This window comes from Pseudoalteromonas sp. T1lg10 (assembly GCF_002964545.1).
Taxonomy (GTDB): domain Bacteria; phylum Pseudomonadota; class Gammaproteobacteria; order Enterobacterales; family Alteromonadaceae; genus Pseudoalteromonas.
The window spans coordinates 57,144-157,175 of sequence record NZ_PQBV01000049.1; the positions used below are offsets into that span (position 1 = coordinate 57,144).

Consider the following 100,032-nt stretch of genomic DNA (forward strand, 5'->3'; position numbering starts at 1 on the left):
GCTGCCAATATAAGTCTTCCAATTCGTTATTCAGGACAACGAAGTCGGTGCGGATCCAACGATCAAACGCGACTGAGTGACCAATCATAATGTGCTCATAAATTAGTCAATTATTACTACTAATTTAGCATAACTTTAAAAGTGAAATGACTTAACTTTTGCGACTCATGCCGCAGCATTGATAAATAAACACCCAAAAACAACGTGGCTCATGAGCGACTCCAGCCAAATAATTAAAATCGCCTCATGGCCTGCTGCACTTAGGGCCCGCACTTAGGGCTGGCGATTAGGGCCCGCGATTAGGGCTAGGCGTAAAATCACCGCTTTGTTATGCTGCCCGTTATAAATTATCTAGAGATCAAAGCGATGCGTTTACTGTTATGTTTCCTGCTCGGCCTAACCAGTTCTTTTAGCTGGGCACAGACCTGCCTTAGCCATATAGATGATATCGACTACATAATGGCGGCCAAAAAGAATGGCAGCCATCGCTTTGCCAAAGATGCCTCTGTGCAAGCACTCGACCTCGACTCTCTACCGCCATTTAGCGCCTATCTGGCCTCGGCCCGAGACTGGATTGACGCACGTAACCCTAGGGCCAGCCTGCCTTGCCCAGTACACACAGAAACCGTTAAGTTACTGCAAGCTCAAGGCGCTCTGGAGGCCGACTTGACCGTGAGCGATCTGCTGAGCCCTTTTGAGCTGCGCCATCCAGGCAGCAATAAGGCCGTACTTTTATTGCATGGCCTGACCGACTCCCCCTTTAGTTATCATTCCCTGGCGGCATTTTTCCATCGCCAGGGCTTTAATGTTCGCACCGTATTACTGCCCGGTCATGGCAGCGCCGCCAGCGATCTCCAGGAGGTGAGTTTTAAACAGTGGCAAGCCCTGACCCGCTATGCCATTGAGCGCACCAGCAAGGACTTCGAACAGGTTATTATCGGCGGCTACTCCACCGGTGCCGCCCTCGCCCTGGCTAACTTGATTGAACGCCCGGTGCCACAGCAGGTGCAGGCGCTGATGCTCTGGTCACCGGCAACCGAGCCCCATAACAAGCAGGGCTGGCTGGCAAAATGGATAGACCGCATTCCCTTTGTAAACTGGATAGATAAGGACGCGGATATCGACTTTGCCAAATACGAGTCCTTTCCTTTTGCTGCCGCCAGCCTAGGCCATGAGGCTATGCGCCGCATCGATGCTAAGCACCTAGCCAAGGCAAAACTGCCCGACTTGCCGCTTTTTGTCGTCCAAAGTGAGGGGGATACCACCATAGATTCCCAGGCCACTCTGGCCCTGGTGAAGGCCTGGCATAATCCTCAGATGCGCCCAAACAGCACCAAGGACATGCTGATTTATTACGGTAACCCGCAAACTGCCAAACGCTATTTGGGGAAGGACTTCCCGCTGCGTAGCTACGCCTGCCAGGCCAATCAGCCTCCCTGTAATAAGATCATCGACTTATCGCATATCAGCGTGGTTAATGCGCCAAATCACCCCTATTACGGCGTTCAGGGGCAGTACCGCAATTGCGGTTCCTACCTGGAAGATGATAAGGCTTATCGCCGCTGTAAAACTCAAGCTCAGGTGCTGATCGGCGAGCGCAGCGAGGCAAATCTGGCCAAGGGACCACTTAAGCGTCTGACCTATAATCCTTTTTATGCCGAGCTGGAGCAGGATATGCGCACCTTCCTCGGGCATTTACATGAGTAACTTCAGCGTTTGCTTTTTTTCCAGCGCCCAGGCCTTGGGTAAATCGGCCTGGCAGGCGTTTTTTGATGCGGCCGAAGATCCCTTTACCAGCTATGAGTTTATTAATGCCCTAGAACAAACGGGCTGCACCAGCGCTCGCACTGGCTGGCAACCTCACCACTTGGCGCTTTACCACAAGCAAGAGCTGGCTGGCCTCGCCATAGGCTATATAAAAAGCCATTCCTACGGTGAGTATGTATTCGACTGGGCCATCGCCGAAGCCTATGAGGCACATGGCTTTAACTATTACCCCAAGTGGCTGTGCGCCGTGCCCTTTACGCCAGTGACAGGCACGCGCCTGGCCCTAAGCGATTCGGTAAATAAAACACAGGCGTTAGCGGCCATTCGCACCGCTTTGGATGAGCAGGCGCTGCAACTGGGCTGGTCCGGCTGGCATATCAATTTTTGCTCGCAGGCCCAGGCCGAGCAATTGCAGGAGCAAGGCCTGGCAAGACGCACCACGGTGCAGTTTCAGTGGCACAACCCAGGCTACCAAGACTTCGATGAATTTTGTCGGCAATTAAAGGCCCGCAAACGTAAAAATATAATCAAGGAGCGAGCTGCGGTCGCCAAGGCGGGGCTTAGAATAGAGGTTGCCAGTGGTGATGAAATTACGTCGGTGCATATACAGGCACTCAGTGCGTTTTATCAGCGCACTTACCTCAAACGCTCGGGTCATCTGGGCTATTTGAATGCCGACTTTTTTACCCGACTAAAACAGAGCATGAGTGAGCATCTGGTGGTGATAAGCGCCTATGACGGCGAGCAAATGGTCGCCGCCAGCCTGTTTCTGCGTGGCCAAAACACGCTTTACGGGCGTTACTGGGGCTGCCTTGAGCACTATGACCGCCTGCACTTCGAGCTTTGTTATTATCAAGGCATAGAATATTGCATAAATCAGGGGTTGGCGTACTTTAACGGCGGCGCCCAAGGGGAGCACAAACTTGCGCGAGGCTTTACCCCGCAGCTGACCCATTCCTGCCACCGCTTTATCAACAGCCCCTTTGCTGCCGCAATTGATGACTTTATCGTCCGCGAAACGCGACAACACAGCCTATATTTGCAGCAATGTACCGGGTTATCTCCGTATAAAGTGCAATAAGCGATTGTTGGCGGGCATGGCGATATCGGTAGCCAATTCCAGCCCGGCGGCTGCGGCCAAACTCACCACCCATTGCTGGTCACGCAAACCGCTTAAGGGGTCGCGCTCACGCAGACTGGCATCGAAGCGGGCATTGCTGTCGCTGGTGTAGGCGCCGTTGTAATTAAAGGGGCCATAAATGCACAAGTTACCGCCTTGGCTAAGGTGCTGCTTAACGCCATGGAAAAATGCTCGCACCAACTCCTCGCTAACAATATGCAGGGTATTGGCGGTGAAAATGCCATCAACTTGCGCTAACGGCCAGCTTTGTCCGAGATCCAGCGCCAGCGGTGGCAAAATATTGCCGCTCTCGGCAGTGCCGATAACCTGCTTGATCAGCTCATGGTTATAGGCTAAATCGCTTGTTTGCCAAAGTAAGTGCGGCAAATGCGCGGCAAAATGCAGCGCATGCTGGCCGGTGCCAGAGCCAATTTCCAATACCCTTTGGGTCTGAGCAAAGATCTGCGTCAACTCGGCGAGAATCGGCCCCTTATTGTTCTCACATGCCTGGGATAAGCCGCTAATTTTCATAATCTAAGGTCGTTAAGAAGAAATTAAATTCCAGTGCCTTTTCCGCCAGGCTTTTAAAGCGTCCGGAAGCACCTCCATGACCACTCTCTAAGTCGGTTTTAAACAGCAGAAGATGGTCATCGGTTTTGTATTCACGCAGCTTGGCCACCCACTTCATCGGCTCCCAATACTGCACCTGGGAATCGTGCAGGCCTGTAGTTACCAGAATATGGGGATAGGCCTGGGCACGAATATTATCATAGGGTGAATAGGCGGCTATGGTGCGGTAGTCCTGCTCGTAATTTGGGTTGCCCCACTCGTCATACTCATTGGTGGTCAGCGGAATGCTGGTATCAAGCATGGTGGTCAGCACGTCCAAAAACGGCACATGACAGCCGATAGCGCGGTATAAATGCGGTGCCTGATTGACTACGGCGCCCATCAAGAGGCCACCGGCGCTGCCGCCACTGGCAAAGATCTTATCGGCGGCACCATAGCCCTGCGCCACCAGCGCTTCAGTGACATCGATAAAGTCGTTAAAGGTGTTTTGCTTATGCGCCAGCTTACCGGCTTCATACCAGGCGCGACCCAACATTTCGCTGCCACGAATATGGGCGATGGCATAGACAAAACCACGATCCAGCAGGCTTAAAATGCTGCTCGAGAAACTGGGGTCTATGGTGATACCGTAGGCACCATAGCCATATTGCAACAAGGGGTTAGTGCCGTCTTGGGTGAAGGTATCGCGGCGATAAACCAGGGATACGGGCACCTGCACGCCATCCCGCGCGGTGATCATCAGTCGCTCGCTTTGGTAATCCTCAGCGTTAAATTCGCCCAGCACCTCTTGCTGCTTCAACAGCTTGCGCTCCTGGGTATTAAGGTCAAATTCGTACAAACTGCCCGGAGTGGTCAGGCTGCTGTAGTAAATGCGCACGCTGCCTACATCCGGCTCTGGGTTCATCCCCATACCGGCGTAATAACAGGGATCGCTAAAGCTTAGGGTGTGCCCTTCGCCCTGCATTTTGCCCTGCTGATGTTGATACACCACAAAGCGGATCTGACCCAGCTCCCGCTCGGTCACCAGCCAGTAACCCTTAAAGAGATCGACGCCCTCAAGTAGAACATTATCGCGGTGGGCAATAAGCTCCAGCCAAGTATCTGGGTCGGCTATGGTGCTGGCATCTGCCTGCATCAGGCGGAAGTTTTTCGCGCTTCGGTTAGAAACTATATAAAAATGCTCACCTAGCTTATCCACTTCGTACAGATGGCCCATTTCGCGGGGCATTAGAGGCTTAGGTTGTGCTTTGGGATCATTTGCATCAAGCACATAAGTGTGACTGGTTTCGGTGGCTTCCAGGTCGATAAAAATCAGGCTTTCATCGCGACTTTTTCCCAGGCCCATATAAAAGCTGCGGTCCAGCTCTTCATACACCAGTTCATCGTCACCTTGGGCGCTACCCAGGTGATGGCGAAAAACCTGAAAGCCCAGGAGGGTTTGCGGGTCTTTCTTAATGTAATAAAGGGTGCGATTGTCGTTAGCCCAGACCACTTGTCCCTCGCACTCAAGCAGCACATCATCGAGCAACTCACCACTTTGCAGGTCTTTTATGCGCACCTGGTAAATACGACGGCCACTGGTGTCTTCACAATAGGCAAGAAGTTGTTCGTTTGGGCTCACCGCCATATCGGCTAAGTCATAAAATTCATGACCTGCGGCGAGGGTGTTCACATCGAGAAGCAAGGTTTTATTGTCGCCGCTATAGCTGCTGGCGCGATAATGCTTGGCGTATTCGTCATCTCCGGACACTTCGCTGTGATACCAGTAATGGCCATCGCGCACCGGCACAGTGTTATCGTCTTTTTTGATGCGCGCCTTCAGCTCGGCGAAAATCTGTTCCTGTCGGGCTGCACTTGCAGCTAACTGAGCATCGCAATAGGCGTTTTCTTCACGTAAATGTGCGAGAACTTCCGGTTTTTGGCGCTGATCGTCGCGCATCCAATAGTAATCGTCTTGTCGTTGTTGGCCATGCTGAGTAAGCAAATGGGGGATTTTTTTGGCGATGGGGGCTTGCACGCGCAACCTCAATACACTGATACTGGACGCTCAGTGTATCATACCCATTCTCTTAAACAGCTAATCATTCTAGCGGGCTAAATATCATGCTAACGGCGTTGGTATCACTTGTGCTTTCGCACTATGACTCTATTTCTTGCCAGGCAGTGTGCCAATTCAGGCCTAAGCCGGGTTCATATTGCTCGTGATTATTTCCGCCTAAGCGGCACAGTTCGGTGTAGGGCCAAGGTTTACAGCGATAAACCTTGCCGGTGGCCAGATGCAGAACACGATCGCCGGCGCAATAGAGTTCATGGTCGACGGGAAAGATATGATCATAACCCTGGTTATTATGCTGACCCCTGTGCTGCTGTTTCGCCGCACACTTGTAGTTGATAACCACCTCACAGATACCACTATTTGAACAGGCAAAAATTTCATTGCCTCGATAAGCGGTGATGAGCCCATGTTCGGTGAATTTACCCGCTTGCATCAGGGGTATATGGGTATTGATATAGTGGGCAAGGTCGCGAGTCCAGTTTTGCGGCTCGCCATGCAGATCGGACTTAATATGCAGCTTAAAACTCAGTCCTTGAACCAAACCTTGATGATCGTACACCTCAACTTCGACAGTATCGCCGCAAAATAGCTGTGTATAACTGCTTAGCGTACCCACACTGAGCCAACTGGCTGCAGGAAGAACTCCGCCCATGTTCGAGTATATGTCTGTATGTTCGGCTAATTGCAATTTGTTACCCCTTGCTTAGTCAGCGACCAAAGCACACTTCAGAACCAGGATGCGTTAAACTTTTAAGCTCACTTTGGGCTTGTTGGCCTTAGCTCTTATCGTTAAAGAACCTTCTGACCATACAAATTTACTCCCAAGACTATCAAAAGATAGAAGCGCGAATCTTAACGCACCCTGAAAGCGGGTAACTTTCTCTATTTAACCTGAGGTTTGGATAAGGGATGAGCTAACTTATTGTTTTTAAATTTCACTATAAATTACACCCTTGTCTAGCCAGAAAGTTTTAGGGATAACCAGGCGAATTTACGCACCAATAGCTAGCTCTTGGAAGTGAATTCAACGCAGTTAGCGCCAAAACTGGCTGCTAGAAAGGCATTAACTATCCGAAGCTCAGGTTATTTATTACGCTTTACTCACCTTGGCTTTATGCTGCCTCGGTACCTTGCCTCTGATACGCTGCCACACCCAGCGGAACGCGGCCCGTATATCACCGAGGATCACGTATAAACAGGGCACCAGAATAAGCGTAAGCAAGGTGGCGTACAGCACAGCGAAGCCCAGCGCCACCGCCATGGGGATCACAAACTTGGCCTGCAAGCTGGTTTCAAACATGATCGGCAGAACCCCGGCAAAGGTGGTTATTGAGGTCAGGGTAATGGCGCGAAAACGCGCGCAACCACCTTCGACCACGGCTTGTTTTACCGTATAACCCTCGCGGCGCGCCTGGTTCACATAATCTGTCATGACCAAGGAGTCGTTGATCACCACCCCGGCGGCGGCGATTAAGCCAAAAAATGACATGGTGCTCAGATCGAGACCAAACCAGAAGTGACCCCAGAGAGCTCCGGTTAAGCTGAAGGGGATCACCGACATCACGATCAGTGGCTGGCTATAACTCTTAAGCGGTACCGCCAAGAGGATGTAAACAATGATCATCCCGGCAATAAAGAAGAGAATTTGTTCATTAGCCTGAGCCTGTTGCTCTTCGATGGAACCGCCCAGTTCGGTTTTCACCGATGGGAACTGTTCTTTAAGTTGCGGCAACAAATCTTCTTTAATGCGTTTGACCACCTCGGTGGGCTCGACCCTTTCCTCGTCTATGCTGCCATAGATATAAACGGTGCGATAACCCCCTTCACGGCGAATGTAACTGATCCCCGGACGTTCCTCTAGCTCCACCACGTCACCAAGCAGTACTTCCTGGCCCGCCGGAGTCATCACCACCGCATGCTTAAGGGAAGCAAAAGCTTCACGGGTCAGTTTGGGGTAACGCACCATGACCCGCACTTCTTCACCGTCGCGGATCACTCGCTGGGCCTCGCCACCGTAGAAACTGGCGCCGACCTGACTGGCAATATTCTGCAGATCCAAGCCGAGATCATAGGCCACCGGCTTAAGGCTCATCTGCACTTCTTTGCTGGCCGGATCTATGGTGGAACTGATGTCAAACAAGCCCTGTTGTTGCTGCAACATGGTTATAAACTGACGACCAGCGGCATTGAGGGTGTCTATATCCGAACCAAATAGCAGATAACCGAATTCGCCATCACCACCTGGGTTACCATTCACGTCATCATAAATGGTCAGCGACTTCACCCCGGCAATTTCCGGCATGGCTTCGCGCCAGCGCCGCGATAACTCAAAGGCATCAAATGGGCGCAGGTCTTCATCCACCAAAGGCGCTAATACCTGAGCCTCGGTACGGCCCTGGTTGAATACCAAGAGGCTGCGTACCATTTTTTGGCCAAATTCCTGTTCGATTTGTGTGTCCACATCGAGCACCATGCGCTCGATTTTCTGAATCGCGTTAATGGTCTGAATATCCGAGGCATTGTCGTTCATTTCCACCCTGATTTGCGGGAAATCATGAGGCACCTTAGGCGTTGGCACCACACGAATATGGTTGCTGCCAATCAGCGTAAAGCTCAGGATCAACATGCCTAAAAACGCGATAAAGACCACGTAGCGCCACTCTATGCTCTTCTCCACGCAGCGACGATAAGTGCCATTCACAAAGCCAAAAAACTTATCATTAAAGCGGGCGCGAAAACCACTTGAGCTGAGAGGGCCAAAGCGGGTATGGGCTATATGCGCCGGCAAAATCAGCTTTGACTCGATCAGACTAAAGGCCAAACACGCCATCACCACCACCGCGATGCCGAAGAAAAACGCCCGTCCGGGCCGCTCGATAAGGTAAAGGGTGCAAACACCGCCATGGTGGTCAACACCCCGAAGGTCGCCGGGGTGGCCACGCGCTGGGCACCACGTACCACATTGTCGACGCCACCACCTTTTTTCTCGATCTCAGAATAGGCGCTCTCGCCTATGACTATGGCGTCATCAACCACTATCCCCAATACCATAATAAAGGCGAACAGGGAGACAATATTAATACTGATGCCAAAGATGGGCATGGTCATCAGCGCTCCTAAGAAGCACACCGGCAGACCTATCATCACCCACAATGCCAGTTTAAAGCGCAAAAACAGGGTCAGCATCAAGGCCACCAGGATGGCCCCTTGAAGCAGGTTTTTCAGCATCATATCCAGGCGCGCATTGAGGTAATAGGTCATATCCATCAGCGGCTCTATGGTCACCCCGGCAGGCAGGGTTTTATTCTTTTGGTCGATATAGGCCTTAACCGACTCCGCTACGGGGATCATGTTTTGCTCTTTAGTCGCCTTAACACTCAGGTAGATGGCATTTTTGCCGTTGAACTTGAAGTAACGCTCGCCTTCAACAAACCCATCCTTGATTTGCGCCACATCCTGCAGCAGCACCTTGGCACCATTGGCCCCTACCTTTACCGGAATATTGCGAAACTCCTCGCCGGAGTAGGACTGAGCCTCGACCCGTACGGAAATAATGCCTGCATCGGTACGCAGCTGGCCGGCGGAAAAATTGGCCGAGTAACGGCGCACCGCATTGGCTACATCACTCAAGGTGAGGTTATAGCGGCGCAGGGTATCGGGTTTGATTTCGATGGCAATTTCGTCCAGCGGCACATCGTTTTGCACCAGAGACACATTGCCTAGTTGCAGCAGTTCATCTTCAATTTCATTGGCAATGGGCTTCAGCTCGGTCAGCGGCAGGTCGGCCACCAAAGACATACCTATCACATCCTGGCGAAATTCCACCTGACTTATGGTGACCGGCTCCATCCCCGCCGGGAAGGTGGCGATGCCATCGACGCGTAACTTCACCTTGTCGAGTACATCGCTGAGCTCGGCATCCGGGTCTATCTCTAACGAGGCACGTCCGGAGTTACGGAAGGCGCGATAAACACCCTTGTCTATCTCGGTCACATCCTTGAGCGACTCTTCGATTTTGATCAGTATGCTTTCTTCGATTTCCTGCGGCGAGGCGCCTGGATAATTGGCGGTCACATTGATGTAGTTAATTTCAATATTAGGGAACATCTGCCGCTGAATAGTGAAATAACTGACGATCCCCATAATGATGATAAACACCATCATCAGGTTAGCAGCCACGGAATTGTTAGCGAAGTAGGCGATAATGCCGGTTTGCTTTGGCGTTTGCATGGGCCTCTCCTACAGCTGGTCGTTGCTTGGGCTGGTACTCACCTGCCCGGCGATACGTACTTCCATGCCCTGCTGCGGATATTCCGGCAAGGTCAGCACGATGCGATCGCTGCTTTGCAGGCCTTCGCTGATTAAGAAAAACTCATCTTCTTCGCGCACCACGGTAACCTGACGCGGCTGCAGCAGGTTGTCCTTGTTCACCACCCACACGGTTTTATTGTTAACCAGCTCCTGCGGTAAGCGGAAAATCTCACGCAGGGTTTGCCCCGGGAATTGTACCTGTACATAGCTGCCAAATTTGACCTTGGGTTGCTGCGTGTGAATGGCATAGGGGTCATCCACACGCACCACCAAGTTGCTCATACGCGTGGCGCTATCTACTATCCCCAAATCACGGTCAATCACCGCACTGCGGCTATAACCACCGAGTCCTTCCTGGGTAATGGTGGCCTCAATGCCAGCAACACGCGGTGGTAAAAAGGCGCTATCGAAGCCAGCGATGGGCAGAATGATCTCCGCCGTCTCGATATTATTAAGCTCTGCCACCTTGCTGCCCGGGCTGACAAACTGGCCCTGGCCAATGTCGCGGGAGATCACCAGGGCATCATAAGGAGCACGCACTTCGCAGTTAGCAAGATCACGCAGCGCCCGCTTGAGCGCCGCTTCCGCCGACTTAACAGCAGCCTGAGCACTCAATACCTGAGGTTCGCGCAAGAATAGGGCCGAGCGCTTCACGCCTGGGGTGCGGGCGGCTTCGTCTTTGGCCACCTGTTGCTGCGCCTGCTCTTCAATCAAGGCCGCCTGTGCTCGCGCTACCTCGGCCTCGGCCTGCAACACAGCCGCTTCATAGTTGTCTTTTTCTATGGTGAACAGCAGATCGCCACGGGCAACTATGCCGCCGGCAACAAAACCCTTGTTCCAGCTCACCACCTCGCCACTGACCTGAGCGGCAAGTAAAGTGTGTTCAAGCGGTCTAACCTCGCCATAGCTGGTCAGCAGCACTTGGTGATCGCTGGCGGCCAGAGATTTCACCTCGACTATAGGCCGGGTATCGACCTGCTTGGTTTCATCCGGCTTTTTCGCCGTTGCCATGATACCGCTAGCGGCGGCCCCAGTGACCACAACAACTGCGAGTGCGACTAAGGATTTTTTTAATGCCTGATGCATGGCCGATCACCTTGATAAAATTATATTCAGCATATATTAACAACTTGGTTCTTTTTAGTAACTGCTCATTTGTAAGCAAGTATTAATTTTAGCAACATCAAATATCGACCGCTTTGTAATTGATTAACAAGGGCTTTCTACTTCGTGAACGGCGCATTTATCGCCCACTTATATGTCTTTGACAGCACCCCCACTAAGCAGCACCGAGCACCAATAATGCGATAAAACGCTCTTAGCCATACTTTGTTACAAAGTAAAAGTGCATATTTATCAAATGATTACTTGCAATATATCGGCTTTATACCGGCTTCTGTCTCATTCCCGGTTTTTTCGCCAGCCAGTTTCAGTACACTGCTTTGCTAACAACAAGCAAGATCAGGGACCCAAATGAAACTCTCTACCCTTACACTGGCCCTTAGCCTGGCGCTAGGCAGCCAGGCCACCTTGGCCAAAGATAAAGAAGAAGAAAAAACTAAAACACTGGCGCAAACCACCGCCGACCATATCCTTTACGATGGCGTATTCGATTTTTATCAAGACCCGAAAAGCGGCGACAACCTAATGGTGATCACCGAGGCGCAGCTTAACAAGCCTTATGTTTATTTCGCCCATACCGTAGACGGTGTTACCGATGCCGGCCACTTCCGTGGCGCCTACCGTGAAACCAAGCTGATCGAATTTCGTCGCTACTTTGACCGCGTCGACATTGTTAGCAAGACCCCGCGTTACCAGTTCAACGACGACAGCGCAATTGCCCGCGCTGCTGAAGCCAATATCAGCGAAGCCGTACTCGCCAGTCTGCCGATTGAAGTGGAAGAAGCAGGTAAAATCGCTTTTAAAGTAGACAAATTATTCCTCAGCGAAGCGCTGCATAAGGTGTCGCCTTGGAGCAACCCGGACGACAAAGACGCCAAGAAGCGCTTTAAACTGGGCAAGCTGGACGACAAAAAATCACGCATTATTAAGCATCGCCCGTACCCAAATAATATAGATATAGTTGTCGATTATGTATTTAACAATGACAACCCCAGCGTCCGAGGCTCAGCCGCCATCAGCGATCCACGCGCAGTTTCAATCAAGGTTCAGCACTCCTTTGTGGCATTACCACAAAACGATTACCAGCCACGCTACGACGATGCCCGCATCGGCTACTTTAGCAACCAGTTTGACGATATGACCTCGGCGGATTGGGCTCCTTATAAAGACGTGATCAAACGCTGGAACCTGGTGAAAAAAGACCCTCATGCCGAGCTATCCGAGCCGGTTGAGCCGATCGTCTGGTGGATTGAAAACACCACGCCGGTAGAATGGCGAGACACCATAAAGGAAGGCGTACTAGGCTGGAACAGCTCGTTTGAAAAGGCCGGTTTTAAAAATGCCCTAGTCGTGAAGGTGCAACCAGACGATGCCGATTGGGATGCCGGTGATATCAACTACAACGTGTTACGCTGGACCTCATCACCTCGCCCGCCATTCGGCGGTTATGGCCCGGCGCTGGCAAGCCCGCTCACAGGTCAAATCCTGGGCTCGGACATCATGCTTGAATACGTGTTTATGAAAAACCGTTGGATCTACGACACCCTGTATTCCCAGGGTGCGGCCAGCCTAGCTCAAAGCCCAGTCCGCGGCGAAGCCCAGGGCGAAGAGCTAAACTGCTCGCTGGGCCATGAATTACAACAAAACATGATTTTGGCCAGCACCCTGGCCAGCGGCGCCGACATTAGCGACAAAGAAATTCTGCGCCAGGGCCTAACGCAATTGGTGCTGCACGAAGTAGGTCATACCCTGGGTCTGAACCACAATATGAAGTCATCCATCCTGTGGGATGAAAAGCAGGTGCATGATAAGAGCCTGACTCAAGGCATAGTGACCGGCTCTGTGATGGACTACGCTCCTGCCAACATAGCACCAAAAGGCGTTGAGCAAGGCGACTTTTTCCAAACCAAACCAGGTCCTTATGACGATTGGGCGATTGAATTCGGCTACAGCCAAGCGCTCACTGAAGCTGAGGCCGAGCAAGCTCGCCTAGAGAAAATCCTGTCGCGCTCCGCTGAGCACAAGCTGGCCTTTGGTAACGATGCCGATGATATGCGTGCCCCGGGCCGTCATATCGACCCACGCGTGATGATTGGCGACCTTTCCTCAAACCCGGTAGCCTATGGCGCCGAGCGCATGGCACTCGTAGAAAGCCTGCTGGCCGAACTTAAAGCCAAAGCCCTAGTTGAGGGCGAAAGCCACCAGCAACTAGTGGTCTCGGCCAATATTCTCGCCGGCCAGTATAAGCAGCAGGCGGAAGTGATTTCTCGCCAGATCGGCGGTATTTATGTCGAGCGTAACTTGGTTGGCAGCGATGGCGGCAAGGCACCATTTACTCCGGTACCACTGGAGCGTCAAAAAGCGGCCATGCAGGTGTTAGCCGACAAGGTCTTCGCACCTAATGTTCTTAAAGACATGCAGCCGCTGTACAGCTACTTGCAGCAACAGCGTCGTGGCTTCAACCACTATGGTAAGAATGAAGATCCAAAAGCGCACGCCATGATACTGACAATGCAGCAAGGGGTGCTTAACCAGTTACTGCATAAGAATGTATTGCAGCGTATTTCTGACTCCAGCCTATACGGCAACGAGTATGATTTAAGCACCATGATGCAGGATCTTACTGCGGCTATTTTTGTTGATGCCAAGGAAGCCAGCAGCCTAAGCCATAACCTGCAGGTGGAATACGTGAATCGCCTAATCGCCATTGCCGGCGTGAAGAAGCCTAGCGGCTACGACAACCTGGCCAAGGCGGCAGCATTATCGCAACTGCAGCATATCCGCGACGAGAATGTCGCCTGGGGAGCCAGTGCGGCAGCCAAGGCCAATAAGCAGTATATTAACCTGCTGATCGACAAGGCATTAACCGTTTAAGCTTGCCAGCTAAGAGACAAAAAAGGCCACATTATGTGGCCTTTTTTATGGTCAATTCTGTACTAGGCCATGGCCGGGCGTTGGCGATAATATTGAATACAGGCCAACTGTGCCGCATTGGTTAAGAGGATCATCACAAAATTAAGCACATGAGCCACACTCGGCGTGCTCATGGCCAGCTCCGCCGCCAGACCAAGTACACCGGCAATAAACTGCAAAATAAAATACCGGGCACTCAGGTTAGAAACATCGCCACTGCGGATGGTTTTATAGGTTTGCGGCATCGCGCGGATTGAGCTCATCAGTAACGCCACAAAGGTTAAGACATGGAGTAGTTCACCGGTATCAATCTGAGCGCTAAGCAGCAAGGTAAAGGGCAATAAAGTAGCCACTAGCAAGAGCAATAGTCGTTTACGCTGGCTATCGCTGGCGTTATAGCGGATAAAGTAATAAAGGATCAGCGCACTGAGCATGCCGGTTACCACGAATGGCAACACCATGGCGTAGCGCTCAAAAAACAGGTTAAAGGCGATAAAGTAAAGGCTTTGCGCCACTCCAAAGCTCATCATCAGCAAAGATACCCCGGAAACACTGCGATTCCTACGAATTTTATTTAGCATGGGTAAAAAGCTAAAAGCCAGAATCAAGGACGCAAACAGGGCTAGATACTGAGTCAAGGCAACCTCTTTTAGTAATTAAAAAGTTAACCATTAAAAATCATAGTTAATACTAAGTTTAAATTTGTAAACTCATGATTTTTAACGATTTTAAAGAAGGCGCGCATTGTATATTTGCGTGATTTGTTGGCAAGTTTGGAGGGGCAGACGGTCAAGGAACCGCTGTAAATATTTTCGTACAAGGAAAATACAAAGCCCTAGGCAAAAACCTTAGGCAAACACCCTTGGCAAAGCAGTGGGCTCAGCCAGTAGAGGATGGCCAAACCCAGGCAGGATAATGTCGAGCTTACCCCCAGCGAATAATAGTGCCCAGAGTATGGCTTTCGCCGGGAGCCAACTCCACCTTGTCATCCAGCACATTGGCCGCTTCCAGGCACAGCATGCGATGGTATTCATCATCGGCAAAGTTAGAAAGGCGCTTGGATTTGTCCTCCCAAGGGTTCCACAGTACACAAGAACGGGAGTTCTCACGCTCTACTTCTATGGTGCCATCGGGAGTACGAATGCGCTGCAGCGCGCCAGCGCCGCTGTATACCATATCGGTTTCGCGACCAAAGCGTACCACCTCTTGCTGCTCGAAGGGGCCTTCACCAAACTCAATATAGTGCGCGCCTTGCAGGCCATCAACCTCGGTTTGAGTGATATCCGGGGTCGGGAAATAAGTGTGCAGAGCCTGAGTTAGCTGGATCACATGATCATCCAGATTGGTATTAGTTAAACGCACCTCAAGCTGTTTAGCACTGAGCACGTACTCAACCTTCAACTGGGTTTTATGGGGCCAGTATTCTGGGTCGACCTGGGTCATGGGCAAGGACAAGCTGATGCGAATTTCATCCTGAGTTTCCTGTACCTCTTCGGCGCGCCATAGCAAGACGCGGGCAACGCCATGTATCGGCCAATCCGGGTGTTGATGCACACCAAACCAGGGCCAACAAACAGGAATACCGCCGCGCATGCTCTTACCACTTTGAAAGTCTTCTTCTTCGGATACCCAGATGAGGGCTTTGCCGCATGCAGGAGTGTACTGGGTAAGCTGTGCGCCCTGGAGGAAGATACGCGCCTGACATAAGGGCGAGTCCACCTCTAAGTACTCCAGGCCGGAATCACAATGGGTAATAGAAACACTCGATGAAAGCTGCATTATTCAATCCTTAACGATAAAGCGGTGCTGAGTCACCTTACCCAAAGTCCCGCACTAAATAAACATATTGGCAAAATAATTCATCACCTTGTCATCCCCCAGCGAATTCAAACCATAAGCCGCTCATTCACCAGTTTGTGCACAGAGGGTGGCCGAGGCGCTTTTTACGGGTATAATGGCGGGGTTACAGGTTGGAGATTGGAAATGCAAAAGTATGATGAGTTGTTAATTGCCCTACGCAAGGTTATTCGCGCTATCGATCTGCATTCCAAACAACTCAATAAAACCTCGGGGTTAACCGGGCCTCAGTTGCTGATCATGAATGAAGTGGCACAAACCGACGGCATTACCGCCAGCCGCATCGCGCAAAATGTAAATCTAAGCCCGGCTACGGTCACCAATATTCTCGACCGCTTAGAGAGCCGCGAACTGGTAAGCCGAGTACGCAGCCAACTCGATAAGCGCCGTGTCAGCCTCTATCTAACCGAGCAAGGAACGGCCCTGTTGAACAAGGCGCCGCAGCCACTGCAAGAGCACTTTATCGACAAGTTCACTAACCTGGCCGAATGGGAGCAAACCCTGCTGCTCTCGTCCATGCAGCGCATAGCCGCGATGATGGATGCCGATAAGATCGATGCCTCACCTCTGCTCGAAGTGGGCGCCATCACCAAGCCCCCAGAGAGCAACAAGGGCGAATAATACCCCATTAACCTAAGCTTTTGCTTTTGCTACACTAATTAATCATCTTTGGGCTCGATAAGAGGCCTAGTCACGGCTACCGCTTGTTCTCGGTTGAGAAACTCGTTGAAAAACTCGATTGAGATACTCTGTTGAGGCACGTGGTTCCAAACGACCAGTCGCCCCGGAACCGGGCCTACCTTCGTAAAAACCCGAAACTTAGTCTAGGCTAGGGGAACGGGCCACAACAAAAGGTTATTATGATTAATTTCAACAGCACAGCATTGGCAGTAAGCTTAGCCCTGACATCTGGCTCGGCACTGGCCAACCCTGAATTGGAGGCAATGAAAAAGCAACTTGAGCAAATGCAGCAGCAAATGCAACAGTTGCAGCAAAAGCTCGAAGCGGCAGAACGCAAATCCAAACAGCAAGAACAAGAGCAACAGCAAATCACTCGGCGCATTGCTAAACAAGAAGAGCAACTGGAACAGAGCGTAGCGCAACAAAGCGAAGAAAAAGAAGATGGTATTCGCATTGGCGGTGCCGTACGTACCAACTACAGCCACACTTCCTACGACGACGACAATAAAAACCGCGGCGGCGACTTCGATTTCGATATATTCCGCGTTAACTTCGCCGGTGATATTGGCGATGTGGAACTCAATGCCGAGATCCGCTTCTTCGACTATATGACGGCGGTAAAATATGCCTATGTGGGTTATGATTTTGCCGACGACTGGCAGGTGCAGGCGGGTATTACCAAGGTACCTTTCGGCAACTGGCCTTATAACTCGCACAACTATTTCTTCGGCACCACCTATTATGTGGGTCTGGAGGATGATCACGATCTTGGCCTGCTGTTTAAACGCAAAATTGCCGACAACTGGCAGCTCGACCTCGGCTTTTTCAAAAACGATGAACTCGGTGGCGTCGACGGCTATGTCGATAACCGCAGCGATCGCTATTCCTACGATGTAGTTGGTTTTCGCAGCGCCGATGAGGGCATTTATGCCGAACCCACCAATGCCATTGGCGAATACAACACCTTCTCCGGCCGCTACGGCTACCACCTTGAACATGAAGGTGGCAAAACCGAGCTAGGGGTGTCTGGTTTGCGCGGCGATCTGCATGACGGCGACGACCGTGTGGGTGATTACTATGCCTGGGCGGTTCACCTCAACAGCACCCTGGGACGCTGGAATTTACAGTTACAGCATGGTGAATATAACTATGATATCGACAATGTCGATCGCATGGCGGTAGGCGCTTACTCCTTTTACGACAGCATCGCCGCCGAGGCAACCATGACCAATGCCAATATCGCCTATAGCCTGCCGGTAAAATGGGGCGCGGTAACCGGACTGCAGTTTTATAACGACTACGGCATCATCTACGACAAATCCGATAACAGCGCCGATACCTGGATGAATGTCACCGGCTTCTCGGTGGCCGCCGGTGGCTTATTCACCTATTTCGATCTGGTGCATGCGAAGAACCAGCCGTTTGTTGGCGGTTCCATCGCCGGCGACAGTGACGAAACCGAGCGTCGCTTTAATATCAACATCGGATATTACTTCTAAAAAAAGGGCCGCGAGGCCCTTTTTGCTGTGCAAGCCACCGCCATCCAGCCAGGCAAAAAGCCATAGCGGCCTCAACCCAGCTTTAGTACACTGCCCTTAACAGGGGTTGCGGAATCGAATGGTGAGCCTGATAACTGTCCTTAGTCGGCATCTAAAACGCTACAAGAACCTTGCCTTACAAGCGCTAGGCCTAGGCTTTGTCGGCCTGGGCATAGTAGGAATTGCCCTGCCGGTGATGCCCACCACCATCTTTTTTATCGCCGCCCTGGCCTGCTTTACTCACTCTTCCCCGCGCCTCGAGGCCTGGCTGCTTGAGCACCCCAGGTTCGGGCCTATTCTATCGGCCTGGCGCCAACACAAGGTGGTGCCAACCAAGGCCAAATGGCTGGCGGCCTTAGGCATGAGCATCGGCCTGTATATGATGATGTTTTCGACCGCGCCAAGCTATGCCGTGGTGCTGGTGGCCGCTATCGAGGCCTGCGTACTGGTTTATTTAATTCGGCGCCCCGGGAAAGTCCAGCTGCCACCAAGCTCTTTTACCTTGGCTATGACCCTAAGCGCGCTGTTTTTTACCCATCACCTACTCGTCCTTTATTGGCTGCAGAGCTGAGCTAAGCACGACACTAGTTCGCCAGCTTACATCTGTGCTTGGCGTCATTAATGGCCTGCGCATGAGCTGGCGACAAGGGCAAGGGCTTAAACGGGCTTACATTAGCGCCTCCTGTGTTGCCCGTTGGCAATAAACCGATGGCGGTTTTGCTCAGGGCGCCAACAATACGTAAAACCTGCCCCGCCACCTCGGGATACACTTTGTGTTGCCAGCCCCAAACCAGCATCAGCAAATGGGTGTAGGTGTGCCAGTAGGTGGACTCCTGCCCTAACACATGGGCATTCTCCAAATGGGTAAACTCTTGTGTTTTCTGTGTCGATAATCTGGCTCTGCGCGCCATAACCAACTCACGCAGGACGGCATAACGGATCGCTTGGGTAAAGTTCATGCTGTGCTCCCATCACTCAATTTTTCAACAGCATAAACCTTAGTGTTAACTCCAAGGCAAGATTTTTTATGAAGTAATATTTTTCAACGACCTTTCGAGGCGGCCGGCATTTACGTCAAGGAAAGGGAAACGAGGCAAGTAAGGCAGCAAGGGCTTGCCGCCTTGGTCATTCTTGAATTAGCAGCTTAGTGCGCTGTGCAGGGTGTCGAGGTGATTAACCAAATCCAGGCCCAGGTCGGTCAGGTAGCCGCCGTCCGGGCTATCGGTAATGCCCTTTTCAAACAGGCGTCGAGCCGCTTCGCGCATGGCTTCATCGGCATCGCTATGCACCTTAATGCCCTGCATATGACTGGCCCGAGGAAATTTAGCCAGTAACTCCATCTCGTCAACCATGGCTTGATTTATACGCATATTATTTTCCTTTGTTGCTTTTATTATCACGCTTGTATTAATGCTAGACGATGAAAAAAAATTTGCCCTGCGCCATATCATATTTTCGCACTTTCATCTTAGAAACCGCTCTGCTTATACTTTTCCATTACGCACTCATCCGCCAGCAAGCACGTTTTGTCGCATTCAACTGTTGGCAGCCGGTCGCCACTGTTAGGCTCAAGAAAACTGAGGAGATGACCATGACTAAACTTTTCCCGGCACTGTGTGCCTCCTTGCTGGTAAGCGCCTGCAGCAATACTCCCGCACCCATGCAGGCCGACGTGCTCATTTCGCAAGTGGATGTTATCGATGTGCGCAGCGGCGATATTAACGCCGATCAACAGGTGGCCATCCGCGGCGATAAAATTATCTGGGTAGGCAAAAATGCCGACCACATTAACGCCAGTACCAGAATAGATGGCACAGACCAGTATATTATGCCCGGCCTGTGGGATATGCATGTGCACTTTGGTGGCGGCGAAAAACTGATTGCAGAAAACCAAAATTTATTGCCTCTGTACCTGGCTTATGGCGTGACCGCGGTGCGTGATGCCGCCGCCGATATCAGCGATTCAGTGCTCACCTGGCGGGCGGCGATAAATAACAATGAACTACTTGGGCCAACCCTGTTTACCTCGGGCCCCAAGCTAGAAGGGAAGAACTCAATCTGGGCCGGCGACCTGGAGGTAGAAACCGAGGCAGAAATGAATGCGGCGCTGGATCAGCTCGAGGCCATGGACGTCGACTTTATTAAGATCACCGACAGCGCCCTGACCCCCGAGCTCTACCTGAAGGCGGTGCAGGAAGTAAAAAAACGCGGCCTGCCAATCAGCGGTCATATTCCTTTTGCGCTCTCGGTCACCCATGTGTCTAAGGCCGGCCTTGATGGCATTGAACACATGCCTTACCTGCTTAAGGCCGGCGCCCGTAATGAAGCGGAAATCTCCGCTAAGGTGCGCAGCGGCGAACTAAGTTACTGGAGTGCCCTGCCCATTATTCGCGCCAATTTTGATGAGCAAACTGCGCTAAGCAAATACCGTGTCCTGGCCGAAAACGACACCGCGGTGGTGCCTACCCTGATAGGCAGCCAGATTATCGCCTTTATCGACGAAGACGATCACCTGAATGACCCGGAGCTCGATTTACTCGGCCCAGGCATTAAAGCCACCTACAGTTGGCGAGTGGAGCGTGCCGCACAAAAGGCCGCCGCCGATGCCAATGAGATCACCGAGCGCAAAGCCCGCTTTCGCGCCACTCGGGACCTTCTTCCCCTGCTAGACCAGGCCGGAGTGACCATTATGGCCGGTACGGACACGGGTTATCTCAATTCTTATATTTATCCGGGTAAGGCATTGCATGACGAGCTCGCCATTTATGTCGACGGCGGTCTCAGCCCACTGCGCGCCTTGCAAAGCGCGATACTTACGGGACCAAAATGGCTGGGTAAAGAAGCTGAATATGGTGCCGTGGAAGCGGGCAAAAAAGCCGATCTACTGCTGCTTGGCAGCAACCCGCTTGAAGATATTAGTCACACCCGTGATATCCGCACCCTGATCAGCCGTGGCCAGGTCTATAACAGCGCCGCACTGCAAGCCATGCTCGATGCGGCGAAGGCAAAGGTTGCTACAGCACAAGCTCAATAAGGGCTGCGGCGTTTAAACAACAAGCAATAAAAAAAGCCATCAGCTCTAACAGCTGATGGCTTTAACCAATGCCCAAAACATTGTTTGAGCCCAATGACCGCCTGCTAAGCAGGCAGTCATTATCCTTGGCATCTGTTTGCCTTAGTTGTTTTCCACTATGTCCACATCAGCCAGGCTACCTTTAACCGCACGTACTTGCTGTACGGTCACCATGGTCTTACCTACAAGAGCTTTTGCCGCAGAATCAGCGGAGGCTGTATCACCGTCAACTTCCACTGCCGCCGAGGCGCTAGTTGAAAACTTCGCTCTGATTTCATAGATGCCTGCATCCATATTAGGCAAAATGAAGTTAAAGTGGTGAGAAGCTAGGGTGTCTTGCATTAAACCAATTTGTTCGTCAGTTGTTGTACACTCAGTAGCCACATCGATTGTGCCATCAGGTAAACCGTCATCACCAGGAAGGTCGGTGCAGGTCTCAAGCACGCCACCCAAGGTGGCACTCAGCTCCTGCACACGCTTAGACAGCATCACAGGACCAGGGGCTGCAGTGATCTCAGTGCCTGCTTTAACTGCAACAAGTTCCACCTCAACGCTGGCACCCGCTACGGCTTTTGCCGCTGCGCCATCTTTACCTTTTACAGTGGTATCCGTGACTAGGCCGATTTCCGCAGACACACCGACCAATAACTCTTTGTCTTGAGGCACCTTGATGGTGGTCAGCAGATACCCATGTCTTTCGTGAGGAGGCAGCTCCTCACCATCCGCTGGCGGAGTGGTACTGGCAATAGACTCTAATTTTATAGGTTCGTCATTCCAAGCGGCCGCAAACTTAGCCGAGGCATTATTGGCATAAGCGGAAAAAGCAGAACTTGCGAGGGTTACAGATACGGCGAGTAGTAGAGTGTTTAATTTCATGTGAACTCCCTGGTTTTTAAACCATAGTTTTTGATTAATAACTGTGAGCCATAAAACTACTATGGGATCTTCAATACCTTGCTACTGCGGTACTCCACATAACCGTTCTGGTTAAAAATGTGGTCTAAACATTTTAGTCAATTTAAAGGGATTGCAAGTAAAAATTCATTCTTAAGGGTGAGAAAAACAAGGAATATAAAAAAATTTTTTGATTTATCGGAAGTTACTTACTATCTTTTCAGATCTTTTTGAGTTCAGAAGCCCCTAATGAGCTTTCAAGCGCCCTCGACCTAAAAAATTAACGCATTGTTATTTATCCGTTTTATTTTTTCCTTTTCAAGGTCACTTATTCAGTTTGTTCAGGCAGCAGAAAAGGAAAAATAAATTTATCGCTCTGCGTAATTTAATTTTAAAACACCACCAATTTTATTAGGTTTACCGATAAATTTACTGCTATTTCATTAGGTCGCGGATTAGCATCATACATCTGGCGTGCGTGGCCGTAAGCTGTATACAAGCCAGCACGCGCAGATTTCAACTCACCAGTATTACCAAGACTTCTCCCTCTAAATCGCACATAAAAAAGGCGCATAAAGCGCCATTTTATTTTTGGGGAGTTATTTTTTCACACGGATATAAAATGCCTATAATCTAAAGGCATATACCAGCTACCAAAACACAGTATCAAAGACCAAGACCCCAGCTATAAAGAGCAGCCTGATTATTATTTTTTTACTTATTTGGCACCAGTCCTAGACCGGCTTGTCAGCATAAAGGGAATAGCCGCGGCGATAAATCCGCTGCCCATGGCTACCAGCCAGTCGTCCAGGTGCAGGGGTGACAGGTGTAGCAAGTCGGCCAAAGCCGGGACCTGAATCAGCAAAACACTGACAAGCATGGTGAAGACCACCAAAACCCGGGACGCCAGGGTGCGCAGCCTGCTCAGGGCAATAGTAATACCGGCACTGACGCTGGTCAGTGCAACCAGGGCCATGGCTCTGGCATGCTCCACATCTTGTATCGTCCCCAGGCTGCGGATATAGGCAAAGGTGATCAGCAAGGTAAAAACAATCCCGCTGAAAACGATGACACCCCAGTGTCGCCGTGAGAAAAACCGGGCCGGCCCATTGGTTTGAGCGGGGGCAAGGTGCGAGGTGTCGGCACTGTTTTGAAACACCAGCAACGCCGTGGGATGAATGATCATCTCCAGCCAAACGATATGTATCGGCAGATAAAGAACGGGATATCCGAGAAAAGGGATGACCGCGGCGGTTAAAACCAAGGGAATGTGGACCAGCAGCAGGTATTCAAAACTCAGGCGTAGATTATTAAAGAGCTGGCGCCCCTCGGCGATCGCCTGCACTATGCTGCGAAAGTTATCGTCGAGCAAAATAATCGCCGCGGCCTCATGGGCACCGCGGGTACCGCGCTCGCCCATGGCAATGCCGATATCCGCCGACTGAATGGCCGGCACGTCGTTTACCCCATCTCCCGTAACCGCCACTATATCGCCACCTTGCTTAAGCGCCTGCACCAGCGCTAGCTTTTGCGCGGGCACGGCGCGCGCGATAACATCCACCTCTGCTAACACCCGGCTCTCGCGGTTTGTTAGACTGCTTGCCAAGGCTTCTCCTTCTATCACCCTGGGCTTCCCCTGGTGCAGGCCTATTTCGCTGGCAATGGCCGTCGCCGTAGCAGGATGATCCCCCGTCACCATAATGACCCGAATTCCAGCTTGCTGGCAGAGCTCCACGGCTTCTTTTACACCGTCGCGCAGTGGGTCTTCAAACGCCAGCAGCCCGGCCAACGTAAAACCCTGCTCAGGCTCCTGATCGCAGCGGGCCTGGTCATCCAACTCTTGCCAGGCGCAGGCGATCACCTTGTGCCCTGTTCCCGCCAGCTTTTCGACCTGATGTTGCCACCGCTCTATATCAGTCTCACCAAGATCGCACAGGGCCATTATGGTTTCCGGTGCGCCTTTGACCGCGATGAGTTTCGTTGTTTCTTCCCTAATCACCGCCGTCTCGCGCTTGCGATCTTCGGTAAAGGGAAAAGTACGTAATACTGTATGCTCCAGTGGAGCACTTGATGCGAGGATAGCCTGATCCATAGGGTCACCGCTGTCCGCTCGGGATGCATAGGCAGCAATCTGCAGCAGCCGTGTATCGTCGATGTCGCCGACCGCGTAGTGATGCGCGAGTTGCAGGCGCCCCTCGGTTAAGGTGCCCGTTTTATCCGTACAGATACAAGAAACCCGGCCTATGTTCTCTACCACCACGGCACGCCTCACCAAGGCCTGACGACGCGCCAGCCGATAGACTCCCACCCCGAGAAAGAAGGTGAGCACCACGGGAAACTCTTCCGGCAGCGCCGCTACGGCCAGGGTCAGCCCGCTCAGCAGCGCATCGATGAGGCCATGCCCCTGGTAAAGGCGGGTTCCGGCCAAGAGCACACAAATGACACTGGCAATAATGAGCAGCACCTTAACCAGCTCGGCCACGGCCAGTTGCAAGGGTGTGCGCTGATGACCGCCGTGGAGCACCGACTGAATAATTTCACCGTACAAGGTGCCTTTCCCGGTATGGGTTACCAGCATACGGCCCGAGCCGGTCAGTACACGGGTACCGGCATATCCCCAATGCGTCGCCGCAACCCGCTCGGTCGCCTTTAGCTTATCCGGCTCTTGCAGTGCCAGCTTGTGTACCGGAAAGGCTTCCCCGGTCAAGGTTGACTCATCGACCTGAAGCTGCTGCACGCCAACGAATACTCCGTCCGCCGGCAGCGAGTCGCCAGGGTCTAAAAGCACCAGGTCACCGGGCACCAGTTCCACGGACGCAATGGTGAGCTCTTTAGCGTGACGCACAACCCGCGCCTGGGAAGCCAGACGACGCCCCAGGCTTTGGGTTGAGGCTTGAGTGCGCCGATGAAGGTAAGCATCCATGCCAAGAAAGGGTATCAGGGCCAGCAACAAAATGCCGGCTTCGGTCAATTCGCCGGTGACAGCAAACAGTCCGCTGGTGATCAGTAAAAACCACAGCATAGGATCTTTGATGGTGTCGATAATCAAAGCCCAAAGGCCGCCGCTGACCTGCTCGGCAATACGGTTATCGCCATAGCGTATGCGCCGTTGCGTTATTTCCGCATCATCGAGCCCAGAGTCGGCTTTTTTCAAGTCATCCAGTCTCTCGGGAGGAATTGTGCGTTGCATAGCGGCGCTCTTGGCTCAGGTTCATAACCCACTAAATATAGGCCGCTTTATAAGGGGGCGATAGGACAACATAAGCCCGGTTGGATAATGAGCTATTGCGAAGGGATTGCGTAGGAGCATGATTTGAAAGCAAATTTACGTAGGAAAAGTGCCAACCGTATTCAGGATGAGTCAATTGCATTAAAAAAGGCGCTTCCGCGCCTTTTTTATTTCCTCTCAACCTATGATTACTCTACGGTAACCGACTTGGCTAGGTTACGAGGCTGGTCGACGTCCGTGCCCTTGATTACGGCGACGTAGTAAGACAGCAGCTGTAATGGGATGGTGTAGACCACAGGAGCAATCACATTTTCAACATGATTGACGTTGATCACACGCATGGTGTCGTCAGACTCGAAGTGTGAATCCTTATCCGCGAACACATAGATGATGCCGCCACGGGCGCGCACTTCTTCCACGTTTGATTTCAGCTTCTCCAACAACTCGTTGTTTGGCGCCACAACGATGATCGGCATATCCGCATCGATTAACGCCAATGGACCGTGCTTCAACTCACCCGCCGCATAGGCTTCGGCGTGAATGTAAGAGATCTCTTTGAGTTTCAGCGCCCCTTCCATGGCGATGGGGTACTGAGAGCCACGACCAAGGAACAACGAGTGATGCTTGTCGGCGAATTCTTCCGCCAGGGCTTCGATGTCGTCGGCAAGCAAGAGTGCTTCTTCCAACTTGTTTGGCAGAGTCTTAATGGCGTTAACGATTTCCGCCTGGTTTAGGCCTTTTTCCTGGGCAATCGACGCGGTTAGCATCAATAAGCCAACAAGTTGTGTGGTGAAGGCCTTGGTTGAAGCCACGCCGATCTCGGCGCCGGCCTTGGTCATAAAGGCCAAGTCAGATTCACGCACCAATGACGAGCCAGGCACGTTACAGATAGTCATAGAGCCCATATAGCCCTGCTCTTTGGCCAGGCGCAAGGCGGCCAGGGTATCGGCAGTTTCACCGGATTGAGAAATGGTTACCAGCAGGCTGTTCGGGTGCACAAACGACTCACGATAACGGAACTCGGAAGCAATCTCGACATTACAGCTGACGCCGGCAAACTGCTCCAGCCAGTAACGGGCCACCATGCCCGAGTGGTAAGAGGTACCACAGGCAATGATCTGTACGTGCTGCACGTCTTTAAAGATCTGCGTGGCGCTGTCGCCAAAGGCATCCACGGCTACGCGGTCATCTTGTAAACGGCCTTCCAGGGTGTTGCGCACCGCCATCGGCTGCTCGTAAATTTCTTTAAGCATATAGTGGCGATATTCGCCCTTGCCCGAGGCGTCCTGAGTGATGTTTGATTCCACCACCTCACGCTCCACCGGCTCGCCGTTCAGGTCGAAAATCTCGACGCTGTCACGGGTAATACGCGCCACATCACCTTCTTCCAGGAAGATAAAGCTACGAGTTACAGGTAATAGTGCCAGCTGATCGGAGGCGATAAAGTTCTCGCCCAGACCCAGACCAATTACCAGCGGGCTGCCTGAGCGGGCAACGATGATTTCATTGTCGTTGGCCTTGTCGAATACTACGGTACCGTAGGCGCCTTCAAGCTGCTTAACCGCGGCCTGTACCGCGCTTAACAGGGTGTCGTGTTGCTGGCGTAACTGGTGGATCAGGTGCACCATGACCTCGGTATCGGTTTCCGATAGGAAAGTATAACCATCTCCCTTCAACGCTTCGCGCAGGCTAGAGTGGTTTTCAATGATGCCGTTGTGTACCAAAGCCAGTTCATTGTTCGACAAATGCGGGTGCGCATTGGCTTCGGTTACACCACCGTGGGTGGCCCAACGGGTATGAGCGATACCGGTAGTGCCGGATACACCGGCATCGTTTAAGGCGCTCTCAAGCATGGCAACCTTGCCCACGGCTTTAACGCTGTTTAGAGTATTGCCCTGTAGCAAGGCCACACCGGCCGAGTCATAGCCACGGTATTCAAGGCGCTTTAGGCCTTCAACTAAAATCTTGTTTACTGGGCGCTCTGCAACGGCACCAACTATTCCACACATAAATTCTCCATTTGCACGTATGTGTTGTCTTTTTGCCCTATGTTGTCGGTCGGGCTTATTCGTTTACCTCGGCACAGATCAGCTGCACGCCATGGGCGCTTATTTCCCGGCGCAACTCGGGCGCCAGGTTGCTGTCGGTGATAAGCGTGCTGACCTGTTGCCAAGGCAGTTCTAAATTCGGGATACGGCGACCGATTTTTTCCGACTCCACCAGCACCACCACGTCGCGAGCGGCCTCAGCCATCACCTGGCTTAAACCGATAAGCTCGTTAAAGGTGGTGGTTCCACGGGAAACATCGATACCATCGGCGCCTATAAACAGGGTATCGAAATCGTAAGAGCGCAGTACCTGCTCGGCAACCTGGCCCTGGAAGGACTCGGAATGCGGGTCCCAGGTGCCACCCGTCATCAGCAGGGTGGGCTCATTCTCCAACGCCAGTAGCCGGCTGGCCACATTGATGGCATTGGTCATCACCACCAGGCCGCGTTTAGAAGCCAGCTCGGGGATCATCGCCGCCGTGGTGCGGCCGCTGTCGATAATGATGCGGTGGTGATCTTTAATCAGCTGCGCCGCCGCCTTAGCAATGGCGCGCTTGCGCGCCGAGTCTTGCGACTCGCTGCCGGCGACTATCTCTTTCGGCAGCGCAATGGCGCCACCATAACGGCGCAATAGCAGACCGCTTTGCTCTAACGAGGCCAAGTCCTTTCGAATCGTAACTTCTGAGGTATGTAACTGCTCCGCCAAGGCTTCAACCGACACTTCACCCAGCTCATTAACCTGGTTAAGTATGGTGTGGCGGCGCTGTTGAGTGTTACGTTTGGTCATTTAGCAATAAATAAGTTTCGATTCGAAAGATGCGCATTATAGTCGAAACTTTAAGCAAAGCTCAACCTGTTATTCCCAGCACATCACTAAGGATTGATTTTACATAGATGTAACATTTCTGTATTCTCAAAGCTGCTTTTTATAGCGCACAAGGACGAAAAGCTATGCGTACACTAATTTATATCACTCTGATTTTATGTAACTTCCCTTCACTAGCGGCTATTTCTAAATGGACCAGTTTTAGCCAAAGTAATGGCCATATCACCATTCCTGTTACCGTTGAAGGCATTGAAACTCACGCCATACTCGACACCGGCGCACAAATACATGCCATCAATAGCTCATTTATCTTAAAAAATAAGCTCGATTTAACCGCCGCGGGCAGGATCAGGGTCAAAGGTGTTTACGGCACTGAAGACAAAAAAACATATAACCAAGTCGAATTAAGCCTGTTCGGGTTCGATACCCAAATAGACGGCTTAGTTGCAGCTCAATTGGGTTTTCACACAAATGGCATTCTGCTCGGTGCTGGCTTCTTCGATAAATTCATAGTGCAAATAGACTACCCGAACAGTCGTATGCGTTTAATAACGCGAGACAGCCTAGATCTAGGTGATCTGGAAAACATCGAAATGCGCGCGCAGCGTGGCACTGGAAGACCCATAGTGAAGGTCGCTTTGGGCGAAGAGCGCAGCGCTTGGTTGTTACTCGATACCGGCAGTAATGGCGGCTTAACCATCAAACGCTCTGTAGCCGATAGTCTCGGCTGGTTAGACAATAAAGAGCTCAGCACCGGGATTAGCATGGGGGTCAATACCTTGGCCACCACCAACTCTTTGCGTATCGACGAATTTAAATTTGGCCCCTATACGCTGGAAAATGTACTTGTAAGCGTACCGGGTGAAGGACAAAGTGCAAACCTGGAGGAGCAATTCTCAACGACTGGTACCCGCATTAAATCCGCGAAGGTCGAAGGGATCCTCGGTTACGATATTCTCAAACACTTTGTCGTCACCATAGATTACAAGTTTGGCCACGCCCATATAGGCCTGCCCGAGGAGCAATAAGCACCTCAGCTCAAACTTCGTAACTCCATATCACAGGTGTGATCATCCAGGTCATCTTGCGGCCCCAGCTCTTCATAAGCTGACTGCATTTTTAACAACGCCTGGGTGGCACCGAGCGCCGATAACGCCCGCTCTGCTTCACGCAGCGAATTAAAAGACTTGGTAACCTCATGATGATCAGCCAAAATATGATAGTTACCCAAGGTATCTATCACCCCTGCCAGATAGTGATTGGCGTCAGCATAACTGAGGATAATAGCGCGATAGTGACTATCCGCGATGGCCGCTTTTAGTAGATTGGCTTGCATGGTGTGGCTCCTAAAATGTGCTCACCTACTTTAAAGGTAGCAGAGGAATAAAAGGAGTTAAAAGCATCTGTTTTTATGCCTGCTCGCTTATAATCAAAAAAGCACCTCTGAGGCTTATAGCGCGGCCTTTTGGCGATATCTGTCGGGGTGCTTACTGGGTGCTCAGAGACGCAGTAAATGTGCGCTCTCAACCCGCCTTTGTGCTATGTTCAAGTACAGAGGGAACCACCTGGAAAATAGGTGGTCTATTTTGAGGGTCTGCTGACTCACAGAACAAAAATAATATTTAGGTGTGGCTCAGTCACTTAAGCCAGCGCTCAGTTTTAGCTCACTTTGTGTTCAGGTTAACAGATTAAGCTCACACCCTTTCGCTCTTACTACCCAAGTAGCGCACATATAACTTTTTATCTTAATAACACTGAATTTTTATGTATCGAATTTTACTTATTTCTTTTTTTCTGGTGTTGGCTGGCTGTCAAACCACGCCGTCAAACGATAACCAGACGCAGCAGGATGTGACTGCTGCGGATAACCAGAACAGTGCCGGCACAAGCACAACCGATAATGCTAGCGCCAAGCAGAGCGAGCAGCAAACCAAAACAGCAAGCACACTGACACCACAGCAGGTTGAGGATGTGTGGCAACGTATTCGCATGCAACTGAGCTTTGCCGACTCAAAGCATCCCGCGGTGCAGCAACGCATCGACTGGTATTTATCGCACCCTAACTATATGGAAGAGATCAGCCGCCGCGCCGAGCCCTATCTGTACCACATAGTTACCGAGGTGGAAAAACGCGAACTGCCCATTGAGCTGGCACTGATGCCGCTGATCGAAAGCGACTTTGATGCCAGTGCTTATTCTCATAAGCATGCCTCGGGTCTGTGGCAGCTCACCCCATCTTTGGCCAAATATTTTGGCGTGAAAATCAGTCCTTGGTATGACGGTCGTCAGGATGTGATCGACAGTACTCAGGCGGCATTGGACTTTATCGAGTATCTGCATAAGCGCTTTGACGGCGACTGGTATCACACCATAGCCGCCTATAACGTCGGCGAAGGCCGTGTGTTAAAGGCCATTGAAAACAATAAAAAAGCCGGTAAAAGCACCGACTTTTTCGCCCTGAAATTGCCCAAGCAAACTCGCCACTATGTGCCTAAATTGCTGGCGGCGGTGCAACTGCTTAAGCATCAGAAAATGGAGTTTCCGCTGATAGCCAACCAGCCAAGCATTACCACCTTGCCACTGTCAGGTGCCGTGGTGCTGGCCGATAAAACGAAATGGGGCAATCTGGAACAACTTAACCATGGCGTGATCCGCTTTCCGGCCATCATAGACGCCCCACACATAGTTGTGCCGGTAGAGGACAAGCAGCAATGGCAGACGCTGATCGCCGACCAGCAAAACGGCGATTACAGCCAGTGGCAAAATTACACCATAGCAAAAGGCGATAGCCTGAGCGTTATCGCCAAACGTTATTCGCTCACGGTGCAGCAATTAAAAACCTTTAATAATCTGAAGTCGGATCGCATCCGTATAGGTGACAAGCTGATTTTGCCGGTACTGGCGGATGAGCAAATTGAATACAAGGTGGCCTCCGGCGATAGCCTGTGGAAAATAGCCCGTCGTTATCAGGTGAGCGTGGCCAAGCTCAAGCAGTGGAATAATCTCTCTAAAGACACCCTGCGTATTGGCGAAACCCTAACGCTGTTTTTATCACGCAGCTAATCCCCATATAAATAAGGCCGCTAAAAAGCGGCCTTATTATTTTCTAAACTACATAATGGTCACGACATCACGCTAATCTTCATTATTGCCATACCAGTTAAACTTGCGGGTCAGCATCATGATCAAACTAAGCACCGCAAATACCAGGGTCGCCCCCATCAACAAGGCATAATCCTCCGCCGCCAGCAGGCTAAACAAAACCCCATACAGCAGCGCAATAGCGCCGAAGAATACCGCTCCCTGGCGCGAACTGTGCAGCATACCCGCCACATAAATGCTTAACAGCAAACTCGAGGCCAAGGCCGATACCAGGTAAGCCAGATTAAAGCCAAAGTGTTCGCTGAGCGATACCAGCAGCAAATAGAACACGGCTATGGCCAGGCCGACAAAACCATATTGCACCGGATGAATCGCATCTTTGCGCAGGATCTCCAGTAAAAAGAAACTTGAAAACACCAGCACCAAAACCAAGAGTGCATAGTTAGTGGCGCGATGACTTTTCAGGTAATGATCGACCCCATCCACCAGGTTTACGCCCAGGCTGCGCTCCCTTAAGTTACTGCAATCGCCCTTGCTGCGCACGCAGTTGCCAAACAGCTCCTGCATATTGGTAGCGAAGAAGTTGGTCTGCCATTTTGCGGTAAATTGTTCACTATCTATGCTGGAAGAGGTTGGTAAGTAGTCACCAACAAAGCTCGGGTGAGGCCAGTCCGCTGTCATGGTGACATGAGTTTCTTCACCCACGGGGGCAATAGCAAAACGCTTCATGCCTTGCAGGTTAAGATTGATCTGCACCGCCACCTTGTCCCGTGCCAGCAGAGTCTGTAAATCCACAGCCGCATGCACGCCATCGGCCAGTTGTTTAATCTGACTGCCGGGCTGAAACACCAGTGACTCACCGGCCATTTGCACAGCGCTGCCAACGCCAATGCCGCGAATATCCTGCACCACCATCACCAGATTCAGCTTGGTAATATTCTTGTCGGCATAGTCCTTGAGTTTGCGCGTGTTAAAGGTGGCGGAAATATCGTTTTGCGAGCGATAAAGGTTGGCTTTATAGATGCCGCGAAACTTCTCATAGGTGCTTAGCTGCGCCTGCCATTTTAACTCGCTCGGCAAGAATACCTGCTTGTGTAGCACGGAATAGCTTTGCCCCTGCTCGTTATGCTTGGTTTCCATATATTCTAAATACAGAAACGGTCCTATTATGCCTTGCTCGCCACTGCTGCTACGGGCGATTTCCTGCTGCACTTCCTGATGGCGCTCGGAGCGCTCCATTATCAGCCCCTTGATCATCATAATTGGCACCAAGATAAGCAGTACAAGGCCGGCGATAATGAGTAATTTGTTACCTAATTTTTGTCTCATTTATTAAACTCCATGTGATGAATAAACCTAGCTTATTCAACAAGGTTGGAGTTTAGGTGCGGCTAATGTGGAGATTTTATGGAGTTGTAAAGATCAAGGTCACGCGCACCCCGTCGGACTCATTGGTAATAAGTAACTTACCTTGGTGCAATTGCATTATCTGCTCAACAAAGGTCAGGCCCAGGCCAGAACTCTTGTGGCCATTATCGCGCGGCAACGAATAAAAGCGCTCACACACCTTGCTAAGAGCATAATCGGGGATAGCCGGGCCCTGATTAAAAACCTGTATCAGGGTGCGATCTGGCTCCGTCTGCACAGACACACTCACCTCACCGCCAACAACAACAAAATCGAGGGCATTTTCCAGTAAATTGTAGAGCGCCTGTTGCACCAAGAAGGCATCACCAAGCAGACTTTGCCCAGGGTCACAATTAACCTGCATCTGCACCCGTTTCTGGGTGATGGTGGCCAGCATGGATTCACATACTCGGTTAATTAAAGGCGCCAATTCAATCGCCCTCTTGCTCTGTAATTGCGGCTGCTTTTCAAGCCGGGCCAGAGCCAGGAGGTTGTCGATCAGCTGCTGCATGCGCTCACTTTCTTTCTCAATATTACTAGCAAAGAGTCGCTGCTTTTGCTCCGTCAGCGGCGTTTGTAACAGCTCGCTGGCTCCTTTTATGGCACTCAGTGGGCTTTTCAGCTCATGTGTCAGGGTTTGCACATATTGTTCCACATAGTTTTTACCATCCAGTTTGGCACGCATGGCCGCCAGCGCCTCACTCAGCTGCCCGTATTCATAGAAGATGCGAAATACCGGTTGCCTGGCCTTTTCGCCACGACCCAGTTTGGCCGCATAGTTTGCCAGCTTATCCAGCGCCGTATTGATACGCCAGGCGATCAAGGCACCGAGCAACAAGGCCACCACACTCATCACCACCAGCCAGGTCAGCACCCGATATTTAGCTTTATCGATAAAGGGTTGCACCGAGCGATTGGCCTTGGCCACGGTGACACTGCCAATGATCTCACCATCCCCGCGAATGGGCGCCGCCACATGCATGACGGTAGAGGTCGGATCCTCGCCCTCTTGTATGCTTGAGCGCGCCCCATACTCGCCACGCAGCGTCAGGTAAACATCGTTCCATCGGGAAAAGTCAGCGCCAACATCCCGCTGCCAGGAATCAACCAGGACGATACCGTTAGCATCGGTTATATAAATTCTGTGGTTAATACTGCTTTTATCCACGCCCCAGATCGCCGCGTTCGGGTCACGTTGACCAAAATGGCTCAGAAGCTCGGCAAATTCACTGTTCGATAAGGTGCCCTGCTGCAGGTGGGGAGCCGCCAAGGTTGCCAGCAGGTTGGCCATATCCACCAGGGTTTCTTCACTCACCTGGCGCACCGTGGGTTTAATCTCCCGCATCACGGTCGAGCTGACCACATAGGTAGTCAAGGCCACCACTACAACATACAAGAGAAAAAGCCGCAGACCGAGAGGAATGCGCGGCCATTGAAACAATTTATCGACCCAGGAGCGGTCGTTACTTTGGCTCATAAAAGTACCCGAAACCGCGCTTGGTGTGGATCACCTCAGCCAGGTCATGGCTCTTCAACTTGTGTCGAATGGCCTTGATATGGGAGTCGATATTGCGGGCATAATGAGATGCGTTGGCCATATCCGCGGCACACATAAGTTGCTCACGGCTAAATACCTGTCGCGGATGACTATGGAGTTTGTGTAGCAGTTTATACTCCAGCGCTGTTAATTGCAGCGCCTGTGCGCCGACATAAAAGTCATACTGGCGGGCATGCAGATCTGTACTTACCTGCGCCGCTGCGGGTTCTGGAGTGTCGCTCCTGACCATACGTAACTTAATGCGGGCCAGCACCTCGCGGGGACTAAAGGGCTTGGTAACATAGTCATCGGCGCCGATTTCCAGACCCACCACCCTGTCGATTTCATCACTGCGGGCGGTTAAAAAGATAATGGGCACAGTAGAGAAGCTGCGTATCTGTTTACACAGTTCAAAGCCATTACCATCGGGCAGACCCACATCGAGCAACACCAAAGCCACCTGCTCATCTTGTATAACGGCCAGCCCCTGCGCGGCGGTAGCACACCAGCTGACGCTCAACCCCGCTTGTTCTATTACATGCACCAGGGTATCGGCTATGGCCGGCTCATCTTCAATCACCACTATCTGTTGGTTCGTCATGCAGGTGTCCATTGGGTCTATTTTTTATTTTCCCCACATATAGTTACAGGACGTTCACCGTTAATCAAGAAAGCAGCGGTGGTAATAAGTGAAAAGATAAACAGGCCTAAAACACTATTCGCACACAGGCTCCATTTAATACTCTACTTTGCTCCAATTGCAGATCGGCGTCGTGCCACAGGCACAACTTGCTAACGATAGATAAGCCCAGACCCACGCCGGTTTGCTCGCGCTGGGCAACCTGATGGTTTTTAACAAATGCCTGCAACAGCCTGCCACTGAGTTGCTCATTAAAGCCTGGGCCATCATCGGCCACGCTCAACTCAATACCATGCGGGTGAGCACGCAAACTGATATGAATTTGGGTGTGGGCAAAACGTACGGCGTTGCTCATTAAATTGGTGAGAATACGCAGGAAACTGCGCCTATCCACCTCAATCACATCACAGTGACAATCTATATGTATGTTCAAATCGCTATAGATACGAAATTTATCACAGCCCTGCTCCAACAGCTCCCTGGCATCATGGACGACCGGACGGATCACTGGCTTGCATTGATTCAGTTCGGCATAGGTGAGGAACTCCTCCACCAGCATTTCCAGCTCGGTGATATCTTGCAACACGCTATTGCAGTCAACTGCACCACTGGGCTGGTGGGCGGCCATTTCCAGGGCAAATTTAGCGCGACTAATGGGCGTGAAGAAATCATGAGATACCGCATTGATCAGCTGACGCTGGTAGTCGCTTTGGTTTTGTAACTCTTCGGCCATTTCATCAAAGGCATCGCCGATGCGTTTAATCGCACTTAAACGCCCAAGCCTGGCCTGAGCGGCAAAATTACCGACGGAAATCTTATTGCTGGCCTGACGCAGCCGGGTGAGATCGCGAAACAAGGGCCAACACACCAGCAGCACAGCCACCGCGACACTGGTATAAAACAGCAGGCTGATCAGCGCTTGTTGCTGTTCCCTCTGCGCCCGCGGCAAGGGGCCAAGCACTAAGATGCGCTGCCGGCTGCCGTCCAGGTAATAAAATAGCAACTGATTGTCTTGATCCAGCATAGGCACCACGGCACCGCTGCGCAGTTGCTCGTCTATATGGGGATCAAAGTGAATATCGGTGAGGGTGATTGCGCTGATAAGGTGACTGGCCTGTGGGTTAGGCGCTTGCAGCATGCCCCGAGCCAGGGCAAGCTCGGCGTCACTGGCAATGGCGGTGTCGCCGAGATGGCTGTTAATCAGCCAGGCGCTTATGCCTAAGCACAGCACCAGGGTTGAAAAAAGGTAGCCATAAACCTTGAGCACTTAACTCACTTCCACGCATCCGGAGAAAGAATATAACCCTTACCCCATACCGTGATAATACGACTGGGGTGCTCATCGGCATCCCCTAATTTTTTACGTAATCGGCTCACACGTCCATCTATGGTGCGATTCTGACCATCGTATTGGCGGCCAATGGCGGCCTCGAATAAATGCTCCCGACTCACCACCTGACCGACATTAAAGGCCAACTTCTCCAATAAATCGAATTCGCCGGTGGTGAGCTCGAGGCGGTCTCCATTTAAACTCGCCTGACGCTGATAACGATTGATCACCAGATTACCTATGGTCAGTGTCTGCGACTGGGCGGCATTCTTAGCACAGTATTTCAGTTCATTGCGACGCAGGCAGTGGTTAATACGCGCCAGTAAAATAGAAGGTGAAATAGGCTTAGTCAGGTAGTCCTCGGCACCCAGTTCCAGGGCATGAATATGATCCACATGACTTTGCCGTGCGGTGAGAAAAATAACCGGCACCGAATACTGGCGCTGCAGCTCTTCAAAAACCTTGAAGCCGTCGCTTTCTGGTAAGCCGATATCGAGTAATACCAGATCATAGCGCCGCTTCACCATTTCAAATGCCGCTATATGCGGTGAGCTAATATGGGTCACAGAAAAGCCATGAGATATTAGGAAGGTAGAGATAAGCTCGGCCAATTTCAGGTCGTCTTCGACATAAAGAATAGATTTTTGTTGTTCACTCATTAAAAAATACTCCAAGCTACCTTGCGACGCTTTTGATTTAGAAAGTGACGTTGCACGTCGATCATCACCTGTGCAACTCGCTGCTTATCTTGCTTACGCACTAGGTAAATCATCACATCGGACGCTGCTTCCAATGACAATTTATAGTGCTGAGCACGATTGGGGACGTCGCAAATTAGTTTTGGCTCACCGGCTTCCACCTGCAAGCAATAGGTCGTGGTAGGCTCTCCTTGCCAACTTAATAATAGGTTTATCTGGCAACTGGTTTGAGTGGTCACGCAGGTTCCCGGCTTCGCCTTGATATAGTGCTTTTCAAGCGCGCTGGCGTTGCCGCTGTGCATAAGCAAGGTGACCAGGGTTATGAAAAGCTGCATCGCCACACGTTGACTCATCAGAAACTCCAAGCCACCCCGGCGTAGTAAGAAAGCAAATGTTGCTTCGATACTAGCGGACTGTCGGCAATTTCACTGTCTAGCACCTGCCATTTAAGATCGGAAATAAATCGCCAATCTTCGTTAATTTGATATTGGTAGGTTAGCTGCAGGCCTTTATTGAACGCATGCTGTGGCTGATACAACGAAAAACCAGCGGCAATTTCCTGGCGGTGACTGCCATAATAGTATTTGGTTATTTCATTACTCTGGTATTGAAGCTCAGCCGCGGCAACGAGTAAATGCTTATGCCACCGCTGATAACGAGAAAGCACCAGCGCGCCTTCTTGACCATGGTGATAATTGGTCACTTCAGTAAAATAGCTCGCACTAAGACGCCATTGCTGCCAATCAAAGAGGTACTGGGCGCCAGCCAAAAAGGATAACTCCCGATCGGGTATTTTGGTGATATCCCCCACTCTTTTCGATACTTTGGGTTGTTGTGGCTCTTGCTGGGTGCTGGGCGGGCGCGGCGCCCCTGGCCTCACGGTGGACGTCAAAGAAGCAACAACCGAGCTCGCTGCCAGGCTATCAATAAAATACAAACCATCACGATTCATTTTACTGATGAAGGACAGCTGGTGGTTGTCGTTACTCAGGGGTGTCCAAGATAGTTCAAAATTGCTAAAGGCAAAGTCGCCATAAAACACTTCGACTTTAGGGATCACATACAAGGGAATATCATCGGCATCATGAATCGGGTTCTCGATCTCACCATAACCGGCGCTAAGACCAAACTGCCATCCTGATTGAGCGGTGTAGATAGTTTCTTCACTCGCACTCACAGCGCCACTCAATAGCGCAATTATCAGAAATAGCCCCGCCTTATTCACCTTGCTACCGACTCTCATTAATGAAAAACACCGCTTTAATTGAGGTAGCAGCATCGCCCGAGGGGGGGTGCCAGTCAACGCAATTAATGTACACTTTTGTAACAATTTAGAAACTCTATTAATAAGAAAAAAATGTGCTGGTGGGTAAGAAAAAAAGCCAATTGTTTCCAATTGGCTTTTACTTACTAGGGTCTATGAAAGTTAACCGTTACGAGCTCTGCGAAGCAGTGCTAACGGCATGAATAGCAATAACATCCAGGCCATAGAACCACCTGATGATTTTGCTTTCACTGGCTCTTCAGGCGTTACTTGTACTGGATATGTACAGCTACCATCATCAGTGTCAGCCGATGCATCGTAGTTAGTTGCGGCTGGGTCAGTACAACCTAACACTTCAACTGGCTCTGGATATGTACAGCTACCGTCATCAGTATTGGCTAACACATCAAAGTTAGTTGCTGTAGGGTCGGTACAACCTAGCTCTTCGCCATCGGAAACCACCATTAGCATAAAGGTTTGCGAGGCCATATCGGTGCCGTTAACACTGTCTTTAACCGTCACGGTAATTTCGGTTTCACCGTGGAAGTTAGCAGTCGGTGTTAAGGTCACGGCTGAACCAGAGTCATGGCCACTCACTTGCGCGGCTACGTTGTCACCGGTTACCAGGATTTCATTACTCACCCCGTTTTTATCTGCGTAGATAACATCGAAGCTGACAGACTCGTTCTCAGCAACAGAAAGGTCTTTTAAGTCTACCAAGGTGATGTTACCCATTACCTCTAGATCTACGCTCAAGCGCTCGGTGTCTGAACCTTCAAGGCCATTGTTCACGTACAATGTATGTACCTGATTAGCTGCTTTTTCAGAAACATAGGCATCAAAGCTCACACTGAACTTAGAGATTTCTGGACCTGTGTAGTCCATACAAACTACTAAGCCGTCATGTACAAGGTCGTTGATGTTGTCATAAGCGAAACCATCACCAATATTTACATCCATTGGGATGTCACCATTGACTAAGATGCGACCATCGGCAGCTTTAAAGCCGATAGAGCCCTGATTATCAACCAGATTAACGTTGTCGTAAGCAAACATCAGCTCGTACTCACCCGGCTCATAGTTGATGCCCATACGCATAAACATTTCAAAGTCGACACTTTGACCGTCGGTGTAAGTACGCTCAACGTTATCCCACTCCAGTACTAACCACTCACGTGAGTAAGTAAAGGTTGGCGTGATACCCGCATTAGGATCGCCTTCAACACGAGAGCTTGCGTCAATGCGCTCAGGAATAGTGTTATCACCTACCCAGAAAGGCGCGATGATGTAAGGTGGCGGAGGCGGCATGCTCGCTGCACGTGGGAATTCAACGTGGAACGGCGTTGTACGGCCCGTATCACCAAAGGTTACCAGACCTGCTGGGTTTAGCTTGATTGAGTCGAAGTGATACTTGTTAAAGAATGGGAACTTCACATCCATATCGGTTTGCATCAATTCTTTAAATGAGTACTTATATTCGTTTCTGTAATTACCTTCTACACCTTCAAGCGTGCGCCAACCTAGGTCACGCAAGTTCAGATAATCCGGGTACGGTGAGTTACCCGCTAACAGTGAACAGCTCTGATCCGTGATATTAGTTGTAATGATGTAGTTACGGACAACGTCTTTAGTTGTGTCCTGTACACCAACCAATGACAACATGTTATCTGTTACTTCAGGTGTCACAGGTGTAGAAGCCGTAGAAACAATACTGTCGGCAATGATCTGAATGCCTTCAGGGAATTCAGTGGTCAACGCAAAGTTGCGCGCCTGCGTTTCATTGTTAGCAATCACATCAACGGTGAAGTTAACAACATCGCCTGGGCTCGCCTTGTGCTTGTCTGCAGTGAAGGTAACGTCATCATCAATTTGCGTGACAAGTACAGGTACATAACCTAGGTTACCTGCATCTTCAGGGTTTGAACCAAGGTCGAAACCACCAAAGTAGATATCACCGATTTCCATTTCTGGTAGGTTGTACGCAAGATTGACATTGTATTGTTCGTAGCCAGAAATTTGCTGCTCGGCACTAACAACCAAGCCACCCATATCCTGACCTACAACACCGGTTGCTATGGTCACATCACGGCCTTCATCTACTTCACCGTAAGGAACATAGGCTGTGCTCATAAACACAGTGAAATAATCACCCGCATTCGGCTCAACGATGTTACAGAAGTTGTTGATGTTGTAGTTGGTAGACATACAAAGCACTTCGTCCATGCTGGCCATACCATCACCATTGGCGTCCTGACCTGTAAAGAGGATCATACGCTCAGTGATACCAGCGCCAACCACGCTCGCGCTGTACATCTTGCTGCCTTCAGGCACTTGTGTCCACTCGACGTGGTTAATGTTAACCATTTCACCTTCTTCTTCATGAAGATCAAATGGGTCTCCAGCGGTTGGATCTGAGAAGAATTTAAGGGTCTTCGCATCACCTTTAACCATGCCGTAGCTACGTGCTGTGAAGTCTGTTACTTCTGCGGTATTGAATGGACCTACTTCGATAGCAGCAGAAGTACGGTGTGCCTCAACTTTAACGTAGTCAGGAAGACCGCGGTCACCAGTGAAAGTCCATACTGGCAATTCAAGTACAGGTGAAGCACTGTTGTTGGAAACCAGCGTCACTTGGCCTTGGTTACCACTTAGATCTATGTAGCTAGCTGCACTTGAGTGCGGCTTACTGGTGGCGGTAATAACGATTTGCTGCGTTTCACCGGCTTTAATATCAAATTGTGCCGGCTCAGCAGTTAATTCGAAGGCACCAATCCACTCTTCAGTGTGTACCGTCCAACTTGCGTCTTCTGTCGCAGTGAACTCACGCACGAATGTACAGCTTGTTGGACATGTATTATCCACAACATAGGCTGTGTTCAGGTCTTCTGCGTGACCACCCGTTGACGGGTTGGCATCGGCCATATCGGCGATATCTTGATGCAGGGTTAGGCCTGCTTTGTCGGCCAACTCAACACGCATGCGGCCCGCACCCATGTCTTGTAAGCTCGACTTGATACCATCATCTTTATAGTTGCTTAGGAAACGAGCATTGGTTAGATCGTTACCAGCAGTTAACATCAATGCCGATTGCACCTGAGATACAGACCACTCCGGGTGAGATTGTTGTAGCAAGGCAGCGGCACCGGCAACGTCGGACTCGCCATTGAGGTACCCGACATGGTTTGCCAATCAGCGGTGCGTGGGTTGTTGGTGAATGGCTGATCATCCGAGCTCGGCGCATAGATATCTACACCCGGTGCTGCGATATCCACCAGCATGGTATCGATACCAAAATAAGATGGGCCACGGCCTGAGAAGTAGGCTACGCGCTCTTTGTCTACCGGCACAATCTCACTCTGGGCACCGGTGACTGTACCCATATGACCTGAGCCTGAGTCCAGCCAATTGAGAAGCTCAGTACTATCGGCATTGGTAATATGAATTGCCGGTAATGGGTGCGGAAGCACTGGAATAGATGCGCTATCCTGGAAGCTAAAGCGGTTGTAAATGATGACACCTTCAGCACCACCCGCTGCAACGTTATTTGCTTTTTCGTACAGCGGACGCGAGCTACGACGACAGGTAACAATCACGTCTTGTGTGCTTTCATCGATATCTACCGTGGCCGGGTCATCCGCTAAATCAAATGTACCAGCAGGGAATGGGATATCACAATCCGCGATGTTGAATGAGTTTGTACCCGGGTTCTCAAAGTTTTCCGCCTTAACAATAAGGCCTGTCACTTCTTCAAATGTTGAAGAGTAACCCTTGATAGCGGCCGGCGCAGCAGTGTCACCGCCGGACATGTTTGCCAACGACTTTGCACCGAAGTCAACAATTGAAGACGGTGAATGAGCAGCAACCGTAGTTACCCAAGGTGATGAGTGGTCGGCTGTGCTTAATTCAGGGCCTGAGTTACCCGCAGCTACGGCAACGAATACACCGGCATTGGCAGCATTGAAGAATGCTTGTTCAATTGGGTCTAGCCAAGGATCTTCTTCAAGACCACCCAGTGACGCATTCAGTACATCAACATTGTCGATGATCGATTGCTCAATAGCCGCCAGAATAGTGGTTGTTGGACAGCCCGCATAGGGGTCGCCCGAACCGCCTGGCCAACATACCTGGTAAGAGATGATATTAGCGTGTGGTGCCATACCAGATACTTCTTCAAAGACCAGATCCGTTGCCACACCCGTTGATTGCGCCGCAGCGTCCGCTAGCTTGAATGGTACATCATAAAGAATGTTACCCGCTGCAGTACCCGCTACGTGTGAACCGTGGCTGTTATAGTCTTCACCATAGGCCGGGCGCGACTCTGCAAACACAGGATCACTGTAGGTATTGGTGATTTCAGGGTAAGAGTAAATACCAATTAGCTTGTTATTACACTTGTCTGAGAATGCAGCGCTCGCACAGTCACCCAAGAATGTTTCACCTAGTGGATTTTCGTGAACATAGCCATCACCACCCACTTCAGCAAAAGATGGGTGGTCTGAATTGATACCAGTATCAATTACACCCACAACCATGCCTTCACCTTTATTAGAGCCGCCACCAAAAGCATTAGCCCATAGTTGCTTCGCACCTGTTTGTTCAATGGTGTTAAAGGTTGAAAGTTCATACACTTTTGAGCGGGTAATGCGTTTTACACCCGGTACTTTAGCCAAACGCATCGCTTCGTCTTGCGTCATGCTGGTGGTGAAGGCATTAATTGCCACCGAGTAGGAGCGCTCAACATTCACGCTTAAGCCTTGCAAAGCGCTGGCTTGGGTAATGAAGTTTTGACGCTGAGAGCTCAGGTATTTGTTATAACTAGAAAGTTCCTGTGTATTTAGGTTCAGGGGCTGGCCTTGTTGAGTGCGAGCACTGGTTACGACTGATTTTGTTTCAGCCAGACCTTTAATTTGACCATCGTACGCCGACAGTGGCGCATCCTCTAGCTCGACAATATATGTATGCTCACCATGCACACCCTCTTCCGCGCGGAAGATCTTTCCCTGTTTTTTTACAGTTTGAGCAACGTCGCCCGACCAATGCATTTCTTCAATCATAGGTTTTGGCGCGTAGTCTGATGATGGTGCAACCCATTGCTCGGCAGAAGCATTCACGGCACTGGCCGCTGAACTGCCGATATACAAGGCTGAAGCCACCATAAAGGAGACTTTTTTCAAGTTAAACATACTTAACCTTCGGTGTTGTTTATTTTTTGTAATGAAGTTGTAATAACTTCCCCACGCCGATGGTTATGTTTTATTCATATACCTGCAATTTACTGGTAATAAAAAAGACACTTTGATGCACTTTGTGACATTTGTTGCTGGGTGAGATAAAAAAAAGCCGCTAACAAAAGCGGCTCTTTTTTATATGATGGAAGGGCTTTTAGCTCTTCTTAACCGGGCGTTGCCAGCCATCCAGGTTGCGCTGTTTTGCGCGAGCTACGGCCAACTGGTTATCACCCACCTTAGCGGTTACTACCGAGCCAGCACCCACGGTGGCGGTGTTGCCGATCTCAACCGGGGCCACCAGCGATGAGTTAGAACCGATAAAGGCGTTGTCGCCGATAATGGTTTGCGACTTGTTCACGCCATCATAGTTACAGGTAATGGTACCGGCGCCGATATTTACCTTCTCGCCGATTTGCGCATCGCCAAGGTAGGTCAAATGGTTTGCCTTTGAACCCTTGCCAAGTCGTGATTTCTTCATCTCCACAAAGTTACCTATGTGCGAGTCTTCCTCCATCACCGCACCCGGGCGCAGGCGTGCAAATGGGCCCAGGGTACATTTGGCGGCCACTGTGGCATCTTCAATCAGGGTATTGGCCTTGATCACCACACCATCACCAATTTTACAGTTTTTCAGCACACAGTTAGGGCCAATGATCACATCGTCGCCCAGCTCTACGTTGCCTTCGAAAATAACGTTTACGTCAATTTGTACGTCCTGGCCCGTGGTGACCGTGCCGCGCACATCGATACGGGCAGGATCGGCCAGGCTGGCGCCGTTAATCATCAGCTCTTCGGCTTGCCATGCTTGATACGCACGCTCTAACTGAGCGAGCTGTACGCGGTTATTAGCACCTTCCACTTCCATGGGGTGCTCCGGCTGGCTTGAACTGATCTCTACGCCCTCAGCGTGCGCCATGGCGACGATATCCGTAAGATAGTACTCGCCTTGGGCATTGTTATTGGAAAGATTGCCTAACCACTTTTTCAACAGACCGCCGTTACAGGCCATGATACCGGTATTGATTTCTGTGATGGCCAGTTGCTCAGGGGTCGCGTCTTTTTGCTCAACGATACCAACCAGTTTGCCATTTTCACGCAGCATACGACCATAGCCGGTCGGGTTTTCAAGATCTACGGTTAATACGGCCAAACCACGTTCAGGTGTTGCTGCCAAGAGTTTTTCCAAGGTCGATTTCTTCGTAAGCGGCACATCACCATAAAGAATAAGCACGGTATCATTGTCCGCAATGTGCTCTTTGGCCACCGCGACTGCGTGGCCTGTACCAAGCTGCTCGGCCTGAAGAACCCAGTTCAACTCATTACCGGTCAATTGCTGTTGCAGCATCTCGCCGCCATGGCCATAAACCAGATTCGTGGCTTTAGCGCCAAGGGCTTTGGCATTATCGATAACGTGCTGCACCATAGGCTTACCGGCGATTGGGTGCAATACCTTGGGAAGCTTCGAGCGCATGCGAGTTCCCTTACCCGCGGCCAAAATAACTGTGGTCAAATTCATTCTAATATCCTTTTTTCGCATCCACTGTCACATGATTCAGTGTGGCGCTTTAAATCAGCACGTCCTGTGTCTGGATAGAGCAAAGCTCATACAAGCCTTCACCAACGCCAAAACTGTACCATTGTGTACAAATTGGCAATATTGTAACTGCTTCACTATGAACATTGAACGAACAGGCATAAAAAAACCCACGCTGTTAGCGTGGGTTTTTGCAAACCTTTTCGGTCGATAGCATTAGCTATTGCGCAATTGGCGGATAACACGAAGTTGCGCAAGCGCTTCTTCTAGTTGCACTGCCGCTTTTTGGTAATCCAATTCGCCGCTTTGTGCTTTATCCATTTGCTCTTGCGCTTCGCGTTGAGCTTGCTCTGCTGCTTGCTCGTCCAGCTCTTCAGCTCGAACGGCAATATCAGCCAGCACGGTTACGCTATGAGGTTGAACCTCAAGTGTACCGCCAGCAACATAGATGATTTCTTCACCACCTAGTTGCTTAACCAAACGCACCATACCAGGTTTCAGGGCAGTTAGTAGCGGCGCGTGACCTGGGTAAATACCCAATTCACCTTCACTACCTGTCACTTGAAGTGTCTCTACACGACCGGAAAACAAGTTTCCTTCTGCGCTAACTACATCAAGATGTACGGTCATAGCTGCCATACTCCCCTCCTAATTACATGCTTTTCGCTTTTTCTTGCGCTTCTTCGATTGAGCCAACCATGTAGAACGCTTGCTCTGGCATGTCGTCGAACTCACCGTTTAGAATGCCTTTAAAGCCAGCAATGGTGTCTTTTAGTGAAACGTATTTACCAGGTGAACCTGTGAATACCTCAGCAACGAAGAACGGCTGAGATAGGAAACGCTGGATTTTACGAGCACGTGATACCACTTGCTTATCTTCATCAGACAGCTCGTCCATACCTAGGATGGCGATGATGTCTTTCAGCTCTTTATAACGCTGTAGTACGGTTTGAACGCCACGAGCTGTATCGTAGTGCTCTTGACCGATTACTAGCGGATCAAGCTGACGTGAAGTTGAATCAAGTGGGTCAACAGCAGGGTAGATACCTAGTGCTGCGATATCACGAGAAAGTACAACTGTCGCATCTAAGTGGGCGAAAGTAGTCGCCGGAGATGGGTCAGTCAAGTCATCCGCAGGTACGTATACCGCTTGGATTGAAGTGATTGAACCAGTCTTAGTAGACGCGATACGCTCCTGTAGTACACCCATCTCTTCTGCAAGAGTTGGCTGGTAACCTACCGCTGAAGGCATACGACCTAATAGTGCTGATACCTCAGTACCGGCAAGCGTGTAACGGTAGATGTTATCTACGAAGAAAAGAACGTCACGACCTTCGTCACGGAACTTCTCTGCCATAGTTAGACCAGTCAAAGCAACACGTAGACGGTTACCCGGTGGCTCGTTCATCTGACCGTATACAAGCGATACTTTATCAAGTACGTTTGAATCGTTCATTTCGTGATAGAAGTCGTTACCCTCACGAGTACGCTCACCAACACCGGCGAATACAGAGTAACCGCTGTGCTCGATCGCGATGTTACGGATAAGTTCCATCATGTTTACGGTTTTACCTACACCAGCACCACCGAATAGACCTACTTTACCACCCTTAGCGAATGGACATACTAGGTCGATTACTTTGATACCAGTCTCAAGTAGTTCTACCGAGCTTGATTGATCTTCGTACGAAGGTGCTTCGCGGTGAATTGACATACGCTCTTCTTCGCCGATTGGGCCAGCTTCGTCAATTGCTTCACCTAGTACGTTCATGATGCGGCCAAGAGTAGCTTTACCTACTGGAACCTTGATCGCTTCACCTGTGTTTTCTACTGCTGTACCACGACGTAGACCGTCAGTAGTACCAAGTGCGATACCACGTACCACACCGCCACCTAGCTGCTGCTGAACTTCTAGTGTCAGACCTGCTAGGTCGCCGTCTGTAACTTTTAGTGCGTCATATACGGCAGGCACGCTGTCTTGTGGGAACTCGATGTCCACAACGGCGCCGATAATTTGGACGACCTTACCTAAACTCATGTCTATTCCTCTCGTTAATCTTTGCCCGAAGCATTAAACTGCTGCTGATCCGCCAACAATCTCACTGATTTCTTGTGTGATTGCGGCCTGACGAGCCTTGTTATAAACAAGCTGTAACTCATCCATCAGGTCGCCTGCGTTATCTGTTGCGGCTTTCATCGCAACCATACGGGCGGCCTGCTCAGAGGCAGCATTTTCAACCACACCTTGATATACCTGAGATTCTACAAAGCGAACCATTAGTGTTTCCAAAAGTGCTTTTGGATCTGGCTCGTAGATGTAGTCCCAGCGGTGTGCTAGTTCTTCGCTTTCTGTTTTCGGCAAAGGCAACAATTGATCGATTGTTGGTTCTTGCTTCATGGTGTTTACAAACTTGTTGTAAACAACAAACAAGCGGTCTAATTTGCCTTCGTTGTATGCATCAAGCATAACCTTTACAGGACCAATTACGTCCTGCACTGAAGGCGCATCGCCTAGACCTGATTTTTTGGCGAGCAATGAGCCACCAAAACGCTGGAAGAAACCGGCAGCCTTGCTACCTAGTACGGCGAAATCCGCAGATACGCCCTTTTCTTTCCACGCTTTGACTTCTAAAGCTACTTTCTTGAACTCGTTAGAGTTCAAGCCACCACATAAACCACGGTCGGTAGAGATGACGATATAACCAACGCGCTTGACCTCACGCTCTTCCAAATAGGCATGGCGATATTCGAGGCTAGCATTAGCAACATGACCGATCACTTTGCGTAAGTTTTCAGCGTATGGACGGCTTGAAGCCACACGGTCTTGCGCCTTCTTCATTTTAGAAGCGGCAACCATTTCCATAGCGCTAGTGATCTTCTGAGTATTCTTGATACTCCCGATCTTGCTTTTTATCTCTTTTCCGCTGGCCATGACTCTTTCTCCGAATCTGGGTGAGTTTTAAAATTAAAACTCACCGTTCATAACTAATTACCAAGTTTGCGTAGACTTGAACTTCTCTAGAAGTTCTTTCAGCTGCGCTTCGATCTCGGCGTTGTAGTTACCAGTTTCATTGATTTCAGCCATTAGCTCTGCGTATGTGCTGTTTGCATATGAGATAAGAGCCGCTTCGAAATCCATGATTTTCGCGATTTCGATGTCTTTCAGATAGCCCTTTTCAGCAGCAAATAGCGACAGAGACATTTCCGCAACAGACATAGGTGCGTACTGTTTCTGCTTCATTAGCTCTGTTACGCGCTCACCGTGCTCAAGCTGGGCACGAGTTGCATCGTCAAGGTCAGAAGCGAACTGAGAGAACGCCGCTAGTTCACGGTACTGAGCTAGCGCTAGACGGATACCACCACCTAGTTTCTTAACGATTTTAGTTTGCGCTGCACCACCTACACGAGATACCGAGATACCAGCGTTAACGGCCGGACGGATACCTGCGTTGAACAAGTCAGTTTCTAGGAAGATCTGACCGTCGGTGATTGAGATAACGTTTGTAGGTACGAACGCAGAAACGTCACCACCTTGAGTTTCAATGATAGGCAGAGCCGTCAGTGAACCTGTTTTACCTTTCACTTCACCATTGGTGAACTTCTCAACGTAATCAGCGTTTACACGTGATGCACGCTCTAGAAGACGTGAGTGAAGATAGAATACGTCACCTGGGTAAGCTTCACGGCCTGGTGGACGCTTAAGTAGTAGTGAGATCTGACGGTAAGCAACAGCTTGCTTAGAAAGATCATCATATACGATTAGTGCGTCTTCACCGCGGTCGCGGAAGTATTCACCCATAGTACAACCAGCGAATGGCGCTAGGAATTGTAGCGCTGCTGATTCAGAAGCAGATGCAACAACAACAATAGTGTTCTCAAGTGCACCGTGCTCTTCAAGTTTACGTACTACGTTAGCGATAGTAGATGCTTTTTGACCAACCGCTACGTACACACACTTAACGCCTGTGCCTTTTTGGTTGATGATAGCATCGATAGCTAGTGCAGTTTTACCAGTCTGACGGTCGCCGATTACAAGCTCACGCTGACCACGACCAACTGGAATCATCGCATCGATAGACTTATAACCAGTTTGTACTGGCTCATCTACTGATTGACGCTCGATTACGCCTGGTGCGATTTTTTCAACTGGTTCGAAACCGTCGTTATCTAGAGCACCTTTACCATCGATAGGAGCACCTAGTGTGTTAACAACACGACCAAGTAGACCACGACCAACAGGTACTTCAAGGATACGACCAGTAGATTGTACTTTTACGCCTTCTTTAAGGTCTGCGTATGGACCCATTACTACTGCACCTACTGAGTCGCGCTCAAGGTTTAGTGCGATAGCATAACGGTTGCCAGGAAGCTCAATCATCTCACCTTGCATACAGTCAGCTAGACCGTGGATGCGGATGATACCGTCAGTAACAGATACGATAGTACCTTCGTTACGAGCTTCACTTACAACTTCGAACTGCTCAATACGTTTTTTGATCAGATCAGAAATTTCAGTGGAATTAAGTTGCATGCTCTTCTTCCCAATTACGATTGTAGTGTAGTGGCCAAACGGCTAAGTTTGCCGCTGATACTGCCATCGATTACGGTGTCGCCGGCTCTAATTACCAGACCACCAACAACCGAGTTATCAACACTACAATTCAGCTTAACTTTGCGTGCGAAACGTTTTTCAAGTGCCGCGACTAGTTTCTCTTGCTGCGCTGCAGCAAGGTCGGTTGCAGAAACGACGTCAACGTCGATTTCTTTGTCATAATCCGCTTTAAATTCAGCGAATAATTGTGCAACCGCCGGTAGGGCGACTAAACGTCCATTTTCGGCCATTACCTTTACCAGGTTCTGGCCATATTCGTTGAGTTGCTCTGCACAAATCTGAATGATAGTTTCAGCTTGTTTATCAGCAGAGGCGCTGCTCGACAGGAAACGAGCTACTTGTTCATTCTTGGCTACTTCACCAACGAAAAACAACATCTCGTTCCAGGCATCAACCGCGCCTTTATCAACGGCAAATTCAAAAGCCGCTTTAGCGTATGGGCGAGCGATAGTAGTCAGTTCAGACATGCTCATACCCTCCTATTAAAGCTCGGCAACAAGTTTTTCAACTATGTCGCTATGTGCGGCTTCATTGATTTCGCGCTCTAAGATCTTCTCGGCACCGATAACCGCTAGAGAAGCAACCTGCTTACGCAGTTCTTCTTTGGCACGGTTACGCTCGGCTTCGATTTCTGAATGACCTTGAGCAATGATTTTTTCACGCTCTTCGTGACCACGAGTTGTCTCTTCGTCAACGATTTGCGTCGCACGCTTTTTAGCTTGCTCGATGATATCAGCGGCTTCTGCTTTAGCTTCTTTAAGTTGCTCGGTTGCTTTTTTACGAGCAAGCTCAAGATCTTTTTCAGCTTTGTCAGAGGCAGCTAAACCATCTTCGATTTTCTTTTGGCGAGCCTCGATTGCACCGTTTAGTGGTGGCCACACGAACTTCATGCAGAACCATACAAAAACGATGAAAGCGATTAATTCACCAATTAGAGTGGCGTTTAAACTCACGTCCGCTCCTCCTTACAAGTCAATTTATGTTCGCGTTAAATGTCTTATCTAATATTAAGCAGCGAACAATAGGTATAGACCGATACCTACACCGATCATAGCGATCGCATCGATAAGACCAGCTACGATGAACATTTTAACTTGTAGTTGAGGTGCAAGCTCAGGCTGGCGAGCAGCTGATTCTAGGAATTTACCACCTAGGTTACCGAAACCGATAGCAGTACCAAGGGCACCAAAACCGATAAGTAGGGCAACAGCGATATATTTAAGGCCTAGTACGATTTCCATTATTGTCTCCAATATTTTTGTAAATGATTAAAGTTAAAGTTAAAAAAATCTTTTTTGAGCCGGTTCTTAATGGTTGTCTTCAGACGCCATGCTCAGGTAAACAATTGTCAGCATCATGAAGATGAATGCTTGCAATACGATAACCAGGATGTGGAATACCGCCCATACAAAGTGCAGTGGTAATTGGAACAAGCCAATTGCTGCAATCAGGATGAAGATAAGTTCACCAGCATAAAGGTTACCGAATAGACGTAAGCCCAATGAAACCGGCTTAGCAATCAGAGTTACGAACTCTAGAATGAAGTTAACCGGAATAAATAGAGCTTGAACAACCATGTTTTTAGAACTGAATGGGTGAAGCGTTAGCTCCTTGATAAAGCCCATTAAGCCCTTAACACGAATCGAGTAGAAGATGATAAGTGCGAACACACCGATACCCAGCGCTAGCGTCAGGTTAAGGTCGGTTGTTGGTACCACCTTCATGTAAACATCGTGAGAACTCTCTACAGCACCTGACAATACGCCGATTTGACCCGCAAGTGCAGGAAGGAAATCAACTGGGATCAAGTCCATTAAGTTCATTAGGAATACCCAGACGAAAATCGTCAGAGCAAGAGGAGCGATTAGTCGACTTCTACCGTGAAAGGTGTCTCTCACGTTTTGATCAACGAATTCAACGACCATCTCGATAAAGCACTGAAATTTCCCAGGAACACCAAGCGATGCTTTGTTCGCAGCGCGCTTAAAGATCCATAAGAAAATCAGTCCAAGACCGATAGACCATGCGAGGGTATCTACATTCAGCTTCCAAAACCAACCATCGCCAATACTGACTTGACCGTTAGTTAAATGGTGCTGGATGTAACCCGTTAAGGTAAGTTCTTCACCTGCAGCCATGTTTTATCCCAAAAGTTAATGATTAAAAAAAATCGGCGCTAACCACTGTGCAAACGTCACTAATATAAAACCGAAGAAAAATGGCAACGCCACTACCGGATAAAGCTTAAATATTAGTGCGAACAAGAAAATCGTTAGCAAAAATTTTAATCCGTTGCCCCTTTTAAATGAGGCATACACTTGTTTTGCCTTGCTCGCGCCCACATAACGAAACGCATAGATGGCAAATAAAAAGTTAGGAAGTACCGCCACCAGTCCACCAGCCAATGCTGAAACCGCGGCATCTACTTCCCAACCTACTAAAACTATTACTGCAGCTATGATTGCTACGACACCCTGAAGAAGAACGCCTTTTAATGCGGCTCGGCGATATGGGCCAGATAACCTTTGCGTCACTTTCCATTAACCTTAATTACGTTAAGTTTCATTAGGGTGCTAAAACTGGCGAAATTATACTGATTTCTGGCCAATTTGCAACTTGAGCAAGATGAAATTGTGTCAATTTCACCCCCGTGATCACGGGGGCGAGAAGGGGATTATTAAACCTGATTTCGCTGCGGGTCGATACGCTCTAAAATGCCTTCAAGCTCGTCTAAATTAGTGTAAGAAATCACCAACTTACCCTTACCTTTCTGGTTGTAGTTAATTTCAACCTTGGCACCGAGATTATCTTGGAGTTTTTGCTCTAACTGTTTGACGTCTGGGTCTTTTTCTTTTTTAACAGGCTTTTCTGTGGGTTCCAGCAGAGAACGCACCAGTTTTTCCGTTTCGCGCACGGTTAAAGCCTTGGCTACGGCGCTGCGGGCGGCCTCAGATTGCGCTTCACCACTGAGCGCCAACAGGCAACGGGCATGACCCATTTCGATATCGCCATGCTCTAACATGATTTTTACATCATCGTTGAGGTTGTTCAGACGCAGCAGGTTAGTCACCGTGGTACGGGATTTACCCACCGCATCAGCAACCTGTTGATGCGTCAGTGAAAACTCTTCAATTAAACGCTCCAAAGCAATGGCTTCTTCCATGGCATTGAGGTCTTCACGTTGAATGTTTTCAATCAGGGCAATGGCTACAGCGGCTTCGTCGGCAACATCCTTGATTAAACAAGGCACCATATCCAGCTTAGCCAGTTGTGCTGCACGCCAGCGACGCTCACCGGCAATGATTTCGTACTGCTGTTCGCCTAGTTGGCGCACCACGATTGGTTGAATAATACCTTGGGCACGAATCGAGCTGGCCAGCTCTTCAAGAGCGTCTTCGGCCATATCCTTGCGCGGCTGATACTTGCCGGGACGTAAAAACTCGATCGCCAGCTTTTGCAATTCGCCTTTAACGGCTTGCTCGCTCGGCCCCTCGTTGGCGCTTTGCTCTGAGCCAGGTGCAACGGGTTTTGACGACGTGAGCAGGGCGTCCAGGCCCCTTCCTAATCCACGTTTTTTAGCAGACATTGATTCGCTTACCTCTAGATTTAGGCGACTGCAGATGTTTGTTTTTCTTTGCGGCGCAGCATTTCACCGGCTAAGGCAAGATACGCCTTGGCTCCCGCAGAAGCTCTGTCGTAATACATGGCCGGGGCACCAAAGCTGGGCGCTTCGGCAAGGCGAACATTGCGCGGAACAACGGTCCGATAAACCTTATCGCCAAAATGCTGTTTCAGCTGTTCGGAAACATCGTTGGCAAGGCGGTTGCGCGGATCGTACATGGTTCGCAAAATGCCTTCAATCTGTAATTTGGGGTTAACCAGTTGCGCTAACTGCTCTATGGTGCCCATCAAGGCGGTGATCCCTTCCAAGGCATAATATTCACACTGCATGGGCACCAGCACAGAATCGGCGGCGGCCATGGCGTTGACGGTCAACATGTTCAGCGACGGCGGACAGTCGATAAAAATATACTCGTAGTCGGCCAGGATCTTTTCCAGGGCATTGCGCAAGCGCACTTCGCGGGCGAACAATTCCATCAGTTTGACTTCCGCCGCGGTCACATCGCCGTTAGCGGCGATCAGATGATACTCGCCTGAAGTTTTCGTGATCACCACCTCTTCGAAGGGTTTGTCTTCGATCAGCAGATCATAGACGGTAGCAACGTCATCGTATTTATCAACGCCGCTGCCCATGGTGGCATTGCCCTGAGGATCGAGATCGATCAGCAACACCTTGCGTTTGGTCGCAGCCATTGAGGCCGCCAAATTTACGGCCGTGGTGGTTTTACCCACACCACCTTTTTGGTTTGCAATAGCAATGACTTTAGCCACGTTGATCCTCGCCAATTAATCTTTTTTTAGAATTATAAGATGGCGCTCGCCCTCTAATTCAGGAACCCTAAGCTCAATGTTTTGTTCAAAAGAGAAGCCGTCGGGAAGGTGTGCCAATTCCTGCTCAGGGTACTGACCTTTAAGCGCGATAAAGCGTCCGTCCTGATCTATTAAATGCGCGCACCAATGCAGCATATCATCAATAGAGGCAAAGGCGCGAGATAGCACCCCATCTAATTTAACACTTGGCTGATATTCTTCAACTCGACTCTGCACCGGGGTAACATTTTTTAGCCCAAGTTCATGTTTTACCTGCTTTAAGAAGGTAACGCGCTTACCAAGACTGTCAAGTAAGACGAACTCAGTATCGGGCAGGGCGATGGCCAATACCATGCCGGGCAGACCTGGGCCGGTGCCCACATCGATGTAGTGTTGACCTTTCAGATGCTCGGCCACAACCAGGCTATCCATGATGTGCTTGATCAGCATGTCTTTAGGATCGCGAATCGAGGTGAGGTTGTAGGCTTTGTTCCACTTGTCCAGCAAAGCAACATAGGCAAGTAATTGCTGGATTTGTTGCTCACTAAGAGAAATGCTGGCCTTAGCCAGCAATTGTTTAAATTTGTTTTCTAACACGCTTGCCCTTGGTTACGCCGATTTGCGTAACATTCCTTGCTTCTTGAGATAGACCAATAATAACGAAATCGCCGCTGGAGTAATACCAGAAATACGCGATGCCTGGCCGATAGTGTCTGGGCGAGCGTCGGTCAGTTTGGCGACTACTTCGTTCGACAGGCCGGAAACCTGGCTGTAATCGAAGTCTTTTGGCAACAAGGTTTGCTCATGGCGCAGCTGCTTGGCTATCTCATCCTGCTGACGGGCGATATAACCGGCGTACTTGGTTTGAATCGCCACCTGCTCAAGAGCAGCTTCGTTGCTTGACGGTGACTCAAGACCGGTAATAGCATAAAGCGCCTTGTGATCAATTTCAGGGCGACGGATCAGCTCTTCCAAACTCGCTTCACGGGTTAAAGGCGCTTTCAGCAGGGCATTAACAGAATCCAACGCCGGGTGATCTTTGTGGATCCAGGTTGAACGAATACGCTGAGTTTCCTGCTCCATCACTTCCAGCTTGTCATTAAACGCCGCCCAGCGCTCATCGCAGATCAGGCCAAGTTCACGGCCCTTGGCGGTAAGACGCAAATCGGCATTGTCTTCACGCAGCAACAAGCGGTATTCGGCACGCGAGGTAAACATGCGATACGGTTCTTTGGTACCTAAGGTCGCAAGATCGTCGATCAACACGCCTGTGTAAGCCTCGTCACGACGCGGTGTCCAGGCATCTTTGCCTTGCACTTGCAATGCTGCATTCATACCGGCGATCAAACCTTGGGCACCGGCTTCTTCATAACCCGTAGTACCGTTGATCTGACCAGCAAAGAACAAGCCATTGATAAACTTGGTCTCCAGTGATGGTTTTAGATCACGTGGGTCGAAGAAATCATACTCGATGGCATAGCCAGGACGACAAATATGGGCATTTTCAAAACCGGTAATGCTGCGCACTATGTCCATTTGCACATCGAACGGCAGGCTGGTTGAAATACCGTTAGGGTAGAGCTCATAAGAGGTTAGGCCCTCAGGCTCAACGAAGATCTGGTGTTTGTCTTTATCGGCAAAACGGACGATCTTATCTTCAATCGAAGGACAATAACGTGGACCTATGCCCTCGATCACCCCGGAATACATGGGCGAACGGTGCAGGTTGTTATTAATGATCTCGTGCGTTTTCTCATTGGTATAGGTGATATAACAAGGGATCTGTTGCGGGTGATCACTGGCCTTGCCCATAAATGAGAAAACCGGAGTTGGGGTATCACCAGGCTGAGTTTGCATCTTGCTGAAATCAACCGTACGCGCATCAATACGCGGTGGTGTGCCTGTTTTCAGGCGATCAACGCGAAACGGTAATTCACGTAATCGACGAGCTAAGGCGATCGACGGTGGATCACCAGCGCGGCCACCTTGGAAATTCTCTAAACCGATATGGATCTGCCCACCGAGGAAGGTACCTACAGTCAATACCACACTTTGGGCGCTGAATTTCAGACCCATCTGGGTCACAACACCAGTTACCTTATCGCCTTCAACGATAAGATCATCACAGGACTGTTGGAAGATCTTGAGGTTTTCCTGACCCTGTAAAATGGCTTGGATTTCGGCTTTGTAAAGAGCGCGATCCGCTTGTGCTCGGGTTGCACGTACCGCTGGGCCTTTCGATGAATTCAGGGTTCTGAATTGGATCCCGCCCTTATCTATGGCTTTCGCCATGGCGCCGCCTAGGGCATCGATCTCTTTAACTAAATGACCCTTACCTATGCCACCGATCGCAGGGTTACAAGACATTTGGCCAAGGGTGTCCATGTTATGTGTCAACAGCAGGGTATTCATACCCATACGTGCCGCAGCTAACGCTGCTTCGGTGCCAGCATGACCGCCGCCTACAACAATGACATCAAAGTGTTCATGGAAAATCATTTAACGTTTCCTACAACCGGAGAAAGAGAAAAGGGTGCGTATTCTACCTAGAAAATGGGGGAAGGGAAATGGTTAAATAGTGTTCAAGATCTCAAAGTGGATCATATATAAAATAAAGGATCTTTAAAGAGATCTTTTATTGATCTTACTATTAGTAACGTCAAGATCTGTTGATAACCATAAAAAACTATATCAATTCAACTGATTAAGCGATCCAAGTAGTTGTAGATATGATCGGATCTAAGGGTAAATAAGCTCTGATCAAACAGCTGTTTTATACACAGGGCAATTCGCGATAGATCTTATCAAGTGCATAATCACCCCTTGGATCTCATGATACTAAGCCTTTATCCACATTCGGATCTAACTTTTCGATATTTTGTGAATAAGTCTTGGGTAAGATCCTTATACACTTTTCCATGCCTGCAGCAAATTGGGTAGCCATTGCTCGGCAGTATCTTCTGGTAGATCCTCACCCAACACATCTATCTCTAATTGCGGCAATAACAAGGTCGCGCCCTTAGTTTGTAATAAGGAAATGATATTTTTAGCGGCAAAATTAAAGGTGTCATAGCTGGAATCGCCGACGCCGATCACCGCAAAATGAACCTGTGTCAGCTGTTCATTTGCGTCTAACTGTTCGATAAATGCCAGTAAATTATCGGGATAGTCGCCTGCGCCATGAGTTGAGGTGCAGATCAGCCAGGGTTTATCCCTATCTATATGTTGTAGATCCGGTTGCTCGTGCAACTGACTTTCTATGCCTTGATCCGCCAAGAGTTGGCTTAGGTGTTCGGCCACATATTCGGTGCCGCCCATTTGGCTGCCTATGATAATTTCCAGCTGTTTCATGTCGTCAAACTAGTCGTTTAAGTGGCTCGTATGATACCTGATCTCCAACGCCACTCAATGGATCTATTTAGCAGTGCATAAATAATAATATTAAATAATGTGGAACATGTTTTTATCATTATGAAAAATATAGTTTTTTCATAAATCTAAGCTGTTGATAAAAAGTCGATAAGCTTAGGTTAAATAGCTGTTCCCGGTCATCAAAAAGGGATTAAATGGGGCTATTGGCTTATTTCTTAGGGGTGTGAATTATTTGCTTGTGGATAATGATCGTTTTGTGCAAATAGATACTTTATTTTAGATCTATATATTTATTTTTTAGATCTAAAACTTCTATAGGCCACCCCGATCTTTGCGTTTTTGGTGGTTTAAATGAGCAGTTTGACGATCCGATCCCGCCATCAACGAGCATTATTTTATTCTGGACATAAAAAAAGCCTAAATGATGAACGCTTGTGATAAGAAATACGTGCCTTGAATCGGTATAAATAGTCTTACTTTTGCTCTGTGATCAATTATTATTAGTTTGCTAATAACCTGAAACTGATGTGTAAATATTCAAAGGGAGTAGAAATGTTGTTGTCTGGACGTATAAGGTTTATGTGTCTGTTTGTTTTATTTTTATTGTTCGGTTGCCACAAGCACAATAGAGATGAACGAATAGTTGATATTGAAGCGCTTTCTACCCCGGTTGTTATGACTGCATCCAAAGGATCTCAGGATGGGGTTCATTTAACCTGGCCACCGCTGCCCGGTGCCGGCAGTTATACACTTCATCGCTGTGAAGTGCCCGAAGGCATCACCGATGATCTGGTCGAGTCTACACCAACAGATTGTGGTGTGCCGATTATTATCACCTCTGAACTTGGCTATATTGATGTGCCGCCGCAAACCGCTCCTCAAGCCTATGTTTACCGCCTTCGGGCTTGCTCTGCGAGTGATGCGAATATATGCGGAACGACTATAGCCTCAGTGGTCGCGGCGCAGGCGAGTGCGCCGGAAGTCCCTCAACTGACAACTAATATTGGTGATCATGGACGCCAGGTTATCTCCGGTTTGACCACAAGATTACATGCTTTTGCCTATAATGCTTCGGGTAACGTGACTTGGAATTGGAAACAAGAGGGCGGTCCAAAGGTCACCCTGGCAGGTGCCGACACTTCTGAGCTGAGTTTCACTGCCCCCGATGTTATGACCAATACCCTGTTGTCATTTGAGTTGAGGGCATCGGATGACAATGGTAATGGTCGTCCGTCAAAAGTAGCTATCACCGTTGTTCCCGCCAATAACGTGAGTGTAAAAACGGGCTCATCATCGCGATTAACCCAGTCTGGCCATAAGGTAACTTTGCATGCGCGAGGCAGTGATTCGGGTTTAGACTACCAATGGCGCCAGATCGCACCGGATTCACCTATTGTCACCCTCAATGGGGCTGATACGGCAAATCCAGACTTTATCGCGCCTTCCATGCCTCAAGGTGGAATTTTACATTTTGAGGTGAAAGTTACAGATCCCGTTACCGGCAGAAATGCTAGTGCCAGAACCGCGGTTGAAGTGCAATATGCCGTTCCTACAGTAACTCCGATCCTTGAACCATCGCAGACACCGGTTCTGGTACCAACCCCTGTGCCAATGGCTGCTCCTTTACTGAAACCTTTATTAATCGCACAACCATTGCAAGTGCCGCATCCACGTCAGGTAGAGCCTGTGCCTAGCCCCATTTTGGTACCACCCAAAGTGCCGCCACAAGCGTTAATTTTACTTGCATCTCCTGCCGTCGCAGCGACAGCAGGAACTCGCGTTGAACTGAGTATGACAGCCAATGGCGGTCGCCCTCCTTACCAATGGCAATGGTCGCAAATCAGCGGCCCAACAGCAGACTTGGAGGCCAGTACACAAGAAGTATTAACAGTGCAATTGCCTGTTGTAGACAAGGCTCAGGTACTTACTTTTGAAGCTAAAGTTACCGATGCAGAGGGAATTGAACGGACCGCCGAAGCGGTCGTGCACGCAATGTTAACACCTGAGGTTGCAACTGGAGTGACGCCCACTCCGATCACGTCTCTTGAACCCCGCCTTGTGGTGGTGGGTGAGTCTGCACCTGTATTGAATTCGCTATTGAGTGATTTGACCGTGGAGCAAATAGCGGGTCCAAAATTGCAAATAGCTCAGCAGCCAGACAGCAGTGGTACGGGAACCCAGATCCTGGTAACCGCGCCTTTAGTTAAACAACATTCGGCACACGCTATGTTATCGGTAACTGGCAAAGATCTGCAGGGTGCAGTCGTGCGTTATATCCTGCCGGTACTCATCATTCGTCCGCAGGCAATTGATCCTCCTGTTGAGAGCCCGCCTCAGGTTCTGCCACCACAAGAGGCCCCAAAACAAGATGATCCCCTTGTTATCATTGCCGGAACTGCCGGGGTTATTTTGCAAGAAGGGTCTTTAAAAGCATTAGGGGTTGTTGCCCTAGGCGGTAAGGGTCGCGAAAATTATCGCTACCTGTGGTCTTATCTTAAAGAAGAGAATGGCCCCGATGTGAGCTTTAGCGGAGCCGATACGGCGAGAATAGTGGTGACAGCTCCCGCGGTACAACAAACAACGCTGTTGCGCTTCAATGTGCAAGTAAGTGATGGCGTTCAGACCACAGACAGAGACGTACTGGTACAGGTAAATGATGTTGCTGCTACTTTGGTTATTGGTGACTTAGCGCCGCTAACAGTGGATAGCGGCCAGGAAGTGAGTTTAAGCTCACCCACGCCTACCGGAGGCGTACAGTTTCCAACCCATGAGCATTATCGTTATACCATTACTCAAATAGGCGGTTCACAATCGGTGACTTTAACGCCAATCGGTGACCAAGAGGCTGACCGAATTAGTAATTGGCGCTTTGTAGCCCCCACTTTATTTCCGGGTGATGCCGATCTGGTACTGTTATTTGAGCTGGCCAGCTATGATAGGGTCGGTAATGTTGTGAAGACCACACAGCAGGTAAGGGTGAGCGCGCCACCACCGCCAGAACCTTTGGTTGCCACCATGTCCTCACCGGTAAATATCGCCTTGGGTACATCGCTTACCTTGCAAGCTGATGTGACGGGAGGGGCTGCACCATACAGCTTTGCCTGGCAAATACAGCCACACGTCCAGGCGATACCGGGTAAGCCTGCATTTAATTTGCGGGCCTCAAACGCGACCGGAAAAAACCCCACAGTATCAATAGATAACCTCGGCCTTCGTCGTGATGAAGCAGCAAGTTATCAGTTAGAAGTGTCATTAACCGTGACCGATGCCAATCTTCAAGTGAGTGAAGCCACCAGCGTTACAAGGGTTGTTTTATCTGATGCCTTGAGGTCTGCAACAGAGGCCTTGGTATGTGGTCATCTTGATAATAAGGAACCTTGTACCGATCTCGACTTAGTGCTTGGGATGACGACTAAATGTCCAGTCCATCAGCCATATGCGTTGAATTTAATAAAGCAACAAGATGATTTGGTAGAGGAGTACCGCTGGTGTGCCGATGCCCGCACTGTGTTCAATCTGTCCATTGCCAGTGGCAATATAGATAACCCCTTGTGTCGCAATTTTAATCCAGGTGCCTCCAGAGATTTAACCTGTTATTTAGCGTGTTATGGCGATGGTTGTAATATAGATACAATTCCACCCGATGGTACATTGCTAGGGACGTTAGGCAGTGATGGCTATTTGAAAGTGGGTATGCCGCCATTAAATAATTAACGGAATATGGGCCTAACAGTTAGGCCCATTTTTTTACTTACCGATACAGAATGAGCTGAAGATCTTGCCGAGCAGATCATCTGAGGTGAATTCACCGGTGATCTCATTAAGATACTGCTGCGCTAAGCGCAGTTCTTCGGCAAGAATTTCGCCGGCTATATGGGCTTCAAGCTGCTCCTGGCCAGTTTGCAGATGACTTAAAGCACGTTCTAAGGCATCTAAATGGCGACGGCGGGCCATAAAGCTGCCTTCTTGCGTGCCTTCAAAGCCGACACAGGCTTTTAGGTGCTCGCGTACTAGGTCAATCCCCAGGCCTTCTTTGGCGCTGATCCTCAATACCGGATGGCTATGGCTGTCGTCAAATCCCAGCTCCTCACCGCTTAAATCAACCTTATTACGGATCACGGTAATGCCCATATTTTCCGGAAGCTTGGCAACAAACTCTGGCCAGATTTGCTCTGGCGTATTGGCTTGGGTGTCCTGGGCGTCAACCATAAAGAGTACGCGATCGGCCTGGTTTATTTCTTCCCAGGCGCGCTCTATTCCGATCTGTTCCACTTTATCAGGGCTTTCCCTCAGTCCGGCGGTATCGATTATATGCAGGGGCATACCATCGATATGAATGTGTTCTTTAAGCACGTCTCGGGTGGTACCGGCGATATCGGTAACTATGGCGGCTTCACGGCCGGCCAGGGCGTTGAGCAGGCTGGATTTACCGGCGTTAGGACGGCCGGCAATGACTACCCGCATACCATCGCGGATAATGCTGCCTTGTTTGGCCTGGGCCCGCACCTGCTCGACCTGATCCAGTATTTGCTGCAGATCGCCGGCAACCTTGCCGTCGCTGAGGAAATCAATTTCTTCATCGGGAAAGTCTATGGCCGCTTCAACATACATGCGCAGGTGAATAACCTGTTCCACCAGCTGAGTGATGTGATTGGAGAATTCACCTTGTAGCGAGTGCAGGGCGCTTTTTGCCGCTTGCTCCGAGGTAGCATTGATTAAATCGGCAATGGCTTCTGCCTGGGTTAAATCAAGCTTATCGTTTAAAAATGCACGCTCGGAGAATTCCCCCGGTTTGGCCAGACGCACACCGTCGATGTCGGCGATTTCGCGCAGCAGCATATCGAGAATAATAGGGCCGCCATGGCCTTGTAGCTCAAGTACATCTTCGCCGGTAAAGGAATTAGGGCCTTGAAAGAATAGGGCGATACCCTGATCCAGCTGTTGCTTATTCAGGTCGTGAAAGGGTACATATTCGGCGTAACGGGTCTTGGGGCAGTGGCCGATGATCTGCTTGGCAACGTCCTTTGCTAGGGCACCTGAGATGCGAATAATACCCACGCCACCGCGTCCGGGGGCCGTGGCTTGGGCAACGATAGTGTCTTGAGAATACATAGAATAACTCGATAAAGCGGCAATGTGTGTATTGTAACCTAATGTGGCAGTAAACAAGAAGAAGCTGAGATTCAGGCAATAAAAAAGCGGCCATAAGCCGCTTTTCTAATCTTGGTTAAGGCTTAATCTAGCCTCGCACCTTCAAGCCCTTTTTCTCCATACCGCGGTAGATGATCAGCATCTGGGCGATAGAGATAAGGTTTGAAACCAACCAGTAAAGTACCAGACCCGATGGGAACCAAAGGAAGAATACCGAGAAGAATACCGGCATCCAGGTCATCATCTTCTGCTGCATAGGATCTGTAACCGTCATCGGCTGTAGCTTTTGCATCAGGAACATACTGGCACCGAATAGTACCGGTAGTACGTAGAAGGGGTCTTTCGACGATAAGTCTGTTAACCACAGGCCAAATTCAGCATGACGTAGCTCAGGTGATTCCAGGAATACGTAGAATAGGGCCAGGAAGATAGGCATTTGTAGCAACAGCGGGAAACAGCCACCCATAGGGTTTACTTTTTCCTTGCGGTACATTTCCATCATGGCCTGACCGAATTTCTGACGGTCATCACCATAGCGCTCTTTTAGTGCCTGCATCTTAGGTTGCAGGGCACGCATCTTCGCCATAGAAGTATATTGTGCTTTAGTTAGCGGATACAGTGCGGTTTTCATCAGCACTGTGATAGCAATAATAGCCAGACCCCAGTTGCCTAGGAAGCTGTATAAAAACTTCAGCAGTGATAACAGTGGTTGTGAGATAAACCATAACCAACCATAGTCCACGGCCAAATCCAGGTTCGAGTGCAGTGCTTCCAAAGCATCCGTATCTTTCGGGCCCATATAATAGGTAGATGCGAAAGTAGCAGAGCTGGCCGGAGCAATATTCACTGGCTCAGATTTAATACCAATTTGCGCTACCTTGGCAGTCGGCAGGCGCATATATACTGTGTTCGTTTGATCTTGAGCTGGTACCCAGGCACTTACGAAATAGTGCTGTAGGAAGGCCACGTAACCACCCTGAGTCGACTCTTTCAATTCTTTGTCTTGAATATCGTCGAACGAGTACTTTTCGTAGTTAACTTCGTCGGTACCGTAAGCACCACCTAGGTAGCTTTGATCAATCAAGCTGCCCTTGTCCTGGACGGTACGCTTAACCTGAGTGTAAAGCTGTACCTGAACCGCGTTCGCCGTGTTGTTTTGGATGTCATAATCCAAGGTTACGTCGTAACGGTTTTTATGGAAGGTGTAGGTCTTGGTGTAGCTTACGCCTTGGGCATCAACAAAGGTAAGGGGTACCGCTAGGGTATCGCCTTCAAGGGTATAGCTTTGTTGTGCGCTTTGATAAACCGGGCGACCTTCTTTGCGAGCGTCGGGACCATTTAAGCCAATTAAACCGCTTTGGGCGAAATATTCATTGCCTTCAAACTGGCCTAACAACAGGTAAGGTTCGTCGCTGCCATGAGTTTCCGCATGCTGAAGCAGTTTGGCTTCGATGATGTCGCCGCCAAGGGTGTCAATTTTCACCGCAAACACATCTGTGGTTACGGTAATAACTTGTTGGCTTGCCGATGTTGAGACTAGCGGCTCGGCAATATCCGAGTTGGGAACGTCACTTTGCCCGGCGTTGGTTTGGGCATTGCTTTGGGTTTGAGCACTTGGATTGTTGGCCGGTTGGTTATAATCACTATTCCATTCTTGGAATAATAAAAATGACACCAACAACAGGCCGATAAATAAAAACGTGCGTTGCGATTCCATAACAGCTCTTATTTCTCGTTGTTAAGATTAATGGTGGTTACGTTTGCCAGGAACGGGATCATCCCCTCCGGCGTGTAAAGGATGGCATTTTACTATTCGTTTTACTGCCAACCAACTGCCTTTTATCGCCCCATGCAGTTTTATTGCCTGCAAGGCGTATGAAGAACAGCTGGGATTAAAGCGACAGTTCGGCCCAAGCATTGGGCTGATCCACTTTTGATAGACCTTAATTACAGTAATGAGGGTATTTTTAGGTATTGCTAATATAAAAGCTAACATAAAGGCCCGCAGCACTGAGTAAGGTAAAGCGAATACTCAGTTAGTCGATTAAAAGGTGAGCTAAAGATACCTGAAAAAGTCGGTAAATTCTATGATTGGCCGCGCTTTTGCTTGGTATTGTGATGCTTTTTATGAGGTCTGCGTGGTGGTGGCTTGTATCCGGGCTTGCAGCGTTCATTGATTTTGCGCCAGAGTTTATCGAGATCTTTGCGTATTTCTTCGTTTGATAGCTCATCAATGCCACGCTTAACCATAAGCACGATATCAATGTTATCCAACTTATGCTGATGCAAACGAAAACTTTCGCGAGCGATACGCTTGATTCGGTTACGCTGATTGGCTTGTTTTACATTTTTTTTAGCTACGGTTAATCCTAGACGTGCATGGTCCAAAGAGTTTGGTTTAGCTAATAAGGTAAAGAGAGAAGTAGCAGCCCGAGCAGGCTCATTAAAAATGCGGGAGTAATGCGAGGGAGTTAACAGACGTAACTCCCTGCCAAAGCGAAAGTCTTCCACTAAATATTAAGCAGAAAGAACTTTACGGCCTTTAGCACGACGACGTGCTAGTACTTTACGGCCGTTAGCAGTAGCCATACGAGCACGGAAACCGTGAGTACGCTTACGCTTTAATACGCTAGGTTGAAAAGTTCTTTTCATAACAATTCCATCCGATCGGTTAAGGTTTAAATTCTCTGTGTGGGTCGCGATCCTCACTCAGACGCTAACACAACTTCGATGCCAAGTTTTTCTCATTCGGTGATGTTTACCGACTGTTTCCAACGGACATTCCGTGGTGCCTTAGCGAGCGCGAGATTTTATAGAGGCTTGATGCTAAAGTCAACGATAATCGTACAACGAAGAGCCTATATATAAGCAGTTATAGCTGGGGATCGTACAAGCGATCCGTATAGGATCATTAAAAAATGAAAGTTTTCCACAGGCTCTGTTTAAAAAGTGCATAAATCCCCTGAATAACCCTGTTTGATCATCCCAGTTGATCAAGATCAAAGTTTTGTAAAGCGTTAAATTAAATTCTTTTTTTAAAATAAATATCCATTAAAAACATAGTGTTGCACTATGTTTTTTGCTGAAGCACATTTTCAGTAAAAATCAATATTGAAGTTGTGGATAAATAGGCGTCATAATGTGCGACCCGGGCACAAAAAAGTCGTGATTCAGGGAAGAATAATAAGCGCTAAACTCGTGATGAACGAGTATCGAAACCTCTATTCTATTTCGGGAGTGAACTGTGTATCTGTCTGTTTGGCAAAGTTGTTTATATGTGTTGCAAGATGAATTGCCATCACAGCAATTTAGTATGTGGGTAAGACCGCTGCAGGCAGAAAGTACAGATGATACTCTGACTATTTATGCGCCAAATCGCTTTGTGCTTGATTGGGTAAGAGAAAAATACCTAAATCGCATAAATGAGCTGTTAGTTGAAATTTGTGGCGATGAAGCGCCAGAATTACGTTTTGACGTGGGCAGCAAGCCCATGCTTAATACCGCTGTAAATACCACGGCACAAACACCTAATCAGGGTGTTAATGGCAACAGTGACAGTGCCAAGGTAAATAAGGCCAGACAGCCTAGCCAACCAGCGGCTGTTGAGCCAGCGCCTAAGTCTCAGTACAAATCGAATATTAAAGAAAACTATACCTTTGATAACTTTGTTGAAGGTAAGTCAAACCAGTTGGCTAAGGCTGCGGCAACGCAAGTGGCCGATAATCCTGGCTCAGCATTTAACCCTGTATTTATATACGGTGGCACCGGTTTAGGTAAAACGCACCTGTTACATGCGGTGGGCAATGGCATTTTAGCGAAAAAAGAGAATGCCAAAATTGTTTATATGCATTCCGAACGCTTTGTTCAAGATATGGTAAAAGCCTTACAAAACAATGCGATAGAAGATTTTAAACGCTATTATCGCAGTGTCGATGCCTTGTTGATCGATGATATTCAATTCTTTGCCAATAAAGAGCGCTCTCAAGAAGAGTTCTTCCATACCTTTAATGCGCTGCTTGAGGGCAACCAACAGATTATTTTAACCTCAGACCGTTACCCCAAAGAAATAGAAGGGGTAGAGGACAGGCTTAAGTCGCGCTTCGGTTGGGGCTTAACTATTGCCATCGAGCCACCGGAGCTTGAAACCCGAGTAGCCATTTTGATGAAAAAGGCGCAGCAGAGTAAGATTAACTTACCTCACGAAGTGGCTTTCTTTATTGCCAAGAAATTGCGCTCCAATGTGCGTGAACTTGAAGGGGCATTAAACCGAGTGATCGCCAATGCTAACTTTACCGGTCGACCTATTTCCATCGACTTTGTAAAAGAAGCGCTGCGCGATTTATTGGCACTGCAAGATAAGCTGGTGACCATAGATAATATTCAACGCACAGTGGCTGAGTATTACCGCATTCGCGTTTCTGATTTATTGTCCAAGCGCCGTAGTCGCTCGGTTGCGCGTCCACGCCAGGTGGCCATGGCGCTATCAAAAGAATTAACAAACCATAGCTTGCCGGAAATCGGCGATGCTTTTGGCGGTCGTGACCATACCACGGTATTGCACGCCTGCCGTAAGGTAAAAGCGCTTCGTGACGAAAGCCATGAAGTGAAAGAAGACTATCAAAATCTAATAAGAACTTTGTCATCTTAAGGTTACCCTTATGCAAATTACTATCGCTAGAGATCAGTTTTTAAAGCCTTTAATGCAGGTATCAGGTGCCATCGAGCGTAAGCACACCTTGCCCGTACTCTCCAATGTATTACTTGAGGTGCGCGATGGTCAGCTGTCTATGACGGGAACCGATCTGGAAATAGAGCTCGTCGCCTCGGTAGCCTTAGAGCAACCTTGTGCCGATACCAAGATCACCTTGCCGGCGAAAAAGCTTTTAGATATTTGTAAGAGCCTGCCCGATGGCAGCGATATCACCTTGACCTCTCAGGAGCATCAGGTGGTACTGACATCCGGACAAAGCCGCTTCTCCTTGTTGTCTTTAGCAGCAGAAGACTTTCCGAATCTGGAGCAATGGGATGGCGAAGTTGAATTTCAATTAAGTCGACTAGAACTGCGTAAGTTATTGGAAAGCACGCATTTTTCAATGGCTAATCAGGACGTGCGTTATTACCTTAACGGCATGTCGTTTGAAGTTGAAAATGACGAAATTAAAACCGTGGCTACAGATGGTCACCGTTTGGCCATAGCGCAAAAGAAATTACCTCAGTCATTAAACAGCCAGCGCCAGTTAATTGTGCCACGCAAAGGGGTGCAGGAAATTATGCGCCTGATGCCGGCGGACGACCAGCCTGTTACCATTCAGTTTGGTGCCAACCATATCCGCATTACTGACGCAGAATTTACCTTTACCAGTAAATTGGTTGATGGCCGTTTCCCTGACTATCGCCGTGTTTTGCCTCGTGGTGGTGATAAAATTATTATCGCTAACCGCGAATGGCTGCGTAATGCTTTGCATCGCGTATCTATTTTATCGAATGAGAAGTTCCGCGGTGTGCGCCTTAATTTAAGCTCGGGCATGCTCAAAGTCAGCGCCAATAACCCAGAGCAAGAACAGGCGGAAGAGGTGATTGAAGTTATGTATCAAGGGGAGGATTTAGAGATTGGCTTTAACGTTTCTTACCTTCTTGATGTGCTTAACACCATCAAAACCGAAGACGTTTCTATCACCCTTGCCGATTCAAACAGCAGTGCCCTGATGGAAGCGGCGGGAGATAGCGAAGCTCTGTATGTCGTTATGCCGATGCGCTTGTAACGGCCATGAGCCTGACCTCTATTAGCCTCAATAATTTCCGTAATATTGAGGCTGCTACCCTAGCTCCTGAAGCTATCAATATCATCTATGGTGAAAATGGCAGCGGCAAGACCAGCTTTTTAGAAGCCATTTATTTTCTTTCTCACGGACGTTCTTTCCGTACCACTAAGCACCGCACCCTGATTCGTGATGGCCAATCGCGTTTTACCTTGCACGCCAAAAAGCGGAGCAATAATCTGACCATTCCTCTTGGCATACAAAAAGATGTTCAGGGGGAAACCCAGATAAAAATTCAAGGGAAGGCGAGTCGTCGAATTTCTGATCTTGCGCAGGTTTTGCCGGTTCAGGTTATTACCCCAGAAAGCTACTCCTTCTTTTTTGGCGGCCCCAAAGAGCGACGTGCCTTTATCGATTTAGGTGTGTTCCACGTGGAACAAGAGTTTTTTGTCTACTGGCAAAACTTCAATAAGGTACTGAAACAACGTAATGCCCTGTTAAAAAACAAGCCCCCCGAACTACGCACCATGCTGCCCGTTTGGGACAAGGAATTCGTGCGCTTAGCCGAGAAAATTACTCAGTTAAGAGAGATGTATATAGAGAGGTTTAAGGCGCTTTTTTTTGATAGACTGTGTACAGAATTAGAATTGCTAAACCACCTTGAAATTGACTTCAATTGGGGTTGGAAACGCACTGAGTCCCTTGCCGATGTATTGGCGCAGAATAGGGATGGTGACCTGATGCGTGGCTATACCAGCAAAGGGCCACATAAGGCCGATCTAACGATAAAAACATCGCTCGGCCCGGTAGAAACAGCCTTCTCGCGAGGGCAGTTAAAATTGCTTTTATATGCGCTCAAAGTAGCGCAAAATAGCTTAATAGAAAAAGAGACCGGAAAACAATCGATTCTGCTTATTGACGATTTACCCTCGGAATTAAGCGAAGATACCAAGATGAAGGTAGGGCAACTGCTTTCACGCTGTGATGCACAGATATTTATAACAACGATTGAATCCCAAAGTGTCTCCGCCGTGTTAGAGGCGTTAGCAAGGCCACAAGCTTTGTTCCACGTGAAACATGGCGAACTAATAACAAGATAAATGGAAACACCATGTCTGAAAATTACGATTCATCAAGTATTAAAGTACTTAAAGGACTAGACGCCGTACGGAAACGACCAGGAATGTACATTGGTGATACCGATGATGGCACCGGTTTACACCATATGGTATTCGAGGTAGTCGACAACTCGATCGATGAGGCGTTGGCGGGATATTGTGACGATATTTACGTAACAATTCACACCGATGGTTCCGTGTCGGTACGCGATAACGGCCGTGGTATTCCAACCGAGCTGCACCCGGAAGAAGGGGTGTCGGCCGCAGAAGTTATTATGACCGTGCTTCACGCCGGTGGTAAGTTCGACGACAACTCATATAAAGTATCCGGTGGTCTGCACGGTGTAGGTGTTTCGGTTGTAAACGCACTATCTGAAAAGCTGGCACTGGAAATTCGTCGTGATGGCAAATTGCATAAACAGACTTACTCTATGGGCGAGCCGGATGCACCGTTAGGTGTTATTGGTGAGTCGGACTCAACGGGTACGGAAATTCGTTTCTGGCCGAGTGCGCAAACCTTTAGTGATACCAACTTCCACTATGACATCCTGGCCAAGCGTTTACGCGAGCTGTCTTTCCTGAACTCGGGCGTGTCGATTATTTTGTGCGATGAGCGTGAAGAAGATAAACGCGACCACTTTAAATATGAAGGTGGTATCGAGGCCTTTGTTGCTTACCTAAACCGTAAGAAAACACCTGTACATCAAAACGTATTCCACTTCACCCATGAGCGTGAAGACGGTATCAGCGTTGAAGTTTCTATGCAGTGGAACGATGGCTTCCAGGAAAATATTTTCTGTTTTACCAATAATATTCCACAGCGTGACGGTGGTACTCACTTAGCAGGTTTCCGTGCTGCACTGACGCGTACACTTAACACCTATATGGAAAAAGAAGGCTTTAATAAGAAAGCCAAAACCACCAGTAATGCGACTGGTGATGATGCCCGTGAAGGTTTGACCGCGGTTGTTAGCGTTAAGGTTCCTGATCCTAAGTTCTCATCGCAAACTAAAGACAAGCTGGTATCGAGTGAAGTAAAAGCCGCCGTTGAACAAGCCATGGGTGAAAAGCTCAGTGAATTCTTACTAGAGAATCCTGTTGATGCTAAAACAGTTGTTGGCAAGATTATCGATGCTGCCCGTGCCCGTGAAGCTGCGCGTAAAGCTCGTGAAATGACCCGTCGTAAAGGCGCCATGGACCTGGCTGGCTTACCTGGTAAGCTGGCAGACTGTCAGGAAAAAGACCCGGCAGAATCTGAACTATATATAGTGGAGGGTGACTCTGCGGGTGGTTCTGCCAAACAGGGCCGTAACCGTAAGAATCAGGCCATCCTGCCGCTTAAAGGTAAAATTCTTAACGTAGAAAAAGCGCGTTTCGATAAGATGTTATCCTCGCAAGAAGTAGCGACCCTGATCACCGCTCTGGGCTGTGGTATCGGTCGTGACGAGTATGACCCTGAGAAGCTTCGTTATCATCGCATCATTATCATGACCGATGCCGACGTCGATGGCTCGCATATTCGTACCTTGCTATTGACCTTCTTCTATCGTCAAATGCCGGAAATCATCGAGCGTGGCTATGTTTATATCGCTCAGCCGCCGCTGTACAAGATCAAGAAAGGCAAGCAAGAGCGTTATATCAAAGACGATAATGCTTTAGTTGAATACCTAACCTCGCTGGCGCTAAATGGCTCTGCCTTATACAGCAGCGAAGGTGCGTCGGTTATCGAAGGTAATGCACTGGAAAATCTGGTGCGTGATTACCAAGCGACGGAAAAGGTAATTGAGCGTTTAGCCCGTAAATACCCATCAGCCATGATGCATAGCCTTATCTATCGCGACTGTATCGGCGAAGATGACTTAGGCGAAGAAGCCAAGGTGCAGCAGTGGACTGAGGCATTAGTTGAAGACTTGATCGTCCGTGACGAAGACGCGGCTATCTACAGTGCTCATACTCATTTCGATGAGGAGCGTAAGCTGCATTACCCTATGGTGAATATTCGTCAGCACGGTGTTGATAAGCAGTATGTGCTTAATCATGATTTCCTGACTTCAAAAGACTATCAGCGTATCTGTGTAACTGGCGAGAAGGTGGGTAACCTTATAGGTGCCGGTGCTTACGTACAACGTGGTGAGAAAACTCAGCCGGTCGACAGTTTTGTTGAGGCACTAGAATGGCTGATCAGCGACTCTAAGAAGGGCTTGTATACACAGCGTTATAAAGGATTGGGTGAGATGAACCCGGACCAGCTGTGGGAAACTACCATGGACCCTGCAGCACGTCGTATGCTACGCGTTACCATTGAAGATGCTATCGCAGCCGACCAACTATTTGCCACCCTTATGGGTGATCAGGTTGAGCCGCGTCGTGAGTTTATCGAGCAAAATGCACTACGTGTAGTTAACCTGGACGTGTAGTCCAGGTTGATATAAATCACCAAGCATAAAAAAGCCCTCGCATTAGCGGGGGCTTTTTACTTAGTTCACAATAGGTTTAAAGATGCAGGATAGAATCCGCATTGCCGTCAGGGTCGTTGATGGCCTGGCCATCTGTACCCGGGTTACCATTGCGCATCATGATCACAGCACAGGCAGCAGGAGATGCCATAGAGGTACCTGACATGGTTGTTGTACCACCACCAGAACGAGTAGATAGAATGCTTACGCCAGGCGCTGCATAGTCTACCGGTGGGTTACCATAGTTGCTGAAGCTGGCGAAGTTATCGTTGCTGTCTGTTGCAGAGATAGTGAACACGCGAGGGTGTGAGGCACTGGCAGGAGACACGTTACCTGCATGTTGACTTTCGTTACCCGCGGCAACCACGAAGAATGCACCCGATTGCTGGGCTGCATTCTCAACGGCATCGTTCAGGTCAGGGTTAAAGCCACCGCCCAAACTCATATTCGCACAGTCACCGGCAGACGCATTCGCTGCTACGTGATCTACACCGGCCAATACGCCAGACCAGCTACCAGAGCCGCGAGAGTCCAATACTTTTACCGGAATCACGGTTGCACCGGCTGCAACGCCAACAACATCCTGTTGGTTATTTAGGGCTGCGATAGTACCGGCAACATGGGTACCATGGCCATTGCCATCATCCATACCGGCATTACGGCCGCTGGTGAAGGCGCTAAAACCGCGGCTAGCATCAACGTTTAAGTCGCCGTGGTCTAGATCGATACCAGTATCAATAACCCAAGCCGTATAGCCCGAGCCGTCTACCGGACCACCTACACGGGTGACACTCCAAGGTGTTTGTTGACCTTGGCTGCCGCCGCCGCCACCAGGCTTGCCTTGATCAATAGATGGAGAAGCATGGGCGATACCGTCAGGAGTAAAGCGCATGATGTCGGCTTCGTCTGCAAACACGCTTTTCGCTTTATCACAGCTCATGTTTATAGCCATACCTTTAATGGCATTGCTATAAATGTGCTTAGCTTGAGACTGAGATTTCATTAACATGCCGCGGGCTTTACCTTCGACATCGAATTTAGAAACGCTGTCGTTGAAGCGAACAATACAGGTATTTGCAATTTCAAGTTCGGCAGCCATACCTGCGTGATCGGGAGCCGGCTGGGCATAGGCGAAGCCTGTTGATGCAGCTAATACAGCTGTTGCGATGAGAGTTTTGTTCATTAGTTTAACCTTTATAATCGTTATTATTGAGATAGTGTTAATTAACACTGGGTTTACAATCTAGGCCAAATTGCAAAAAAATCAACTGTTTCAAATAGAAATACGAAAAGAGTCGTAGATAATGAATAGAAAATGCGTGAATCTGGAATACTAAAAAAAGTAAATTCAGGGAGTTGATCGTTATCGTGCACAGGGCAAAAAGCAGAAACTGCTTAAAACAAGGCGGTGCAAGGGGTATACTGTGAGCAATAAAACCGCACTCTAAGCAGCAGAATTTAACGTCATTATGCAAAAATACGACTTACAAACTTTTCAGGGCCTGATCCTAGCGCTTCAGGATTATTGGGCACAGCAAGGCTGTGTTATTGCTCAGCCTCTTGATCTTGAAGTGGGCGCGGGCACCTTTCACCCGCTTACGTTTTTAAAAGCCGTTGGCCCAGAGCCGATGTCGAGTGCTTACGTACAGCCATGTCGTCGTCCTACCGATGGCCGTTACGGTGAAAACCCCAACCGTTTGCAGCACTACTATCAATTCCAGGTGGTGTTAAAGCCTTCTCCCGATAATATTCAGGAGCTTTACCTTGGCTCGCTTGCGGCCATGGGCATAGATACATTGAAACACGAAGTTCGCTTTGTGGAAGACAACTGGGAATCACCGACTCTGGGTGCCTGGGGTCTTGGTTGGGAAGTGTGGCTAAATGGCATGGAAGTGACCCAGTTCACTTACTTCCAGCAGGTGGGCGGCCTTGAGTGTGCGCCGGTTACCGGTGAGATCACTTATGGTCTTGAGCGTTTGGCCATGTATATCCAAGGCGTGGACAGCATCTATGACCTGGTTTGGACAGATGGCCCTATGGGTAAGGTTACTTACGGCGACGTATTCCACCAAAACGAAGTTGAGCAATCAAAATACAACTTTGAGTACGCCGACGTTGATGCTTTGTTTAAGCAATTCGATCAGTGTGAAAAAGAAAGCCAAAAGCTGATTGAAGCGAATTTACCGCTACCGGCCTACGAGCAAGTAATGAAGGCGTCGCATGCCTTTAACCTGCTTGATGCTCGCCACGTATTTCTGTAACAGAGCGTCAGCGTTACATCCTGCGTGTGCGCGCCCTGTCTAAAGCCTGTGCTGAAAGTTACTACGCGGCGCGTGAAGCGCTTGGTTTCCCGCTGTGTAAGGATTAAGAATTACCATGTTAAAGCAAAATTTATTAGTAGAAATCGGTACAGAAGAATTGCCACCGAAATCATTGCGTACCCTTGCTGAGGCGTTCGCCGATGGCCTAAAAGCGCAATTAGAAGAACTTGCTCTGGCACATGAAGGGGTGCAATGGTACGCCTCTCCACGTCGCTTAGGTCTGATGGTGCTGCAACTTGATGGCAAGCAGGCTGATAAGGTAGTAGAAAAGCGTGGTCCTGCAATTCAGGCGGCATTTGATGCCGATGGTAACCCAACCAAAGCGGCAATGGGCTGGGCCCGAGGCTGTGGTATCGAGGTAAGTGAAGCTGGTCGCCATGTTACCGATAAAGGCGAGTGGTTACTGCATAAGGCCGAAGTTGCCGGTCAGCCGGTGCAAGAGTTGATCGTCGATGCGGTAAATGCGGCACTGGCGAAACTGCCTATCCCTAAGCCGATGCGCTGGGGTGCCAACAAGACCCAGTTTATCCGTCCTGTGCACACAGCCACGGTATTTTACGGTGACAGCCTGATTGCCGGTGAGATCCTTGGTAAGCAGGTTGCTAACCAGCTTCAGGGACATCGTTTCCATCACCCGGAAAAGGTTACCATCAATAATGCCAATGAAGCCCTTGAGCAGCTGAAGAAAGCCTATGTTATTGCCGATTACGAAACCCGTAAGGCAATGATCCGCAACCAAATCGAAGCGGCAGCGACACAACTTGGTGCGGTAGTGGCCATGGATGAAGACCTGCTTGAAGAAGTAACCTCTTTGGTTGAGTGGCCGGTAACGCTTACCGCTTCATTTGAAGAAAGCTTCCTGGCGGTACCGGACGAAGCCCTGATCTACACCATGAAGGACGACCAGAAATACTTCCCGCTGCTAGATCAAGACGGCAATCTGATTAACAAGTTTTTGTTTGTTTCGAACATTGAAAGTAAAGATCCAAGCGTGGTTATCGCCGGTAACGAGAAGGTGGTACGCCCACGTCTTGCCGATGCGCAGTTCTTCTTTGAAACGGATAAAAAGAAAACTCTGGAAAGCCGTTTGGAGTCACTCGGTACCGTATTGTTCCAAAAGCAATTGGGTACGCTTAAAGATAAGTCCGAGCGTATTAGCGCGCTTTCTGGTTATATCGCCGAGCAACTGGGTGCCGATAAGGCCCTGGCCGAGCGCGCAGGTCTATTGAGTAAAACCGATCTGATGACCGAAATGGTGATGGAATTCACCGATGTTCAGGGCGTGATGGGTATGCACTATGCACGCTTTGATGGTGAAAACGAAGCCGTAGCCCTGGCCATGAACGAACAGTATATGCCGCGCTTTGCCGGTGATGCCTTGCCACACAGTGATATCAGCTGTGCTGTGGCTTTGGCGGATAAGTTCGATACTCTGGTTGGTATTTTCGGCATTGGTCAGGCGCCTAAGGGCGACAAAGACCCGTTTGCACTGCGTCGCGCCGCTATCGGTGCCTTGCGCATCATGGTTGAAAAGCAACTTTCTCTGGATGTGCTTGATATCGTTGCGAAAGCGCAAACCCTGTTCGGCGATAAGCTAAGCAATAATCAGGTTGCCGAAGATGTGTTTGAGTTCCTACTGGGTCGCTTCCGCGCCTGGTATCAGGAGCAAGGCATTGAGGTTGATGTGATCCAGGCTGTATTGGCGCGTCGTCCTTCCAAGCCATTGGACTTTGATCTACGCGTTAAGGCGGTAAGCCATTTCCGTACTCTTGAGCCGGCAGAAGCCTTGGCTGCGGCCAACAAGCGTGTTGGTAACATCCTGAGCAAAAATGATGTTCAAGAAAGCGGTGCCATTGAGCCAAGCTTATTGCAAGAAGCACCTGAGCAGGCGTTGGCACAAGAAGTGGCAGCCTATCAGGCCAAACTTGCGCCTTTATATGAGCAGGGCGAATACCAGCAGGCACTAAGTGAACTGGCCAATATTCGCCAAAGTGTTGATGCTTTCTTCGATAACGTCATGGTTATGGCGGACGACGAAGCAATTAAGCGTAACCGTCTGGCACTATTGTCTCAGTTGCAGGACCTGTTTTTACAGGTTGCCGATATCTCGGTACTGCAAAAATAGTGAATATTTCTTACATTCATGACGAAAGCCAGCTTTGTGCTGGCTTTTTTATTGAAGCCAGTGCACGAATTTCTTAGACTGATGAAAAGTGCGTCAAATTTGGAAAATAACAATGAAGACAAAACTCTCCCTCGTTTTAGCCACATTATTTTTAGGTGCGTGCTCAAGCACAGTTACCCTGGACGATATAGTGCCGGTTGAAGAAGTACAAAAGCCTTTGTATCTGCGTGGCGACTTCTCATTATGGGATGCGCAGCCAGAGTATCAAATGGTCAAGGTGGCGCCGGCCATTTATGAAACCAAGATCAAGCTATCGACCCCGGGCAAGGCCTATGAATTTAAAATTGCCGATGCCGATTGGAGTGAAAACTATAACTGTGGTTATTTAGACGAAGGTCTGGATAAGCAGCTGGAGATTGGTTTGCCGGTACAGGCGGACTGTAACAGCGTGTATAACTACTTTAGCTTTACTCCGGCGGAAGAGGGTTGGTACAAGGTATCTATTAACTTCTCGCGCTTTAGCAAGCCCTTGGTAACCATTAATCAGGTGTTTGAATAATAAAAAGGGCTGTTAAAGCCCTTTTTTGATTAAGTACTGATAAGGTAACTGCTCCGTTTGCTGGGCCACCAGAGTGTGGTCCATAAAACGGCAAAAGCTGGGTATGTCGCGGGTGGTTGAAGGGTCGTCCGCGGTGATCAGCAAGGTTTCGCCGTTATTCATTTTGCGCACCGTACCGCGCACCATCATAACGGGTTCTGGGCAGCGTAAGCCTAAGGCATCAAGAACGTGATCGGCGGTATCGAAGGTCATAAATGAGTGCTCGCGTAGAAAACGCCCATTTTACCCAAAGTCGCGGCAAGAAAAAAGGCGGGAGCACTAAGCTGAACCCGCCTTTTTGTCACCAAGATTTAAGTAACCTGGACTTGTGATAACAACTTGCTTTCTAGCTGCTGTTTTTTCTTACTACCGCGTTAAATTTGTTTGCAATAGAGCTTCTATTGCCGCACAAATTTGCCTTGTATTAATCAAAACATCTAGCTAGAAAAATTTGACCTCAAGTTAGCTATTTTTAAAGCATATTAGCGAACTTCTTAACCCAAGTTCAGGTTATTTACGGACGTTCAAAGACAGTCGCAATACCCTGACCAAGACCGATACACATGGTCGCTAAACCATATTTAGCATCCTTGTCTTCCATGATATTGATTAGCGTGGTGCTGATACGCGAGCCAGAGCAACCCAAGGGGTGACCCAGGGCAATAGCACCGCCGTTGAGGTTAACTTTTTCGTCTACCTTATCCAGCAAGCCAAGATCTTTTAGTACAGGTAAAGACTGAGCGGCAAAGGCTTCGTTCAGCTCGGCCACATCGATATCATCGATAGTCAAACCGGCCATTTGCAACGCTTTCTTACTGGCTGGTACAGGACCATAGCCCATGATAGACGGATCACAGCCCGCCACCGCCATAGACTTCACATAGGCGCGGATCGGCAGGCCTAGCTCTTTGGCCTTGTCTTCACTCATGACCAACATGGCTGAAGCACCGTCAGACAGGGCCGAAGAGGTCCCTGCGGTCACGCTACCTGATGCCGGGTTAAATACAGGGCGAAGTTGAGATAGGCCTTCAACCGTGGTTTCCGGACGAATAACCTCATCGTCTTCAACCAAGGTTAGGGCGCCATCTTCGTCATGACCTTCCATGGGCAGGATTTCTTTTTTGAAGCGACCTTCAACCGTTGCCGCATGGGCGCGTTGATGCGAGCGAGCACCGAATTCGTCCTGCTGCTGACGGTTAATGCCATGCAAGGTGGCCAGATATTCGGCGGTTAGGCCCATGACACCGGCTGCTTGTGCAACGGATGTTGCCAGCCCTGGGTGGAAGTCGTTGCCGTGCGTCATAGGCACGTGACCCATGTGCTCCACACCGCCGATAAGGTAGGTGTCACCGGCGCCGGTCATAATGGCGCGAGCGGCATCATGCAGCGCCTGCATGGAAGAACCACACAAGCGGTTTACTGTCACGGCAGGTACGGTATGAGGAATACCGGCAAGCAGGGCGGCGTTACGGCCCACGTTAAAGCCTTGCTCTAGCGTTTGCTGCACACAGCCCCAGTAAATATCGTCAATCGATGCCGGGTCTACCGCTGGGTTACGTTCCAACAAGCCCTTCATCAAGTGTGCACTCAGGTCTTCGGCACGTTTATGACGGAATACACCGTTTTTAGAACGGCCCATAGGCGTACGAATACAATCTACAATAACAACCTTATTCATGATTATTGTCCCTCCACTTGATAAAACACACGGCCTTGTTCAGCCCATTGACGGGTTTCGTCTGATACCTGGTAAATAGCACCCAGGTGCGCGTACTTGTCGGCAGCCGCCACAAAGTTGGCCAGGCCAATTTGGTCTAGATAGCGGAATGCGCCGCCTCTAAACGGAGGGAAACCTATGCCGTACACCAGCGCCATATCGGCTTCTTGTGGTGAAGCTACTATGTTTTCCTGTAGACAAAGCAGTACTTCGTTGATCATAGGGATCATACAGCGGTCGATGATCTCTTGTTTATCCAGCTCTTGCTCGCCATCGAATAGTGGCGCAATTAGTTCAAGGGCTTGGGCATCCGAGCTCTTCTTCAAGCGACCACGGCGGTCCGGGGCGTAGCTGTAGAAACCCTTACCATTTTTCTGACCAAAGCGCTCTGCGTTAGCCATAATGGTGACCGGATCTTTTTCCTGACGCGCCATGCGCTCGGGGAAGCCATCGGCCATTACACCTGTACAGTGGAAGGCGGTATCGATACCAACAACATCAAGCAGGTAAGCTGGGCCCATCGGCCAGCCGAATACGTTTTCCATCACCTTGTCTATTTTAGCGAAGCTGACGCCTTCGCTAACCATCTTGCTGAAACCGGCAAAGTAGGGGAATAGCACGCGGTTTACAAAGAAGCCCGGGCAGTCATTAACAACAATAGGCGACTTGCCCAGCTTAAGAGCGTAATCAACCACAGCATTGACGGTTTCTTGTGAGGTTTTCTCACCACGGATGATCTCAACCAGCGGCATACGGGGTACCGGGTTGAAGAAATGCATACCACAGAATTTTTCTGGTTTTTCCAGGGCCGTGGCCAGCTCATCGATGCGAATGGTTGAGGTGTTTGAGGTGAGTACCGTGCCTTCAGGCATGGATTTCTCTAAGTCGCTTAATACCGCTTTTTTCACATTAGGGTTTTCAACAACCGCTTCAACGACTATATCGGCGGCCTGCACATCGGCATCATTCAAGGTCGGTTTTATTTTACCTAGCACGCCAACCATCTTGTCCATGCTCATATGGCCGCGTTGTACTTTCTTTCCAAGTAGCTTAGCGGCTTCACCCATACCAAGATCTAAAGCGCCTTGGTTGATGTCTTTCATGATAATGGGGGTGCCTTTATAGGCCGATTGATAAGCGATACCGCCACCCATAATGCCAGCACCTAGTACCGCGGCTTGATTGATTTGAGTGTCGCTGCCCTTGGCCAGTTTCTTGGCCTTGCCTTTAATATATTGGTCGGCCAGGAAGATACCGGTTAGCGCCGCCGCTTCCTTGGTCTTGGCTAATTTTGCGAAGTTGGCGTTTTCCAATGCCATGGCTTCATCGCGGCTCATATTAGCAGCGGCCTTGATGGTTTTAACCGCCATCACAGGAGCAGGGTAATGACCCTTGGTTTTGCCCATCACCAGGCCTTCGGCCATAGCAAAGCTCATGCCTTGCTCTACCTTGTTCATTTTCAATGGTGCTTGTTTTTGCGCTCGGCGTTGCTGCCAATCCAGTTTGCCGGCAATGGCTTGCTCTAGCATGCTGATACTGGCACCCAGTAATTTGTCAGCGGCCACTACGGCATCGACGGCACCCACTTTTAGGGCGTCATTAGCACGGTTTTCCTGCCCCGTGGTGATCCAGGTCATGGCGTTATCAGCGCCGATTAAGCGAGGTAAGCGTACAGTACCACCAAAGCCCGGCATGATACCCAGCTTGGTTTCTGGTAAACCAATTTTGGCTGTTTCACTGGCAACGCGGAAATCGGTAGCTAAAACCCACTCGCAACCGCCGCCTAAGGCCATACCGTTAATGGCGCTTAACGTTGGGAAAGGTAAATCTTCCAGGGCGTCGAATACGTCGGTGGCGGTTTTAATCCAGCCAACCAGTTCTTCTTCTGGACGTTGGAAAGTGGGTAGGAATTCGAAAATGTCGGCACCAACGATAAAGTGATCTTTGTCACTGGTGAACACCATACCTTTGATGTCGTCACGTTGGGCTAATTCTTTAATTGCCTGATGGCAATCGCTCAGGGTTTGCTGCGAAAGCTTGTTTACTGAGCCGGGCACAGTGAACTTAAACTCGGCAATTTGGTCCTTTATAAAAGAAACTACAAAGGAATCGCTCTGAAATATCATGGGTATCTCCCTTTGTTTCACATGAAACTGGTACGATGAGTTAAATTTAAATCAGTGTCTCGCCTTTAATCGCAAAATGCAATGAAAATTTAAGGTTAAAATTTACATACAGTTAAAGTTAGCTCAAAAAAGAGATGCGACCAAAACACGCCAGAATGCGGTTGGCATAGGTAAAAAGTCTGGCATTTATGTAGTACAGTTATTGAGAGTCTTTGACTCTATGAGGGCAGCGCGCTTTTTTGCCTAATGTTGGCTTCTTCGCTGCTTTTGTTTCACGAAATACAGTTAGGATTATCATGAAACGACTTCTTCACACCCTGCTGGCCGCCTCCTTGCTGCAAGTTTGCAGTGCTTCATTTGCCGGCGAGCACGATGATTTCCTCAAAGCGGAAAAAATTGCCAGGGGCGGCAATTACACAGAATTTAAGAAGGCCAATGAGCGCCTTAAACATCCGCTTAAGCCCTATGTGGAAATGGCTTTCTATAAGCACCATCCACATATTAAATATCAAACCGAAATAGAGCATTTCTTGCAGGTGTACCAGCATACGCCGTTGGAGTGGCCGGTGCGCAGTGCCTGGTTGAACTATTTGGCCAAGCATGGCCATAAGGCCAAGTTTGTAGAGAATTACAGCGTTACCAAGGATGTCGAGCTTACCTGCCAGTACCTTGAGTTTCAGTGGCAACTTGGAGCGCCAAAAGATGCCCTGTTGGAGCAGATAGAAAAACTGTGGTTGGTAGGTAAATCACAACCCAAGGAATGCGATAGGGTGTTTTCTTATTGGCGCAAGGCTGGCGGGCAAACGTCGGAAGCAGTATGGCAACGTTTGGGCTTAGCCGCCGAGGCGGGGCAGCATAAGTTGGTTAGCTATTTAAAAACACAACTGCCGGCCAAGGAGCGTTATCTGGCGGATTTATATTCCCAGGTTAAAAAAGATCCCAGTGCCGCAGCCGGTTTATATCGCTATAAAAACAAATCTCCCAAAGAAGCGGACATTGCCGTTTACGGGGTTAAACGCCTGGTTTGGCAAGACCCTGATCTGGCCGTTCGCGCCTGGCAAAAATTATCTGGCATGTTTACCTTTAGCGACGAGCAACAAGATAAGATCCATTATGCCTTGGCCTATGCGCTGGCGGTTAAGCAGCATGATGATGCTAAGTTTTGGCTGAACAAGGTGCCCGATGCCCAGCAGGATAGCAAACTGGTGCAGTGGCATTTGGCGAATATGCTTAGGGAGCAGGACTGGCCGGCCATTATCGCCTTTTTTACGCCGAAAAAAGCGCTTAACGCCGGACATAAATACTGGCTGGCTTACAGTTATTCACGCCAGGGTAAAAACGAGCAAGCCAAGGAGCTGTGGCAGCAATTGGCAAATGAGCGCGACTATTACGGCTTTTTAGCTGCGGCGCGATTAGACCTCCCAGTTAACCTTAATAACCAGCAATTGACGCTGGCGCCGGGTTTAAAGGCCAAGGTAGAGCAGGCGCCAGGGTTTAAACGGGCACAGATTTTATATGAGCTGGAAAGAGTCACCAGTGCCAGAAGGGAGTGGAATTATCTGCTCGACACCTCCAGTAATGCCGAGAAACTGGCCGCTGCGGTATTGGCGTCGGAGCAGGGCTGGCATGACAGGGCCATAGTTACCCTAGCTCGACTAAAGGCTTGGGATTATGTCGATTTACGCTTTCCCGATGCTTACACGGATCTCTTTAAGCGTTACAGTCACCGCCATAAGGTGGACCTGGATTGGAGTATCGCTATTGCCCGCAGGGAAAGCTCCTTTGCCGCCGATGCCCGCTCGCGCGCCGATGCTCGGGGTCTGATGCAGCTATTGCCCAGCACCGCCAAATACATTAATCGCAGTTCTGTTTCGAGCAAGCGTTTGTATGAACCCAGCACAAATATTAATTTAGGCACCAAGTACTTAAAGTATTTGGAAGGGAAGACCCGCGGCAATCAAATTTTAGCCACGGCCTCGTATAACGCCGGTTACCATCGCGTCAATAAGTGGATCCCCGATGAAGCCATGCCGGCAGAGTTATGGATTGAACTGATCCCCTATCGTGAAACCCGGGATTACGTCAAAAACGTGTTTGCCTATCGCCAGGTTTATCTGGCCAAGCAAGGCAAGGATGAAAATGTCCTGGCGACAATTTTAGATATGAATATAGGCGGTTAGCCGCAACAGCGGCGGCTATGATAGACTGGCATAAACATAATTAGCAAAGTGGGTGATACATGAATACATTGGCGGTGTTATACGCTGAACATATTGCAACCCTGCAAAGACGCACGCGCGAAATTGTTGAGCGTGAAAACCTAGATGGTGTGGTAATTCATTCTGGCCAGGCAAAGCGCCAATTTTTGGATGATATGTATTATCCGTTTAAGGTGAACCCACAATTTAAAGCCTGGTTGCCGGTGATCGACAACCCGCATTGCTGGCTGGTAGTGAACGGCAGCGATAAGCCTAAACTTATCTTTTATCGCCCCGTTGATTTTTGGCATAAAGTACCGGACGAACCGAGCGAGTATTGGGCCGATTATTTCGATATAGAGCTACTGGTTAAGCCTGAGCAGGTAGAAAAGCTATTACCCCATGATAAGACGCGCTATGCCTATATAGGTGAGTGTGCAGAAGTAGCACAAGCCCTTGGTTTTGAGTTGATGAACCCAGAGCCGGTGATGAATTATCTGCATTACCACCGTGCTTATAAAACTCAGTATGAGCAAGCCTGTTTGCGTGAAGCGAACAAACTAGCCGTAGCTGGTCATCAGGCGGCGCGCGATGCCTTCTATCAGGGTAAATCGGAGTTTGAGATCCAACATGCTTACCTGTTGGCGACCAAGCACAGCGAGAACGATACGCCTTATGGCAATATCGTTGCCCTAAATGAAAACTGTGCCATTTTGCACTACACCCATTTTGAACGAAATACACCTGCGCAACACCGTTCGTTTTTGATCGATGCCGGTGCCAATTTCAATGGTTATGCCGCTGATATTACCCGTACTTACGATTTTGCGCGTCAGGGTCAGTTTGCCGAGTTGTTGGCTGTGATGAATCAACATCAGATAGAGCTTTGTAACTCGTTATCCCCTGGCAAGCTCTACGGTGAGCTGCACCTTGATTGCCATCAGCGTGTAGCCCAGGTGCTAAGCGATTTTAATATCGTTAACCTACCGGCACAGCAGATTGTCGAGAAGGGCATTAGTTCAACCTTCTTCCCTCATGGTCTGGGCCATCATATTGGCTTACAGGTACATGATGTAGGCGGTTTTATGGCCGATGAAACCGGTACTCATCAGGCACCACCTGAGGGGCATCCTTTCCTGCGTTGTACTCGTATGATTGAAGCGAACCAGGTGTTCACCATTGAGCCTGGCCTGTACTTTATTGATTCCCTGCTTGAGGATTTAGCGGCAACGGACAATCGACAGTACGTAAACTGGGACAAGGTCGCCGAGTTTAAACCCTTTGGCGGTATTCGTATCGAGGACAATATCATTGTCCATGAGCAGGGTCTGGAAAATATGACCCGCGAGCTCAACCTCGACTAACCATCCCCCTGTGAAAGCGATGGAGACAATTCCATCGCCTTAGGCAGCTAATTTTCTATGTCAGAATATGCTTATCCAGCACAATCGCTGAGTTACGAAGAAGAAATCAAAAAAAGCACCTTTATCGTTCACCTTGCCCATACTCCGGATGTGGCCAGCGCCAAGGCCTTTATTGCTTTGATCAATGAGCAGTATCCGGATGCCCGCCATAACTGCTGGGCCTATGTAGCGGGAGCGCCTGGTGGCAGTCATGTCTATGGTTTTAGTGATGATGGTGAACCCAATGGCACCGCCGGCAAGCCCATGTTGAATGTGCTTCAGGGCAGTGGCTTGGGCGAGATATGCGCCGTAACCACCCGTTATTTTGGTGGTATAAAGTTGGGCACGGGGGGGTTAGTACGCGCCTATGGCGGTACCCTGAATAATGCTTTGGCGCAACTACAGACACAGATAAAGGTGCCCAGTGTGGTGTTAACCGGCGACAGTGACTATGCTCTACAAGGGCAGATAGAACAATGCCTTAACTCACAATACCAGGTATTGGCGATGGACAAGGAGTATGGCGGCCATATCTCCTGGCAGATCCGTATCGATGCGCGCCAGGCTGAGGATGCCATAAAAGATATTTTTGATTTAAGCCATGGTACTGTTGAGTTAAAAATAAAACAGTAAGACAATAACATGCAAAGAAAAGTCACGGCGACGCGCTAAATGCAATACCGCACGATAATAAAAATACTCGGCCAGCTAGTAGCCTTGTTTAGTATCACCATGGTTCCCCCCGCGCTGGTATCACTTATCTATAAAGATGGTGGTGGTCTGCCGTTTATTCTTGCGTTTATTTTTAGCGTTATTGCCGGCTTGTTCGCCTATTATCCTAACCGCCATGAACATGGCGACCTCAAAGCCCGTGAAGGCTTTTTGATCGTGGTATTGTTTTGGCTGGTACTGGGGTCGTTCGCATCCTTACCCCTGATCTTTCTTGATGCACCAAAACTCTCGCTGGCCGATGCGGTGTTTGAGGCCTTCTCCGGGCTCACCACCACGGGGGCCACCGTATTGACCGGCATTGAATATCTGCCCAAGTCTGTGCTCTTCTATCGCCAGCAACTGCAATGGCTCGGTGGTATGGGGATAATCGTACTCGCGGTGGCCGTGCTGCCCATGCTTGGCGTTGGTGGCATGCAGCTGTATCGCGCCGAAACGCCGGGGCCGGTGAAAGACTCGAAAATGACACCGCGTATTGCCGATACCGCCAAGCACCTTTGGTATATCTATGTATCCCTGACCCTGGCCTGTACCTTGGCCTATTGGGTCGCAGGGATGGGCTGGTTCGATGCCATCTGTCATGCCTTCTCGACCATAGCCATAGGTGGCTTCTCTACCTATGATGCGTCCATGGGCTACTTTGACAGCCCGGTGATCAACCTTATCTGCGTGGTGTTCTTATTAATCGCGGCGGTGAACTTTTCCCTGCATTACGCTGTGGTGGCCAATCGCAGTGCCAAGGTGTATTTGCGCGACCCGGAATTAAAGGTGTTTTTCTTAATTCAGGTGGCGCTGATCATCATCTGCTTTGCCGTATTGTCGTCGAATAATATCTATGCCAATGGTGATGAAACCTTAGATCAGGCTATGTTCCACGCGGTTTCTATCGGTACCACGGCAGGTTTTGCCACCGACAACTTCTCCGCCTGGCCACTGTTTCTGCCCATCTTGCTTATATTCTCCAGCTTTATTGGTGGTTGCGCCGGCTCTACCGGAGGCGGTATGAAGGTGGTGCGGGTGTTCTTGTTGTACTTGCAGGGCATTCGTGAACTTAACCGCTTGGTCCACCCAAGGGCAATCTATTCCATTAAGCTTGGCCGTAAGGCGCTTCCCGATAAGGTGGTTGAGGCGGTATGGGGATTCTTCTCCGCTTATGCCCTGGTTTTTGTGATCATCATGATCAGCCTTATGGGCACGGGCTTAGACAATATCACCGCTTTCTCGGCGACCGCAGCCTGCTTAAATAACCTGGGTCCGGGCCTGGGTGAGGTGGCGGCTCATTACGGTGATATCAGCGATAATGCCAAGTGGATTCTAACCCTGGCCATGGTCTTTGGTCGTCTAGAGATCTTCACCTTGCTAGTACTATTCACCCCCACATTCTGGCGTGGGTGAGGCGCGGTCGCTACTGCGACCGAGAGTGACTTAACGTCACTCTTGGAGTGCCGAACGCGAGGGCGTGGATGCCCGAGCCGGGACCAAGCTTCAGGAAGAATTGTTATCACCATCACCAATTGAAAGCGCCACAAAGGTCACTCTTGTAAATTCGAACGCGAGACACGGATGTCGAGCCGGACCGCAGCGTCAGGACGACTTACTTACACAAAACTTACCTTTGACGTATTTCAGTCACTCTTATTAATTCACCCGCCTCAACCTGAACAAAGCCCTGTGTGTTGCTAAAAGGCAACAATTTATCTATGGCTGTGTTCTGGCTATGAAATTAATTTTCAAAAAGCGCAAATAAAAAATTAACCTTTTGATTTTTAACTATTAAATTAATTTTTCACTCATGTCCAAATCTGCCTCTTGGCTCCTCTATTCAGATAAAAATCAGAAAAGCGTGTCTACCATTTGTGTGGTTTCTGAATGAAATCTCCATCAAAAATTACTAACTAACTGAAAAATATATATTTTATTTTTAAAGCTTTGATCTTGTCGCGAAATGGCAACAGAAAAAACGGGGGAATTCCTGATTTCTTCGCAATCAATGTTTCAACATATTGAATTATATGTGTTTTTTAAAACTGGCATCGGACTTGTATTAGTCCTAGCGAGTCGAAAATGTGATGGCGAATATTAGGTTCGTTAGGTTCACACCAAAACAAGTAGGAAGGACAGTAATATGAAAACAATGACAGCAACTATCGCTCTTATCACTTTAGCCGCATCAAGCGCAGCATTTGCTGCCGATTTCTCAACTCTTGATGTTGATGGCAACGGTGCTATCTCTGTGCAAGAAGCTGCCGCTGATGCTGCGCTAGCCGAGCAATTTGAACAGCTAGATAGCGACGGTAACGGTGAGCTTTCGCAAGCCGAGTTTGACAAAGCAGAGTAATTTTCAGCAGTTATTACAGTGATCAGTAGGAGATAATGATGAAAAAATCAAAGCACATTTTAGCCTTATGCGCCCTTGTCGGTTCTTCTGCGGCCTTTGCCTTAGCAGCTGACTTTGCCACGGTAGACAGTGACGGCAATGGCGCCATTAGCATGGAAGAAGCATCAAAGCACCCAGAGCTAATCAGCCAGTTCAAAGACTTAGACACAAACGTAGATGGCGAGCTGTCTCAAGAAGAGTTCGCTAAAGCGAAATAACACAGGGAGTTAACAATGAATAAGACCTCTAAAGCAATCGCCTTAATCGGCTTAGTCAGTGCATCGTCTGCATTCGCGATGGACTTGGAATTTAACACTGTGGACGTAGATAGCGATGGCGCTATCAGCATGGAAGAAGCGGCTCAATATCCTGAACTAATGCAAGAGTTTAAGGACTTGGACAGCAACAAAGACGGCCAGCTGAGCGAGCAAGAATTCGCAACAGCTCAGTAAGTTTACTTTTTGAATATTTGGAGCAAGTTATGAAAACGACCAATACACTACTAGCAATGGCTATTTTGGCATCTTCTTCGACTGCATTTGCAGGTTCGGGCGCGACGTTTGAATCTCTTGATGTGGACGGTAACGGCAGCATCAGTAAGGAAGAAGCGAGTGCCGATGCCGAAGTAATGGCTAAGTTCGATGAGCTTGATATTGATGGTAACGGCGAGCTATCGCCAGAAGAGTTTGCCAATATTGAGTAAACACCTAAATCCATTAGAGAAGCAAAAAGCAGCATTTAGTTTCCAACTAAAGCTGCTTTTTTTTGCTTATAAGAACATGGCGCTGACCTGGAAGAGCTTCTCGACTACATGAATATGCTTTTTGTCGATCAAGAACATGATCACATGGTCGCCGCTTTGAATCACGGTATCGTCATGGGCGATAAGTACATCATCATTACGCACTATGGCGCCAATGGTAGTGCCCGAAGGGAGTTTGATTTCACTAATGGCACGACCCACCACCTTTGAGGTGTTCTCATCGCCATGGGCCACAGCCTCAATGGCTTCAGCAGCGCCCTTGCGCAGTGAGTAAACGTTCACTATATCACCGCGGCGAACATGGGTTAATAGAGCTGAAATGGTCGCCTGTTGCGGCGAAATGGCAATATCGATTTCACCACCTTGAACCAGATCCACATAGGCACCGCGCTGAATTAGCACCATGGTTTTTTGCGCACCCATGCGCTTGGCCAGCATGGCCGACATGATATTCGCTTCATCATCGTTGGTCACGGCGATAAAGACATCTACCTGCTCGATATGCTCTTCTGACAACAGCTCCTGATCCGAAGCGTCACCACAGAAGACCACAGTATCATCAAGCATTTCCGAAAGCTGCTCGGCCCGCATAGGGTTGCGCTCCAGCAGCTTGACGCTGTGGTTTTTCTCCAGTGAGCGAGCCAGGCCTGCGCCTATATTACCGCCGCCGGCAATCATGATCTTTTTATATGAGCGTTCCAGCTTTTGCAGCTCGCTCATTACCGCGCGAATATGCTTGGTTGCGGCGATAAAGAAGACTTCATCATCGGCTTCGATAACCGTAGTTCCCAGCGGCTTGATGGCCTTACCCTGACGGTAAATGGCGGCAACCCGGGTTTCCACGTTGGGAATATGTTCCTTTAACGCTGAGAGCGCATAACCAACCAGCATACCGCCGTAGTAGGCCTTAACCGCCACCAAGGACAGTTTACCGTCGGCAAACTGCAACACCTGCAGGGCGCCAGGGTAGTCGATTAAGCGGCGAATATACTTGGTGACCAGAGCCTCGGGAGCTATGTAGTGATCAACGGGCAGGTCATCATTGTGGAATAACTGCTGGCGATAACGTAAGTATTGCTCCGAGCGGATCCGCGCAATTTTAGTCGGGGTGTTAAAGATACTGTAGGCAACCTGACAGGCCACCATGTTCACTTCGTCGGAGCTAGTCACGGCGATGATCATATCCGCATCTTCGGCGCCGGCCTTGCGCAGCACATCGGGGTGAGCGCTGTGGCCATTTACGCCTTGCAAGTCATATTTGTCTTGCAGCTCTCGCAAGCGGTCACCGTCGATATCGACCACGGTGATCTCGTTTTGCTCACCCACTAAGTTTTCCGCCAATGTGCCGCCAACCTGGCCTGCACCTAAGATGATAATTTTCATGACTATGTCACTGCTTTATTATTTTTGCGTAGTAAAAACCATCGGTTTCACCCGGCAACAACTGCCAACCCGGCTGCTGCTCGGTATCCTTATCATGCAACGCTATATGCCTGGCGTCACTATGTTTGGCCAAAAATGCCCGTATTTGCGATTGGTTTTCCTCGCTTAATACCGAACAGGTGGCATAAACCAGAGTACCGCCGGATTTCAAAAGCGGCCAGATGGCTTCAAGTATGCTTGCTTGCAGTTGTGCCAATTCATCGATATCGCTGCCGCGACGCAGCCACTTGATATCCGGATGACGGCGGATCACCCCGGTGGCCGAACAGGGCACATCGAGGAGAATACGGTCGAACTGCTCGCCCTGATACCATTGCTCGGTTTGCTCCGCCTGAGCGCAGATCAATTCGGCGTTTAACCCGATTCGCTCCAGGTTTTCATTAACGCGTTCAAGACGCTGGGCATCGGCATCAAGAGCGACGACACGGGCATCGGCAAGCTCGAGAATATGACAGGTTTTGCCACCGGGCGCCGCACAGGCATCGAGAATAAGTTCACCGTCCTGTGGGTCCAGAAGCCTTGCTGCCTGCTGGGCTGCTGCATCCTGTACCGAACAGGCGCCGCGCTCGAACTCGGGCAGGGCAAATACATCCATGGCCTTATCGAGGCGGATAGCATCCTGGAAGGTTTCATCTATGCTAAAGCCTATGCTTTTATCAAACAGCTTGTCGGCATAGGCGTCGCGGTTATTCAGGCGATTATTCGCTCTTAGCCACATGGGCGCCTGTTGCTGATTTTCTTCGATAATATCTTGCCATTGCTCTGGGTAATCACGCTGTAGCTTTTTAATCAACCAGCCCGGGTGATTGTATTTGCAGGCATCTATTTGTTCTGCTTGCTCTTCCAGGCCTTGTTGTTGGCGTTGAAAGGTGCGTAGCACGGCGTTAACCAGGCCTTTGAGGCCCACCGCACGCATGGACTTTAGGGCATTGACCGTTTCGGCCACGGCGGCATGCTCGGGCACGCGCATATATTGCAATTGATATAAGCCAACGTAGAGCAAAAATTGATAAACCCGGCTTTTGCCTTTCAATGGCTTTTCAAGCAATTGCTGACAATAAAACTCCAGGCTTGGCAAATAACGTAAAACGCCGAAGCACATTTGTTGCATCAGCGCCTTGTCTTGCGGGCTTAGGTCGCGGCTGTATCTGGGCAGGGCCACAGACAGGGAAATACCTTTATCGACCACCTGGTAAAGGGTGTGCGCCGCCTGGGCGCGAACATTACTCACCTTGATTATCCGCAGTGGCTAATGAACTGCCAACTGTGACCCAATCGGCACGGCCGTTAAGGAAATCCTGGCTCGACATAGGTTTCTTTCCTTGGGGCTGTAGCTGAGTTATTTTTAGAGCGTCGGTCGCACAGGCGATCACTATGCCACTTTTATCGGCGCGTAAAATGGTGCCTGGCGTGCCTTGTTCGGCAACCACCTCGGCTTGCCATACCTTCACCGTATTACCGGCCATTTCCGTATAACTGACCGGCCAGGGGTTAAAGGCACGAATATTGCGCTCTAACTGCACCGCTTCCAGTTGCCAATCCAGCAGGGCTTCTTGTTTGGAGAGCTTGTGCGCATAGTTGGCGCGTTGCTCATCTTGCTGCAGCGGAGTGATGCTTTCTATGTTGGCCAATGTTTCTATCAGTGCCGAGGGGCCAAGCTCCGCCAATTTAGCGTAGAGTGAGGCCGAGGTTTCCTTGGCATCTATGGCACAGCGGCTAATGCTGAGCATGTCACCGGTATCCAGGCCTTCGTCCATCTGCATTATGGTTACACCGGTTTCTGCGTCGCCGGCCCAAATCGCTCTTTGTATCGGTGCGGCACCGCGCCAACGCGGCAGAATCGAGCCATGGACATTGATACAACCAAGTTCTGGCGTCTCTAAAATGCTTTTAGGCAGCAGCAAGCCGTAGGCGACTACCACCATGATATCGGCATTTAATGCGGCGAGTTGCTGCTGCGCTTCTTCACTTTTCAGGCTGGCTGGCTGAAACACCGGGAGGTCGTGCTCTAGAGCCAGGGTCTTTACCTCACTGGCTTTGAGTTTTTTACCACGTCCGGCGGGGCGATCCGGCTGGCTGTATACGCCAACCACCTCATGATCTGAGTCGATTAATGCCTGCAAATGGCGTGCAGCAAAGTCCGGTGTACCGGCAAATACGATGCGAAGGGCTTGTGTCACTGTGATTCCTTGTAATTAAGCTTTAGCGGCCAGACGGGCTTCTTTTTCAAGCTTTTTACGAATACGCTGACGTTTTAGCGGCGACAAGTAATCAATAAATAACTTACCAATTAGGTGATCTAATTCGTGTTGAATACAGATGGCCAATAAGCCATCGGCGTCCAAAGTAAACTCTTCGCCTTGGGCATTCAGGGCTTTAACGGTTACGGTTTCGGCGCGATCAACCTTGGCATACGAATGGGGAACTGACAGGCATCCTTCTTCGCTAACGGTAGAGCCGTTTTTGTGCGTGATCTCAGGGTTGATAAGGATCAGAGGCTCATCACGTTCCTCAGAAACATCAATAACCACAATGCGTTGGTGAATATCGACTTGCGTTGCAGCTAAACCGATACCATTTTCGTCATACATGGTGGCTAACATGTCTTCTGTAATGCTACGAATGCTGTCATCCACTTGTTCGACAGGTGCTGCAATCGTGCGTAAACGTTCATCTGGGAACCTAAGTACTTCTAAAAGTGCCATAATTGCCTTATTAAAAATTGTGCTAAATATCAGGTATTGTGTTATGTTTTTATTTTAGCCATTCGTGTGCACCTTTAACAGGTTATTGGGTAATAAATATAATAAAACAAGCTTTAGGAAGCTCATTACAATGATTAAACAGCTATCAGCTGCCGTATTTGCTCTTGCGGTTGCTTTTCCATCATTAGCAGATGTTTTAGCAGTCAAAAACGACGCACCGGAACAATATGTGGTGAAGAAGGGAGATACACTATGGGATATCTCTGCTATTTATTTGGATAAGCCTTGGCTGTGGCCAGAGCTTTGGCAAATGAACCCACAAATTGATAACCCTCACCTTATTTACCCTGGCGATACACTGTATTTAGTGTACGACGCCCAAGGGCGACCGCGCTTAGTGGTTAAACGCCCGGACAACTATCAGAAACTATCGCCACATGGTCGCAAGACATTGAAGCGAGACGCACTACCAACTTTGTCGTTGGAGCTGCTGCGCCCGTTTTTGACTTACGAACAAGCGCTAAGTGAAGAGCAGATTAACGCTCAACCTTATGTGCTGGGTGCCAACGAGAATGTGAAACGCTCTACTCAGGGTCATATTCTTTACGTGAAAGGTGACCTGGAGCGTAACAGTAGTTATGCCATCTATCACAAGAACCGCCCTTATATTGACCCTCAGACCGATGAGCTGTTGGGTTATGAGGTGAAACTTGTGGCCACCGCCAAGGCGTTCCGCAGCGGCGATGTAAACTCTGGTGTGCCTGCGTCCATCTTCGTTGATGGCGTTAAGCGCGAAATTAATGCCGGTGATTTCTTAATGCCGGTTAACCAGGGTCAAAGTTTGCCTGCATCTTTCCAGATGCGCCGTCCCGAGACTGATATTGATGGTGAAATCATCGCTTCATCTAATCAGCTTCGTGAATTTAGCCAGATGGATATTGTGGTGCTAAACCGTGGTTTAGTAGACGAAGTTAAAGCGGGTCACATGTTTGATATCCGCCGTCAGTCACCCACAGTAATCGATGGTCGCGATGGTCCTCAATATAAAGAAGACTCCAGTACCTACGATAAGTTTATGTCGAATATGGAAGAAGGCATGGGCTTGGAAGAGGATGCGGATAACAAGACCTGGCATATGCCCAAGGAAAAGGTGGGTGAGCTTATGGTTCTTAAAGTTCAAGACCGTGTAAGCTATGCCATCATTACCAAAACATTACGACCCATACGTGTCGGAGATCTTATAAGCGTTGACTAACCAACGCTTTCCGTAACAAGCTTTTGGGTCGTGCTCAAGGAGGGAGCATGACACAGAGTGAATCTAATCTATCGGCCTCTTCAGAGGCCGATTTATTTCTAGCCGATGCCAGCCTACTGGCGTTGATGCGCACGCCGGGTCTTGGTTTGCGTAGCGCTTATACCTTGCTACAACATATTCCCATACTTGATTTAGTCGCCGATGCAGAGGTGCTTATTGAAGCTGGCTTGCGCCGCGATATTGCTGCTTATTTGGCCACAACTAAACTTGAACCCTTGCAACAAGAGCTGAGCGAGTATCGCCATCAGGGCATAGCTGTGATCAGTCTGGCTAATACCTTGTATCCGCCGTTGTTAAAGGAATTGCCCGACCCACCCTTACTTTTATTCTGTATAGGCAATAGTGGCTTATTGGCCCAGCCTCAGGTGGCGATTGTCGGCAGCCGAGGGGCGAGTATAGGTGGGAAGCACCATGCCTTTGAGTTTGCCGCTCAGCTCAGTGATGCAGGACTGGCCGTAACCTCTGGCATGGCCATGGGGATAGATGCCAGCGCCCATCTGGGGGCATTGCATAATGGTGGAGCGACCTTGGCTGTGCTGGGTACGGGAGTTGATTTATGTTACCCGCGTCGTAACAAGGCGTTGCGGGAGCAAATTGCCCAATATGGCCTATTGGTTAGTGAGTTTTTGCCCGGAACACAACCGCGGGCGCAGCACTTCCCCCGTCGCAACCGGGTTATCGCCGGGTTAAGTCTAGGTACCTTAGTCGTTGAAGCGGAGCAAAAAAGCGGCTCCCTGATCACCGCCGAACTGGCGATGGATTATAACCGTGAGGTGATGGCTATGCCCGGGGCGGTGAATAACCCATATTCCCGTGGCTGCCATGCTTTGATCAAGCATGGGGCGGCGCTAGTGGAAAATGCCGAAGATGTGTTAGCCGAATTAGGTTGTTATCAACAAAAGGGTCTATATATAAATAATGAGGGAGTAGAAAAAGAGGATGAGAACACTTTACTTCGCCATATTGGTTTTGAGCCAACCAGCATAGACGCTATAGCTTTGAGCTCGCAAATTCCAATCGCGCAATTATTAACGCTATTAATAGACTTAGAACTCGAAGGCAGCATTATTAGCACTTCGGGCGGCTATACCAGAGTAGGGGGCGAGTGACATGTTTGATATCCTAATGTATTTGTTTGAAAACTATATTCATAACGAAAGCGAAATCTTTGTCGAAGAAAGCGTGCTTACCGATGAATTACTCAAGGCCGGTTTTAACAGCCCGGAAATATACAAGGCCTTGGATTGGCTTGAGCAACTGGCACAGTTGCAGCACAGCGATGAGAGTCCGTATCTGGATAGAACCCCAGCCGCAGCCTGTCGTATCTACACAGGTGAGGAAAGCATTAAGCTTGATATTCAATGCCAAGGCTTCTTACTGTTTTTAGAGCAGGTCGGTGTGATCAACGGCACCACGCGTGAAATGGTGATAGACAGAGCCATGGCCTTAGATCATGCGCAAATAGCCCTGGATGACCTTAAGTGGGTGGTGTTAATGGTGCTTCTCAGTGTGCCAGGTCAGGAGCATGCCTATGCGCAGATGGAAGACTTAATCTTTGACGACCCCAATCCGACCCTGCATTAAGCTTGATCTTCATCGGAGTCTGAGTATATTGGGCGCACATTAACCAAGGGGCTGGGTGCGCATGACGAAAATAGATCATTCTTTATTTAATGCCGATAAACACGCGTTGGAAAAAGAGTACGAGGTATGCCCAGAATGTGGCAGCGAGCTGGTAATGCGCCATTCCAAATCCGGTGCCTTTTTAGGTTGTGCCAGTTATCCAACATGCCACTTTATTCGCCCCTTGCATCAACATGATACCAGTACCCTAAAAGTGCTTGAGGATAATCCCTGTCCGCAATGTAGCGCGCCCTTGGCAGTTAAAAATGGCCGTTTTGGCATGTTTATCGGCTGCACCAACTTTCCCGAGTGTCACTATATCGCCGATCAACGTGAGCAAAGTGAACAAGACAGCGCTTTACCACCTTGCCCTAAGTGTAATAAAGGTCATTTAACCCAGCGCAGCAGCAAATATGGTAAGGCTTTTTATTCCTGTGATGCCTACCCCAAGTGCAAGTACAGCCTAAATTACCCGCCAGTTGCGGTGACCTGTGAACAGTGCCAGTGGCCGGTCATGATGAAACGCCACTTTGCCGAGGGAGCTATGCTACAATGCCCGCAAAAGAACTGTGGGCACAAACAGCCCGATGATGCGGAGAGCGGACAGTGAGTGATGCAGAACAGCCGAAAACGGCGCTGAGCAGTTTGCAACAGGGCGAAGTAATTCTTTACCCCACCGAGGCGGTATACGGCTTGGGCTGTGACCCTATGAATCAAGCGGCCGTTGAAGCCTTGCTGGCAATCAAAAAACGCCCGGTTGAAAAAGGCCTGATTTTAATCGCCGACAACTATGGTCAATTACTTCCTTATGTGGCCGATCATCGAATTCCCATGGATAAGCGCGCGGATATTTTTTCGCAGTGGCCCGGTGCCGTGACCTGGGTGATGCCGGCAGCAGCAACGACGCCGAAGTGGCTCACCGGTGCGTTTGACTCTATCGCCGTGCGCGTGAGTGCTCACCCCACAGTTAAGCGTTTGTGCCAAGAATTTGGTGGCCCAATCGTGTCTACCAGCGCTAACTTAAGCGGTCAGGAACCGGTTGCGTCAATCGCGCAAGGGCAGGCTACCTTTGGCGAACAAGTTGGCTTTTATGTCGATGAGCCCTTGGGTGGCGCTGACCAGCCTAGCGTGATCAAAGACGCCATGAACGGACAAATTATTCGAGGATAAGCATGCATTCAGAGTTACTGACCCAGGTTAAAACCTACTTAATGGCGTTGCAGGATAAGATTTGTGCCGGATTAGAAGAAGCCGATGGCGGCGCCAAGTTCGTTGAAGATGCATGGCAACGCGAAGAGGGCGGCGGTGGTCGTACCCGAGTGATCCGTGATGGCAATGTTATCGAGCAAGGTGGCGTAAACTACTCTCATGTGTTTGGTGCTTCCATGCCCGCATCTGCGACCGCACATCGCCCGGAATTAGCCGGCCGAAGCTTCCATGCCTGTGGTGTGTCCCTGGTGATTCACCCAAAAAACCCGCATATTCCCACCAGTCATGCCAATGTGCGTTTCTTTATTGCCGAGAAAGAGGGTGAGGAACCGATTTGGTGGTTTGGCGGTGGTTTTGATTTAACTCCTTTTTATCCGCAGCTTGAAGATGTAAAACATTGGCACCAGGTTGCCCATGACCTGTGCGCCCCCTTTGGTGATGAGGTGTACCCAAAGTATAAAACCTGGTGTGACGAATACTTCTACCTGAAACACCGGGATGAGACGCGCGGCGTGGGTGGACTCTTCTTCGATGATCTTAACGAATGGGGCTTTGAGAAGAGCTTTGCCTTTATGCAGGCTGTGGGTAACGGATACCTAGATGCTTACCTGCCTTTGATTGCAAAGCGCAAGGACACGCCTTATGGCGAGGCAGAGCGTCAATTCCAATTGTATCGCCGTGGTCGCTACGTTGAATTTAACCTGGTGTGGGATAGAGGCACCTTGTTTGGTTTGCAAACCGGTGGGCGTACCGAGTCGATATTGATGTCGATGCCGCCATTGGCGCGTTGGGAGTATGACTTTAACCCTGAGCCGGGTTCGCCAGAGTCAGAACTCTATGAGCATTACCTGAAACCAAAAGACTGGGTATAAAAGTAGAAAAACGCGGCATCGGCCGCGTTTTTTAGTTGTCGCTATTGATCATATGAGTCGCCAGCTGGGTGAGCGACTGTCGCAAACCCTCACGTAGCACCGGATTATCGACTTCCATATCCAGCGCCTTATTCATACAGTACATCCACTGATCTCTAAGCTCGGCAGTGACCGGGAAGGGCATATGACGCTGACGTAAGCGTGGGTGACCATATTTTTCTACAAACAGATCCGGGCCACCTAACCAACCAGATAAAAATTCAAAGAATACCTGGCGAATACGATCCAATGGCTGCGGATGCATATCATATAAGGGCTTGGCGTACGCATCGCTGGCCATTATGTCGTAGAATCGATTGGCGAGGGCACGAGCACCTTTTTCGCCGCCCATTAGTTCGTATGGGGTACGCTCAACATCAGGGTGGACGTCGTCTGTACTTTGCTGAGAATTTTTTGCATCTTTGCTAAAGATGCGTTTTAGTAACTGCTTCATGATGCGCTCGATATAAGGAAAGGATAATGGATAAATACGCGGTGTTTGGTAACCCCATAGCGCACTCAAAATCACCCCTCATTCACCATGCCTTTGCGGCGCAATTAGGTGAACAAATAGAATATCAGCGCATTTTAGCACCGCTCGACGGCTTTGTTGACTGCGTCAGCGAGTTTTTTAGCCAAGGTGGCTGTGGGGCTAATGTCACCCTGCCATTTAAAGAGCAGGCCTTTGCCCTGGTTGATACTCTGAGTGAACGAGCCCGCTTGGCTGGCGCCGTAAATACCTTAATTCTTGAAGAAGGCGGGGGCTTAAAAGGCGATAACACGGATGGCATTGGTTTAGTTAGTGATCTGCAACGCTTGAGTGGCTCACTGGCAGGCAAGCATGTGTTGTTAATTGGCGCAGGTGGTGCGGCAAAGGGCGCCGCGTTGCCTTTGCTTGAAGCCGGGATTGAGCAACTGCATGTGGTCAATCGCACAGAGGAAAAAGCAAAGCAGTTGGTAGAACGTATTAGCCAATACCAAAACGTCAGTTATGAGGGCTTAACAGGTCAAAACACGCAAAGCTGGGATATTGTCATAAATTCAACATCTTCCAGCGTCACCGGTGAGCTACCTGGCTTACAGGCCAGCTATCTCGAAGGGGCTCAGTTTGCCTACGATATGTTTTATGCAGAGCAGGCCACATCTTTTATGTGTTGGGCATCCAAGATTAATCCGAATATAGTTACGGCGGATGGTTTGGGTATGCTGGTGGCGCAGGCTGCCCATGCATATCAACTTTGGCGTGGGCAAATGCCCGATTGTGCGCCTATAATAGCAGCGCTAAAAGAGGGGCGATTATAATGAATCAAGCAATTCAATTTGTTGACAGAGTCGAATATGAAAATGGTGTTATTACCTTTTATGCCATGGTTAATGGGCTACTTTTACCTTGTATTATCGAGCTTAAGGTGAAGGAGCGTAGCGATGCTCTGGCGCATTTTGCCGAACACCGCTTTGATTATGAAGAGTTGGCTGAGCAACAAATAGAAGAGGAAGCCTTCGGTGAAGAAGGCGAAGTACAGATTAAAGCACTGGCTTAACCTCGTTTAGGTATTCATCCTTGAGGCGAACATAGTTATCCGCCGACACCTTTAAGAAGGCGCGCTCCTCATCGCTTAACGGACGTGCCTGCTTTACTGGGCTACCCACATATAAATAACCTGACTCTAAGGTTTTGTTGGGAGGCACAAGCGCACCGCCACCAATGATCACATCATCTTCCACTATCACGTTGTCCATAATGATGGCGCCCATGCCGACCAGGATACGATTACCAAGACGGCATCCGTGTAACATGGCTTTGTGACCCACGGTTACATCCTCACCAATAATGAGCGGATAACCTTCCGGGTTTGAGGCACTGGCACGAGTCAGATGCAGTACACTCCCATCCTGAATATTGGAACGTTTGCCAATACGCATATAGTTAACGTCTCCGCGTGCGGCCACCAAGGGCCAGATGCTGGCGTCTTCTGCAATTTCAACATCGCCCACTATCACGGCGGACTCGTGAATGTATGCCGATTTGTGTACTAGGGGAGATTTATCTTTATAACTTTGTAAGCTCATATCAGGTTCCTATCACTGATGTATGACTAATACCCTAACTCTAACTAGGCGGGTCCAGGTTCGCAATAAAGGTTCGTAATAAACATTAGTCGTACGAAAAAGAGCCACCTCTTTAGTTTACCAAGCTATTCGAGGTGATTATTTGCTTAAAAACGTATAAAAAGTATGTCTATCGGGTGCTTTTTAGGCGAACGATCCATTTTTAGCAATTTTCTTTAAAAAAGGGCTTGCGTCGAAATCGAATCTCCCTATAATGCGACCCCACTGAGACGGCAGGCGCGACGCGCAGTGTAGCAACGCATAGCGAGGCGCTAGCGGCTCAGGGAGTCAAATAAAACTTCAGTTTTGAAAAATGAAAACTTTCTCAAAATTAAGTATTGACAACAAATCAGGAAAGCGTAGAATGCGCAGCCCTAACGCGGTGAAAGCCGCAGCGACAACGAGTCGCAACGTTCTTTAAAAATATGAAGCAATCATCTGTGTGGGCACTCGTACAGATTGAGTTCTAACAGCAGATTCTAGTTCGCTAGATGACGCAAACAAATTTAGAGTCTCAATTGAACTGAGTGACCAACGGAAACAAGTTTACTTGTTTCAGCACAGTCAATTCGATTCGAAAGAATCAAAATCAGAATTCAATGAGCGCCGTTCTTCACTCTTTATGGGTGGGAACAAAAAACTTTTAATTGAAGAGTTTGATCATGGCTCAGATTGAACGCTGGCGGCAGGCCTAACACATGCAAGTCGAGCGGTAA

General features: G+C 49.3%; 84 protein-coding genes and 3 pseudogenes (1 of these 87 cut by a window edge). 33 read left to right on the forward strand and 54 right to left on the reverse strand.

The features are described from left to right. On the reverse strand, positions 1–88 hold the 5' end (the start) of the coding sequence (locus C2M17_RS12855; protein ID WP_105201146.1) for a PrnB family protein. 1,085 nt of this gene lie to the left of the window's left edge; 88 of the gene's 1,173 nt are visible here — the first part of the coding sequence; the start codon lies at positions 86–88; its stop codon lies off the left edge, out of view. Positions 89–366: 278 nt separating this feature from the next. On the opposite strand from C2M17_RS12855, the gene C2M17_RS12860 reads away from it, so the two are divergent. Both C2M17_RS12860 and C2M17_RS12865 read left to right on the forward strand, forming a co-directional pair. Next, positions 367–1,707: an alpha/beta hydrolase gene (locus tag C2M17_RS12860; RefSeq protein ID WP_105201225.1), complete on the forward strand. Its 1,341-nt coding sequence runs from the start codon at positions 367–369 to the stop codon at positions 1,705–1,707. Further along, a complete protein-coding gene (locus C2M17_RS12865) occupies positions 1,700–2,848 on the forward strand; it encodes a GNAT family N-acetyltransferase (RefSeq protein ID WP_105201147.1) in 1,149 nt (382 codons plus the stop codon). The genes C2M17_RS12860 and C2M17_RS12865 overlap by 8 nt, the downstream gene beginning before the upstream one ends. On the opposite strand, the gene C2M17_RS12870 is transcribed toward C2M17_RS12865, so the two are convergent. From C2M17_RS12870 to C2M17_RS12890, 5 genes and pseudogenes are all read right to left on the reverse strand, one after another. After that, complete coding sequence (locus C2M17_RS12870) at positions 2,825–3,418, reverse strand: DUF938 domain-containing protein (RefSeq protein ID WP_105201148.1); 594 nt, start codon at positions 3,416–3,418, stop codon at positions 2,825–2,827. The two genes, C2M17_RS12865 and C2M17_RS12870, sit on opposite strands and share 24 nt — an antisense overlap. After that, on the reverse strand, positions 3,408–5,474 hold the full coding sequence (locus C2M17_RS12875; RefSeq protein WP_233997993.1) for a S9 family peptidase: 2,067 nt from the start codon (positions 5,472–5,474) through the stop codon (positions 3,408–3,410). The genes C2M17_RS12870 and C2M17_RS12875 overlap by 11 nt, the downstream gene beginning before the upstream one ends. A gap of 121 nt (positions 5,475–5,595) precedes the next feature. Then, positions 5,596–6,201: a chitin-binding protein gene (locus C2M17_RS12880; RefSeq protein ID WP_158684023.1), complete on the reverse strand. Its 606-nt coding sequence runs from the start codon at positions 6,199–6,201 to the stop codon at positions 5,596–5,598. Positions 6,202–6,603: 402 nt separating this feature from the next. Beyond that, positions 6,604–9,743: pseudogene (locus C2M17_RS12885) on the reverse strand (efflux RND transporter permease subunit). A 9-nt stretch (positions 9,744–9,752) separates the two neighbouring features. Beyond that, on the reverse strand, positions 9,753–10,910 hold the full coding sequence (locus C2M17_RS12890; protein WP_105201151.1) for an efflux RND transporter periplasmic adaptor subunit: 1,158 nt from the start codon (positions 10,908–10,910) through the stop codon (positions 9,753–9,755). 387 nt (positions 10,911–11,297) lie between these two features. Here C2M17_RS12890 and C2M17_RS12895 point away from each other — a divergent pair, with 387 nt between their 5' ends. Then, complete coding sequence (locus C2M17_RS12895) at positions 11,298–13,820, forward strand: zinc-dependent metalloprotease (protein ID WP_105201152.1); 2,523 nt, start codon at positions 11,298–11,300, stop codon at positions 13,818–13,820. Positions 13,821–13,882: 62 nt separating this feature from the next. On the opposite strand, the gene C2M17_RS12900 is transcribed toward C2M17_RS12895, so the two are convergent. Together C2M17_RS12900 and C2M17_RS12905 are read right to left on the reverse strand one after the other, a co-directional pair. Continuing rightward, positions 13,883–14,497, reverse strand: a complete 615-nt coding sequence (locus C2M17_RS12900; protein WP_105201153.1) for a PQ-loop domain-containing transporter — start codon at positions 14,495–14,497, stop codon at positions 13,883–13,885. Positions 14,498–14,783: 286 nt separating this feature from the next. Continuing rightward, complete coding sequence (locus tag C2M17_RS12905; RefSeq protein ID WP_105201154.1) at positions 14,784–15,638, reverse strand: D-hexose-6-phosphate mutarotase; 855 nt, start codon at positions 15,636–15,638, stop codon at positions 14,784–14,786. Positions 15,639–15,842: 204 nt separating this feature from the next. On the opposite strand from C2M17_RS12905, the gene C2M17_RS12910 reads away from it, so the two are divergent. From C2M17_RS12910 to C2M17_RS12920, 3 genes and pseudogenes are all read left to right on the forward strand, one after another. Beyond that, positions 15,843–16,337 (forward strand): MarR family winged helix-turn-helix transcriptional regulator, encoded by a 495-nt coding sequence (locus C2M17_RS12910; protein WP_105201155.1) that lies wholly within the window; start codon positions 15,843–15,845, stop codon positions 16,335–16,337. Between the two features lie 239 nt (positions 16,338–16,576). After that, the gene (locus C2M17_RS12915) at positions 16,577–17,896 is read left to right on the forward strand and encodes a porin (protein ID WP_105201156.1); all 1,320 of its coding nucleotides are present in this window, start codon (positions 16,577–16,579) and stop codon (positions 17,894–17,896) included. Positions 17,897–18,014: 118 nt separating this feature from the next. Next, positions 18,015–18,404, forward strand: a pseudogene (locus C2M17_RS12920) (YbaN family protein); the annotation flags it as partial. Positions 18,405–18,519: 115 nt separating this feature from the next. On the opposite strand, the gene C2M17_RS12925 reads toward C2M17_RS12920, so the two are convergent. Both C2M17_RS12925 and C2M17_RS12930 read right to left on the reverse strand, forming a co-directional pair. Further along, the gene (locus C2M17_RS12925; protein WP_105201158.1) at positions 18,520–18,894 is read right to left on the reverse strand and encodes a DUF3703 domain-containing protein; all 375 of its coding nucleotides are present in this window, start codon (positions 18,892–18,894) and stop codon (positions 18,520–18,522) included. A 177-nt stretch (positions 18,895–19,071) separates the two neighbouring features. Further along, complete coding sequence (locus C2M17_RS12930) at positions 19,072–19,305, reverse strand: TIGR02647 family protein (protein WP_105201159.1); 234 nt, start codon at positions 19,303–19,305, stop codon at positions 19,072–19,074. A 221-nt stretch (positions 19,306–19,526) separates the two neighbouring features. On the opposite strand from C2M17_RS12930, the gene C2M17_RS12935 reads away from it, so the two are divergent. Further along, the gene (locus C2M17_RS12935) at positions 19,527–20,969 is read left to right on the forward strand and encodes an amidohydrolase family protein (RefSeq protein ID WP_105201160.1); all 1,443 of its coding nucleotides are present in this window, start codon (positions 19,527–19,529) and stop codon (positions 20,967–20,969) included. 141 nt (positions 20,970–21,110) lie between these two features. Here the strand turns inward: C2M17_RS12935 and C2M17_RS12940 are convergent, their stop codons facing one another. The 4 genes from C2M17_RS12940 to C2M17_RS12955 all read right to left on the reverse strand — a co-directional run bounded on the left by C2M17_RS12940 (position 21,111) and on the right by C2M17_RS12955 (position 27,966). Further along, entirely contained in the window at positions 21,111–21,884 is a 774-nt protein-coding gene (locus tag C2M17_RS12940; RefSeq protein WP_105201161.1) for a hypothetical protein, read from the reverse strand. 736 nt (positions 21,885–22,620) lie between these two features. Next, positions 22,621–25,092, reverse strand: coding sequence for a cation-translocating P-type ATPase (locus C2M17_RS12945; protein ID WP_105201162.1), 2,472 nt, complete (start codon positions 25,090–25,092; stop codon positions 22,621–22,623). A 227-nt stretch (positions 25,093–25,319) separates the two neighbouring features. After that, entirely contained in the window at positions 25,320–27,140 is a 1,821-nt protein-coding gene (gene glmS, locus C2M17_RS12950) for a glutamine--fructose-6-phosphate transaminase (isomerizing) (RefSeq protein WP_105201163.1), read from the reverse strand. 55 nt (positions 27,141–27,195) lie between these two features. Next, positions 27,196–27,966 carry a DeoR/GlpR family DNA-binding transcription regulator gene (locus C2M17_RS12955; protein ID WP_105201164.1) on the reverse strand — a complete coding sequence of 257 codons (771 nt, stop codon included), beginning with the start codon at positions 27,964–27,966 and terminating at the stop codon, positions 27,196–27,198. Positions 27,967–28,130: 164 nt separating this feature from the next. On the opposite strand from C2M17_RS12955, the gene C2M17_RS12960 reads away from it, so the two are divergent. Continuing rightward, the gene (locus C2M17_RS12960; RefSeq protein WP_105201165.1) at positions 28,131–29,033 is read left to right on the forward strand and encodes a retroviral-like aspartic protease family protein; all 903 of its coding nucleotides are present in this window, start codon (positions 28,131–28,133) and stop codon (positions 29,031–29,033) included. A 5-nt stretch (positions 29,034–29,038) separates the two neighbouring features. On the opposite strand, the gene C2M17_RS12965 is transcribed toward C2M17_RS12960, so the two are convergent. After that, positions 29,039–29,341 carry a DUF6482 family protein gene (locus tag C2M17_RS12965; protein WP_105201166.1) on the reverse strand — a complete coding sequence of 101 codons (303 nt, stop codon included), beginning with the start codon at positions 29,339–29,341 and terminating at the stop codon, positions 29,039–29,041. Between the two features lie 428 nt (positions 29,342–29,769). Here C2M17_RS12965 and C2M17_RS12970 point away from each other — a divergent pair, with 428 nt between their 5' ends. Continuing rightward, complete coding sequence (locus C2M17_RS12970) at positions 29,770–31,068, forward strand: LysM peptidoglycan-binding domain-containing protein (protein WP_105201167.1); 1,299 nt, start codon at positions 29,770–29,772, stop codon at positions 31,066–31,068. Between the two features lie 72 nt (positions 31,069–31,140). Here the strand turns inward: C2M17_RS12970 and creD are convergent, their stop codons facing one another. The 24 genes from creD to mioC all read right to left on the reverse strand — a co-directional run bounded on the left by creD (position 31,141) and on the right by mioC (position 57,139). Further along, positions 31,141–32,436 (reverse strand): cell envelope integrity protein CreD, encoded by a 1,296-nt coding sequence (creD, locus tag C2M17_RS12975; RefSeq protein WP_105201168.1) that lies wholly within the window; start codon positions 32,434–32,436, stop codon positions 31,141–31,143. A gap of 76 nt (positions 32,437–32,512) precedes the next feature. Beyond that, complete coding sequence (gene creC / locus C2M17_RS12980) at positions 32,513–33,991, reverse strand: two-component system sensor histidine kinase CreC (RefSeq protein ID WP_199774424.1); 1,479 nt, start codon at positions 33,989–33,991, stop codon at positions 32,513–32,515. Beyond that, positions 33,978–34,652 carry a response regulator gene (locus C2M17_RS12985; RefSeq protein ID WP_105201169.1) on the reverse strand — a complete coding sequence of 225 codons (675 nt, stop codon included), beginning with the start codon at positions 34,650–34,652 and terminating at the stop codon, positions 33,978–33,980. The genes creC and C2M17_RS12985 overlap by 14 nt, the downstream gene beginning before the upstream one ends. 106 nt (positions 34,653–34,758) lie before the next feature. Continuing rightward, the gene (locus tag C2M17_RS12990; protein ID WP_105201170.1) at positions 34,759–35,958 is read right to left on the reverse strand and encodes an ATP-binding protein; all 1,200 of its coding nucleotides are present in this window, start codon (positions 35,956–35,958) and stop codon (positions 34,759–34,761) included. 5 nt (positions 35,959–35,963) lie between these two features. Beyond that, positions 35,964–36,680, reverse strand: a complete 717-nt coding sequence (locus tag C2M17_RS12995) for a response regulator transcription factor (protein ID WP_105201171.1) — start codon at positions 36,678–36,680, stop codon at positions 35,964–35,966. Continuing rightward, complete coding sequence (locus tag C2M17_RS13000) at positions 36,680–37,072, reverse strand: DUF3019 domain-containing protein (protein ID WP_105201172.1); 393 nt, start codon at positions 37,070–37,072, stop codon at positions 36,680–36,682. The genes C2M17_RS12995 and C2M17_RS13000 overlap by 1 nt, the downstream gene beginning before the upstream one ends. Beyond that, positions 37,072–37,896, reverse strand: coding sequence for a MipA/OmpV family protein (locus C2M17_RS13005; RefSeq protein ID WP_158677978.1), 825 nt, complete (start codon positions 37,894–37,896; stop codon positions 37,072–37,074). The genes C2M17_RS13000 and C2M17_RS13005 overlap by 1 nt, the downstream gene beginning before the upstream one ends. A gap of 249 nt (positions 37,897–38,145) precedes the next feature. Continuing rightward, the gene (locus C2M17_RS16080; protein WP_233997994.1) at positions 38,146–41,172 is read right to left on the reverse strand and encodes an Ig-like domain-containing protein; all 3,027 of its coding nucleotides are present in this window, start codon (positions 41,170–41,172) and stop codon (positions 38,146–38,148) included. Then, positions 41,061–43,166: a S8 family serine peptidase gene (locus tag C2M17_RS16085; protein WP_233997995.1), complete on the reverse strand. Its 2,106-nt coding sequence runs from the start codon at positions 43,164–43,166 to the stop codon at positions 41,061–41,063. Before C2M17_RS16085 ends, C2M17_RS16080 begins: the two co-directional genes overlap by 112 nt. A 199-nt stretch (positions 43,167–43,365) precedes the next feature. Continuing rightward, positions 43,366–44,727, reverse strand: coding sequence for a bifunctional UDP-N-acetylglucosamine diphosphorylase/glucosamine-1-phosphate N-acetyltransferase GlmU (gene glmU, locus C2M17_RS13015; protein WP_105201174.1), 1,362 nt, complete (start codon positions 44,725–44,727; stop codon positions 43,366–43,368). Between the two features lie 234 nt (positions 44,728–44,961). Continuing rightward, positions 44,962–45,384 carry a F0F1 ATP synthase subunit epsilon gene (locus C2M17_RS13020; protein ID WP_105201175.1) on the reverse strand — a complete coding sequence of 141 codons (423 nt, stop codon included), beginning with the start codon at positions 45,382–45,384 and terminating at the stop codon, positions 44,962–44,964. A gap of 13 nt (positions 45,385–45,397) precedes the next feature. Beyond that, a complete protein-coding gene (atpD, locus tag C2M17_RS13025; RefSeq protein ID WP_105201176.1) occupies positions 45,398–46,783 on the reverse strand; it encodes a F0F1 ATP synthase subunit beta in 1,386 nt (461 codons plus the stop codon). A gap of 33 nt (positions 46,784–46,816) precedes the next feature. Continuing rightward, positions 46,817–47,677 (reverse strand): F0F1 ATP synthase subunit gamma, encoded by an 861-nt coding sequence (atpG, locus tag C2M17_RS13030; protein ID WP_105201177.1) that lies wholly within the window; start codon positions 47,675–47,677, stop codon positions 46,817–46,819. Between the two features lie 57 nt (positions 47,678–47,734). Further along, positions 47,735–49,276: a F0F1 ATP synthase subunit alpha gene (gene atpA / locus C2M17_RS13035; protein ID WP_105201178.1), complete on the reverse strand. Its 1,542-nt coding sequence runs from the start codon at positions 49,274–49,276 to the stop codon at positions 47,735–47,737. Between the two features lie 14 nt (positions 49,277–49,290). Next, the gene (atpH, locus tag C2M17_RS13040; RefSeq protein WP_105201227.1) at positions 49,291–49,824 is read right to left on the reverse strand and encodes a F0F1 ATP synthase subunit delta; all 534 of its coding nucleotides are present in this window, start codon (positions 49,822–49,824) and stop codon (positions 49,291–49,293) included. A gap of 15 nt (positions 49,825–49,839) precedes the next feature. Further along, positions 49,840–50,310, reverse strand: a complete 471-nt coding sequence (gene atpF / locus C2M17_RS13045; protein ID WP_105201179.1) for a F0F1 ATP synthase subunit B — start codon at positions 50,308–50,310, stop codon at positions 49,840–49,842. 54 nt (positions 50,311–50,364) lie between these two features. Next, positions 50,365–50,598 (reverse strand): F0F1 ATP synthase subunit C, encoded by a 234-nt coding sequence (gene atpE / locus C2M17_RS13050; protein ID WP_105201180.1) that lies wholly within the window; start codon positions 50,596–50,598, stop codon positions 50,365–50,367. 66 nt (positions 50,599–50,664) lie between these two features. Further along, a complete protein-coding gene (gene atpB, locus C2M17_RS13055; RefSeq protein ID WP_105201181.1) occupies positions 50,665–51,495 on the reverse strand; it encodes a F0F1 ATP synthase subunit A in 831 nt (276 codons plus the stop codon). A gap of 15 nt (positions 51,496–51,510) precedes the next feature. Further along, the gene (locus C2M17_RS13060) at positions 51,511–51,891 is read right to left on the reverse strand and encodes an ATP synthase subunit I (RefSeq protein WP_105201182.1); all 381 of its coding nucleotides are present in this window, start codon (positions 51,889–51,891) and stop codon (positions 51,511–51,513) included. Positions 51,892–52,034: 143 nt separating this feature from the next. After that, complete coding sequence (locus C2M17_RS13065) at positions 52,035–52,943, reverse strand: ParB/RepB/Spo0J family partition protein (protein WP_105201183.1); 909 nt, start codon at positions 52,941–52,943, stop codon at positions 52,035–52,037. 20 nt (positions 52,944–52,963) lie between these two features. Further along, positions 52,964–53,749, reverse strand: a complete 786-nt coding sequence (locus C2M17_RS13070) for a ParA family protein (RefSeq protein ID WP_105201184.1) — start codon at positions 53,747–53,749, stop codon at positions 52,964–52,966. A 15-nt stretch (positions 53,750–53,764) separates the two neighbouring features. After that, entirely contained in the window at positions 53,765–54,385 is a 621-nt protein-coding gene (gene rsmG / locus C2M17_RS13075) for a 16S rRNA (guanine(527)-N(7))-methyltransferase RsmG (protein ID WP_105201185.1), read from the reverse strand. A gap of 12 nt (positions 54,386–54,397) precedes the next feature. Then, complete coding sequence (mnmG, locus tag C2M17_RS13080) at positions 54,398–56,287, reverse strand: tRNA uridine-5-carboxymethylaminomethyl(34) synthesis enzyme MnmG (RefSeq protein ID WP_105201186.1); 1,890 nt, start codon at positions 56,285–56,287, stop codon at positions 54,398–54,400. Positions 56,288–56,692: 405 nt separating this feature from the next. Next, positions 56,693–57,139: an FMN-binding protein MioC gene (gene mioC, locus C2M17_RS13085; RefSeq protein WP_105201187.1), complete on the reverse strand. Its 447-nt coding sequence runs from the start codon at positions 57,137–57,139 to the stop codon at positions 56,693–56,695. A 573-nt stretch (positions 57,140–57,712) separates the two neighbouring features. Here mioC and C2M17_RS13090 point away from each other — a divergent pair. Further along, positions 57,713–60,874, forward strand: coding sequence for a PKD domain-containing protein (locus C2M17_RS13090; protein ID WP_158684024.1), 3,162 nt, complete (start codon positions 57,713–57,715; stop codon positions 60,872–60,874). 33 nt (positions 60,875–60,907) lie between these two features. Here the strand turns inward: C2M17_RS13090 and mnmE are convergent, their stop codons facing one another. From mnmE to rpmH, 5 genes are all read right to left on the reverse strand, one after another. Next, complete coding sequence (mnmE, locus tag C2M17_RS13095) at positions 60,908–62,272, reverse strand: tRNA uridine-5-carboxymethylaminomethyl(34) synthesis GTPase MnmE (protein WP_105201189.1); 1,365 nt, start codon at positions 62,270–62,272, stop codon at positions 60,908–60,910. Positions 62,273–62,399: 127 nt separating this feature from the next. Beyond that, a complete protein-coding gene (yidC, locus tag C2M17_RS13100; RefSeq protein ID WP_105201190.1) occupies positions 62,400–64,028 on the reverse strand; it encodes a membrane protein insertase YidC in 1,629 nt (542 codons plus the stop codon). 27 nt (positions 64,029–64,055) lie between these two features. Then, positions 64,056–64,307, reverse strand: a complete 252-nt coding sequence (gene yidD, locus C2M17_RS13105) for a membrane protein insertion efficiency factor YidD (protein WP_105201191.1) — start codon at positions 64,305–64,307, stop codon at positions 64,056–64,058. An 89-nt stretch (positions 64,308–64,396) separates the two neighbouring features. Then, the gene (rnpA, locus tag C2M17_RS13110) at positions 64,397–64,822 is read right to left on the reverse strand and encodes a ribonuclease P protein component (RefSeq protein WP_105201192.1); all 426 of its coding nucleotides are present in this window, start codon (positions 64,820–64,822) and stop codon (positions 64,397–64,399) included. Between the two features lie 6 nt (positions 64,823–64,828). Then, complete coding sequence (gene rpmH, locus C2M17_RS13115) at positions 64,829–64,963, reverse strand: 50S ribosomal protein L34 (protein ID WP_008488847.1); 135 nt, start codon at positions 64,961–64,963, stop codon at positions 64,829–64,831. A gap of 661 nt (positions 64,964–65,624) precedes the next feature. Between rpmH and dnaA the strand changes: the two genes are divergently transcribed. The 4 genes from dnaA to gyrB are packed head-to-tail and all read left to right on the forward strand — an operon-like array spanning position 65,625 to position 71,605. Further along, positions 65,625–66,959, forward strand: a complete 1,335-nt coding sequence (gene dnaA, locus C2M17_RS13120; RefSeq protein WP_442792607.1) for a chromosomal replication initiator protein DnaA — start codon at positions 65,625–65,627, stop codon at positions 66,957–66,959. 10 nt (positions 66,960–66,969) lie between these two features. After that, the gene (gene dnaN, locus C2M17_RS13125) at positions 66,970–68,073 is read left to right on the forward strand and encodes a DNA polymerase III subunit beta (protein WP_105201194.1); all 1,104 of its coding nucleotides are present in this window, start codon (positions 66,970–66,972) and stop codon (positions 68,071–68,073) included. Positions 68,074–68,078: 5 nt separating this feature from the next. After that, positions 68,079–69,170 carry a DNA replication/repair protein RecF gene (gene recF, locus C2M17_RS13130; RefSeq protein WP_105201195.1) on the forward strand — a complete coding sequence of 364 codons (1,092 nt, stop codon included), beginning with the start codon at positions 68,079–68,081 and terminating at the stop codon, positions 69,168–69,170. 11 nt (positions 69,171–69,181) lie between these two features. After that, positions 69,182–71,605, forward strand: a complete 2,424-nt coding sequence (gyrB, locus tag C2M17_RS13135) for a DNA topoisomerase (ATP-hydrolyzing) subunit B (RefSeq protein WP_105201196.1) — start codon at positions 69,182–69,184, stop codon at positions 71,603–71,605. Between the two features lie 76 nt (positions 71,606–71,681). On the opposite strand, the gene C2M17_RS13140 is transcribed toward gyrB, so the two are convergent. Continuing rightward, complete coding sequence (locus C2M17_RS13140; RefSeq protein ID WP_105201197.1) at positions 71,682–72,827, reverse strand: S8 family serine peptidase; 1,146 nt, start codon at positions 72,825–72,827, stop codon at positions 71,682–71,684. A gap of 286 nt (positions 72,828–73,113) precedes the next feature. Between C2M17_RS13140 and glyQ the strand changes: the two are divergent. The 3 genes and pseudogenes from glyQ to C2M17_RS13155 all read left to right on the forward strand — a co-directional run bounded on the left by glyQ (position 73,114) and on the right by C2M17_RS13155 (position 76,649). Beyond that, positions 73,114–74,012 (forward strand): annotated as a pseudogene (gene glyQ, locus C2M17_RS13145) (glycine--tRNA ligase subunit alpha). Between the two features lie 8 nt (positions 74,013–74,020). Next, on the forward strand, positions 74,021–76,090 hold the full coding sequence (glyS, locus tag C2M17_RS13150) for a glycine--tRNA ligase subunit beta (protein ID WP_105201198.1): 2,070 nt from the start codon (positions 74,021–74,023) through the stop codon (positions 76,088–76,090). Between the two features lie 112 nt (positions 76,091–76,202). Continuing rightward, complete coding sequence (locus C2M17_RS13155; protein WP_105201199.1) at positions 76,203–76,649, forward strand: hypothetical protein; 447 nt, start codon at positions 76,203–76,205, stop codon at positions 76,647–76,649. Positions 76,650–76,661: 12 nt separating this feature from the next. Here the strand turns inward: C2M17_RS13155 and tusA are convergent, their stop codons facing one another. The 3 genes from tusA to fadB form a co-directional block, all read right to left on the reverse strand. Beyond that, positions 76,662–76,901: a sulfurtransferase TusA gene (gene tusA / locus C2M17_RS13160; RefSeq protein WP_105188758.1), complete on the reverse strand. Its 240-nt coding sequence runs from the start codon at positions 76,899–76,901 to the stop codon at positions 76,662–76,664. 301 nt (positions 76,902–77,202) lie between these two features. Continuing rightward, a complete protein-coding gene (fadA, locus tag C2M17_RS13165; protein WP_105201200.1) occupies positions 77,203–78,366 on the reverse strand; it encodes an acetyl-CoA C-acyltransferase FadA in 1,164 nt (387 codons plus the stop codon). A 2-nt stretch (positions 78,367–78,368) separates the two neighbouring features. After that, positions 78,369–80,531, reverse strand: coding sequence for a fatty acid oxidation complex subunit alpha FadB (gene fadB / locus C2M17_RS13170; RefSeq protein ID WP_105201201.1), 2,163 nt, complete (start codon positions 80,529–80,531; stop codon positions 78,369–78,371). A gap of 296 nt (positions 80,532–80,827) precedes the next feature. Here fadB and C2M17_RS13175 point away from each other — a divergent pair, with 296 nt between their 5' ends. From C2M17_RS13175 to C2M17_RS13210, 8 genes are all read left to right on the forward strand, one after another. Further along, entirely contained in the window at positions 80,828–82,711 is a 1,884-nt protein-coding gene (locus C2M17_RS13175; protein ID WP_105201202.1) for a transglycosylase SLT domain-containing protein, read from the forward strand. 59 nt (positions 82,712–82,770) lie between these two features. Further along, a complete protein-coding gene (gene pepQ / locus C2M17_RS13180; RefSeq protein WP_105201203.1) occupies positions 82,771–84,093 on the forward strand; it encodes a Xaa-Pro dipeptidase in 1,323 nt (440 codons plus the stop codon). Positions 84,094–84,150: 57 nt separating this feature from the next. Continuing rightward, positions 84,151–84,765, forward strand: a complete 615-nt coding sequence (locus C2M17_RS13185) for a YigZ family protein (RefSeq protein ID WP_105201204.1) — start codon at positions 84,151–84,153, stop codon at positions 84,763–84,765. 39 nt (positions 84,766–84,804) lie between these two features. Beyond that, complete coding sequence (locus C2M17_RS13190; protein WP_105201205.1) at positions 84,805–86,256, forward strand: TrkH family potassium uptake protein; 1,452 nt, start codon at positions 84,805–84,807, stop codon at positions 86,254–86,256. 730 nt (positions 86,257–86,986) lie between these two features. Further along, on the forward strand, positions 86,987–87,199 hold the full coding sequence (locus tag C2M17_RS13195) for a calmodulin (RefSeq protein WP_105201206.1): 213 nt from the start codon (positions 86,987–86,989) through the stop codon (positions 87,197–87,199). 38 nt (positions 87,200–87,237) lie between these two features. Then, positions 87,238–87,456 carry a calmodulin gene (locus C2M17_RS13200; RefSeq protein ID WP_105201207.1) on the forward strand — a complete coding sequence of 73 codons (219 nt, stop codon included), beginning with the start codon at positions 87,238–87,240 and terminating at the stop codon, positions 87,454–87,456. 15 nt (positions 87,457–87,471) lie between these two features. Further along, a complete protein-coding gene (locus C2M17_RS13205; RefSeq protein ID WP_105201208.1) occupies positions 87,472–87,690 on the forward strand; it encodes a calmodulin in 219 nt (72 codons plus the stop codon). A 29-nt stretch (positions 87,691–87,719) separates the two neighbouring features. Then, entirely contained in the window at positions 87,720–87,941 is a 222-nt protein-coding gene (locus tag C2M17_RS13210; RefSeq protein WP_105201209.1) for an EF-hand domain-containing protein, read from the forward strand. 66 nt (positions 87,942–88,007) lie between these two features. Here the strand turns inward: C2M17_RS13210 and trkA are convergent, their stop codons facing one another. From trkA to def, 4 genes are read right to left on the reverse strand one after another with little or no spacing between them, the layout of a single operon-like run. Continuing rightward, positions 88,008–89,384: a Trk system potassium transporter TrkA gene (trkA, locus tag C2M17_RS13215; RefSeq protein WP_105201210.1), complete on the reverse strand. Its 1,377-nt coding sequence runs from the start codon at positions 89,382–89,384 to the stop codon at positions 88,008–88,010. Between the two features lie 7 nt (positions 89,385–89,391). Then, on the reverse strand, positions 89,392–90,684 hold the full coding sequence (gene rsmB / locus C2M17_RS13220) for a 16S rRNA (cytosine(967)-C(5))-methyltransferase RsmB (protein WP_105201211.1): 1,293 nt from the start codon (positions 90,682–90,684) through the stop codon (positions 89,392–89,394). After that, positions 90,668–91,624 (reverse strand): methionyl-tRNA formyltransferase, encoded by a 957-nt coding sequence (fmt, locus tag C2M17_RS13225; RefSeq protein ID WP_105201212.1) that lies wholly within the window; start codon positions 91,622–91,624, stop codon positions 90,668–90,670. The genes rsmB and fmt overlap by 17 nt, the downstream gene beginning before the upstream one ends. Positions 91,625–91,639: 15 nt before the next feature. After that, the gene (gene def, locus C2M17_RS13230; RefSeq protein WP_105201213.1) at positions 91,640–92,149 is read right to left on the reverse strand and encodes a peptide deformylase; all 510 of its coding nucleotides are present in this window, start codon (positions 92,147–92,149) and stop codon (positions 91,640–91,642) included. Positions 92,150–92,279: 130 nt separating this feature from the next. Between def and C2M17_RS13235 the strand changes: the two genes are divergently transcribed. From C2M17_RS13235 to hemF, 6 genes are all read left to right on the forward strand, one after another. Further along, complete coding sequence (locus tag C2M17_RS13235) at positions 92,280–93,404, forward strand: LysM peptidoglycan-binding domain-containing protein (RefSeq protein ID WP_105201214.1); 1,125 nt, start codon at positions 92,280–92,282, stop codon at positions 93,402–93,404. 47 nt (positions 93,405–93,451) lie between these two features. Further along, positions 93,452–94,573: a DNA-processing protein DprA gene (gene dprA, locus C2M17_RS13240; protein WP_233997996.1), complete on the forward strand. Its 1,122-nt coding sequence runs from the start codon at positions 93,452–93,454 to the stop codon at positions 94,571–94,573. 1 nt (position 94,574) lies between these two features. Next, on the forward strand, positions 94,575–95,048 hold the full coding sequence (locus tag C2M17_RS13245) for a DUF494 family protein (RefSeq protein WP_105201215.1): 474 nt from the start codon (positions 94,575–94,577) through the stop codon (positions 95,046–95,048). 61 nt (positions 95,049–95,109) lie between these two features. Continuing rightward, positions 95,110–95,697 carry a DNA topoisomerase family protein gene (locus C2M17_RS13250; protein ID WP_105201216.1) on the forward strand — a complete coding sequence of 196 codons (588 nt, stop codon included), beginning with the start codon at positions 95,110–95,112 and terminating at the stop codon, positions 95,695–95,697. Then, the gene (locus C2M17_RS13255; RefSeq protein ID WP_105201217.1) at positions 95,694–96,257 is read left to right on the forward strand and encodes a Sua5/YciO/YrdC/YwlC family protein; all 564 of its coding nucleotides are present in this window, start codon (positions 95,694–95,696) and stop codon (positions 96,255–96,257) included. Before C2M17_RS13250 ends, C2M17_RS13255 begins: the two co-directional genes overlap by 4 nt. Before the next feature lie 2 nt (positions 96,258–96,259). Next, positions 96,260–97,168: an oxygen-dependent coproporphyrinogen oxidase gene (hemF, locus tag C2M17_RS13260; protein WP_105201218.1), complete on the forward strand. Its 909-nt coding sequence runs from the start codon at positions 96,260–96,262 to the stop codon at positions 97,166–97,168. A 31-nt stretch (positions 97,169–97,199) separates the two neighbouring features. Here the strand turns inward: hemF and C2M17_RS13265 are convergent, their stop codons facing one another. Next, positions 97,200–97,661 (reverse strand): group II truncated hemoglobin, encoded by a 462-nt coding sequence (locus C2M17_RS13265; RefSeq protein WP_105201219.1) that lies wholly within the window; start codon positions 97,659–97,661, stop codon positions 97,200–97,202. 26 nt (positions 97,662–97,687) lie between these two features. Between C2M17_RS13265 and aroE the strand changes: the two genes are divergently transcribed. Both aroE and C2M17_RS13275 read left to right on the forward strand, forming a co-directional pair. Further along, positions 97,688–98,509, forward strand: coding sequence for a shikimate dehydrogenase (gene aroE, locus C2M17_RS13270; RefSeq protein WP_105201220.1), 822 nt, complete (start codon positions 97,688–97,690; stop codon positions 98,507–98,509). Beyond that, entirely contained in the window at positions 98,509–98,748 is a 240-nt protein-coding gene (locus C2M17_RS13275; protein ID WP_105188779.1) for a DUF1488 family protein, read from the forward strand. The genes aroE and C2M17_RS13275 overlap by 1 nt, the downstream gene beginning before the upstream one ends. Here C2M17_RS13275 and C2M17_RS13280 read toward each other — a convergent pair. Further along, positions 98,732–99,277: a gamma carbonic anhydrase family protein gene (locus tag C2M17_RS13280; protein WP_105201221.1), complete on the reverse strand. Its 546-nt coding sequence runs from the start codon at positions 99,275–99,277 to the stop codon at positions 98,732–98,734. The genes C2M17_RS13275 and C2M17_RS13280 overlap by 17 nt on opposite strands. Positions 99,278–100,032: the final 755 nt, after the last annotated feature.

What these genes read in the sequence shown, in the direction of transcription:
- C2M17_RS12890 (WP_105201151.1), bottom strand. Translation starts at nt 10,910, where the DNA reads ATGCATCAGGCATTAAAAAAATCCTTAGTCGCACTCGCAGTTGTTGTG.
- atpA (WP_105201178.1), bottom strand. Translation starts at nt 49,276, where the DNA reads ATGCAACTTAATTCCACTGAAATTTCTGATCTGATCAAAAAACGTATT.
- C2M17_RS12895 (WP_105201152.1), top strand. Translation starts at nt 11,298, where the DNA reads ATGAAACTCTCTACCCTTACACTGGCCCTTAGCCTGGCGCTAGGCAGC.
- glyS (WP_105201198.1), top strand. Translation starts at nt 74,021, where the DNA reads ATGTTAAAGCAAAATTTATTAGTAGAAATCGGTACAGAAGAATTGCCA.
- fadA (WP_105201200.1), bottom strand. Translation starts at nt 78,366, where the DNA reads ATGAATAAGGTTGTTATTGTAGATTGTATTCGTACGCCTATGGGCCGT.
- C2M17_RS13140 (WP_105201197.1), bottom strand. Translation starts at nt 72,827, where the DNA reads ATGAACAAAACTCTCATCGCAACAGCTGTATTAGCTGCATCAACAGGC.
- glmS (WP_105201163.1), bottom strand. Translation starts at nt 27,140, where the DNA reads ATGTGTGGAATAGTTGGTGCCGTTGCAGAGCGCCCAGTAAACAAGATT.
- gyrB (WP_105201196.1), top strand. Translation starts at nt 69,182, where the DNA reads ATGTCTGAAAATTACGATTCATCAAGTATTAAAGTACTTAAAGGACTA.
- mnmG (WP_105201186.1), bottom strand. Translation starts at nt 56,287, where the DNA reads ATGATTTTCCATGAACACTTTGATGTCATTGTTGTAGGCGGCGGTCAT.
- C2M17_RS13065 (WP_105201183.1), bottom strand. Translation starts at nt 52,943, where the DNA reads ATGTCTGCTAAAAAACGTGGATTAGGAAGGGGCCTGGACGCCCTGCTC.
- C2M17_RS13235 (WP_105201214.1), top strand. Translation starts at nt 92,280, where the DNA reads ATGATTAAACAGCTATCAGCTGCCGTATTTGCTCTTGCGGTTGCTTTT.
- C2M17_RS13265 (WP_105201219.1), bottom strand. Translation starts at nt 97,661, where the DNA reads ATGAAGCAGTTACTAAAACGCATCTTTAGCAAAGATGCAAAAAATTCT.
- C2M17_RS12915 (WP_105201156.1), top strand. Translation starts at nt 16,577, where the DNA reads ATGATTAATTTCAACAGCACAGCATTGGCAGTAAGCTTAGCCCTGACA.
- fadB (WP_105201201.1), bottom strand. Translation starts at nt 80,531, where the DNA reads ATGATATTTCAGAGCGATTCCTTTGTAGTTTCTTTTATAAAGGACCAA.
- C2M17_RS13155 (WP_105201199.1), top strand. Translation starts at nt 76,203, where the DNA reads ATGAAGACAAAACTCTCCCTCGTTTTAGCCACATTATTTTTAGGTGCG.
- atpH (WP_105201227.1), bottom strand. Translation starts at nt 49,824, where the DNA reads ATGTCTGAACTGACTACTATCGCTCGCCCATACGCTAAAGCGGCTTTT.
- C2M17_RS12905 (WP_105201154.1), bottom strand. Translation starts at nt 15,638, where the DNA reads ATGCAGCTTTCATCGAGTGTTTCTATTACCCATTGTGATTCCGGCCTG.
- glmU (WP_105201174.1), bottom strand. Translation starts at nt 44,727, where the DNA reads ATGAATTTGACCACAGTTATTTTGGCCGCGGGTAAGGGAACTCGCATG.
- C2M17_RS13205 (WP_105201208.1), top strand. Translation starts at nt 87,472, where the DNA reads ATGAATAAGACCTCTAAAGCAATCGCCTTAATCGGCTTAGTCAGTGCA.
- C2M17_RS13280 (WP_105201221.1), bottom strand. Translation starts at nt 99,277, where the DNA reads ATGAGCTTACAAAGTTATAAAGATAAATCTCCCCTAGTACACAAATCG.
- atpB (WP_105201181.1), bottom strand. Translation starts at nt 51,495, where the DNA reads ATGGCTGCAGGTGAAGAACTTACCTTAACGGGTTACATCCAGCACCAT.
- C2M17_RS13245 (WP_105201215.1), top strand. Translation starts at nt 94,575, where the DNA reads ATGTTTGATATCCTAATGTATTTGTTTGAAAACTATATTCATAACGAA.
- pepQ (WP_105201203.1), top strand. Translation starts at nt 82,771, where the DNA reads ATGAATACATTGGCGGTGTTATACGCTGAACATATTGCAACCCTGCAA.
- C2M17_RS13090 (WP_158684024.1), top strand. Translation starts at nt 57,713, where the DNA reads ATGTTGTTGTCTGGACGTATAAGGTTTATGTGTCTGTTTGTTTTATTT.
- C2M17_RS12865 (WP_105201147.1), top strand. Translation starts at nt 1,700, where the DNA reads ATGAGTAACTTCAGCGTTTGCTTTTTTTCCAGCGCCCAGGCCTTGGGT.
- hemF (WP_105201218.1), top strand. Translation starts at nt 96,260, where the DNA reads ATGCATTCAGAGTTACTGACCCAGGTTAAAACCTACTTAATGGCGTTG.
- C2M17_RS12985 (WP_105201169.1), bottom strand. Translation starts at nt 34,652, where the DNA reads ATGACGAACCAACAGATAGTGGTGATTGAAGATGAGCCGGCCATAGCC.
- yidD (WP_105201191.1), bottom strand. Translation starts at nt 64,307, where the DNA reads ATGTTAGCTTTTATATTAGCAATACCTAAAAATACCCTCATTACTGTA.
- yidC (WP_105201190.1), bottom strand. Translation starts at nt 64,028, where the DNA reads ATGGAATCGCAACGCACGTTTTTATTTATCGGCCTGTTGTTGGTGTCA.
- C2M17_RS12945 (WP_105201162.1), bottom strand. Translation starts at nt 25,092, where the DNA reads ATGCAACGCACAATTCCTCCCGAGAGACTGGATGACTTGAAAAAAGCC.
- C2M17_RS12870 (WP_105201148.1), bottom strand. Translation starts at nt 3,418, where the DNA reads ATGAAAATTAGCGGCTTATCCCAGGCATGTGAGAACAATAAGGGGCCG.
- C2M17_RS13210 (WP_105201209.1), top strand. Translation starts at nt 87,720, where the DNA reads ATGAAAACGACCAATACACTACTAGCAATGGCTATTTTGGCATCTTCT.
- def (WP_105201213.1), bottom strand. Translation starts at nt 92,149, where the DNA reads ATGGCACTTTTAGAAGTACTTAGGTTCCCAGATGAACGTTTACGCACG.
- dnaA (WP_442792607.1), top strand. Translation starts at nt 65,625, where the DNA reads ATGTGGGTAAGACCGCTGCAGGCAGAAAGTACAGATGATACTCTGACT.
- C2M17_RS13185 (WP_105201204.1), top strand. Translation starts at nt 84,151, where the DNA reads ATGTCAGAATATGCTTATCCAGCACAATCGCTGAGTTACGAAGAAGAA.
- C2M17_RS12965 (WP_105201166.1), bottom strand. Translation starts at nt 29,341, where the DNA reads ATGCAAGCCAATCTACTAAAAGCGGCCATCGCGGATAGTCACTATCGC.
- C2M17_RS13200 (WP_105201207.1), top strand. Translation starts at nt 87,238, where the DNA reads ATGAAAAAATCAAAGCACATTTTAGCCTTATGCGCCCTTGTCGGTTCT.
- C2M17_RS12970 (WP_105201167.1), top strand. Translation starts at nt 29,770, where the DNA reads ATGTATCGAATTTTACTTATTTCTTTTTTTCTGGTGTTGGCTGGCTGT.
- C2M17_RS12960 (WP_105201165.1), top strand. Translation starts at nt 28,131, where the DNA reads ATGCGTACACTAATTTATATCACTCTGATTTTATGTAACTTCCCTTCA.
- C2M17_RS13175 (WP_105201202.1), top strand. Translation starts at nt 80,828, where the DNA reads ATGAAACGACTTCTTCACACCCTGCTGGCCGCCTCCTTGCTGCAAGTT.
- C2M17_RS13250 (WP_105201216.1), top strand. Translation starts at nt 95,110, where the DNA reads ATGACGAAAATAGATCATTCTTTATTTAATGCCGATAAACACGCGTTG.
- C2M17_RS13190 (WP_105201205.1), top strand. Translation starts at nt 84,805, where the DNA reads ATGCAATACCGCACGATAATAAAAATACTCGGCCAGCTAGTAGCCTTG.
- C2M17_RS12935 (WP_105201160.1), top strand. Translation starts at nt 19,527, where the DNA reads ATGACTAAACTTTTCCCGGCACTGTGTGCCTCCTTGCTGGTAAGCGCC.
- atpE (WP_105201180.1), bottom strand. Translation starts at nt 50,598, where the DNA reads ATGGAAATCGTACTAGGCCTTAAATATATCGCTGTTGCCCTACTTATC.
- aroE (WP_105201220.1), top strand. Translation starts at nt 97,688, where the DNA reads ATGGATAAATACGCGGTGTTTGGTAACCCCATAGCGCACTCAAAATCA.
- C2M17_RS12955 (WP_105201164.1), bottom strand. Translation starts at nt 27,966, where the DNA reads ATGACCAAACGTAACACTCAACAGCGCCGCCACACCATACTTAACCAG.
- rpmH (WP_008488847.1), bottom strand. Translation starts at nt 64,963, where the DNA reads ATGAAAAGAACTTTTCAACCTAGCGTATTAAAGCGTAAGCGTACTCAC.
- recF (WP_105201195.1), top strand. Translation starts at nt 68,079, where the DNA reads ATGAGCCTGACCTCTATTAGCCTCAATAATTTCCGTAATATTGAGGCT.
- atpD (WP_105201176.1), bottom strand. Translation starts at nt 46,783, where the DNA reads ATGAGTTTAGGTAAGGTCGTCCAAATTATCGGCGCCGTTGTGGACATC.
- C2M17_RS13195 (WP_105201206.1), top strand. Translation starts at nt 86,987, where the DNA reads ATGAAAACAATGACAGCAACTATCGCTCTTATCACTTTAGCCGCATCA.
- C2M17_RS13020 (WP_105201175.1), bottom strand. Translation starts at nt 45,384, where the DNA reads ATGGCAGCTATGACCGTACATCTTGATGTAGTTAGCGCAGAAGGAAAC.
- creD (WP_105201168.1), bottom strand. Translation starts at nt 32,436, where the DNA reads ATGAGACAAAAATTAGGTAACAAATTACTCATTATCGCCGGCCTTGTA.
- C2M17_RS13000 (WP_105201172.1), bottom strand. Translation starts at nt 37,072, where the DNA reads ATGAGTCAACGTGTGGCGATGCAGCTTTTCATAACCCTGGTCACCTTG.
- dnaN (WP_105201194.1), top strand. Translation starts at nt 66,970, where the DNA reads ATGCAAATTACTATCGCTAGAGATCAGTTTTTAAAGCCTTTAATGCAG.
- C2M17_RS12940 (WP_105201161.1), bottom strand. Translation starts at nt 21,884, where the DNA reads ATGAAATTAAACACTCTACTACTCGCCGTATCTGTAACCCTCGCAAGT.
- C2M17_RS16085 (WP_233997995.1), bottom strand. Translation starts at nt 43,166, where the DNA reads ATGTTTAACTTGAAAAAAGTCTCCTTTATGGTGGCTTCAGCCTTGTAT.
- C2M17_RS13275 (WP_105188779.1), top strand. Translation starts at nt 98,509, where the DNA reads ATGAATCAAGCAATTCAATTTGTTGACAGAGTCGAATATGAAAATGGT.
- C2M17_RS12910 (WP_105201155.1), top strand. Translation starts at nt 15,843, where the DNA reads ATGCAAAAGTATGATGAGTTGTTAATTGCCCTACGCAAGGTTATTCGC.
- creC (WP_199774424.1), bottom strand. Translation starts at nt 33,991, where the DNA reads ATGAGCCAAAGTAACGACCGCTCCTGGGTCGATAAATTGTTTCAATGG.
- C2M17_RS12930 (WP_105201159.1), bottom strand. Translation starts at nt 19,305, where the DNA reads ATGCGTATAAATCAAGCCATGGTTGACGAGATGGAGTTACTGGCTAAA.
- atpG (WP_105201177.1), bottom strand. Translation starts at nt 47,677, where the DNA reads ATGGCCAGCGGAAAAGAGATAAAAAGCAAGATCGGGAGTATCAAGAAT.
- mnmE (WP_105201189.1), bottom strand. Translation starts at nt 62,272, where the DNA reads ATGTATTCTCAAGACACTATCGTTGCCCAAGCCACGGCCCCCGGACGC.
- trkA (WP_105201210.1), bottom strand. Translation starts at nt 89,384, where the DNA reads ATGAAAATTATCATCTTAGGTGCAGGCCAGGTTGGCGGCACATTGGCG.
- C2M17_RS12860 (WP_105201225.1), top strand. Translation starts at nt 367, where the DNA reads ATGCGTTTACTGTTATGTTTCCTGCTCGGCCTAACCAGTTCTTTTAGC.
- C2M17_RS12995 (WP_105201171.1), bottom strand. Translation starts at nt 36,680, where the DNA reads ATGAGTGAACAACAAAAATCTATTCTTTATGTCGAAGACGACCTGAAA.
- tusA (WP_105188758.1), bottom strand. Translation starts at nt 76,901, where the DNA reads ATGACCTTCGATACCGCCGATCACGTTCTTGATGCCTTAGGCTTACGC.
- dprA (WP_233997996.1), top strand. Translation starts at nt 93,452, where the DNA reads ATGACACAGAGTGAATCTAATCTATCGGCCTCTTCAGAGGCCGATTTA.
- C2M17_RS12925 (WP_105201158.1), bottom strand. Translation starts at nt 18,894, where the DNA reads ATGAACTTTACCCAAGCGATCCGTTATGCCGTCCTGCGTGAGTTGGTT.
- mioC (WP_105201187.1), bottom strand. Translation starts at nt 57,139, where the DNA reads ATGAAACAGCTGGAAATTATCATAGGCAGCCAAATGGGCGGCACCGAA.